Source organism: Kitasatospora sp. NBC_01300 (genome assembly GCF_041435235.1).
Lineage (GTDB): Bacteria > Actinomycetota > Actinomycetes > Streptomycetales > Streptomycetaceae > Kitasatospora.
The window spans coordinates 7,613,291-7,724,068 of record NZ_CP108408.1 but is presented as its reverse complement, the minus strand read 5'-3'; the positions used below and the strand labels follow the sequence as shown (position 1 = coordinate 7,724,068).

The window sequence follows — 110,778 nt, the reverse complement described above, 5'->3', positions numbered from 1 at the left end:
GGCGGCGGGCGAGGAGGGGCACGGTCTGACGGGCATGCGCGAACGTGCGGCACTGTACGGGGGCACCGTCACCGCCGGGCCCGGGCCCGGGGCAGGATGGACCGTGGAGGCCGTCCTCGACCTCACCCCCGACGGGCCCGACGGCCCCGACGGCCCCGGTCGCCCCGGCGGCCCCGGTGCCTTCACCCCCGATCCCGACCCCGACCCGACAGGCGGCCTGACGTGACCACGGTCCTCATCGTCGACGACCAGCCGCTCCAGCGGTACGGCTTCCGGATGCTGCTGGAGAGCCAGCCCGGCACGGAGGTCGTCGGCGAGGCCGCGCACGGCGCCGAGGCCGTACGCCTGACGGCCGACCTGCGGCCCGACGTCGTCCTGATGGACATCCGGATGCCCGGCATGGACGGCATCGAGGCCACCCGGCGCATCGTCGCCACCGGCGGGCGCTCGCGCATCCTCGTCCTGACCACCTTCGACCTCGACGAGTACGCCCACGCCGCGCTGCGCGCCGGCGCCAGCGGCTTCCTCCTCAAGGACGCCCGCCCGGAGGACCTCCTGGCCGGGATCCGCGCCGTCTCCGGGGGCGACGCCGTCGTCGCCCCCGCCATCACCCGGCGCCTCCTGGACGCCTACGCCCACCACCTGCCCGTGCGCCCGCCCGGCGCGGCCGCCGAGGACGACCCGCGGCTGAACGCCCTGACCGAGCGCGAGCGCGAGATCCTGGTCGCGGTCGGCCGGGGCTGGACCAACGGCGAGATCGCGCAGCGCCTGGTGCTCGCGGAGTCGACCGTCAAGACGCACGTCAGCCGGGTGCTGTCGAAGATCGGCGCCCGGGACCGGGTGCAGGCCGTGATCTTCGCCTACGACCGCGGCCTGAACCGGCCGAACCCGCCGACCTGAACCGTCCCGCTCCTGCCGCGCTCCAGCCGCGCCCCTGACGCCGCGGTGTCAGGGGCGCTTCTTCGGGGCGGCTTCGAGGTCGGTGGCGGCGGCGGCCAGGATGGCGCCGAAGACGTGGGCGATGAGGGGCTTGCCGACCCGGCGGGCGAAGGCCGCGCCGACGAGGGGGACGGGGAGCGCGAAGCCGGTCGTCCAGACGACCAGGGTGCCCTCGGGGACCTCCTCGAAGGTCATCCGGCCGAACTCGTGCCGGGCCGGCGGGAAGCTGCGGTCGACGGTGTAGTCGAAGCCGTGCGGGGCGTTGTAGGCGGTGATCCGCTCGTTGAACCAGCCGATCAGCCAGGTGTGCAGCCGCACCGCGCCCACCCCGTAGGGCGCGCCCTCGCCGGGCCGGGCCAGGCGCGCCCTGAGCACGAACGGGGAGCGGGTGTAGTTGGTGCTCGTGGCGCACCAGTCGAACACCTCGGCGATCGGCGCCGCGATGACCCGTCGCACGGTCACGGTTTCCATGGCTCGGCCCTCTCCTGCAGCGGGGGGCGCGGGTGTCGACCGCGCCCTGTTCACCGATGAGGACCGGGCGCCGCCCGAAACCGTGACATCGGGCGGGGGCGTCCTCGGGTGCGAGAATGCCGCCCGCCTACCGTTCGGCTCTGGGCGTGCGGGCCATGAGCAGGTCGACGGCGCGGTCGGTGGTGACGGTGCCGTCGAGGAGGGCGACGACGAGTGCGGTGATGGGCATCTCGACCTGGTGCCGTCGGGCGAGGTCGAGGACCGCGTAGGCGGACTTGGCTCCTTCGGCGGTCTGGCCGGTGGCGGTGGCGGCCTGGTCGATGGTCAGGCCGCGGGCGAGGTGTTCGCCGAAGGTGCGGTTGCGGGAGAGCGGGGAGAGGCAGGTCGCGGTGAGGTCGCCGAGGCCGGCCAAGCCGGCGAAGGTCGCGGGGTCGGCGCCGAGCGCCGTTCCCAGGCGGGCGGTTTCGGCGAGTCCGCGGGTCAGGAGGGTGGCCTTGGCGTTGTCGCCGAGGCCGAGTCCTGCGGCCAGGCCGACGGCCAGCGCGATGACGTTCTTGACCGCGCCGCCGAGTTCGCAGCCGATGACGTCGGTGTGGGTGTAGGGGCGGAAGTACGGCGTGCGGAAGGCCCCTTGGAGTCGGCGGGCCGCGTCGTGGTCGGTGCAGGCGATGACGCTGGCGGCGGGCTGGCGGGCGGCGATCTCGCGGGCCAGGTTCGGGCCGGACAGGACGGCGACGCGGGCGGGGTCGAGAGCGGCGCCCTGGGCGATGACCTCGCTCATGCGCCGGCCGGTACCGAGCTCGATGCCCTTCATGAGGCTGACGACCAGGGTGTCCGGCTCGATCAGGGGCGCCCACGCGGCCAGGTTGGCCCGCAGGGTCTGGGAGGGGATGGACAGGACGGCGACGTCGGCTCCGGCCAGGGCGATGTCGGCTCCGGTGGTGGCCTTCACCGTGCCGGGCAGCGTGACGCCGGGCAGGTAGCCGGGGTTGACTCCCCGGGTGTTGATGCCGTCGGCGACCTCGGGGCGGCGCGCGTGCAGGACGACGTCGCATCCGGCGTCGGCGAGAACCAGCGCGAAGGCGGTCCCCCACGATCCTGCCGACAGTACGGCGACCCGGGTCATCCTCTACCTCCGCGTGCTGGTGGGGAGCTGAGGGGCAGCCTACTGGCGCCTTGGGGGCGGAGACGCCGGTCAGCGGCGGCACAGGGTGAGCGCGACGGCGCGGCGCCCGCCCAGAGTGGGCAGCATGCGGGCGCGGGCCGAAACCGTGGCGTCGGGTGGGGGGCGGCCTCGGGTGTGGCGATGCCGCCCGCCTACCGTTCGGTTCTGGGCGTGCGGGTCATGAGCGAGACAGGTTTCCCAGCGGTTTCCAGGGTGGCGGGGCCTCAGTGCGGCACCCGTATGTCAGACGTCGCCGAACTCTCCGGAGCGGACGGCGACGACGAAGCTCGACCAGGCGTCGGCCGAGAAGACCAGCGCGGGACCGTGGGGATCCTTGGAGTCGCGGACCGGGACAGTGTGGACGACGTTCGCACCGACCTCGACGCAGTTCCCTCCCTGGGTGCTGTAGGAGCTCCTGTGCCAGGTGGCATTGCGATCATCCATGCTCAAAGCCTTTCCGCACGTTTCGAATGAACTCGACGCTCGCTGCCCGGCGCAGCGCCTCGGCTTGGAGATGATCGTACTCACTGACCCACTCGGCCAACGTCTCCGGATCGCGTTCGAGATAGCCGCGCCGCTGCGTCTCGCCGTACCCCACGATGGCCCTGTTCGGCATGGTCAGCAACGTAATGGGATGCCCGAACGGGCGGTTCTCGCCTGCTGCGGTAGGGCACACCTGCACCAGGAATCGGGGACGTGCGGCGAGTGCTTCCAGGTACCTGAGTTGCGCCACCATGACGTCCCGACCACCGATCGGCCGCCGTAGCGCCCCCTCGTCCATCACCACCTGGACGTGCGGCGCCGGATCTCGGGCGAGGGCCTGCTGTCGGAGCAGCACCTTCTCGATTCGCTCGTCGGCCTGCTGCTGAGTTGCGATCCCCCGCAGGACAGCCGCCTCCTGGAAAACTCGGCTGTACTCGGGCGTTTGGAGCAAACTCGGAACCAGGTTGATCTCGAACAGCCTCAGGGCGATGGCCTTCGCTTCGTTGCGCAGGTACTCGTCGAAGCCTTCGAACAAGACCCGTCGACCGGACGTACTCCACTCCCTGAGGAACCGCTCTCCAGACTCGAACACTCGATCAAGTGCCGTTGAGATCTGTTGACTTGGTTTCCTTCGGCCGTGCTCGAGCGCGGAGATGTACGACGACGTACAGCCGATCAGCTCGGCAAGGTGTTCCTGGGTCCATCCTCGCTGCTCGCGCGACGTGCGGAGCAGTACGCCGAACTCGGCGGCTGGGGATGTCGGAGGGCCAAGTTCCCGCTTGTTCAAGGCTGTTCGTCCTACCAATCTGACACCGTGGGACAAGTTGAACAGCTCCGCAGCCTAGAGGACAGTTGACGTCCCCAGTAGTCGTCGGACTACGGAACGGAGTCGCCGTCGTGGCGCGCAAACGCAACCCCGTGTCCCCGAGGCCGCGATGCCGCCCGCAGGTCGGCGAACCGGTTGCGGACTTGAGGTCCGCTCCGACCGAGGGGGATCAACAACTCGGCCAACCGGCCGAGTTGTTGATCCTGTCGGCACCACCACGAAATGGAGGCGCAGCACAGATGACAACCGCACCGTGGGGTACCACCCGGATGGGGCCGTTCACGGCTACCGTCCCGGTCCCGCAGTCCACGCCCGTCATCGACCCCGAGACGCAGGTTGCGGTGATCGTGGACGAGCACGGACGCACGGTCGAGTTGGGCGGGCACGGCACCAGCACGAGCGGCCTGACGCCCACCACGACCACGCCCGACGGAAACCCGGGCGGGCCGACCGACGCCGACAGCACCGAGTCCTACGACCAGGACCAGAGCAACGGCTGATGAACGACCGAAGCGGGTCGGTGCTGGTGCTGACCAATCCCCTTGACGTGACCGCGGATGCGGTACTGCGGGTGCTCGCCGAGCGCCGGGTTCCGGTGGTCCGGCTCGATCCCGGCACCGACCTGCACACGGGTGCCTCGCTGATCGCCACGTACCGCACGGGCCGGCAGCGGGGCACCCTGCGCACCGCCAGCCGGGAGCTCGACCTCTCCGATGTCCGGTCCGTCTGGGTGCGCCGGGCCTCACCCTACGAGGGGCCCTCCGAACTGGACGGCCAGGACCGCCGGTTCGCCGCCGCGCAATCCCTGTGGGGTGCGGGCGGCATCCTCGCCTCGCTCCCCGCCGCGCACTACGTGAACCATCCCTGGGCCAACCGTGCGGCCGAGCACAAGCCGGCACAACTGGCGGCCGCGCAGCGCTGCGGGTTCCCGGTCCCCGACACGGTGATCACGAACAGCGCGGACGAGGCGCGGGAGTTCGTGGCGGCCCAGGCCGCCGGGGCGGTGTACAAGCCGTTGTGGAACATCCCCTACTCGGTCGGCGGGCGGCCTCACGCCGTGTGGGTGCGCGAGGTCGATCCGGCCGACATCACCGACGCCGTGTCCGCCTGCCCGCACCTCTTCCAGGCGAAGGTGCCGAAGCTGTTCGACGCAAGGGTGACGGCCGTCGGCAACCGCCTGTTCGGCGTCCGGATCGACAGCCCCGACCTCGACTGGCGGCGCCGCCAGGACCGGATGACGTGCACTCCGATCGACGTACCCGAGCCGGTCGCACGTTCGGTCGCCGCCTACCTCGGAGAACTTCGTCTGGTCTACGGCGCGTTCGACTTCGCCGTGACCGCCTCGGGCGACTGGTACTTCCTCGAATGCAACCCGAACGGCCAGTGGGCATGGCAACCGGCCGAGACCACCGAGGCGATTGCCCACGCCCTCGCCAACCAGCTACAGAAAGGCCGTGACGCATGAGCACACCGGCTGAACTCCGCACCGCTCTGGCCGACAGGCTCACCGAGGACGGCACGCTGACCGAACGCGAGTGGGACAGCGCGGTGAGGGCCGTTCCGCGAGAGCTCTTCGTCGGAACCTACTTCGCTCCGGTCGCCGGCAGCGTTCCGACTCTCTACCGACCCGTCCGTCAGGGCGATCCCGGGTGGCTGGTGGGGATCTACGACGACCAGACGCTGGTGACCCAACTCGACGGCCGCATCGGGCCCGAGGACACCGCTGGGGGGACCGTGCCAGGTATCCCGTCATCGTCGTCCACCCTCCCGTCCGTCGTACTGCGCATGTGGCAGCAGTTGGGCGCCGAGGCCGGGCACCGGGTACTGGAGATCGGTACGGGCACCGGGTACTCGACCGCCCTCGGCGCGCACCGCCTCGGGGACGCCGACCTCACCAGCATCGAGTACGACCCCGCAGTCGGCGCGGCAGCGGCGGCGGCGATCAGGACTGCGGGGTTCTCCCCCCGGTTGATCATCGGTGACGGGCTGCGCGGCGACCCGGACGGCGGGCAGTACGACCGGATCATCGCCACCTGTTCCGTCCGGTACATCCCCCTCGCCTGGCTCCACCAGGTCAAGCCCGGCGGCCGAATCCTGGTCACCCTCTCCGGGTGGAGCTACGCGAACGCCCTCGTGCTGCTCGACGTGACCGGACCCGGCGAGGCCACCGGCCGGTTCCTGACCGGCCAGACCGGTTTCATGATCGCCCGCCCGCACGACCGACCGCCCCGCCCGACGCTGGACCTCCTGCCCGGCAAGGAGCGTCCGACCCGCATCGACCCGGCGACGCTGGACAGTTGGACGGGCGCTTGGGTAGCCCAGCTTGCCGCACCCGGGGCAATCCGCATGGGTGTGGGGGCTCAACAGATCCTCTGGGACCTGGCCACCGGATCGCAGGCCCGGACGGCGCCCGACCCCACCGACGGGTGGGCCGTGACTCAGCGCGGGCCCGTCGCCCTGTGGGACCGGGTCGAGCAAGCGGTTGAGACCTGGCAGGCGGCCGGTGAGCCGCACCAGGATCGCTTCGGGATCACCGTGTCGGCGGCCGGACAGCGGGTCTGGCTCGGCACCGAGGACGGGCCCGGATGGGATCTGCCCGTATGAGCCTGGCTCAGCCCTGCGCCGAGCCGTGTCGTTCCATGATCGATCCGTCACGGAATCCTCCCGTCCTGCGAGAGGAACGGCCCATCGTCGACGCCGCCGCCCGCGTGCCGCTCGGCTGACAAGGGGTGGACCGGGCGCGGGCCGAAACCGTGGCGTCGGGTGGGGGCGTCCTCGGGGGTGGCGGGGTCGGGCGGGCGGCGGGGAGAGGGGGCGGGGTGGGGCGCGGGGCTGCTGTGGAGTGGGGGGCGCTGCACCGGCGGTGTGCGGTGGGTGTGGTGGCGGGGGTGGCGGTGCTGGGGGGTGCGGCCGGGCCGGTGGTGTGGGCGGGGTCGCAGGACCTGCCGGGCGATCGGCGGTGGTGGCTGGTGGTGTGCGGGGTCGCGCTGGTGGCGGCCGTCGGTGCCTCGCTGCCGCTGCTGCGTCGGGTCTCCACCACCGACTACGTCGTCTCCTGCGTGGCGCTGGTACTACTGCTGGTGCTCGCCCTGGGCACGGTGTTCGCGGCGGCGCAGGCCGCCTACGCCGTCCGGACCAGGCTGCACGAACCGCCCCACGTCACGGCCACCGTGACGGGCTGCCGGACGACGGGCCGGGAGCTGGACGACCAGAACCAGGGCCACGACGTCTACGGCTGCACGTACCACTGGAGCGCCGGCGACCGGGAGTTCAGCGAGGAGCGGCCCACCGGGAAGCTGTATCCGGACGGCCACGAGACCAGGGTGTGGCTCGCCGGCGAGCGGATGATCACGAGCCGGCCGAGCCTGCTCGGGATCCCGCTGTGGATCGCGCTCGCCCTGGCCGGGCTGGCGGGCACGGTCCGGTTCTCGGCGTTCCTGGCGTGGAAGGCCCGCGATGTGGGCCTGCGGCGGTACGCGGGTCCGGCGGTTCCTGGGGGTGGCCGGAATCCGGGGTGGTGGGTGCGGTGCTCTGGCAGCATCGGGCGGATGGGGCAGTGGGAGGGGATCGGGCGGCGCTTCGTCGTGGGAGCGGGGTACGCGCTGTACCGGGGGCCGCTGGCGGACAGTACGTCACATCGGCACGCCGCGTTCCAGGTTGCCGTCGCGTCGGCGGGCGGCGAGGTGACGATCGTGGACGGGGACGGGGTCCGGCACCGGGGCGCGGCGGTGGTGGTGGCGCCGATGGTGTGGCACCGGATGGCGCCGGTGCGGGAGGTGTCGGCGTTCTTCGTCGATCCGCACTGCGCGTTCGCGGACCGGCTGCGGGCGGGGTGCGGTGACGGTGTCACCGTCGCACCCCAGTGGCGGGGCCTGGCGGAGGAGGACCTGCGTCCGTCCGGGGTGCTGCCGTCGGCCGAGGTGGACGTGCGGCTGTGGGCGGCGATGGAGGCGCTGACGGACCACCGGGTCGCGCTGCCGGGGCTGGCGGCGCGGGTGGGGCTGTCGCCGCAGCGCCTGCGGGCGCTGGCGCGGCGGCAGTTGGGGGTGCCGCTGGCGCGCTGGCGGATCTGGCGGCGGCTGGCCCGCGCCGCCGACGCGCTGGGCGAGGGGCGCACGCTCGCCGAGGCGGCGCTGGCGGGCGGCTTCGCGGACCAGGCGCACTTCAGCCGCCAGATGCGGGAGATGACGGGGCTGACGCCGTCGGCGGTGCTCCCGGTGCTGCGCGCCTCGGGCCGGGCGGGCGGCCTGGCGGACAGCGCGATTGACGGACAGGACCCGGCGGGCAGCCAGGACCCGGCGGGCGACGCGGGCGCGGCCTACGCGCGGCGGGCGACGTAGAACGACAGCGAGCCGGTGAGCGTGGCGACGGTCTCGGTCTCGCGCACGCCGTGGAAGCCGGCCTCGCTGATCAGCCGGGGCAGGATGCCGTCGGCGTTGGGCTGGGTGTCCTCCTTGCCGTCCGCCAGTTGCACGATGCGGAACGCCAGGCGCATGGCGGCCGTGCGCTGGCGCCCGAAGTCGGCGATGACGAGCTTGCCGCCGGGGCGCAGCGCCGCGTGCATGGAGGCGAGGACGGCCTCTTTCATGGGGATGGGGCACTGGTGGAGGACGAGGCTGGAGACGACGGTGTCGGCTGTTTCGGCGCCCACGAGGTCGGCGACGGCGTCGCCCATGCCGAGGTGCCATTCGGGGGTCACGCCGGCGGCGGCGGCCTTGCGGCGGGCCACTTCGAGGGTGGTGGGGTCGGGGTCGACGCCGATGACGCGGGCGCGGGGTTCGACGCGGCCGAGGAGGACGGCCAGGGAGCCGGTGCCGCAGCCGACGTCGAGGATCACGTCGTCGGGGCGGGGGGCCACGTGCATGGCGAGCAGGCTGCGCCACAGGCGTTCGCGGGTGAGGGAGACGATGGGGTCGTAGAAGCGTACGGGGCCGAGGCGGCCGGCGGCGGGGGTGAAGGCGCGATCGGTCATGGGGGTCAGTGTCGGCCGGGGGGTGTGGTGGCGTCTTGAACGAATCGCTCGCCGGGCGGGGCGGGTTGGGGGTTTCCGGGCCGCTCGCGGGGCCTGTCGCGAGGTCGGTCGCGAGGCCGGTTGCGAGGCCGGTCGCGGGGTCGGTCGCGGGGTCGGGTTCCGGCCCTCCCCGGACACATAGAAAGTCTATCGACATATGACGTTGGATGACTTATCGTGATCGTCGCGGTGGTCCGGCGCGGCCGGCCCGCCGCGACCACCGTCCGGCCCTGCGAGAGGACCTCCGTGCCCCGTCGTTCCCGCACGTCCACAGCACTCGGCATCAGCGCCACCGCCGTGGTGGCGCTGGCCCTGGCCGCGCCGCCCGCCCTGGCCGGGCCCGCGGCCGCCCCCGACCCGGTGCCCTCCCTGGTGGCCGGTCAGGACACCGCCGCCCCGCAGCTGGTCACCGGCCTGGCCGAGCCGGCCGTCGGCAGCCCCGCCGACGCCGCCCGCGCCCACCTCGCGGCCCACGGCGACCGCTACCACGTCGACCCGAGCGAGCTGGCCGAGGTCGGCTCCGAGAGCACCCCCGACGGCCGGCGCACCGTCAGGTTCGAGCAGCGCCACGACGGCGTGCCCGTGTTCGGCGCGCAGTACCTGGTGCACCTGACGGGCGAGGGCGCCGGGCAGCGCGTCGAGTCGGTCGGCGGCAAGTACTTCACCGGCCTGACCGTGCCGACCACCGCCACCGTCCCGGCCGCCGCCCTGCGCGACCTGGCGCTCGGCTCCGTCCAGGACCCGAAGGCCCGGGCCGCGGCCACCGCCGAGGACCACGGCCTGGTCGTCCTGCCGGACGGCGCCGGCCGGCTCGCCCAGCGCTTCACCGTGCACGCCGCCGACCCGGCGACCGGGGCGCCCGCGGCCCGCGAGGTCTTCGTGGACGCCACCGTCGGCGTGGTCGCCCTCGCCTACGACACCCGCGCCCCGCTCCCGGCGGCGGCGCCGCCCGCCGGGAGCGCCGCGGCCGGCCTCGAACCCGCCACCGGGACCGCGCCGGACGCCCGCGGCAACTCCACCAAGGTGAACATCGCCCGCCTGCCGGACGGCAGTTACCAGCTCACCGACCTCACCCGGCCCGCCGCCATCACCACCTACGACGCCGGCGGCCGGGACGAGATGGACTTCGGCGGCGGCATCCCCGCCGACCTCCCCCCGGCCCACTCCCCCGGCCCGGACTTCCCGGCCTCCGCCGGCACCAGCGGCGCCACCGACGCCAGCGTCAACGCCGGTATCGTGTACGACTTCTACCACGACCGGTTCGGCCGCAACGGCCTGGACGGCAAGGGCGGCGCGATCACCTCCGTCGTCAACGTCACCCAGGACGGCGCCCCCTACGCCAACGCGTACTGGGACGGGAAGAAGATGGTCTACGGCAGCGGGGGCCCCGACTACTACCCGTTCTCCGCCGCCCTCGACATCGCCGGGCACGAGATGACCCACGGCGTCATATCGAACACCGCCGACCTGGCCGGCATGGGCCAGGCCGGCGCGATGAACGAGGGGCTCGCCGACTACTTCGGCAACGCCATCGAGGTCACCGCCCGCGGCATGTCCATGGACGACCCGGCGGCCGCGCTGCTCGGCGAGAGCAAGTGCCGCACCGGCACCCCGCAGGCCTGCGCGGACCGCCGGATGGACGACCACCGCACCACCGTGAACGACTACCTCGGCGGCACGGTCGACAACGGCGGACAGCACCTCAACGCCACCATCTTCAGCGGCGCCCTGTGGGACATCCGGCGCACCCTCGACCCGCTCACCGCCGACCGGGTGGTCTACCGGGCGCTCACCGCCTACCTCACCCCGCTCGACGACTTCGTGGCCGGGCGCAACGCGACCCTGGCCGCCGGCCGCGACCTCGGCCTCAGCCACGCCCAACTGCGCACCGTGGCAGCCGCGTTCGACGCGCACGGGATCAAGCCCGGCTGGGAGAGCCGGATCGGCATGGACAGCCGCACGCTGGCCCGCAACCTCTCCTACTCGATGGCGCCCCCGGCCGCCGGCGGCGGGCACTGGGTGGCGATGGCCCCCGCCCCCGACCCGGTCAAGGGCACGGGCGGCACCCGCTCCGACACCACCGCGCTGTACACCGGCTCCACCACCGGACGCGGCGCCCCCGTCCGGCTCAGCCCCGACGACGGCCGCTACCACAGCTGGCCCGCCACCGACGGCACCACCGCCGTGTGGAAGGCCATCGGCACCACCGCCCAGAACCACAGCCGCGAACTGCTGGCCGCACCGCTGTCCGGCGCCGGCCCGGTCCGCAGCCTGTTCCTCGCCGACGGGACGGAGCCCGGCAGCCCCCAGGTCTCCGGCGGCGACATCGCCTTCACCGTGAACGACTTCACCACCCACCGCACCAGCATCCGGCTGTCCCACGACGGCGCCCCCGCGGTCGAACTGCCGCTGGCCGACGGGCACCACCCGGACGACCTCACCCTCAAGGACGGCTACCTCGCCTGGACCGAGTCCTGGCAGGACGGACAGCAGTACGTCACCGCGCCGACCGTCTACTCGATCGCCGCCGGCAAGGTCACCGCCCAGTACACCGCGCACGCCGCCCCCGGCGCCGCCGCGACCAGCGCCTCCTCCGCCCGGCTCGCCGGCGGACGGCTGCTGTGGCTGGACACCCCCGCCGGCGCGAACGCCCGCGCCTCCGTCCGCTCCGGCGCCCTGGACGGCTCCGGCGTGACCGAGGTGCTGGCCGCCGACTCGCCGAACGCCCCGACGCGCGGCGGCAGCCTCACCGCCTCCGACCAGGCCCTCACCTACAAGGTCGAGAGCACCAAGCCCGCCGGCGGCTGGACCAACGCCGCACTGCCCAAGCTCTGGCAGCTCCCGGTCGGCGGCGGCACCCCGCAGCGCCTCTCCTGCGACCGGGGCGGCCAGGACCAGCCCGCCGCCGACCAGGGCACCCGGGTGGTCTGGCTGGACTCCACCCCCGGCCGCACCGACCTGGTCGTGCGCGACCGCGCGGCGGGCACCTGCTGACCACCTCTCCCTGACCCCCGCCCCCCAGGGGTCCGGCCCGGCGCGGACGGCTCACAGCCATCCGCGCCGGGCCGCCTGCACGCCCGCCTGGAAACGCGTGGTGGCCCCCAGCTGGGCCAGCAGCGCCGAGACCCGGCGCACCACCGTGCGCCGCCCCAGCCCCAGCCGCCGGGCGATGGCGTCGTCCGTGGCACCACTGGCCATCAGGGTCAGGATGCGGCGGTCCCGCTCACCGATCTGCAGGTCGACGGCGGACACCGACGCCGGGACGGCCAGCCGCCAGAGCGTCTCGAACACCGCGGCCAGCGCCCGCAACAGGCCCGAGGGCCGGATCAGCAGCGAGACGACGCCCGGGCGCCCGTCGGCCGCCAGCGTGACGATCGCCAGGTCGTCGTCGCCCAGGGCCAGCTTGAGCGGCGGCTCGTCCAGCGTGCGGGCCTGCTCCCCCGCCTCCACCATGCGCGCCATGTTGGGGCCCGCGACCGGGTCGTCGAAGGCGCAGCCGTGGTAGATCGAGCGGTAGACGACCCCGGCGGCCATCCGCTGGCGCTGCAGCACCTCCTGGTCGAGGTAGTAGGCCGAACTGCCGGAGTAGGGCGGCACGTCGATGACCCGCACCTGGTGGCGGGCGGCGAGCTGGAGGCGCCGGCTGGCCGCCAGTACCTGGGCGGCGTCCTCGACCACCTCCAGGGCGCCGTAGGTGCCGGCGTCGCGCCGGGCGAAGCGGTAGAGGCGTTCCAGTTCCGCCCCGGCCCGGCGCGCCGCGGCCTGCCGGACGGCGTCGCTCTGCAGCACCGCCTCGACCACCCGGCCGGGCGGCAGCGCCTCCCAGGCGCGGTCGCGGTGGCCGTCGTCGCGGTGACGGTCGTCGCGCGGGCCATCGCCGCGGCGGCCATCGCCGCGGCGGCCATCGCCGCGGCGGCCGTCATCGCGGTGGCCGTCGCCGCGCGGGCCCTCGCCGTTGCAGGCCACGACGACTCCCTCGTCGGCGAGTTCCCTGAGCACGGCCAGGACGGCGCCCTCGCCGAGGCCGACCCCGGCCGCCAGCTCCGCCGCCCGCGCCTGCGGACGGCCGACCAGGCAGCGGTAGATCCGGCCGCGTTCGGAGTCTGGATCCAGCACGTCGTGCACGACGTCCCCCGTCATCGTGTCGGTGTATCGGTGTGTCGGCGTATCGGTGTGTCAGCTCGGCGCTGTGCCGTTGTGTCGCTGTGCCGTTGTGCCGTTGTGTCGACCCGTCCGCTCGTCGGTTTGTCGGCTTGTCGTGTGCCGGTGTCGCCCGGACGGGCCGTCGGAGGCTACCCACGCCGGTGGCGCACATGCGCCAGTGGCCCAGGTGCGCCGCAGGTCGCTCTGGCGGACCGCGCGGTGATCTCGCAAGAGTTGTCGGTGCTCAGACAGCTCCAGCGGTTCCCCCCGGGACCCGCTGCACCCTCACGGCCAAGGACGACCCTTGACACCAGCCCAGCCCGCCCGGCGCCCGCCCGCGCGGCCCCTGCGCGCCCGGCTCCGGCACGCCAGGACGGCCGTCGCCGCCCTGACCGCCTGCCTCCTGCTGCTGGGCGTGCCCGCCGCGCACGCCGAGGCCCCCGCCCCGCCGCCGATGAAGGACGGCTTCGGGCTCACCCAGGTCGGCGCCGCCACCGGCAGCGCCACCAACTTCGTGCTCACCGTCACCACACCCCAGGTCGCCGGGGAGCACACCATCCGGATCCTGCTGCCCGCCGACTACGCGGCCAGCCCGGCCAAGCGCTACCCGGTCCTGTACTTCCTGCACGGCGCCTCGGACAACCCGAGCGACCCGGCCCTGGCCTACCCCGCCCTCACCGCCGCGCAGTCGATGATCACCGTCATCCCGGACGGCGGCCTGCGCGGCTGGTACACCGACTGGCTCGACCAGAACACCGCCGCCGGGGCGCAGAACTGGGAGACCTTCCACCTCGACCAGGTCGTCCCGTTCATCGACGCCAACCTGCGCACCCTGACGGGCCGCAGGAGCCGGGCCGTCGGCGGCCTGTCGATGGGCGGCTTCGGCGCGCTGCACTACGCGCAGGACCGGCCCCAGCTGTTCGGCCAGGTCCTCACCATGTCCGGCGCGAACGACCTCTCCGTGAACGAGATGATCATCCGCGGCGCCGTGGTCGCCACCCTGACCAACGTCGGCACCGTGCTGTGCGGGCCCAGCGACGGCAAGCCCTGCGGCCTCGACTTCGGCCCCACCGTCTCCAGCGACGCGATCTTCGGCTCGCCGTACCCGGTGTTCAACGCCGACTGGCGCTGGAACGCCGCGGACCCGGTCTCCCGGGCGGGCGCGCTCGCCGACACCGGCATCGCGGTCTACACCGGCAACGGCAACGGCAGCGCCTCCGACATGGAGTTCTGGGCCGAGGGCACAGCCAAGCGCCTCAAGGACCGCCTGGACGCCCTCGGTTACCGCTACCACTACGTCGACTACGGCAACGGCGCCGGCTGGGGCACCGCCTGCAACGGCGGCCACAGCGCGGGCTGCTGGGCGCAGGACCTCGTGGACTACGTCCCGCGCCTGGAAGCGGCCTTCGCCGCCGCCTGACCGGCCCGCCCTCCCCTTCTTTCCGACTCCTCTCCCCTCTCCCTCTCCCCGTTCCCGACGAAAGGACCCGACCCCGTGCTCTCCGCCACGACCCCGAGCCGACCGGCTCCCTGGCTGCGCCTGATCGCGGCCGTCCTGGTGGCCTGTTGCGCCGCCCTGGGCTTCACCGCCGCCCCGTTCGCGACCTCTCGGGCCCACGCCGCCACGGCGCCGGCCGCCGCCTGCGCCTCCCCGCAGCAGTGCCTGACCATCAAGTCCCTCAGCAACGGGCGCCAACTCGACGTCCAGAACGGCACCATGGGCGACGGCGCCTACATCGTCACCAACTCGGCGCCCGGCTACCACCAGTCCTGGCGGCTGAGCGTCGACCCCTCCGACTTCTCCTTCACCATCGTCAACAACGACACCGGCAAGTGCATCGACCTGGCCTTCTTCACTCCGGCCCTGCGCCAGCAGACCTGCGCCGGGCAGGCCAGCCAGCGGTGGTTCCTGCAGCCGGTCGCCGGGGCCGCCGACGCGTTCATGATCCGCCACCTGGGCGACAACACCTGCCTGGACCTGCTGCTCGGCGCCCAGTACGACGACGCCTGGACCGACCAGTACACCTGCAACGGCACCGCCAACCAACAGTGGTCCACCGGCTTCCCGCAGGCCGCCCGCAGCCTGGCCATCGACCACGCCGCCAAGCAGTGCCAGAAGGACGTCTCCTCCTGCTCCTGGGCCGTCAAGAGCGAGGCCCCCGCGGCGCCGCTGCCCAAGATCTGCGTCTCCTCGATCTGGTTCAACAACACCAGCAGCGCCGCCCAGCAGAACTTCGCGGTCACCACGATGAGCGGCTGGTCCAGCACCATCGGCGGCCAGATCGGGTCGGAGATCGGCGGCACGGCCGGGGAGGTCTTCAAGGCGGCGGTCACCACCAGCGTCAACTACAGCAACATCTGGCAGGGCTCGACCACCGTCAACAACAGCGTCACCGTCAACGTCCCGCCCCAGCAGTACGGCTGGGTGACGCTGGCCGAGCTCGCCCGCAAGGTCACCGGCAACTGGACGTTCGACGCCCGCGGCTTCCCGTGGACCGCCGAGGACACCATCACCATCCCGCTCACCTCCGACCCCAGCGGCGGCGCCACCCTCTACATCGCCAACACCAGCCCCACCTTCACCAGCTGCACCTGAGCCCCACCGCACGACCGACAGCCAGCCGCCGCCCGGCCCCGCCGGGCGGCGGCCCCGCTTTCCCCCGGGGCCCTTCCCCGCCCTGACGTGCCTTTCCCCGCCCTGACCTGCTGACAATTGTCACGGCCGGCCGGTGTGGCAGCACACTGCCGGGCGGGGGCGCGGCGCGGACAGCATGGGGGCATGACCTCCACCGATGTGAACCACCCCGACACCGTTCGGGCCTTCCGCACCATCAGGCGACTGGTGTCCGCCTACCTGGGCCTGAGCGTCGTCACCCTGGCGGCCGCCTACGCCCTGCGCGACCACCCCGACCTGGTGAACCCGGCCGTGTGGATCCGCGGCGCCCTCGTCGTGGCCAGCGCCGTGGTCACGTACCTGTTCACCACCCGGGCCGCCCGCGGCTCGCACGCGGCCTACCGGCGGCTGCGGATCATCTCGGCCGTCATGATCGCCGCGATCGTCGTGATCATCTGCGTGCCGGGGACCTTCCCGTTCTGGATGAAGGCCGAGCAGGCCCTGTGCGGGCTGGTGCTGGCGGGGGTGGCCGCCGTGATCAACGGACGCCACCTGCGTACCCTGTTCGCGCGATCCGACGCGACGTGAGGCAGGCGAGGGTGGACGAGGACACGCAGGCGGCCCTCCCCGGGCCCGCCGCCGCGGAGCGCGCCACAGGGGAGCGCGCCCCGCAGCGGTGGGTGCAGGGCTGGCGGCGGACCATGCTGGGCGCCGGGATGCTGGTCTACCCGTGCCTGACCGCCGTCGCCGTGGGCGGCAACGTGTCCGGGGCGGCCCTGGTCGCCGGGTACGCGGTCGTCGGCGCGTTCTGCCTCTGCTTCGTCCTCACCGCCACCGCGATGATCCACGGCCGGCGGCGGCAGGTGCTCCTGCTGCTGGCGGTGATGAGCGCGCTGTTCCTGGCCGCGCTGCCGTTCGCGCACGAGAACGCGTTCTACCTCGCCACCGTCGTCGTCTCCTTCGTCGCCGTGCTGCGGCGCCGCCACGCCACCCTGGTGACCGTCACCGCCACCCTGGCCGCGCTGCTGGTGCCGTGGGCGGTGCCCGCCTGGCACGCCGGGCCCGGCGCCTTCCAGGCGCTGGCACTGCTGTTCACCGTGCTCACCACGGGGGCGTTCGCGGAGATCGCCACCACCAACCAGGCCCTGGTGGCCGCCCGGGCCGAGGTGGCACGGCTGGCCTCGGAGGCCGAACGCAACCGGATCGCACGCGACCTGCACGACCTGCTCGGGCACTCGCTCACCGCGATCACCGTCAAGTCCCGCCTGGCCCAGCGCCTCGCCGCCAAGGACCTCGACCAGTCGCTGGCGGAGATGGCCGCGGTGGAGTCGCTGTCCCGGCAGGCGCTGGCCGACGTCCGGGCCGCGGTCACCGGCTACCGCGACGTCACGCTGGCCGGCGAACTCGCGCGCGGACGCGAACTGCTGCGCGCCGCCGGGGTGGTCGCCGACCTGCCGACGTCCACCGACCCCGTCGCCACGCAGGACGGGGAACTGTTCGGCTGGGTGGTGCGCGAGGGCCTGACCAACGTGGTCCGGCACGCCCGGGCCGACCGCTGCACCGTCACCGTCACCGGCTCCTCCGTGGAGATCCGCGACGACGGGACGGGCGCGGACGGCAGAACCGGTGGGACCGGCGGGGTCGGCGGGACCGGCGAGGGCAACGGGGTCGGAAAGGGCCTGAGGGGACTGCGGGAACGGGTCGCGGCGGCCGGCGGTACCGTCGAAGCCGGCCCGCTGAGCCCGCGCGGCTGGCGGCTGCTGGTCACCGTCCCGCCGGGCGCCCGCCACGGGCGCGCCCCCGCCCGGAAAGGGACGACATGACGATCCGCCTGCTGCTCGCCGAGGACCAGGAACTGGTCCGCACCGCGCTGTGCGCCCTGCTCGACCTGGAGGACGACTTCGAGGTGGTCGCCGCCGTCGGACGCGGCGACCAGGTCGTCGACGCGGCCCGCGAACACCGGCCCCACGTGGCCCTCCTGGACATCGAGATGCCCGGACTCGACGGCCTGGCCGCCGCCGCCGTCCTCGCCCAGCAGGTGCCCGACTGCCGGGTCGTCATCCTCACCACCTTCGGACGCGCCGGCTACCTGCGCCGGGCGATGGAGGCGGGCGCGGTCGGCTTCGTCGTCAAGGACGCCCCGGCCGAAGTGCTCGCCGACGCCATCCGCCGGGTCGCGGCGGGCGAACGCGTGGTGGACCCGGAACTGGCCGCGGCCACCCTCGCGGCCGGCGCCTCCCCGCTCACCGCCCGGGAACGCGACGTGCTGAACGCCTCCCGCTCCGGGGCCGGCGTCGCCGAGATCGCCGGCAAGCTCTACCTCTCGGAGGGCACGGTGCGCAACTACTTCTCCTCCGCCATCGCCAAGACCTCCAGCCGCAACCGCACCGAGGCCCTGCGCACCGCCGACGACCGCGGCTGGCTGTGACACCGCCGCACGACGGGCGCAGGGCTTCCCGGGATACCGGGAGGCGGGCGTCAGAGCCGCTCGACGGTGACCTCGGTGATCACGACGTCCTCCACGGGGCGTTCGCCGTCCGTGGGGACGGCCGCGAGGGCGTCGACGACGGCCCGGGAGTCGGCGTCGGCGACCTGGCCGAAGATGGTGTGCCGGCGGTTCAGGTGGGCGGGCGTGCCGACGGTGATGAAGAACTGCGAGCCGTTGGTCCCCGGGCCGGAATTGGCCATGGCGAGCAGGTAGGGCCTGGTGAAGTGCAGTTCGGGGTGGAACTCGTCGGCGAAGGCGTAGCCCGGACCGCCGGTGCCGGTGCCGGTCGGGTCGCCGCCCTGGACCATGAAGCCGGCCACCACGCGGTGGAAGAGCGTGCCGTCGTAGTACGGGCCGCTGCCCGGCTCGCCGGTGCGCGGGTCGGTGTACTCCCGGGCGCCCTCGGCGAGTTCGACGAAGTTGCGGACCGTCTTCGGCGCGTGGAACTGGAACAGCTCCAGCCGGATCGGGCCCAGGGTGGTGTGCAGGGTCGCGAACAGGCCCTTGGCCATGGCGGAATCCTTTGCTCGGGTGGTCAGTTGGGGGCGGGGACCGGCTCGACGGGGCCGAAGTCGCGGAAGGTGCCGTAGGTGCGCGTCGCGGTGCCCCTGATGTCGACGTGCTGGTCGAAGCGCACGGTACGGCCCTGGGCGTCGATCCACTGGTCGAGCTGGAAGGACGCCACGCCCACGCCCATGCGCTTCAGGTTGAGGTAGCGCTCGGCGTCCACGGCGCGCAGCTGCTCCACGCCGAGCGTGCCGGAGAGGTGGAAGGCGGGCGCGCCGTTCTGCTCCTCCATGCCCTTGCGGGCGGCGGGGCCGAGCGCCAGCAGGGCCTTCGCGTAGCCGTGGTAGTCGGCTATCCGGTTGGCGAGGGGGGACTTGCGCCAGCCGCTGCCGGACTTGATGTACGCCGCGTCCTCGGTGACGACGACCGGGTCGCCCGCCGAACCGCCGCCGGTGCCCAGGGACTCGGTGAGGCGGCCGGTGCGCACCTTGCCGTTGAGGTTGACCCGGCCGGTGGTGGTCGCGACCAGCGGGCCGCCTTCGGTGCGGAAGTCCTGGGTGGCCGCGTAGGGCGTGCGGGCGGCCTGGGCGAGGGCCTGCTCGGGGTCGATCACCCCGCCGGCGGGCGCCTCGGCCGGGGCCGACGTGGGTGCGGACGCCGGGGCCGATGCCGAGGCCGGGGCGGACGTCGGGGCCGCGTCGGGGGTCGTCGGCGTCGCGGCCGGGGTGGTGGCCTGCGGGGCCGCAGGGGCCTGGGCCGCCGAGGGGGCGGCGTCGTCGTTGCAGCCCGTCAGCGCGGTGAGGGAGAGCACGGTCGCGGCGGCGGCCAGGGCGGTGGTGCGGCGAATCGTCAAGAAAGGTCTCCGGTCGAGGGGATCGGTGTCGGCATCCTGGCACACGGCGGGTACTCGGCCGCACTGGGGCGCAGGTCAGGGGGGTGGGACGGGGGGTGGGACGGGGCGCGGGTCGGGCGGAGCCCGCGTGGCGCCAACTTCCCTGCGGGACGGGCCTGGTGTCCACTTGTGTGGCGGATCGGCCCGGTTTAGGGGGGTCGGGGGCGCGGGCGGGGGGCTCGGCTTGAGAGGATCGGCCCGGAAACGGGATGGACGGGAGATGGGGTGAGACGTGGTCGGTGCCGTGCTGGTCGGTGTCCTGGTGATCGTGGTCGGCGGGTGCGTGTGCGTGGTGTGGGCCGAACGCGGCGGCCCCCGCTGGGTGCGCGCCGTGGCGTCCGTGACGCTCGCCTCGGGGTCCCTGCTGCGCCGCTCCGCGCGCAGCCGGCGCCGGAACCGGAGCCTGAGCGGCGGTGACAGCGGCGACGGTGGCGGCGGGGATGGCGGCAGCGGTGGCGGCGGCAGCAGCGATGGCGGCTGAGCGCCCCGCCCGCGGGCGCGACGACGACGAACGGCTGCGGCGGGTCTTCGAGGCGGTGCTGGCCGAGACCCTGTCCGGGACCGGGCCGCTCACTTGCACGGGCCTGGACGAGGACACCGAGAACGCGCTCTGGGCGGTCTGGGAGGCGTACCCGCACGCTTCGGCAGAGTTGGTGCAGGCCGCGCGGCGCGCCTTCGCCGGCCAGCTGGACGGCGGCAACGCGGCCCGCTGGCGCGCGGAACTCGCCGCCCGGGCGATCGCCGGGCGCCGCCCCGGCGGCTGAGCGTGCGGCCCCGGACGTCCGGGCGTCCCCGGCCGCGTGGGCGGCCGGGGACGGGGACGGTCGGGGGCGTCAGCTCTCGGTGGAGCGGCGGCGGGAGGCGACGACGAGCGCCGCACCCGCGGCCAGGGCCGCGGCGGCGCCGCCGGCCTCCCAGCCGAGGCCCTCGGTGCCGGTGGCGGCGAGCTGGCCGGGGCGGGTGGTGACCGTGGTGGCGCCCGTGGTGGCCGTGGCCGTCCCGGCGGTGGTGCCCGTCGTGGTCGTGCCCGTGGTCGTGCCCGCGGTGGTGCCCGTCGTGGTGGTCAGGGCGGCGGGCTGGACGGCCGACTGGGCGCCGGTGGCGGTCTGCGGCTGCTCGGCGGGCCGGGCCGGCTGCGGGGCCGGCTTGTTCGCGGCCTCGTCCTCGGCGCGGGCCGTGAACTGGCCCTCCTTCAGGAACTTCACGACGTCCTCGTCGGTGCCGTCCAGCGCCCGGCCGGCGGCCTCGCGCACGGCCCGCCCGCCGGCCGACATGATCTGGGCGAGCTTCACCCGGTTGTCGTCGGCCCGCTGCTTGGGGAGCTCGACGTCCAGGAAGTGCCGCACGTCGGCGACGGTGCCCGCGAGGGCCTTCTCCCCCGCCTCGCGCACGCCCGGACCGGTCTCCTTGTCGTCGAGGATGCCCTGCACCTTGGCGCGGGCCTCGTCCTCGGCGCGGGCGATGAACTGGCCCTCCTTCAGAAAGGCCAGGACTTCCTGGTTGCTGCCGGATATCGCCTTCCGGGCGGCCGCCTTCACCGCCGGCCCGGCGCCGTCGAAGATCCGGGCGACCATCACCCGGTTGTCGGTCTGACGCCGCTCGTCGAGTTCGACGTCCAGGAAGTGCCGCACGTCGGCGGCCGTGCCCGCGAGGGCCTTCTGGGCGGCCTCGTGCACAGCCGGGCCGGTCTCCTTGTCGGCCAGGATGCTCTGCACCTTGGCGCGGGCCTCGTCCTCGGCACGGGCGATGAACTGGCCCTCGTTCAGGAAGTCCAGGACTTCCTGGCTGCTGCCGTACATCGCCTTCTCGGCGGCCTTCTTCAGCACCGGCCCGGCATCGTTGGAGATCCAGACGACCTTCAGCCGGTTGTCGCGCTGGCGCCACTCGCCGAGTTCGACGTCCAGGAAGTGCCGCACGTCGGCGGCCGTGCCCGCGAGGGCCTTCTCCCCGGCCTCGCGCACGCCCGGGCCGGTCTCCTTGTCGGCCAGGATGCTCTGGACCTTGGCACGGTCCTCGTCCTCGGCGCGGGCGATGAACTGGCCCTCCTTGAGGAACTTCGCGACGTCCTCGGCGGTGCCGCCCCGCAGGGCGGCCGTGGCGGCCTTCTTGACGGCCGGCCCGCCGACGGCGAGGACCTGGTAGGCCCTCACCCGGTTGTCGATCACGCGCTGGTCGTGGAGCTCGACGTCCAGGAAGTGCCGCAGGTCGGCGGCGGTGCCGTTCAGCGCCTTCTGGGCGGCCTCGCGCACGCCCGGGCCGCTCTCCTTGTCGGCGAGGACGCGCCGCACCTCGGCGCGGTCGTGCTCCTCCTGGCCCGTTGCCTGGTCCTCGGCACCCTTGGACGCGGTGTCAGGGCCGGAGACGCCGGCCGGCTGGGGGTTGTCGGCGGCGGAGGCCATCGACGGGAAGAGGACGGTGGGGGCCAGGACGGCGGCCGCGACGACGGCGGACACCCGGGGCAGCTTCATTCAGCACCTTGCGTTGTGCGGAGAGATTGTGAACGTCCGCCAGCATAGATCGTCTTTTACGGTTGCCATACCAAGTATTTGCTAACGCCCGCACCGCACCCCCGCAGCACTCGCAGCACCCCGCAGCGCCCGCGCGGCCCCAGACCCTAGGGTGGGGCGGATGAGCTTCCACGTGGTTGTCGGATACGGGCCCGCCGGGGCCGCCACCGCCCGCCTGCTGGCCGGGCAGGGGCACACCGTACGGGTCGTCACCAGGTCGGGGAGCCCCGCGCGGGGCGGGGCCCCGGTGCCCGGCATCGAGCACGTGGCGCTGGACGCGGGCGATCGCGCGCGGCTTGCGGAGGCCGCACGCGGCGCGGCGGCGATCTACGGCTGCGCGGCGCCGCCGCTGCCGCAGTGGGCGGCGCGGTGGCCGGCGCTGGCCTCCTCGCTGTGCGCGGCGGCCGAGGCCACCGGGGCGGTGCTGGTCATGCTCGGCAACCTCTACGGATACGGCCCGGTGCGGGCTCCGATGACCGAGGACCTGCCGCTGGCCGCGGCCGGCCCCAAGGGACGGGTGCGGGCGGCGGCGTGGGAGCAGGCCCGGGCGCTGCACGGGGCCGGGCGGATCCGGGCGGTCGAGGTGCGGGCCTCGGACTTCTTCGGCCCCGGGGTGACGGACGGCGGGCACCTGGCCTCGCGGGTGATGCCGGGCCTGCTGAAGGGCCGGAACATCGCGGTGCTCGGCGACCCGGACGCGCCGCACAGCTGGACGTACCTGCCGGACGTGGCACGGGCGTTGGCCGAGGTCGCGGGCGAGGAGCGGGCCTGGGGGCGGGCCTGGCACGTGCCGACGGCCCCCGCGCTGCCGGTGCGCGCGATGGTGGAGCGGCTGGCGGCGCAGGCGGGCGTCGGACCGGTCGCGGTGCGCCGGCTCCCGCAGGCGCTGCTGGGCGCGGCGGGGCTGTTCTCCCCACTGCTGCGTGAACTGCGGGAGGTCCGTTACCAGTTCGACCGCCCGTTCGTGGTGGACTCCTCCGCCTACGAGGCCGCGTTCGCGGTGCGCGCGACCGCGCTGGAGGAGCAGGTGGAGGCGACGGTGCGGTGGTGGCGGGAGCGGGCGCAGGGGCGTTGAGCCCCCGGGCCGGTCAGTGCTTGAGGGCGTCGGCGCCGCGGTAGCCGGCGGGCACGCCCCGGGCGAAGACCACGTCGGCGTTCATATGGCGGGTGCGCAGCGGGAGGATCTCCTGGTAGGCGGGTGAGTCGTACCAGGCGCGCAGGCGTTGGTGGTCGGGGAACTCGATGAGGATGAGGTCCTGTCCCCAGGTGCCTTCGACGGTCTCGATCCGGTCGCCGTGGATGAGGAAGCGTCCGTCGAAGGGGTCCAGGGTGGCGTCGATGCGCTGGAGGTACTCGACGATGTCGGGGCCGAACTCGACCGAGTGGACCTGGGCTATCGCGTAGGCGGTCATCGCTGTGCTCCTGGGGGGGGGTTGGTCCGGTGTGCGTGGTCTCCGACGGTACGGGTGGGGGCGGTGGGGGCGAATCCGTCGCGGATCGGTAGGGGGTACGTAGCGCGGCCGCCCCCGGCGGGTTGCCGGGGGCGGGTCTGGCGGGTGGTCGGGTCGTGGGTGGTCGGGTCGTGGCGGGTGGTCAGGTCATGCCGGGTCGGGCGGTCAGGTCGTGGCGGTGTCCGTGGCGGCGGGTGCCGGGCGGGCGGTGGCGGGTGCGGCCCCGGTGGGCGGGGCGGGGATGGTGGCGGCGACCGCGGCGGCGGCCAGGGCCACGCCGCAGCCGATCAGCAGGCCGACCCTGAAGCCGCTCTCCGAGGGCAGGGTGTGGCCGCCGAGGGTGGTGGTCAGCTGGGCGAGGACCACGCCGACCACGGCGGCGGAGACGGAGGTGCCGAGCGAGCGCATCAGGGTGTTGAAGCTGTTCGCGGACGCCGTCTCGGACAGCGGCACGGCGCTCATGATCAGTGCGGGCATCGCGCCGTAGGCCAGGCCGACGCCGCTGTTGCACACCAGTGTGACGACCAGGACGCCCCAGGTGGAGCCGATGAGCACCATCGAGAGTCCGTATCCGGCGGCGATCGCGAGGGAGCCGGCGACCAGGGTGAACTTGGGGCCGCGCGCGGCCGACAGGCGTGCGCCCAGTGGTGAGACGGCCATCATCATCAGGCCGGAGGGCGCCATCCACAGGCCCATCGCCAGCATCGAGCGGCCCAGGCCGTAGCCGGTGGCCTCGGGGAGCTGGAGCAGCTGCGGGATGATCAGCGCCTGCGCGTACATGCCGAAGCCGACCAGGACGGATGCGGCGTTGGTCAGCAGGACCCGGGGGCGGGCCGTGACCCGCAGGTCCACCAGCGGTTCGGGGCAGCGCAGTTCCCACCGGCCCCAGGCGAGGAGCAGGACGACGGCGGCGGCGAACAGGCCGAGGGTGAGGGGGTCGGTCCAGCCCCAGTCGGCGCCCTTGGAGACGGGCAGCAGGAGGCAGACCAGTCCGGCGCCCAGGCCCGCCGCGCCGACGGGGTCGAAGCGGCCGCCGGCGGGGCGCCGGGCGGGGGCGGGGACGAGGAAGCGGATCATCGCGGCGACGACGAGGGTGAGGGCGGCGGCGCCCCAGAACAGGGCCCGCCAGCTGGCGTACTGGGCGACGGCGGCGGCGATCGGCAGGCCGAGGCCGCCGCCGATCCCCATCGAGGCGCTGACCAGGGCGATGGCGGAGCCGAGCCGTTCGGGCGGCAGGACTTCGCGCAGCAGGCTGATGCCGAGCGGGACGACGCCCATGCCCATGCCCTGGAGGCCGCGGCCGATGATCATCGGTACGGCCGCGGAGGCGAGGGCGCACAGGACCGATCCGATGAACAGCGGCACGCAGCAGGCCAGGAGCATGCGGCGTTTGCCCAGCAGGTCGCCCAGGCGTCCGCTGATCGGGACGAAGACGGCGCCGGCGAGCAGGGTCGCGGTGATCGCCCAGGAGGCGTTGGACGGCGTGGTGTGCAGCAGTCGGGGCAGTTCGCCGATCAGCGGGGTGACCAGGGTCTGCATGATCGCGGCCACGGTGCCGGTGAAGGCGAGGGTGGCGACGATGCCGGTGGTGGGGGTGGTACCGGCGACCGGGGCGGTGGGGGCGGTCGTGCCGCCGGGCTGGGGGCCGTCCATGGCGGGCTCCTCGGGAACGAAATGTGTATCGTGCATATTATGTGCATCGAGCACACTACATCGCCGGGTACCGCCGTCACACCCCTTTGCCATACTGGACAAGGCCCGCGAAACCCGCAGGTCAGCGGTGCGGCGATGAGGGTGAAGGGCGAAGGACGACGGCATGGGAGAACGTACGGACCTGGTCGAGTTCGAGTACATGGTGCTCGGCCGCCACCACTACCTGAGCCAGTCCGCCGCCCGCCCGCGCGGCAGCACCCTGGAGCGCAGCGCGTACATCCTGCTCAGCCGCATCCGCATCCAGGGCCCGATGTCCATCGGCGAGCTGAGCGAGGCCTTCAACCTCGACGCCTCCACCCTCAACCGGCAGACCGCCGCCATGACCCGGGCCGGCCTGGTCGAGCGGATCGCCGACCCCGACGGCGGGATGGCCCGCAAGTTCCGCCTCACCGACGAGGGCGACCGCCGCCTCGACGAGGAGCGCGAGGCCCACGTGGAGGCCCTGGACCGGGTGATGGCCGGCTGGTCCGCCCAGGACGTCACCACCTTCGCCGCCTACCTGCGCCGCTTCAACACCGACATCGAGCACCTCGACGGGCGCCCCTGGCCGCGCCCCTGACCAGTCGGGTGTCGAACGACCCCCCAGGAAACTGGGATACCGGCGATTGATCGCGCGCTGACAAGCTGACCGCGGCGGACGGGACCGGGTGGCCCGGGGGGCCCTCCGGACCGGCCGCCGCCCCTCGTCGTCTCCCCTCCTTGGAGAGCACTGTGCGTTCGCTAGTCCGGCGTATCGTCCTCGGCATCGCGCTGGCCCTGACCGGCCTGGTGCTGGTCCCGGGCGGCTCGGCCTCGGCCGACACCCCCTCGACGGTCCTGTTCAACCAGAAGTCCGAGCGCTGTCCCAACGGCGCGATATGGGGCGGGCAGGGTCTGCACCCCTGCGCGCCGTCCGACAACCCGGGCCAGTGGGTGTTCAAGCCCGTCCCGGGCCTGCCGAGCGTCTACACCGTCAACAACGCCGCCGACCAGCGCTCCTGCCTGACGGTCGACAGCACCCCCTCCGGCGTCCAGTGCTACGCCAACAACACCTCGCAGATGTGGCGGGTCACGCCGTGGACCGCGGCCGACAGCACGCCGCGCTACGGCCTGCTCGGGATCCGGCTGCAGAACATCTCCACCTCCCAGTGCCTGGACAACACCGAGCACAGGATCGGCGGCGGCTGGCGGCTCTACATGTTCGACTGCAACCAGGGCGGGTACCAGGAGTGGGACATCGCCCGCAACACCTACGAGGCCCTGTTCGGCGGCGTCGCCACCCACAACGGCATGACCTGGGCCGCCCTTGAGCAGCGCGCCGACAACGTCGTGCACGTCGGCAACGACAACAGCAGCAACGCGTACAGCGGCGACACCCCCGCCACCGCGCAGCTGCCCGTGCTGTGCCTCAAGCAGGACGGCCGCCCCGCCCCCTCCGGCGTGCCCACCAGTGGCTTCCACAGCTGGGCCGGCGGCGAGGTGAAGGCCACCATCCCCACCTCCGGCAGCCAGCTCACCAGCCGGGCAGCCGCTGACCAGCTCTGCGCCGGCTACTTCGGCGCCGGCTTCCGGATGGCCGAGTTCCACGACGCCTCGGGCTGGGGCCTGTGGGCCAACGGCACCCTGCCCGTCGGCGGCCGCTTCTGGACCGCCATCACCGACCAGCCGGCCAACCCCTGGAGCTGACCGCACCCGGACGAGGGAGGGCGGGCGCCGACCCCGGCGCCCGCCCCTTCTCATTGCCGAAGTGCGCACCGACCCCGAGTCGGCCACCTGGTTCCCGGCGGTACCGGTCAGGTCGCGCGCTGGCCGTGGAGGAGGACGGGCAGGGCGCGGCCCGCCAACGCCTCGCTGACGCGGGCGGATTGGGAGGGGGCCATGACGTCGGGGAGCCGGCGGACGGGGACGAAGCGGGCGCCGAACAGGCCGCTGCGGTGCTGCGGCGGGACGGTGAGGTGGGCGGCGGCGTGCTCGGTGAGGGTGCCGCCGTCGAAGACGAGGTTGAGGCGTTCCAGGTAGCGGTCGGCGGGGGTGAAGTCGACCGCCAGGACGTCGGCGAGGCGCAGGTTGAGGCCGGTCTCCGCGTGCAGGTGGCGGGCGGCGGCGAGGTGCGGGGGCTCGTTCGGTTTCGCGGCGCCGCCGGGGAGGATCAGGCCGTCCATGTAGTCCGGGTCCACGAGGAGCACGTCGCCGCGCGGGTTGCGGACGAGGACGAGGCAGCCGAGCCGGCACACCGGCGGCTTGGCGAGGAGACGGGGGTCGCGCATCGGGTGGTTCACCTTCTGAGGGCTGCGAGGAGTACGAGGGAGAAGCCCGCCAACCAAAGGAGGCGGACGAGGAGTTCAGCCGTCATGCGTGAGGCGCTCGTAGCGCAGCCCCTTGCGGAGCAGGTCGACGACCCGCAGGAGTTCGGACGGGTGGGCGCAGCCGAGGCCGATGAGGTAGCAGCCGGTCCTGCGGCCGTGCTCCCAGTCGACTTCGACGGAGGGCAACTTCACCCCGCCCAGGGCGAGGACGGTCGTCAGGTCGTCCAGGACGTCGGCTGCCTGCCGCCGCTGGTCGGCCGTGGCGCGGTCGAGGGCGGATCCCATCACGCCCCCACCTGCCGCCGAACCTCGAACCCCCGCCAGGCGCTGAAGGCGGCGGAGAACGAGGAGAAGGACGCCAGCTCACCCGAGGTACCGCTGCGCAGCCACTCCCCCGTCGTCTCGTTCCGCACCCGGTAACACCGGCCCTCCGGGTCCCACCGCACCCCGTAGCCGTGGAGCTTGACACCAACAGTCACCTTACGGCTCCTCTCTGTGTTCGTACGGAGAGGTTCTCGTGGTGGCCACGCAATCAACAGGGACGGAACGTCCTAGTTTTGGGATCTAGTCAGTCAGCCCCAGGGAGCGGGCAAGCCTCTTCAGGCCGGGCGGGCGCGCCGGACCCGCCCAGAGGTCGGAGACGATGGCCACGGCAAGGGTGTGATGCCGCATCCAGCCCGGCGCTACTCGCTGGAGCTTCTCCAAGGTCGACACCGCTCCCGCCGCGTCCCCCATGTCCGTGTACGCGCGCGCTACGTCCAGGAGCAGCCAGGTCCGCCAGGACACCGGGGTGTCGTTGCTGAGCCTGATTCCCTTCGCGAGCCCCAAGGCTTCCTCCGGCCGGGCGAATTGGACCGCGAGCCGAACCCGCTCGATGCGCACCGAGGAGCTGTTGAACACGCTGACCATCCGGCCGTCGGCCGAGGCAGGAAGCTTCGAAAGGCGTCTGGTCGCCTGCTCTGCGGTCAGCATCATCTCGGATGCCCCGTCATAGTCGCCGCTTCGGGCCGTGCTGGTCGCTGCGGACATGATCAGTCCGCCCCACACCTTGAGCCCCTCCGCCTTCGACGAGTGCTCGTTCTCCACTCCGTCCGCTGCGTGGATGGCCAGCGTCTGCGCGTCGCCGAGCCGGTTCTGGCGCTGATACGCCCAGGCCACCGAGTTGCAGATCATCGCTCCCAGCAGCGGGTCTTCCGCCGAGTCCGCTGCCGCTATTGCCCGTTCGAGACTGGACAGGCCGAGATCCGTCTTCCCGAGGCGGATCGCGAGATGCCCGCCCAGTTGGAGAGCCTTGCCGAGCGCATGGTTACCGGCCAGGCGGTCCTCGCCGCGGCCCACGGCCGCGGCGAGGCGGGCATCCGCGATTATCGCCGGCAACGTCTCCATGACCCTGCCGAAGTCGGCTGCGTGATACAGGGTCCAGGCCTCTGCGATCTCGCCACGCAGCAGCGGAATCGACAACTTCTCCACGCCGTCCGCCACCGGCAGCGGCGTGAACAAGGGCGGCATGATCGCCCGCCGCACCGCGACCAGGCCAGGCGGGTCCGCATCACCTGTCGACGGCACTGCCGGCGGATCGCCCAGAAGCGCAGTCAGCTCAACACCAAGCCCCTTGGCCAGCGCGTGAAGTGTCGGAAGCCGTGCCGAATGCTTCCGCTGCTGCTCAAGCTTCCGAACCACATCCACCGACACGCCCGACTTCTCAGCCAGGCCCTCCTGCGTCAGATCGGCCAAGCGCCGCAGCCGCTTGACCCGATCCCCAAGATGATCGCTCGCCATGCTTCCGACACTACGCGCACGCACGCCCCGACCAGCGCGAGTTGCCAACCCCGCACCCCAACTCACCACCCACGCGCCGCCGCCCCCATCTGGGGGCGGCGGCCGGGAAGCCTAACCCGACGCCGGAGTGGAAAGTCATCCCCACCGACTTCCCACTCCACCCGCACAAGGCAACGAGATGGCAACCACCTGGCGCAAGAGTTCGCACAGTGGCCAGGGCGGCGAATGCATCGAGGTGGCCGAGGGTTTCGCCAACGTGACACCCGTCCGCGACTCCCAGGACCCTCACGGCCCGGATCTCCTCTTCCCCGCCGAGGACTCGAGCGAGAAATCGCAGGCGCCGCCAAGGGGCGTCTCATATCCTCGTCCTCACCGGTTCGCCGACTAGCCACTGAGGATTGTGTGAAGCACTCCGATCTCCACGCCAGGATTCCATTGCTCGTGAAGACCATGGCCGCTGCCGACCACAGCCCGGATGCTCAGCTGATGCAGACACGCCACCGCGCTTCACTCGTGGAGAGCTGGGACATCGAGCCCGGCTCCACCGTCCTCGAACTGGGTTGCGGGCAGGGCGATATGACCGCCGTCCTCGCGGAGGCTGTCGGACCCCAGGGACGCGTGGTGGCCGTCGATGTCGCCGATCCGACCTACGGGGCGCCGGTCACGCTCGGGGAATCGGCGGCCCGGCTCGCGACGAGCCCGGTCGGGCCGCGCATCGACTTCCGTTTCAGCACGGATGTCCGCGACCTGTCGGTCGACTTCCCCTCCGACGCCTTCGACCACGTCGTGCTCGCCCACTGCTCCTGGTACTTCGCCTCGCTCGGGCAGCTGCGCGACACGCTGGCCCGGGTGCGGCCCTGGGCGCGGCGGCTGTGGTTCGCCGAGTGGGACCTGACGCCCTCCTGCGGCGACCAGCTGGCGCACCTGCTCGCAGTACTGATCCAGGGCCAGATCGAGGCTGCGGGCTCACACGGCGAGGGCAACATCCGCACGGCCTTCTCCCGCGAGGCGCTGCTGCGGCTCCTGCCCGAGGCGGGCTGGACGGCGGACGGCGACGGGCCGGTCGACGCCGACGGACTCCAGGACGCGGACTGGGAGATCAGCGCCTGTCTCGACCTGATCACCGGAGGAGAACGGTTGGCCGCGCTGCCCGAACCGGTACGGCAACTCGTCCTCAGCCAGAGCGACGTCCTGCGGGCCGTCGCCGCACCGCACGGCAACCGCCCGCTCGCAGCGTACTGGGTCACCGCACGCTGAAGTGCCACCCCGGCCAAACCTTCCCGATGGGCCCCCTCAACTTCCCACCAGCCGCTTGGCAGGCATTCATCACCGCCATCCGAGCCGGCGAATTCGGCGCCAACCGATACTGCTCGATGGTGCCGCCGGCCCGGGCCGGGGCGGCGGCGCCTGACACTCTCGCTCTGGACGACGAGCCGACGCTGAACCACATCTGCCCGGACGGTGGGCGGGCCTGGCGAGGCACGGCCTGCGGTGGCTCGACGCCCCCGACGGCCCCGAAATCGGCGGTGGGAACGGGTGCCGGGGCCGGCGCTTCAGGCGAGGGGGGCTCTCACAGTACCCGTATCACCAGGGTCTCCCGGACGTCCAAAACGCCTGCCACCATGGACACACGCCGCAGCTTTAACCCCATCGGTTCAATTCAGCTGCCCCGAATGCGCGACCGTGTCGGCGAATTCTTCCACGACAGAACAGGCGGAGACCAATGGCGGACGATCAATTCACCACTCACGCGGAACTTTTCGACCTGAGTGGGAAGTACGCCCTTGTCACCGGCGGCACCAGGGGAATCGGGCTGATGATGGCGCGCGGCCTTCTCCAGGCGGGCGCCCGCGTCGTCATCAGCTCGCGCAAGGCAGACGCGTGCGCGGAGGCACAGCATCTGCTGTCCGAATTCGGCGACGTTCGAGCGATCCCCGCCGACCTGTCCAGGCACGACGAGTGTCAGCGCCTCGCCGGTCTTGTCCAGGCCGACTCGGAACGCCTGGACATCCTTGTCAACAACGCGGGGGCGATGTGGCGCGAGCCGCTGGCGACGTTCCCGGACGAGGCCTGGGACACGGTGATCGACCTCAACCTCAAGTCGCCGTTCTGGCTGGTGCAGGCGCTGCTCCCCGCACTTCGCAGGGCGGGCACCGCCGATGATCCCGCGCGGATCATCAACATCGGCAGTATCGCCGCCATCCACGTGGCCCAGTCGCCCAACTACTCGTACGCCAGCAGCAAAGCGGCACTCCATCAACTCACCAGGGTGCTCGCCAGGGAGCTGGGCCCGCAGCACGTCACGGTGAACGCGGTGGCACCGGGAATGTTCCCGTCGCGGATGACGGCGTCCACGCTCGACGCCGTCGGCGACACGATCGCGGCGGCGACCCCTCTGCGCCGGATCGGCCGCGACGACGACATGGCGGGTGTCGCCGTGTTTCTCGCCAGCCGGGCCGGGTCCTACCTCACGGGCACCGTCATCCCGGTGGACGGCGGCATCGCGACGACCGCATCGGGCACCCCTTAGACTGCGGGACCGGCTCACGGTGAGGGGATGGCCACGATGGATCTGCGCACCGAGATCCGGGAGTTCCTCAGCTCGCGTCGCGCCCGCATCGCACCCGCGCAGGCGGGCCTGCCCGCTTACGGCGGCAACCGTCGGGTCAAGGGTCTGCGCCGCGAGGAGGTGGCGCTACTGGCGGGGGTATCGGTCGACTACTACGTGCGCATGGAGCGCGGCCGCCTCGCCGGTGTCTCCGACGGCGTGCTCGACGCGCTGGCCTCGGCCCTGCAACTCGACGAGGCCGAGCGCGACCACCTGTTCCACCTCGCGCGCCGGTCCACGGCGCCCGGCGGACCGCGCCGGCGCAGGCCTGCCGTGGCGGTGCGCTCGACGCTGCAGCAGGTGCTCGACGCGATCTCCGGTGCGCCGGCCTGGATCGGTAACGGCCGCTACGACGTGCTCGCCACGAACCGACTCGCTCGCGCGCTGTATTCACCGGTGCCGGCCGACGCGCGACGGCCCGCGAACACCGCGCGGTTCGTCTATCTGAACCCCGAGGCGGCCAGGGATTTCTTTGTCGACTACGACCAGATCGCCGGTGCCGTGGCCGCGAAGCTGCGCATGGAAGCCGGCCGCGATCCGCACGACGAGGAGCTGATCGCCCTGGTCGGCGAACTGTCGACGTCCAGTGAGCTGTTCCGGCAGCGGTGGGCATCCCAGGACGTGCGGCTGCACCGGTCCGGCCGCAAGCGCGTGCGCCACCCGATCGTGGGCCGGCTCGACTTGGACGTCGAGTCCCTGGAACTGCCCGCCGAACCCGGACTGCACCTCAACGTCTACACCGCACCCGCGGGCACACCGGCCGCCGACAATCTGGCGCTCCTGGCGTCGTGGGCGGCCACCCAGCAGGCACCGGCGACCGGGCTCGAAGCACACAACGGATAGTCCGGCCCTTCCAGCCGTACTGGTCCGGTGGATCCGGGCCCGGTGGCGGGAACGGGCGCCGGGGTCAGTCCCACCAGAACGACCACTGGTAAGAGGCGACGAGGCCTTCGGCGTAGGCGGTCAGGGTGCCGGTGCCCTGGAAGACGAGGTCGGGGCAGAAGGCGGTGTGCTCGGCGGCCAGCGGAAGGGCCTCGGCGAGCGTGGCAGGCGGGACGGCGACGCTCAACTCCAGCGTGTCGAAACCGACTTGGACGACCTGGGCACCGAATCGGCGTTCCCAGTCGGCGAGCACGGCGGCGATCTTGGCGGTGTCGTCCTCGTGGTTGAGCGGGCCGCTCCACCCGCAGGCGGCCAGCGCCTCGGCGCCGCTGCCCGCCCGGACCAGGCCCAGGCGCGCGTCCCGTACGGACAGCAGCACGTCGGCCAGGCCGCGGGCCTCGACGCCGGGGGCGCCGTCGGGGACGGCCGCGGCGGGGGCGGTGCCGGGCCAGGCGGGGCCGAAGGGGGCCAGGGCGGCGCGGAGTTCGGCGGCGTCCTCGGCGTCGAGCGGGCCCTCGGGCCCGTCCTCGCCGGGCGCGTCCTCGCCGGTGCTGTCCTCGCCGGTGCTGTCCTCGCCGGTGCCGCCGAGCTGCTGCCACCAGCGGCGCAGCAGGGCGTCGGGGTCGTAGAGGGTGGGGTCGGAGGCGGAGGCCGGGAAGAGTTCGCCGGACAGCCAGGGGCGGTAGTCGGCGCCGTCGCCGAGGGGGACGAACAGCAGCGGCCACAGGCCGGACTGCGGGTGGGCGCGGTGGAGTTGCTGCCACAGGCCGGCGGGGGCGGGGGCGTCGCTGATCCACAGCAGCGGCTCCGGCCCGTCCTCGCCGCCGACCAGGCGGCCGGGCGGGAGGGTGGCGGGCAGGAGACGGGACAGGTCCGAGGTCATGCGGACACCGTAGGGGCGGCCACTGACACGGGAGTTCAGGCCCAGGGCAGGGCGGCGCGGGTGCGCCAGTACGCCGGGGCGGGTTCGGCCAGGGTGGCGAGGGCGGCCAGGTCGTCGGGGGTGGGGTGCAGGGTGGCGGCGGTGAGGTTGGAGGCGAGCTGGTCGAGGGTGGCCGCGCCGGACAGGACGAGGTCGGCCCAGGGCTGGGCGGCGGCCGCGGCCAGGGCGAGGGCGTCGAGGGGCGCGCCGGTGCGGGTGGCGAGGGCGCGCAGTGCGGCGGTGTCGTCCCCGGTGGCGTTGCGCCCGGCGAGGCGGCCGTTGGCCATGCCCTCCTTGACGACGACCAGCCAGCCGGCGGCGTGGGCTTCGGCCAGGGCGGGGGCGGCGGAGGGTTCGAGCAGGTTCCAGGTGGCCTGGACGGCGGTGAACAGCGGGCGGCCGTCCGCGGTGACGGCCAGGGCGGCGCGGATGGTGTCCGCCTGGGCCGGGCCGCTGGTGGACAGGCCGACCCGTACGCCCTGCCCGGCCAGGTCGGCCAGGCGTGCGTGCAGGGCGGTGTCGGTCAGGGCGGGGCTGTCGGGGGTGACGGAGTGGACCAGGTAGACGTCCAGGTGCGGGCCCAGCAGGGCGCGGGTCTCGTGGATCTGGCGGTCGAACACCGCCGTGGAGTGTTCCTTGACCTCGTGCGCGGCCACGCCGGTGGTCTGCCAGCCGGCCGTGTAGGTGTAGCCCCACTTGCTGCCGACCGTCACCTCGGCGGCGGCCTCGGGGTGTTCGGCGAGCCACTGGGCGACGAACTCCTCGGCGCGGCCGTAGGAGCGGGCGGTGTCGAGGTAGCGGACGCCGGCGGCGTAGGCGGCGTCGAGCAGGGCGTGGGTGCGGTCGCGCAGGGCCTCGACGGTGCGTTCGGCGGGCAGGTCGCCGTCACGCCCGAGGGTGATGTAGCCGGGTCGGCCGACGGCTGCGGTGCCCAGGCCGTACCGCGCGATCGGCGGGCGGTCGGCGGCGGCTCCGGTGGCGGGGTCGGTCGGCATGGCGGGGTCTCCTCGGGCGCGACGGTGCTCACCTGGGACTTTACCGTCGGGTCGGCCGGATCGGCCGGTCAGTCAGTCAGTCCGAGGCAGGCCAAGGCGGGTCAGCCGGGTCAGCCGGGTCAGCCGGGTCAGCCGGCGGCGAGGGTGGCCCGGATCCAGTCGGCGTAGGCGCGCACGTCGGTGTACAGGCCCGGGCCTTCGGAGCAGGGGACGCCCGGGGCGCCGGGGCCGGAGGTGGTGCCGATGAGCTCCCAGCGGCCGCCGCGGCCGCGCTGGATCTGCGGGCCGCCGGAGTCGCCGAAGCAGGCCATGGCCTGCGGGGTGGGGCTGGTCGTGCACAGGCGGGTGGGGCCGGCGTAGCCGGGGGCGCAGTCGGTCGCGGCGGCGCGGCGGGTGTCGAGTTCCTGGAGGCGGTCGGGGAAGACCATGTCCTCGAACTTGGGGGTGTCGACGACGGTGCCGACGCCGAGCAGCCGGGTCGGGGTGCCGGGCGGGCCGGGGCGCTGGGCGACGGCGATGGGCCGCTGGGCGACGGGGCGGTCCAGGCGCACCAGGGCGAGGTCGTCGTAGTTGGGGCGGGTCTGGCCGTCGCCGAAGCTGAAGCCGGGGTGGACGACGGTGCGGGTGATGGCCCGGACGGTGCCGCCGCTCTTGCGGTGCGCGCTGCCGATGCGCACGGTGCCGTCGAGCTTCAGCTCGCTGCCCGGGTAGCCCTGGACGCAGTGGGCGGCGGTCAGGACCCACTGGGGGTCGATCAGGGTGGCGCCGCAGGTGCCGTCGGATATCTGCTTGGCGCTCATCGGGATCGTGGCCATGAACGAGTAGCGCTCGGTGGAGTCGTGGCCGTTGACGATCGCCTGGGCGCTTCCGGTCATGGCGGTGGCGCCCAGGGCGGCGGCGAGGGCGGCGACGGCTGTGGCACGGGCGGCGCGGCGGCGGACGGTCTTGCGCTGGAGCACGGGTGACGGCCTTTCGGATCTGCTGGTTCGGATGCGTCCAGCCAACCCTGAGGCGCCGGTCCGGGACATCCGGGCAGCGGGCCGCCGTGCCCGGGGGCTAGCCCCCGGGCACGGCGGCTGGCTACCAGGGGGTCGCGGCGGGCCGGGCGTTGGTGCCCGGCGCCTGCGCCGGCCTGGGCGCGGGGGTGGCCGCGGGCCGGGTGGCGGGCGCGGGCCGGGAGGCGGGGGCGCCGAAGTCGCCGACGTCGCCGGAGGAGGTGCGGATGGCCCGGGGCGCGGGGGGCGGCAGGGAGTCGGCGGGGCGCACGGCCCGGACGGGGGCGAGGACGGGGGCCGGGGCGAGGCTCTGGTCGAGGCGGACGACGAAGTTGACGTAGTCCAGGGGCTTGTCGGGCCAGTGGCAGTCGTTGCTGGTCAGCAGGCGGCTGCGGACGCCGTCGCGTTCGGTGACGGGCCCGGGGGTGACGCGCAGGTTCGGCTGCCAGCTGCGGCCCCACAGGTGGTGTTCCAGGGTCAGCGTCCAGCTGTCCTCCTCGACTTCCAGGCTGGCGCCGACCCGGCCGGGCAGCATCCGGGTGCCGTAGGGGCCGCGCACCACCGCGCGCTGGTCGAAGCTGGCGTTCTTGCCGACCACGGTGATCCGCCACGCGCCGTGGAACCTGAGCATCGCCGCACTCCTGACGTCCTGGCGCGCCGTCCGGGCGGGCGCGCTTCCGTCGGGGTCAACGGCTGCGGGGCGGTGGGCGGCTCAGCGGTGGGTGACCCGAAGGGCCGGGGCGGACCGCGAGGGACCGGCCGGGGCCCGGTTCAGGCCGCGTCGGGGCAGGCGGCGGGGCGGGCGGAGAGGGACGCGCCGGGGGCGGTGTGGGCGAGCGCCGGGTAGCCGTGCGCGGTGAGGACGAGGTCGGCGTAGCGGCGGTCGTCGAGGGGGACGCCGTGGCGCCGGAGCAGGTCGAACAGTTCGGCGAGGCGGCGGGGTTCGGTGCCGCGCGGCAGCCCGTCGCGGGTGGTGCCCAGGATGCCGAGGACCGGCCCGTACAGGTGTGCGTCGCGGGCGGTGCGGGCGGCGCGGGCGGTCCGGCGGCGTGCCGGGGTCAGGCGCAGCAGCAGGACGAGCCGGTGGGCGCCGGAGTCGGCGTCCTGCCCGGCGTCCATCGTGAGCCCCTGGATGTCGCGCCACCGGTAGCGGCGCGGGACGAACGCCCGCACGAGGGTGAGGCCGTGGTCGTCGGCGCGCAGCCAGAAGCCGTACGGGACGGGCAGGGCCACGCCCAGGACGGCCGCGCTCGACAGCAGCAGCGCGGGGACGGCGCCCATCCGGCCGGCGTCCCCGCTGTCGGCGAGCACGATGCCCATCGCCAGGGCGAGCACGCAGCCGATGGGGGCGCCGGCGGCTCGCCACAGGAAGCCGAGCCGCACCGTCTGGTGTCGCGGCGCCGTGTTCACGGGCGCCCCCTTCCCACGTCGTGCCGTCGGCGGGGCCGGTCGGTTCGGCCGGTCCCGTGTCGGGCGTCGTTGCCTGGCGGTCCCAGGGGAGTCGGTCACACTACCGGCCTGCCGAGATCGTTCGGCCGATCCGGGGGAAACGTCAAATGTCTTTAACACGAATGGACTTGATGGCCAGTCAGGTCGACTGGCCTGCCTGCGGTCCAGGATGTCAGCCGCCGGTGGAGGGGTCAACTGACGTTGATTGGCGGTATCTTGTGATCCACGCCAGCTGATGCCGTTGGGTTATCGTGACCTGGCCGGCCCTGCCCGCCCGCCAGGAGGAGACGTGCGGGGCCCCGGTGAGGAGGGCGGGCCATGGCGGGATCGAACCGGGAGGACGGGCCGGTGGAACTGTCCGGGCTCGCGGCCAGGATCGAGGCGCTGTTCCACACCGTCCGCAGACCCGACCGCGAGCAGTACACCAACGAAGAGGTGGCCCGGGCCTGCCGCGAGGCGACCGGGGAGTCGTTCTCCACCACCTACCTGTGGCAGCTGCGCACCGGGCGCCGGGACAACCCGACCAAGCGCCACCTGGAGGCGCTCGCCCAGTTCTTCCAGGTCCCGCCCGCGTACTTCTTCGACGAGCGGCAGGGCGCGGAGATCGCCAAGGAGCTCGCGCTGCTCGGCGCGCTGCGCGACGCGGGCGTGCGCAGCCTGGCGCTGCGCGCGGTCGGCCTCTCCTCCGAGGGCCTGGACACGGTCAGCGAGCTGATCGACGTCATCGCCCGCCGGGACGCGGCCCGCCGGAACCCGGCGCCCTGACGCCGGCGGCGCGGGCGCGGGGCCGCGGGTCGCGAGTCGTCGGCGGGGCGGACGGGGTCCGGGGCTGACGGGGCGCGGGGCGGACGGGGCACGGGGGCTACGAAGACGGGGGCCAGGCACGGAGGCGGAGCCACGGCGGTCGGGAGATCGGGGGGAACGGGGCCGCTGATCGAGAAGGGGAACACAGCGTGCGGGACGACAGGTGCTACCGATCGGCGCTGCGCCGCTGCCGGCGGATGGCCGAACAGCTGGCACTGCCGAGCCCGTTCGACACCACCGTGCTACTGGAGCAAGTCGCCCGCCGGCGGGGGCGGCCGATCGACCTGCTGCCGGTGGCCGCCCGGCCCAACGCGCCCTGCGGGCTGCTGGTGTCCACCCGGGAGGCGGACTACATCCTGTACACCGCCGACACCAGCGCGCTGCACCGCCGGCACATCCTGGTCCACGAGATCGCCCACCTGCTCCTGGACCACGCCGGCTCCGCGCCGCTCGGCCCGGCCGCGGACCTCCTGCCGCACCTGTCCCCCGACCTGGTCCGGCGGGTGCTCGGGCGCACCGGCTACGACGAGCCCCAGGAGCGCGAGGCCGAGCTGCTGGCCTCCCTCATCCTCAGCCGGGCCGCCAAGGCCGACGCCGCGCACCCGCCCGGCCCCGCCCCGCACCCGGACTCGCTCGACGTCCTGGACGTCCTGCTCGCCGGCGAGCCCGGGTCCGGGTCCGGGCCCGGGCCCGCCGGCGACCGGGCGGCCGGCAGCCGGGCGGCGGGGCGTCCGTGAGCGGCCTCGTCCTCTACGGCGTCGCGCTGTTCTTCGGCCTGAGCGCCTGGCACTTCGCCCGCGGCCGCCGGACCAACCCGCGCGCCATCGCCCGCTACAGCTGCTACGCCACCGCGCTGCTCGCCGCCGCGCTGCTGCTGCTCGCCCCGCCCACCGTCCAGGCCGCCGACCAGCTGCACCGGCTCGGGATCGCGCCCGCCCTGCCCGTCCTGCTCGGCGACGTGCTGCGCATCGGCGCGGCCTGCGCGATCCGGCTGCTGGCCGGCGTCCTGCGCGATCCCGAGCTTCCCCGCCGTGCGGTGCGCCGCCAGCTGGCCCTGCTGGCCGGTGTCCTGGGGGTGCGGGCGGTCCTGTTCGTCGCCGCCGCGCCGGGCCTGGACGCCTCCGACCTCACCGCCGCGCCCTCCACCGACGCCCGTCTGGCGCTGGCCGGGTACACCGCCGCCGGCGTGCTCTACCTCGCCCACTGCCTCACCGCCCTGCTGCGCCAGCTCGCCCGGCTCGCCCGCGCCGCCGCGCCCGGGCGCCAGCGCAGCGGGCTGCGGCTGCTCACCCTGAGCCTGGTCGCGGGCCTGCTGTGGAACGCCTGGGGCGTCGACGACGTCGTCCAGGCGGCGGCCACCGGCACCCAGGCCGGCGCCGAGGACGCCCTGTGCGGGGTCCTGGGCCTGCTGTGCGTGGCGCTGCTCGCGGCGGGCCTGGGCACCACGGTGTGGCCGGCCGCGCACGCCGCCGTCCGCGGCTGGCTGCGCGCCCACCGCCGCTACCGGGCGCTGGCCCCGCTCTGGCGGGACCTGCACACCGTGCTGCCGGAGATCGCGCTCGCCCCGGCCAGCCGCCTGCCGCTGCTGCCGCCGCGCGACCCGCAGTTCGCCCTGTACCGGCGGATCATCGAGATCCACGACGCCCGGCTGATCCTGCGCCAGCACCTCGACCCGCGCACCCCGCGGTGGCTCGCCGCCGCCTCCTCGCGCTTTCCCCCGTCCGCCGCCCGGGCCGGCGCCACCGCCGAGGCCGCCGCGCTGGCGGCCGCGTTGGAACGCGCGGCCGCCGGGGCCCGGCCCAACCCCGACGCCCCGCGCACCGCCCCGGCGGCCGAACCGCCGCACGCCCTGGGGCAGGACCTGGAGTCCGAGGCCGACCAGCTGGCCCACCTCACCCGCGTCTACGCCACCTGCCCGGCCGTCGCCGAGGTCCGCGCCCGTGCCCGCGCCGCCGCCCCCTCCCCCGCCGCTCCCGACCCCGACCCGGTCGCGAGCCCCGTGCGATGAGCCGCCGGGCCGGCCGGGGGCGGCCCGGGGCGGCGGCTACCGGCGGACGGACGCCAGCGAGCGCAGCTGCACGTGGACGGCGCCCGGTTCGGTGCCGGTCAGGGCGGCGACCTCGACGGCGGGCAGGTCGAGGACCAGGTGCAGCAGCAGGACGTCCTGCTGGGGGGCGGTGAGGTGGGCGACCGGGCCGAGCGGGCGCGGGCCGGCCAGGGCGCAGACGCGTCGGCGCACCGCCTGCCAGGCGCAGGCGGCCGGGCTGGCGGTGGCCAGGGCGTCGAGCCAGTGGCCGCTGAGGTCGTCGAAGGCGCCCTGGACGGCCAGCGGGGCGTCGGCCGCGGGGAGCAGCAGGGCTGCGTAGTCGAGGTAGTGGCGCAGGTGGAGGTCGTACAGCGCCCACAGGCCCAGCGCCGGTCCGGTGGCGATGGTCGTGGCGGTGGTGGTCGTGGCGGTGGTCGGCTGTCGTGGTGGTGTCGGCATGGTTGATTCCCGAGGTGGCGCGGGTGGGTGCTGGTCCGCGGACGGGGCGCTGGTGGCGCGTCCCCGTCCGCGGACCGGGTCACACGAGTACCGGCGGGTTGTCGCCGGTGCCGTCGCGGCCCGTCCCGGCGGAGTGGCCGGGGTGGCCGGCGTCCTCGGCGCGGTCGGCGCGGTCGGCGGCCAGGCTGTTGCGCAGGGTCACCCACAGTTTGAACAGGATGTCCGTCGAGGTGCCGCTGCTGGAGGACTGCATGGCCCGGGTGAACTCCCGCTGGTACGTGCGGGAGTTCACCGGTGCCGGGGTGCGGGCATTGTTCGTCCGCTCCCAGGCCGCCGCCCACAGTGCGCGGCGGGCCTCCTTGACCCCGCAGACCTCCATGTAGGTGAGGAACACCGCCTTGCGCAGCGGGGCCTCACCCCTGAGGACCAGCGCCAGGGTGCTGGAGGGCAGGCGCCCTCCCCCGGCCCGGGCCCGGCGGTCCAGCTCCTCCAGGGAGGGCCAGTCGGCCTTGCGCCGCATCTCGTGCATCGCCCGTCGCAGGTCGGCGAGGGAGTCGACCTGTTCGGGGTTGAACCGTCGCGGCGCCCGGCGCTGGGCCCCGGAGGGGCGCGGGACGTGGGCCCAGTAGTTGGCCTGGGTCCACTTGCGGCGGGCCTTCTTGAGGTCGCCGTCGCAGGCCCGGGTGAGGGCCTCGACGACCTCCCAGTTCGGCATGGTCCGGCCGCTGGTGGCCCGTTGCAGGGTGGTCGGGTGGTAGTTGGTCCGGTCGGCGAGCTGACGGTAGGTCAGCCCCGCCTCTTCACGCTGCTCGCGCAGCAACGCGGCGAGCCGGCCCAGGGCCGGCTCGGTCGCCGCGATCGGTTTCTCCTGGCGTCCCATCGCGGTCCGGCGTTCCTTCTAGGCCCGCCCCTGCTGGAGCCTGGCATTCAACAGCAGCCCGCCGGCGGCCAGTTCGAGCGCCGCTCCCGCCGACATGCCCGTCCTCACCAGGGCGGCGGCCACGACGACCACCACGACGACCACGGCCGTCTGCGCGGGGCCGGACGGCCAGGGCAGGCCCGGTCGCGGCGGCGCCGGGTGGCCGGCGGCGCAGTGGGCGGGGGTGCGCTTCTTCTTCCGCTTCCTCGTCATCGAGGACCTCCTATATCACCGTCTACTCCAACGGACGGGCACTTCGGTGGTTGGCGTCACGCGAGGAACCCGTTTCGCGCAACACTCTGTCAGGCGTACGGGTGATTCCCAATCGGTTCGGTGAACATCGCGAAGATTGATGCGCCAGAATCCCGGTCCCGGCCCGCAATCTCGTCACAACCCTGTGATATCAGTGCAGTTCAGGAACTCGAAACCGGAATTTGATGCATTTTTGTGCAACTCGCCCTTGTAGCCGTCCTGGCTGAATGTGACGATGTGCAGCAGCGTCATCCAGACCTGCGGGTCAGGAGCCCGGGGGCGCTGTCTACTCCAACATTTTCGGGAACACCGGCAGCGGGCCGTGTTGGCGCATGGGCCCGTCCGAACAGCAGAGACCGCCCGGCCCCAGCGGCCCGAGCGGTCTCTCTGCATTTCCCCATTCCCCCGGCCCGAGAGGACCCCGACCGGTGAACGGCTTCGAGTACCTGCTCGGCCTGCTGCTGGCCCAGCCCGCACGGGCCCGGGACGCGCTGCGCGCCCGCCTGCCCACCACCCGCCGGCTGCGCGCCCTGGCCTCCTCGCCGCGGGCCGAGGCGCTGCGGGCCGCCGAGCGCGAGCGGATCCGCCGGCTGGTCGAGGGCCTGGCCGCGGTGGAGGGTGTGACGCACCTGCTGACCCGCGTCGCCGACCACTGCGACCGCCCCTCCTCGCTCGGCCTGCTCACCACCACCGCCGAGGGCCGCGGCGTGCTGGTCTGCCGGATGAGCGCCGCCGCCTACTTCGCCACCGGCGAGGACGTCACCGCCGTGCTGCCCAGGATCGAGGCGGCGGGCCTGGCCGACTGGGGCTTCCCGAACACCTGGGGCGACGAACCGCCGTACTCACCGGGCACGGTCGCCTACGCGCTGCGCTACCACCGCGACCGCGGCCTCTTCCCCGACGGCCGGCGGATGCCCGGCCCGAGCCTGTCCACCGCCGACGCCACCCTGGTCTGGGACCTGCCCGGCATCCCCCGCCCGGACCCGCACTGGCCGCGCACGGGCAGCGACGTGTGCTTCCGGCACGAGCAGATCCCGCCGGACGGCGACCCGGGCGCGCTGCTGCGGGCCGCCCGCGCCGAGGGGCGGGGCCCGGTACTGGTGCTCACCTTCGGCCACGGCTGGACGGACACCTGCACGTACCACGCCGTGCCGCGCGGGCGCGGGCGCGAACCGGCCTGAGCGGCCGGTGCGGCCGGTGCGGCCGGGGGCGGCGCCCCGGCCGCGCGCACGGTTCAGGCGCTCAGCACTGGGGCCGGCGGCCGTGGTTGGCCCCGCGCCGGGCCCGGGCCTTCTTCTTGCGGCGACGCTTCGACGACATGGCCACTCCTCTCGCAACCAGGACACCCCCGGCCTCCACCGTTCCACACCCGGCCCGCACCGGCCCGCCGGGAGCGGCCGTCACGGGCCCCGGGCGGGGGCAGGCGGGGGCGGGGGCTTCAGGCGGGGGCGGCGCTCCGGTCGAGGGCGGCGCGCCAGGCGGGGCTGTCGACGTAGTGGTTGTCGAAGCGCCCGGCGGAGGCGGCGATCGCGCCCGGGTCGGTCTCGCCGCGCATCACGCGGCCCAGCAGGCGCAGGTAGTCGAAGCGGTCCATGCCCGGGGTGAACACGAACAGGACGTCGGCCTCGGCGCCCGGGGCGGCGGCGAAGGCGTGCGGGGTGTGCGGCGGCACGGCGAGGAAGTCGCCCTCGCCCAGGATCGTGACCTCCTCGCCGACCAGCACCTGCAGCGAGCCGCCGATCACGAAGAACAGCTCCCAGGCCCGGGTGTGGAAGTGCGCGGGGGCGCCGACGGCGCCCTGGGCGAAGGTGGAGCGGTAGCTGGTGAACCCGCCCTCGGTGTGCGCCGAGTCGGCGAGCAGGGTCATGGTGCTGCTCGGGTCGGCGCAGGTCTCGGCCTCGGCGTGGCGGGTCAGCACGGGGGCGGCGGGGGCGGTGTTGCTCGTCGTCATGGGACCAGGCTAGAACCGGAAAGACCGGCCATCAGGTGGCAATCGAATGCCGCTTTCATGGGTCAATTCCCGGGCCGCGTCCGCCTGGCCCGCCCGCCCGCGCCACTGCCCCGGGCCCCTGTCCCGTCAACGCGGACAGCGCGGTGGCACCCGTTCGGGGGGCGGATGTGCGGCGCGGGCCGCCGTGCCCGTAGCGTCGTCGCTGCACACGGCGTAGGGCGCGGGGAGGGTGTCGGCGATGGCGGGAGTGCCGGTCATGAGGGGTGGGCGGCGGCCCGGGCGGGCCGCCGCGGCCCTGGCGGTGGCGGCGGCACTGCTGACGGCGTCCGCCTGCGGCACCTCCCCCGTACCGGACGGCCCGGGGGACGGCGCGGGCGACGACGCGGTCGCCGCCGCCGACGGGCGGCCGCTCGCACTGGTCTACCGGGGCCCGGCGGCCTGCGAGGGCTGCCCGGAGGCGGCGCGGGAGCTGCTGGAGCGCGACGGCTTCGCGGTGCGCTACGTCGGCCCCGAGGAGCGGCTGCGCTTCGGCGCGGGCGTGCTGGCCGGCGCCGCGCTGTACGTGCAGCCGGGCGGCACCAACGGGCAGGAGGTGAGCACCGCGTGGGGCCTGATGCAGCGCGACCCGGGCTTCTCGCCGGAGCTGGTGCGCGACTACGTCCGGGGCGGCGGGCGCTACCTGGGCCTGTGCATGGGCGGCTACCTGGCCGGCGACCCGGGCTACGACCTCCTGCCGGGCGACTCCGGGCAGTACATCCGCTCCCGGGGCGCGACCGTCACCGACGAGCAGGACCGCCTCGTCGACGTCGCCTGGCGCGGCCGCCCGCAGCGGATGTACTTCCAGGACGGCCCGTACTTCGACGTCGACGGCCCGGGCGTGGACGTCCTGGCCCGCTACACCAACGACCGCGCCGCCGCCGTCATCGCCCCCTACGGCGCCGGCCGGGTGGCGGTCAGCGGCCCGCACCCGGAGGCCCCCGCGGACTGGTACCGCGACTACCACCTGCCCGACGAGTCGAAGACCGGCCTGGGCCTGGGCGACGACCTGCTGCACGACCTGATGGCGGCAGCCCCCTCGTCCTGACGTTCCGTCAACTCGCCTGCGGGTGAGCTGCGGTGTCACGCCCGCTCGGCGGGTCCGGCGGGGAACTCGGCGCGCAGCCGGGTGCGGGTGCGCATCAGGATGCGGCCGAGCATGTTCCTGCCGGTGCCGGTGCGTCCGCGCCCCCAGTAGTGGTCGGTGCCGGTGTCCTCGACGAGTTCCTCGTCGCCGGTGGCGAGCAGGACGGCGCGGATGTCCGGGTGCTCCCGGAACTTGGCCGCCACCGCCCGGCGCATCACGTCGCCCTTGACGCGCTCCCAGTCGCGGCGCAGCGGTCCGGCCGGGTCGCGGCCCAGTTCGGCGGCGCGCAGCGGGGTGCGGGCGCGGCGGACGAGGTCGGCGTGGCGGGTGCCGGCGAACTTCTGGGCCTGGAAGTAGTGCTCGGAGGTGGGCCAGAGGTGTCCGTCGAGGTGGAGGGGGTGGGGGGAGAAGTTGGAGAAGCAGCCGTGCGGGGCTTCGTCGGCGCCGTAGAAGTAGATGGTCATCGGGGCCTCGCGGAGGGGGCGTTGGCGGGATCCGTACGGTCGCAGGCGTGCGGCCGCGCCCGCAACCGGTTTTCGTCCGGTCGCGGGCGCGGGTTCGACGGGCCTCGGCGGGGGCGGCGCGGTTCACGTGGTGCTCCGTCAGCGGGACGGTGCGCAGCGGGAGCCCCCGGGCCCGGCCGGTGGCGCTACCGCCCGGCGGGGTGCAGGACGCGGTCGGCCACCAGGTCCGGCCGGTCGGTCGGCAGGGCGTGGCCGGCGCCGGGCACGATCTCCGTCCGGGCCGAGGGCACGAGGCGGCCGAGGCGCTCGGCGACCGCGTGCGCGTCGTGCATGGCGCTGCGCTCCCCGAGCAGGAACAGTGCGGGGACGTCCAGGCGGCGCAGTTCCTCGTCGGACAGGACCGGGGGCACCGGGAGCGCGCGGCGGAAGCCCATCGACGCGCGCATCAGGGCCATCAGCTCGGTCTCCAGGATGGCGCTGTTGCCGACCAGGCGGGCCAGTCGGGGGCGCAGCGCTCGCGGCGCGGTGGCGGCGAGGCCGCCGGCGATCACCCAGGCGTAGAAGCGGGCGCCGATGTCGGCGAAGCCGGCCGGGTCCACCAGGGTGAGGGAGGCGGCCCGCCCGGGGTGGTGGATCTGGTGGTGGAGCGCCAGCCAGCCGCCGTAGGAGCAGCCGACGACCTGGGCGTCCGTCACCTCCAGTGCGGTCAGGAGTTCGTCCAGCCAGGCGGCCGCGTCCCGGCCGTCGGCGATCGGGGCGCTCTGCACGCTCGCGCCCGGTTCGCCGATCGTGTCGACGGCGATGACCGGGCGGTGGCGGGCCAGCGTGTCGATGTAGCGGTGCCACATCAGTGCGTTTCCGCCCGAGCCGGGCAGCAGCACGATCGGCTCGCCGTGTTGCGGGCCGGTGCGGTAGACGCGGGTGGTCCCGAACGCGGTCGGGAGGTCCAGCGCCGTCCGTGGCCCGGGCCACAGTTCCGTCAGGGCCCGCTCGTAGGCGGCGCGAAACCGGTCCCCGGCCTGGTCGTTCTTGAACTGGCTGATTCGCATGATACATGTGTATCACGGCATGATACGGGTGTACCAGGGAGGTCGTTCATGAACGCGCGGGTCGATCACGAGGAACGCCGGCGGCAGATCGCCGAAGCACTGCTGCGCATCGCCGACACCCAGGGGCTGCAGGCGGCCAGCATGCGGGCGGTCGCCACCGAGGCGGGCGTCTCCCTGCGGCTGGTGCAGTACTACTTCACGACCAAGGAGGGGCTGCTGCTGGACGCGCTGGAGCGGCTCGGCGCCCAGCTCCAGGCCCGCATGGCGGCGTGGATCACCGCGGCCGCCACCCCGCCCACGCCGCGCGGCCTGGTGACCGCGGTCCTGTCCAGCATCCTGCCCACCGACCCGGAGAGCCGCCGGATCACCCGCACCTACGCCGCGTACTACACGCTGGTGCTCAGCGATCCCGCGCTGGTGGAGAAGCACGGGACGCCCCAGCCCGACCTGTTGGAGGGCTTCCTCGCCAAGCAGGTCCGCGCGGCCCAGCAGGACGGGCAGATCGACCCCGCCAGGGACCCGGAGATGACCGCCGCCGGGCTGCTGGCCATGGTCAACGGCCTCGGCTCCAGCGTGCTCGGCGGCCAGCGCACCGGCGACGCCGCGCTGGCGATCCTCACCCACCACCTGGACGAGCTGTTCCGCGGCCGCCCCCGCGGTGACGCTGCCCCGGACCTGCCGACCGCCTGACCTGTCACCCCCCCCCGGACCGGCCGGCCTTCCCCCGCCGCCGGGGCGGGCCACCGTTCGGCCGGATCCCGTCCGGCCGCCCCGCAGGCGCCCTGTCCGCCCCGGCGCCGGTGCACGAGAATGTGCCGGTCCCGCGCGAGGGGCCGGCGAAAGCGGCCGACTCCCCTGCCGGGCACTCCTTTTCCGTTACCGAATGGGGAGGTTCACCGACCGTGTACAGGAGACTTCCGCAAGCCGTGCTGTCGGGTGTGCTGGTCGTGGCCTTCGCGGGAACGACCGCGTGGGCCACGACGACGGCGGGCACCGCCCCCGCGCCGGGCGTCGCCGCCGGGTGCGGGGCCGACGCGACCGCCCAGGGCCTGGCCAGTACCGCCCTCCCGAACACCCTGCTGGAGACGCCGCGCTCCGACGGGCGGACCGAACAGTTCCAGCAGTTCTACGACAGTTCGGCGGCCTCCCTCCTGCCCTTCGTCTGGCACCGCTCCCAGGACGCGCCCGGGGGCGCCTACGGCGGCTGGGAGCGCGTCAGCGCCACCCCCGTGGGCCCGAAGCTGTACCAGGTGAGCGCCGTCGAGAACAGCGCCGGCGCCCTGGAGGTGTTCTTCGCCTCCTACGGCGGCTTCTGCCACACCGTCCTGCCCGCGCCCGGCGGCTCCTGGACCCCGACCGAGAACTTCGAGCTGTCACCGCCGCCCTACCACGGCGGGCTCACGCTCTTCAGGGAACGCGACGGCCGACTGCACGTCTTCGCCTCCGGCGCCGACACGAACGCGGCCATGGAGGTGCGCAGCCAGGACGGCGACGCCCGGGACTCCTGGGGCCCGGTGCGCCGGCTGCCCCGGCTGCCGGACCCCAACGCGGGCCTGGGCGCGCCGTCCTCGATCGTCCAACTGCCGGACGGGCGGCTGCGGGTGACCGTCCGCGAGTGGAACCGCGACCGCTCCTGGCGGACCACCGAGGCGGACCGGTTCGTCTCCTGGGAGCCGTGGCAGCTCTGCGCGGACAGCACCTGCGCCTGACGGCCGGGCCGCGGGCAGCCTGACCGCCGGGGCACGGGCGGGCGCTCCCGGGCGGGCGCTCGCCCGTCCGGGCGGGCTGCGCTGGCGGCCGGGTGGGGCCGCCGGTATGCCTGGGGGGACGGCGAGGCGGCGGAGAGGACGGCGGGGTGGGCGGCGCGGACGGGGACGGGAGCGGGGAGCGGGACGGCGGGGAGATGCGGGCGCCGGGCAACCGGGCGGTGGTGCTGGGGGTGCTGGCCTCCACCGCGGTGGTGCTGCTCGCCCAGGTGGCGAGCGGCACCAGCGCCCGGCTGGTGCTGCTGCTGGTGTTCCTGCCGGCCCTGCTGGCGGGGCTGGGCACCGTCGCGCAGACGGTCGCGGCCTCGGTGTGGGTGGCCGGGGTGGTGGCGGTCAGCACGGTGCTGTTCCCGCCGTCCTCGCTGGCCGCCCGGGTGGGCACCCTGGTGGGGGTGGTCGGCGCCGAGGCGGCCGTGGTCGGGCTGTGCGCGCGCCGGGTGCGGCGCGAGCGGGAGCTGTTCCGGATGCGGCAGACCGCCGTCGCCCTGCAACGCCAGCTGCTGCGCCCGCTGCCGGTGCTCACCCCCGACGTCCAGCTGTACGGGCTGTACCGGCCGGTGGAGGAGGACGCCCTGGTCGGCGGCGACCTGTACGACGTCGCCGACACCCCGTACGGCACCCGGGTGCTGGTGGGCGACGTGCAGGGCAAGGGCCTGCCGGCGATCGGCGCGGGCTTCGCGGTGCTGAGCGCCTTCCGGGAGGCGGCCTTCCGGGAGCCGGCGCTGACCGGCGTCGCGGACGCCCTGGAGGCGGCGGTGGAACGGCACAACGCGTACGCGGTGCAGGGCGGCGAGAGCGAGCGCTTCGTCACCGCGACCGTGCTGGGCGTGGAGCGCGGCGCGGACGTGCAGGCCGTCAACTGCGGCCACCTCGCCCCCTACCTGCTGCACGACGGCCGGGTCGAGGCCGTGCCGCTGCCGGCCGGGGTGCCGCTCGGGCTGGCGGAACTGGCCGACGAGGTGCGCACCGTCCGGTGGTTCGCGCTGCCCGAGGACGGCGTGCTGGTGCTGCTCACCGACGGGATCACCGAGGCCCAGGACGCCACCGGCGCGTTCTACCCCGTCGAGCGGGGCCTGGCCGCCCTCGCCGCCGCCCCCGCCTCCCTGCTGCCCGAGGCCCTGGACCGCGAGGCCCGCCGCTGGAGCGGGGGCCGCAGCCGCGACGACGTCACGGCGCTGTCCCTGCGCCGCGCGCCCTGAGACTGCCGGGGCTCCCCTGGGGTGTCCTCACTGCTTGAGGAACTCCAGCAGGTCGGCGTTGAAGCGCTCCTTGTCGCCGGGGACCATCGCGATGCCGTGCGAGCCGTTCTCGTACACCTTCAGGACGGCGCCGGGGATGATCCGGGCGGCCCGGCGGGCGGTCGCCTCGACGGGGACGATCCGGTCGTCGTCGCCGTGCACGATCAGGGTGGGGATGTCGAACCTGGCCAGGTCCTCGTGGAAGTCGGTGTAGCCGAAGGCGTCCACGCAGTCGACGCCGCCCTCGATGGTCTGGTGCATCGCCATGAACCAGAACGCGTCCCGGTTGCCCTGGGTGGCGCGGGAGCCGGGGCGGTCGGCGGAGAAGAAGTTGACGGAGGTGTCCTGCCAGAACTGGGAGCGCTCGGTGAGGATGCCGGCCTTGATGTCGTCGAAGACGGTGCCGGGCACGCCGTGCGGGTTGTCGGGGCCCTGGAGCATGGACGGGGTGATCGCCGACAGCAGGACGGCGGAGCGGATCCGCCCGGTGCCGTGGCGGCCGATGTAGCGGGCGAGCTCGCCGCCGCCCATGGAGTGGGCCACCAGGGTGACGTCGCGCAGGTCGAGCCCGGTGAGCAGGCTGTCGAGGTCGTCGGCGAAGGTGTCGAAGTCGTAGCCGCCGTAGACCGGGGCGGAACGGCCGTGGCCGCGCCGGTCGTGGGCGATGGCCCGCAGGCCGGCGTCCGCGACGGCCTTCAGCTGGTCCTGCCAGGCGTCGCCGTTGAGCGGCCAGCCGTGGATGAACACGACGGGGCGCCCGCTGCCCCAGTCCTGGTAGAAGATCTCGACGCCGTCGCGGGTCCTGGAGATGGGCATGCTCCTGCTCCTTCGGGTGGTGCGCCGGGGGTGGGGCGGCCTGCCGGGGTGACCTGCCGGGGGCGGCCTGCCGGGCCGCGGGTTTCATCCAACGGGAGGCGGGTGGGGCCCGCATCCCGCGGCGGCCGGGGCCCGGGCGGGAGCGGACGCGGCGCTACGCCGTTCGGGTGAGGGCGGGCGAGTTCCGGGTGAGGGCGGGTGAGTTCCGGGTGAGGGCGGTTCAGCCGCTCTCGCGCATGCGGGTGCCGAGGGCGTCGGGGGGCAGCAGCGGCGCCGGGTAGCCGGCCGGGGGCTCGGCGAGCTCCCAGGGGCGGTGGACGTCCCGGGCCGGCAGGTGGGCGAGCTCGGGGACCCAGCGGCGCACGTAGGCGCCGTCGGGGTCGTAGCGGTCGGCCTGGCGCAGCGGGTTGAGGACGCGGTTGGGGCGGGTGTCGGTGCCGGTGCCGGCGGCCCACTGCCAGTTGAGCTGGTTGTTGGCGAGGTCGCCGTCGACGAGCAGGGCGAGGAAGTGGGCGGCGCCGGGGCGCCAGTGGTGGCGCAGGCTCTTGGTGAGGAAGGAGGCGGTGAGCAGGCGGGCCCGGTTGTGCATCCAGCCCTCGTGGGCGAGTTGGCGCAGGCCGGCGTCGACGATCGGGTAGCCGGTGCGGCCCTCGCGCCAGGCCTGGAGCTCGCGTTCGTCGTCGTACCAGCGGACGGGGCGGGGGCGGTAGTCGGCGTGGGCGGCGTCGGGGCGGGCCGCGAGGACCTGGTGGTGGAAGTCGCGCCAGGCGAGCTGGCGCACCAGCGCGGCCGCGCCGGGGGTGTCGGACTTCCCGGCGCGGTGGGCGAGTTCGGTGGCGGACAGGCAGCCGAAGTGCAGGTACGGCGAGAGGCGGGAGGTGGCGTCGGCGGCGAGGTCGTCGTGCAACTGCTCGTAGTCGTCCGGGTTCCAGGCGCGCAGGCGGCGGCGGGCGGCGCTCTCGCCGCCGGGGGCGCGGCCCGGGGAGGTGCCGGCGGGGGCGGCGGGCAACGGGGCGCTCGCGGGGCCGTCGGGGGTGGCGAGGGTGCGCGGGGCGGGCAGGACGGTGCGCCGGGGGGCCTGCTGCCAGGCGCGGTGGTAGGGGGTGAAGACGGCGTAGTGGTCGCGCCCGGCCGGGGTGACGAGGCCGGCGGGGACGATGGTGAGCGCGGCGTCGTGCAGGTGCAGGCGCTCGCCGAGGGCGCGGCGCAGGGCGTGTTCGCGGCGGGTGGCGAAGGCGGAGACGCCGGCGTTGGTGTGGACGGTGTCGGCTGCGCACTCGGCGGCCAGGCGGGCGGCCTGTTCGGCGGGGTCGCCGTGGCGCAGGACCAGGCGGGAGCCGGCGGCGCGCAGCGCCCGGTCGAGGTCGGCGAGGCTCTCGGCGAGGAAGGCCTGCCGGTTGGGGGCGGCGAAGCCGGCCCGGGCGATGGCCGGGTCGAGGACGAACAGGGGGACGACCTGGTCGGCGCGGGTGCGGGCGGCGTGCAGGGCGGGGTTGTCGTGCAGGCGCAGGTCCTGGGTGAACAGGACGACGGCGGTGCTCATCGGGGGCCTCGTGCGGTGGAGTGCGGGTGCGGGTGTCGGGTGTCGGGAGGCGGGTGTGGGTGGGGGGTGCGGGTGGGGGGTGCGGGTGGGGGGTGCGGGGTGGGGGGTGCGGGGTGGGGGTGTCAGGCGGCGGGTCGGGCGGGTCGGGCGCGTTCGGTGATGTTGCGGGCCATGGCGCCGAACACCAGGGCGTGGAAGGGCGCCACCGACCACCAGTAGAGGTGGCCGGCCAGTCCGTGCGGGTGGAACAGCGCCCGCTGCTGGTAGAGCGCGCCGCCGTCGCCGTCGGGGGTCACGCGCAGTTCGAGCCAGGCCAGGCCCGGCAGGCGCATCTCGGCGCGCAGCCGCAGCAGGCGTCCGGGTTCGATCTCCTCGACCCGCCAGAAGTCGAGCGCGTCGCCGACCCGCAGCCGGTGGCGGTCGCGGCGGCCGCGGCGCAGGCCGACGCCGCCGGCCAGGCGGTCCAGGCGTCCGCGCAGGGCCCAGGCCAGCGGCAGGGAGTACCAGCCGTTCTCGCCGCCGACGCCCTCCACCACCCGCCACAGCGCGGCCGGGTCGGCGGCCACCCGGCGCCGGCGCAGGTCCTGGTAGAGGCTGCCGCCGGCCCAGTCGGGGTCGGTGGGCAGCGGGTCGCTGGGCGCGCCGGGCAGGGAGGCGGAGGACCAGCGGGTGGAGACCTGGGCGTCGCGGATGCGCCGCAGGGCCAGTTCCACGGCCCGGTCGAAGCCGGTCAGGCCCTCGGGCGGGTCGGGGATCCAGCAGGCGATGTCGTGTTCGCGGCACACCACCTCGTGGCGCAGCGACTCCACCAGCGGGCGGGCGAGCGAGCCCGGTACGGGGGTGACCAGGCCCACCCAGTGGCTGGACAGGCGCGGGGAGAGCACGGGCACCGGCACGATCAGGCGCCGGGGCAGGTCGGCGACCTCGGCGTAGTGGCGCATCATCAGCCGGTAGGTGAGCACGTCGGGCCCGCCGATGTCGAAGGTGCGGTCGACCTCGGGGGGCAGGGCGGCGGCGCCGACCAGGTAGCGCAGCACGTCGCGTACGGCGATCGGCTGGATGCGGGTGTCGACCCAGCGGGGGGTGACCATCGCCGGGAGCCGTTCGGTCAGGTGGCGCAGCATCTCGAAGGAGGCCGAGCCGGAGCCGATGATCACCGCGGCCCGCAGTTCGGCGGTGGGGACGCCGCCCGTGCGCAGGGCGCGGCCCACTTCGGCGCGCGAGCGCAGGTGGGCCGACAGGTGCGGTTCGGGGACCCCGGCGGGCAGCAGTCCGCCGAGGTAGACGATGCGCCGGGTGCCGGCGGCGGCGGCCGCCTCGGCGAAGGCCTCGGCGGCCTGCCGGTCCCGGGTCTCGAAGCCGGGCCCGGTGCCCAGGGAGTGGACCAGGTAGTAGGCGGCGTCGATCCCGTCGAAGGCCGCGGGCAGGGTCTCGGGGCGGGTGACGTCCCCGGTGACGGCCTCCACGTCGGCCCGCCAGGGCTGGTCCCGCAGCCGGAGCGGGTCGCGGACCAGGCAGCGCACCCGGTACCCGGCGGCGAGCAGTTCGGGCACCAGGCGCCCGCCGATGTAGCCGGTGGCGCCGGTGACCAGGCAGTGCGGGCGCGTCCGGGTCGGCTCGTCCACCTGCGGCTCCTCTCGTGCGGGCGGGTGCGCCCCCCGTGCCCCGCCAGGCGCGGGGGGCGCTGCCGGGGTGTTCGGAGCGGACGCGGCCGGGGATTGGACACGGCCGGGGATTCGAGTCTCCCAGGGGTCTCCTGCGGGCGCCCGGGCGTGCGCGCGGGGGCGGGGAGGCCGGGGCGGGCGCGGGGGCCGGGAGCCGTGCGGGCGCGGGGGCCGGGAGCCGTGCGGGCGCGGGGGCCGGGAGCCGTGCGGGCGCGGGGGCCGGGAATCCGGTGTCCTTGGCGGGCAATCCGCGCCGGGTGCGGCTTCGAACGCCTGACGTCGCCGTGTTCCGTCGGCCCGGCCGGGTGTCCGCCCGGCCGGGATTCCCTGGAGGTCGTGCCCATGCCCACCGTTCACTGGCCGGGGCCGTCGCCCGTGTGTTGCGAGCACGAGGTGGCCGGATGAGCACGGTCGTCCACCTGTCCGGGCCGGGGCGTCCGGGCACCGACCTCAAGGAGCTGCTGAGCAGGACCGCGCTCGGCGACCGGGAGGCGTTCGGTCGGCTGTACGACGCGGTGGCGGGCCCGGTGCTGGGGCTGGTCCGCCGGGTGCTGCGGGATCCGGCGCAGTCCGAGGAGGTCGCGCAGGAGGTGATGCTGGAGGTGTGGCGCACCTGCGCCCGCTACCGGCCCGAGCGCGGGGAGGTGCTGGCGTGGGTGCTGACCATCGCCCACCGCCGCGCCGTGGACCGGGTGCGGGCGGCGCAGGCGGCCGCCGACCGCGACCGGCGGGCCGCCGCCGCCTCGCACACGCCGGCGTTCGACGAGGTCGCCGAGCAGGTCGAGGGGCGGCTGGAGCGCGAGCAGGTGCGGCGCTGCCTGAAGGGGCTGACCGAGCTGCAGCGGGAGTCGATCACGCTGGCCTACTACCGCGGGTACACCTACCCGCAGGTCGCCGAACTGCTCGGCACGCCGCTGGGCACCGTCAAGACCCGGATGCGCGACGCGCTGATCCGGCTGCGCGACTGCCTGGGAGTGGGAGCATGAGCGGCGCCGACCTGCACACGCTGACCGGCGCCTACGCCGCGCACGCCCTCGACGCGGACGAGCGCGCGCAGTTCGAACGCCACCTGGCGCAGTGCCCGGCCTGTGCCCGGGAGGTCGCCGAGTTCACGGCGACGCTGGCCAGGCTGGGCGCCGCGCAGGCCGTCGCGGTGCCCGGGGAACTGAAGTCGCGGGTGATGGGCGCGCTGGACACCGTCCGGCAGGAGGCGCCGCGCGCCGCGGCCGGGCCCGACGGCGCCCGGCGCCCCGGGCGGCTCGCCCGCGGCTGGCCCCGGCTGGCGCTGGCGGCCTGTCTGGCGGCGGCCGCGGCCCTCGGCGGCGTGGCCGTCCAGCAGCACCGGGAGGCGGACCGGGCCAGGGCTCTCGCCGCCACGCTGCAGCGGCACCAGGACCAGGTCACCGGGCTGCTGACGGCACCCGACGCCCGGCGGGCGAGCGGCCCGGCGGCCGGCGGCACCGGCAGCGGGGCGGTGGTCTGGTCGCACGACAAGGGCCGGGCCGTCCTCCTGGCCTCCGGCCTGCCCGCCCCGGCGGACGGCACGGCGTACGAGCTGTGGTTCGACGACGGCGCCGCGATGCGCCCGGCGGGGCTGATGCCCCGGGGCGACGGCGCGTTCCTGCTGGACGGCCCCCTGGACGGCGCGCGCGGCATCGGGGTCACGGTGGAGCCCTCGGCCGGCTCCGCGCACCCCACGGGGGCGCCGGTCCTGCTGATCCCGTTCACCTGAGCGGGAGGGCCGGGCCGGGCGGACGGCCGGGCCGGGGTCAGGCCGGGCCGGGCGGGGGTCAGGAGACGGTGAGGGGGCCGCTCAAGGGGTGCTCGGGCGCCCCTTGAGCGGCCCTCACCCCTGACCGGGCGGTGTCACCCGGCCAGAGCGATGTCACCCGATCGGGGGGTATCCGGACTCGCACCCATCCGGTGGAGCCGGACCGCCGAATGAGGACCGTGACCGATGAGACGAGCAGCAGCCCGCCGGGCGCCCTCCCCCGAGCACGCACCCGTGCCGCCGGGCCGGCCGTGGCGGCGCTGTGCGGGCTGGCGGCCGCCGCCGCGGCCGTGGGAGCCGGTGAGGCGGCGGCGGCGTTCACCCGCCCCCAGGCCTCACCGGTGGTGGCGATCGGCTCGGCGGCGATCGACCTCGCGCCCACCGCCGTCAAGACGTGGGCGGTCCAGCGGTTCGGCACCGGCGACAAGGCGGTCCTGCTGGGCGGGATCTACACCGTCATGGGCCTCGCGGCCGCGGCCCTCGGCGTGCTGGCCGTACGCCGTCGCGGTGCGGCGGCCGCCCTGTTCGCGGCCTTCGGCGGCCTCGGCGCCTGGGCCGCGCTGGCCCGCCCGCAGGCCGTCCCCACCGACCTGCTGCCCTCCGCCGCCGCGGCCGGCGGCGCGGTCGCCGTGCTGTGGTGGCTGACCCGACCCGCCTTCTCCCCCGGCCTCTCCCCCGACCCTTCCCCTGGCCCTTCCTCTGGCCCTTCCTCTGACCCTTCCTCTGGCCCTTCCCCCGGCTCGGGCCCGGTCCGGCCGACCGGGCCCGGGCGGCGGCGCGTCCTGGCGGCCGGCGCCACGATCGGCGCGGCCGCCGCCCTCGGCACGGCCGGACGCGTCCTGTCCGACCGGCGCGGCGACGTCAGCGCGGCCCGCGCCGCCGTCCGCCTGCCGCCGCCGCTGCGCCCGGCGCCGCCACTGCCGCGCGCGGTCGGCGCCACGGTCCCCGGCCTGCCCCCGTTCATCACCCCCACCGCCGACTTCTACCGCGTCGACACCGCCCTGACCCTGCCGCGCATCGACCCGCGCGCCTGGTCGCTGCGGCTGCACGGCCTGGTCGACCGCCCGCTGCTGATCGGCTTCGACGACCTGCTCGCCCTCGGGCTGGAGGAGCTGGACCACACCCTGTCCTGCGTCTCCAACGAGGTCGGCGGCCCCTACGCGGGCACCACCCGCTGGCTCGGCGCCTCGCTGCCCGCCCTGCTGCGCCGCGCCGGCGTCCGCTCCGGCGCCGAGCAGCTCGTCGGCCGCTCGCAGGACGGCATGACGATCGGCACCCCGGTCGAGACGCTCCTCGACGGGCGCCAGGCGCTGCTCGCGGTGGCGATGAACGGCGAGGCGCTGCCCGTCGAGCACGGCTTCCCCTGCCGCACGGTGGTGCCCGGCCTCTACGGCTACACCTCGGCCACCAAGTGGCTCGTCGACCTGGAGGTGACCACCTTCGCCGCCCGCGACCCGTACTGGGTGCAGCGCGGCTGGGACCGCACCGGCGAGGTCCGCACCGCCTCGCGGATCGACGTGCCCGCGCCGTTCGCCCGCGTACCGCCCGGCGACGTGACGGTGGCCGGCACCGCCTGGGCCACCCACCGAGGCATCGCCGCCGTCGAGGTGCGCGTCGACGGCGGGCCCTGGCGGCAGGCCGAACTGGCCGCCGACGCCGGGCCCGACCTGTGGCGCCAGTGGACCCACACCTGGACCGGCGCCGCCCCCGGGACCCACCGCCTCGAGGCCCGTGCCACCGACGGCACCGGGGCCGTCCAGCCCGCCACCCGCACACCCCCCTACCCCTCGGGGGCGACGGGCTGGCACAGCGTCGTCGTCACCGTCACCTGACCCCACTCCCACGACTTCCCCACCCCTTCGGCACCCGGGATCCGCCCGATGCCCCCTGACAGGAGAATCCGTCCATGAACACGACCGTCCTGGTCCGCAAGCCCTTCGCCGCCGTCCTCGCCGCCGGCCTGCTGGCCGCCGCCCTGAGCGCGTGCAGCAGCAGCGGTGGCGGCGGCGGCGAGGCGAAGTCCTCGGACACGGCCAAGAGCACCACCGCGGCCGCCGCGCCCCAGCCGTCCGGTGCCCAGGCTTCCGGTGCCCCGGCTTCCGGTGCCCAGGCCGCCGAGCAGGTGACGGCCGGGCAGCCGTTCGGCACCGCGTGCGCGGCCGTCCCCAAGGACGGGGCGGGCAGCTTCACCGGCATGGCCAAGGACCCGGTCGCCACCGCCGCCTCCAACAACCCGCTGCTGTCCACCCTCGTCACCGCCGTCAAGCAGGCCGGCCTGGTGGACACCCTCAACTCCGCGAAGAACATCACCGTCTTCGCCCCCACCAACGACGCCTTCGCCAAGCTCCCGAAGAAGGACCTCGACGCCGTCCTCGCCGACAAGGACAAGCTCACCAAGATCCTCACCTACCACGTCGTCCCCCAGCGCCTGGCTCCGGCGACACTCGCCGGCGGGCACAAGACCCTGGCCTCCGACGACCTCACCGTGACCGGCGCCGCCCCGGACTTCACCGTCAACTCCGCCGCCAAGGTGCTGTGCGGCGACGTCCAGACCGCCAACGCCACCGTCTACATCGTCGACACCGTCCTGATGCCCGCCTCCTGACCCGGCATCAGCCCATGAACCGCGGCCCCCGGCGAACAACCCCCCGGTAACCGGGGGCCGCACCCCCACCTCCCCACGCCCCGCAGGCCCCGCAGACCCCGCAGGCCCGCCCGTGCACAGGAAGTCGGACCCGCCGACTTCCTGTGCACTGCGGCGTTGCGGCCCCCGCCAGGGAAATATGTAGACCGACCGGCATATTTCTCGTGCTCCACGATTCCGGCCGCGTGAGAAGTCGACAGGTCCGACTTCTCGCGCGCGCCGAACCGCTCCCACCGCCCGGCCCCCGCCCGCCCACCCACCGTCCGCGCAGCCGAATATGTAGACCGACCGATATATTTTTGCCCCTTTGCGGCGCCCCGCACAGGAAGTCGGGCAGGCCGACTTCCTGTGCGCACTGTGGGCACTGTGGGCGCGATCAAATCTGTAGACCGGTCGGTATATTCATGCCCGAAGCCAGCGGCGCGAGCCGGCCTGTGGAACCGCGCCACATGACCACACCGGCAGGCGGGGGTCAGCGCAGCAGGTGCTCCAGCTGGTCGAGGGCGGTGGGCAGGTCACGGGGGCGCAGGGCACCCGGGGGGCGGCGGGAGCCGGTCCAGCCGGGGCCGGCGGTCAGGACGACGGGACGGGTGCGGGCACCGTGGGGGCCCCACGCGGTCTCGGCGACACGGCGGGCCAGGGCCCGGTCGGCGGTGCGGGCGACCTGGGACCAGAGCAGGACGGCGGGCGGGCCGGTGCGGCGGACCGCTTCCAGCAGCGCTTCGGTCGGCAGGGCCGGGCCGAACATCCGAAACGGCAGGCCCCGTTCGGCCAGCCCCGCGGCCAGCGCCTCCAGCGGCAGGGCATGCAGTTCGGCGGGCATGCCCGCGAGCAGGACGGCCGGCCCCTGCGGCGGCTCGACCCGGTCGGCGGCGCGGCGCAGAGCGGCCGCGACGTGCCAGGACAGCAGGTGCTCGACCTCGACGTAGCGCTCGCCCTCGGCGGCCCACTTGCGGCCGGCGGCGCGCAGCGCGGGCATCATGACCTCGGTCCAGGCGGCGACCGGGCCGAGGGTGTCGACGCTGTGTCGCAGGATCCGGGCGAGCTCGGGGGCGTCGAGGCGAACGGCCGCGCGGGCCAGCCCCCGGCATTCGGGGCGGACGGTGCCGACGGGCAGGGTGTTCCCGCCGCCGCCTGCCGGTGCGCCGGCAGGCGGCGGCGGTTCGTGAGCCTCGGGGGTTCTGGGGCCTCGGCGGCGAGGGCGAGGCGGGCCGCCTCGGCCGGGGTGACGCCGCGGGCGGTCAGACGGCACATCTCCGCCAGGACGGCGACGTCCCGCGGGCTCCACTGGCGGTGTCGCCCGGGATCGCGCCGGGCGGGACCGATGCCGTAGCGGCGTTCCCAGGAGCGGACGGTGGTCGGGGAGACGCCGAGCATGCGGGCGAGGGCACCGGTGGTCAGGCTGGCCTGGGCCGGAGGCCGGCCGGCGGAGGCAGTCACGGGAACGGGGACCGGGACGGGGACGGGCACATACGTGAGCCTATGCGGGGCGGGCCGGGGCGGCGGGCGTCGCGAATGCGGGGCGGCACAGCAGGACTCGTCCCGCGGAAGCGGTCGGTGCGCGCAGGAAGTCGGACCCGCCGACTTCCTACGCACACCCCGGTTGCGGACCTGGAGGGAATATGTAGGTCGGTCTACAGATTCACTCCCCGGCGCGCCGAGGCCCCCGGCAGGTGCGAGCCCGGGCACAGAACCTTGCCGCCGACGCGCACAGGAAGTCGGACCCGTCGACTTCCTACGCGCACCACGACCGCGGGCCCGAGAGGAATATGCAGGTCGGTCTACAGATTCGGCAGGCAGGTGCAGGTGCGGGGCTGTGCCGGGTGGGGTGGGGGGTCGGCGAGTTGGGTGCGCAGGCGTAGCAGGGCGTCGCGGATGCGGGTCTTGACGGTGCCGAGGGGGGCGCCGAGGGCTTCGGCGGCCTGGGCTTGGGTGCGGCCGCCGTAGTAGACCAGCAGCAGGCATTCGCGCTGGACGTCGGTGAGGGTGGCCAGGGCGCGGCGGAGCCGTTCGCGTTCCCGGCCGCGGTCCAGGTCGTGTTCGACCTGGTCGGCGACCTCGTCGAAGACCGGGGTGTAGGCGCGCAGGGCGGCGGTGCGGTCGCGGTCGGCGGCGGCCTGGGCGGAGCGGACCCGGTCGACGGCGCGCCGGTGGGCGAGGGTGAGCATCCAGGGCAGGACCTCGCCGCGCTCGGGACGGTAGCGCGCCGCCTCCCGCCACACCTGGAGGAACACCTCCTGGGTGACCTCCTCGGCCTGGGCGTGGTCGCGCAGCACCCGCAGCACCAGGCCCAGGACGGTTCCGGCGGTGGCGGCGTACAGCTCCTCGAAGGCCCGTTCGTCGCCGCCGGCCACGCGTGCCGCCAGGGCGCGCAGCCCGGCCTGCCCGCCGTCGCCCGGGGGTTCGATGCCGGGGGGTTCGGTGCGGGGCGTCTCGCCTGCCGGGGGCCGGGGCGCCGGGGGCCGGGGTGCCGGCCGGTCGATCAGTGCGTGCACATGGCGACCGTCTCGGAGCGGCCATCGCCTGGGCTACTCGCATCGTTTGCGCATCGTTGTGCCCGTGCGTGTGCCCGCGCGTGCGCTCCCCGGGCTGCCGCGGTGGTCCGGCCCGTCCGGCTTCGAAGCGTTGTGAGCCGCGTCACTTTCGCGGTGGCGGTGCAGCAGGGCGGTGCCGGGGGCCGTCATGGGGGCGAAGGTGACGGCGGAAGAGTGAGAAGAGTGAAGAGAGCGAGGGCGGCGGGTGAGGCTGCGCAGGGCCAGTCCCGGGATCGACTTCGTCGAGTTCGTACAGCAGCGTTCGGGCGCGCTGTTCCGGACGGCGTACGTGCTCACCGGGGACGCGCACACCGCGGAGGACCTCGTCCAGGAGGCGCTGGAACGGTCCTGCCGCAACTGGCGGCGGGTGGCGGCCGCGGAGGCGCCCGAGGCGTACGTGCGCCGGATCCTGGTGAACCTGGTCAACGACCGGTGGCGGCGGCTGAGCCGCTCCGGTGAGCGGCCCGGCGCGGCGCCCGGCGCCGAGCACGCGGACCCGCGCGACGCCTACCGGTCGGTGGAGTTGCGCGCGGAGCTCGTCACGGCGCTGCACACGCTGCCGATGGGGATGCGCACCGTGGTCGTCCTGTACTACCTCCACGACCTGGGGGACCAGGAGATCGCGCAGACGCTGGACATCTCCCCCGGCGCCGTGCGCTCCCAACTCGCCCGCGGCCTCGCGAAACTGCGGGCCGCACTGCCCCGGCAGGACGTCCCGTCCGCGCCGCCGACCTCGCGCGGAGGTGCGTGATGACCCGCTTCCCGTCCCACGATCCCGACCACCCCTCCCCCGACCCCGGCTTCGACCCCGGCCCCGGCTTCGACCACGACTTCGACAAGGAACTCCTCGCCGCCATGACCGCATTCGCCGACAACACCCCGGCCCCCGCCATCGATGCCCTCGCCATCCGGCGCACGGTGCGCCGTCGCACCGTGCTCAGCGGCGCGGTGGCGGCGGCCGCGGTGGTCGCCATCGGCACGGGTGCGGCACTGCTCGCGCCGGGTTCGGGCCCGTCGCCCTCCGGCGGCCTGCCCGCGGGCCCCGCGAACGCCTCGGCGCCGATGTCCTCCGGCGCGCCATCCCCCGCCGGGTCCGCTCCCGCGCCCGGGCCGTCGATGGCCTTCGGCACCCCCTCCCCGGTGATGCAGCCGACCGACGGGGTGCAGGTGAGTGTGCCGCCGGTCGTCAACCTGGCCAAGGACGCGGCCGTCAGGGCGCTGGAGGCGGCGGGACTGCGCTACGAGGTCCACGAGTTCACCGACTGGAACGTGCCCGCCGGGTCGGTCATCAACTCCGCGCCGCAGGCCGGCCACACCGCGCCCGAGCACTCGACGGTCCAGGTGTTCGTCTCCAAGGGCAGGCCGGGCCGCTGACCGGCACCGTCACGCCCAACACCGCCACTCAGGCGGCGAGTTGACGACATCCCCCGGCCTCCCGCCACACGGGCGGCGAAGCGGCCGGGCGAGGCCGGCCGCAGCAGGGCGGGCGGGCCGTGGACTGGGCCGACTGGGCTGTGGACCGGGCCGGCCGGGTGAGGAGCGACGCGGTGGCGGTCCCCTGCCCCGGCCCCCCTGCTGCGGGCCCCACCTGCGGCGATCTAGGGTGCAGGCATGATCTCCTCACCGATATCCGGCCCCGACCAGGCGATGCGGGTGCTGATGGAGGGCAATGCCCGTTTCGTCGCGGGCAGCCCGGAGCACCCCAACCAGGACGCCGGGCGCAGGGCCGCCCTCGCGCCGGCTCAGCGGCCCTTCGCGGTGCTGTTCGGCTGTTCGGACTCCCGGCTGGCGGCCGAGATCATCTTCGACCGGGGGCTGGGCGACCTGTTCGTGGTGCGGACGGCCGGGCACGTCACCGGGGCGGAGGCGCTGGGCAGCATCGAGTACGGGGTGAGCGTGCTGGAGTGCCCGCTGGTGGTGGTGCTGGGGCACGACTCGTGCGGCGCGGTGGGCGCGGCGATGGATGCGCTGGACCAAGGGCGGCTGCCGGGCGGGTTCGTGCGGGACGTGGTGGAGCGGGTCACCCCGAGCGTGGTGTCGGCCCGGGCCGCGGGCATCGAGGACCCGGACGGGATCGTCGACGAGCACATCCGCCAGACCGTGGACCTGCTGCTGGAGCGTTCCCAGCTGCTGGCCGCCAAGGTGGCCGAGGGCTCGGCGGCCGTCGTGGGTCTGTCCTACCGGCTGCGCGACGGCCAGGCCCGTACGGTGGCCGCCCGCGGTCCGGTCAGCGCCGCGTTCTGACCGCCGGCCCGTACGGGCGCTGAACCCGCCCGTACGGCCGTGCCGGCGTGCCGGGCCTTGCCGGCGTGCCGGGCCTTGCCGGCGTGTCGGGCCTTGCCGGCGTGTCGGGCCGAGCCGATGCGTGCGGGGCCGTCCAACGTAGGGCCGTCCGGCGTAGGGCCGCGCGCCCCCGCCGGGGCCGGGAACGCGGTGTCCGATCGCCGCCAGCGCCCCCTCCCGGGCGGGGGCAGAGTCGGAGGCCGGCAACGGTTCCCCACCCAAGGACGGCTCCCGTGCACAAGGCCACCGACCTCAAGGTCCTCTACTTAGGCACCCCGGTGGTGCTGATCAGCTCGCGCAACGAGGACGGCGGCGCCAACCTGGCGCCGATGTCCTCGGCGTGGTGGCTGGGGCAGTCCTGCGTGCTGGGCCTGGGCAACACCGCCCAGACGGCCGTCAACCTGCGGCGCGAGGGCGAGTGCGTGCTCAACCTGCCCTCCTCCGGGCAGGTGGACGCCGTCGACGCCCTCGCGCTGCTGACCGCCAACCCGGATGTGACCGAGCACCGGCGGCAGCAGGGCTACCGCTTCGAGCGGGGCAAGTTCGCCGTCGCCGGGCTCACCGAGCAGCCGTCGGAGCTGGTGCGCGCGCCGCGCGTCGCCGAGTGCCCGGTCCAGCTGGAGTGCAGGTTGGAGGCGGCCGCGCCGCTGGCGGGCAACCCGCACTGCACCGCCTTCGAGGTCACCGTGGTGCGCGCGCACGTCGAGGAGCGCCTGATCGTGCCCGGTACGGACCACTACGTGGACCCGCTCGGCTGGGATCCGCTGATCATGAAGTTCTGCGAGTTCTTCGGCGACGGGCGCCGGCTCGCCCCCTCCCGGCTCGCCGAGGGCTGGCAGATGCCGGGCCGCCTGCCCGCCGGTGTCCGGGCCTGACGCCCCGCCGCGGGTCCGCGGGCCCCGCCGCCCGCCCGGCCGTCCGACGAGCCGTCCGCCTACCCGACCACCCAGCCGAGCGCCCGCCCGACCGCCCGGCTTCCCGCCCGTCCGTCTAGTCGGCCGCCGCGGCGGGCACCAGGTCGTGGAGCAGGAAGTGGAGCTCGGTGTCGTCCGCCGACTCCATCCACAGCCCGTCGGCGTCGAGCACCGAGGCCGCGACCGTCCGCGCCTCGGCGACGAGTTCGGGGTGGGAGTCGAAGCCCGGCCACGGCAGGACGGGGAAGTCGTTGTCCTCGCCGAAGCGCCGCACCCGTTCGATGTCGCCCAGGACGGCGGGCGGCAGCGACTCGTTCGCCCAGGACCACAGCCAGGTCTGCCGGGCGAGGCTGACGCTGCCGATCATCGTGAGCCGGCCGGTGAGGAACACCTCGCTCCTGCGCGACCACTTCCTCCTGCGCGACCAGGTGATCCGCGCGTCGTCCATCGACCAGTGGTACTGCACGTCACCTGACAGTCCGAAGCGCTCGACCATGAGGGCCTGCCGCGAGCGGGCACGTTCGCGGGCCGCGATCACGACGCCCTCCCACCGGGAGTGGTCGTGCTTCGAGTGATCGTCCACCGTGCCTCCTCGTACGGAACTGCCGGCAAGATCATCCCATTCGGCCTGCTGCTCCGTCCGGGCCCGGCGTGATCCGCAGGAAGGCCCCTACGCGCTGGCGCCGCAGGAGTCGCAGATGCGGGTGGCGGGCAGTTGGAGGAAGCAGGAGGGGCAGATCGCCGGGGGGCGGGGCGGGGTGGCGGCGGCCGCCTTGCGGTTGACGGCCGCTTGCAGGCGCGGGGCCAGGGCGGGGGTGCCGCCGTCGGCGGGGAGCTGGGCGCCGAAGTGCCGGTAGCAGGCGAGGCGGGCGGCGGCGGCGTGGTGTTCGCGGTCCATGTCCGCTGCCAGCGGCGGCTGTCCGGCCACGGCCAGCACTTCCTGGTAGCCGACGCCGACCATGCCGTCGGTGGAGTGGACCACCAGTGCGGTCAGCGGCGGGTCCCCGCGGCGGTGCGCCTCGCGCACCACCAGGGCCAGGACCTTGCCGATCCAGGTGCGCTGGTGCACCCGGGTGCGCACCCCGGCCGCCTCCTGCACGGTCTCGGCCAGTTCGGAGTAGGTGATCACCGCGTGGTAGCGGCGGGCCACGTCCACCAGGGCCGGGTAGGCGGCCCTGGTCCAGGCGACCTGGGCCTGGGTGGAGCTGACCGCCGAACCGTCCGCGACCCGCCAGTAGCCGCGCTGTTGCTGTTCCATTCGACCGCCCCTGAAACCTCGTCCGCCGGCCCCCGCCGGGAGCGAGGCTACCCCGCCCTCCGGCGCCCCGGGCCGCCGGGGGCTTGACTTCAAGTGCTGTTGAAGTCGTCGAATGGGTCCCGACCGCAGCCGTACGGGCATCGCGGTCGATGCCCCGCCCGTACGGAACGACCCGGGTCCGGGGCCGCCTGCTTCCCGATCGTGCCGCAGGCGGCCCCGGCCCCGTCGTCGTCGTCCGCCGGCCCACCATCCGCCATCCGCCACGGGGCGCAGGCCGGGCGTCACCAGCAGAGCCGGGCGACGGGCATCACCAGCAGAGCCGGAGCCGGGCGGCAGGCTCAGGCCGCGGCTTCGGCGAGGGTGTGGGCGACGAGGGCGTTGGCGTGGCCGTGGCCGAGGCCGTGCTCGGTCTTGAGCCAGGCGACGAGCTCCATGTGCTTGCCGAGCGGGGAGGCCCGGATGAGGTCCTTCCACTCGGCGACGGGTCGGCCGTACTTCTTCTCGATGGACGGGAAGTAGCCGGCGGGGCCCTTGGCGGGGGTGGCGGTCATGGTCGGTACGCCCTTTCGGGAACGGATGCGGTCGCGGTCTACCCAGGTAGGACCGCGACCGCATCGTCAACTCATCGCCCAGCAGCAGTGATCTGCATCACACTCCGACCTTGCGCTTGGCCCGCCGCCCGGCGACGGGGACGAGGGCGGGGTCGGCGTTCCAGGCGGCGACGGGGTTGCCGAGCCAGCGGGTGGTGCCGGGGACGTTCTCGCCGCGCATGACCAGGGAGGCGGGGCCGACGGTGGTGCCGGCGCCGAGGGAGGAGTTGAGCAGCACGATGGAGTGCGGGCCGGTGGTGGAGCCGGGGCCGAGGTGGACGGGGCCCAGGCGCATGACCCGGTCGTGGAAGAGGTGGGTCTGCAGGACGGTGCCGCGGTTGACGCTGGCGCCGGCCTCGACGGTGACGAGGTCGCTCTCGGGCAGCCAGTGCGTCTCGCACCACACGCCGCGCCCGATGTGGGCGCCGAGGCTGCGCAGCCAGGCGTTGAGGTAGGGCGTGCCGGTGATGCTGGAGCCGCCGAAGGGCATGGCGAGTTCCTCGACGAAGCTGTCGTAGAGCTCGTTGCGCCACACGAAGGTGGACCACAGGGGGTGCTCGGCGACGCGGAAGCGCCCGACGAGCAACCACTTGGCGGCGGTGGTGACCAGGCAGGCGATGACGGCGGCGCCGATGAGGACGAGGCCGGCGGCGGCCAGGGCGCGCGGGAGGCCGTAGTCGTCGCGCAGTTCCTGGAGGGTGGCGAGGACGAGGTCGCCGAGGAGGGCGGCGAGGACGATGGGCAGCAGGCGGCACAGTTCGACGCCGGCGCGGGCCCACATCAGGCGCCGGGGCGGGTTGTAGGTGCGGGCGTCGCCGCCGGCGGCCGCGACGCGCGGCAGGGCGAAGGCGGGGCGGCCGAGCCAGGAGGAGCCTTCGGGGGCGTTGACGGGGGTGTCGGACAGGACGCCGACGAGGGAGTTGTCGGGCAGTCGGCGGCCGGGGCCGACGATGCCGGAGTTGCCGACGAAGGAGCGGCGCCCGACGTGCGCGGGGCCGATGTGCAGCCAGCCGGCGCGCAGCTCGTAGGGGGCGACGAGGGTGTCGTCGGCGAGGAAGGCGCCGTCGTCGACGCGCATCAGGCCGGGCAGGGCCAGGACGGTGGAGGCTTCGACGCGGCGGCCGACCTTGGCGCCGAGCAGGCGCAGCCACACCGGGGTGAAGAGGCTGGCGTAGAAGGGGAAGAGGGTGCGCCGGGCGGTGTCGCTGAGCCGGGTGACGGCCCAGGCGCAGTAGGCGACGCGGCCGTGGGCGGGGTGGAAGCCGGGACGCAGCGGGATGGACAGGAGGCGGACCGTGGTCGCTATCAGCGTGGCGTGGCACACCAGGGTGAGGGCGGCCAGCGGGATGGTGGCGGGCAGGAGTTGGAGGAGGGCCGCGGTGAGGGTGCGGTCGGTGTCGACCATCGTGAAGACGATGGCGAGCGCGGGGAGGGCGGCGATGATCGGCAGGAGGCCGAAGACGGTCAGGCCGACGCCGTAGGCGAGGTTCCAGAAGCGGGAGCGGGGGGTGGCGGTGGCCGCGGGCCAGGTGGTGCGGGCCTCGGTGGAGGGCCGGGCCGGGGAGCCGTGCCAGTGTTCGCCGGCGGGTACGGCGCCGGTGACGCAGGAGCCGGGGGCGATGTCGGCGCCGGCGCCGATGCGGGCGCCGGGCATGAGGGTGGAGCGGCCGCCGATGCGGGCGCCGTCGCCGATGTCGATGTGGCCCAGGTGGAGGGTGTCGCCGTCGAGCCACCAGCCGGCGATGTCGGCTTCGGGTTCGACGGTGGCGCCGGCGCCGATGCGGGCCAGGCCGGTGACGGGGGGCAGGGTGTGCAGGAGGACGCCGGTGCCGATGCGGCAGCCGAGCGCGCGGGCGTAGCGCAGGGCCCAGGGGGTGCCGGCGAGGGCGCCGACGCCGAAGAGGGTGACGGCGCGTTCGGCGGCCCACAGTCGCAGGTGGGCCTGGCCGCCGCGGGGGTGGGTGCCGGGGCGCAGGCCGGCGGTGAGCAGGCGGGCGGCGCCGGCGGCGAGGAGGGTGCGGCCGGGGGCGCTGTAGAAGAGGAGGAGGCCGGCGGCGACGGGCCACCAGGAGGTGTGCGGGGCCCAGCTGAGGTGGTTGCCGATGAGGTTGTCGAAGGCGGTGAGGGCGAGGATCCAGCGCAGTCCGGAGATGCCGAAGACGCCGAGCAGGATGAGGGTCTGCCACAGGCCGGCGCTGGCGGGGGTGCGGCGCACGGTGCGGGTGGGGGCGGGGGCGGGGGTGTGCGCGGCGCCGCCGGGATGAGGGGGGCCGGCGAGGTTGTCGAGGTAGTCGGCGAGGTCGCCGAGGACGGGGTGGGCGTAGAGGTCGGCGACGGAGACGCCGGGGTGGCGGGTGCGCAGTTCGGAGACGAGGCGGGCGGCGGTGAGGCTGGAGCCGCCGAGGGCGAAGAAGTCGTCGCCGTGGCCGGGGGCCATGCCGAGCATGCTCTCCCAGCGGCCGGCGAGCCAGCCGGCGGTGCCGTCCAGGGGGGCGGCGGTGCCGGGGGTGGCGGTGCCGGTGGTGGCGAGCGGCCAGGGCAGGGCGTTGCGGTCGACCTTGCCGGAGGTGCGGGTGGGCAGGGAGTCGACGAGGGCGAGGACGGGCACGAGCGGGGCGGGCAGGCGTCCGAGCAGGTGCTGGCGGGCGGCGGTGAGGTCGGGGGTGGTGCCGGGCTGGGCGACGAGGTAGCCGACCAGGAGGTCGGCGCCGGCGGGGCTCTTGCGGACGGCGGCGGCCGCGGCGCGGATGCCGGGCAGGGCCTGGAGGGCGGCGTCGATCTCGCCGAGTTCGATGCGCCGGCCGCCGAGTTTGATCTGGTCGTCGGCGCGGCCGACGAAGACGAGGCCTTCGGGGTCGTTGCGCACGAGGTCGCCGCTGCGGTAGACGCGGGGGGAGGCGAGGGCGGGGTGGGCGCTGAACTTCTCGGCGTCCTTGGCGGGGTCGAGGTAGCGGGCGGTGCCGATGCCGGTGATGAGGAGTTCGCCGGTCTCGTACCAGGGGACGGGGTGGCCGGCGGCGTCGACGACGGCGATCTCCCAGCCGTCCAGGGGGGTGCCGATGCGTACGGGCTGGCCGGGGAGCATGCGGGCGGCGGTGGCGACGACGGTGGTCTCGGTGGGGCCGTAGGTGTTCCAGAACTCGCGGCCGGGGGTGGCGAGGCGCTCGACGAGTTCGGCGGGGCAGGCCTCGCCGCCGACGATGATCAGGCGCACGGCGTCCAGGCACTCCTGCGGCCACAGGGCGAGCAGGGTGGGGACGGTGGAGATGGCGGTGATGCGGCGCTCGACGAGCCAGGGGCCGAGGTCGGTGCCGGCCTTGACGAGGGAGCGGGGGGCGGGCACCAGGCAGGCGCCGTGGCGCCAGGCCAGCCACATCTCCTCGCAGGAGGCGTCGAAGGCCACCGACAGGCCGGCCAGGACGCGGTCGCCGGGGCCGAGCGGCTGCTGCTGGAGGAAGAGGCGGGCCTCGGCGTCGACGAAGGCGGCCGCGGAGCGGTGGGTGACGGCGACGCCCTTGGGGCGGCCGGTGGTGCCGGAGGTGAAGATGATCCACGCGTCGTCGTCGGGGGTGGGCCAGGCGGGGTTGCCGCCGGGCCCGGCCGCGGAGCCGGGGGCGAGTCGGCGTTCGGCGCCGAGGACGGCGCACACCTGGGCGTCCTGCCAGATCATGTCGGCGCGCTCGTCGGGGTCGTCGGCGTCGACGGGCACGTAGGCGGCGCCGCAGCGCAGCACGGCCAGGATGGCGACGTACAGGTCGGCGGTGCCGGAGGGGATGCGCACGCCGACCCGGTCTCCGGCACCGATGCCGTGCCCGGCGAGGACGCCGGCGAGGGTGTCGACCTCGTGCATGAGGGCGCGGTAGTCGAGTACGGCGGTGCCGGTGTCCAGCGCGGGTGCGTGCGGGTGGGCGTCGGCGGTGGCGGTGACGATGTCGAGCAGGCTGCGGGGGTGCGCGGGCCGGACGGCCGGCCAACCGGCGGCGTGAGCGGGCCCGGGACGGTTCAGCGTTCCCGGGCCTGCCATGTCCTGGCGTGCGTCCATAAGGAGTGTCCTCGGCTGGGAGTAGTCATAAGGATGAATGCGGGGAGTCACCTTGCGTGGTGCCTCACTCACCATGACTCGACTGGGAGCCCGCTGGATGCCGTGAAGGTGGAGTCAAAGGAACTTTTCATTTTCGGCGACATATGGGGGCATCAGGGAACGATTCGAAAGTCATTTCGGGGTTTTTCGATCGCTTTCGGTGGCGAAGGGTAATCGCCAGAGGCAGGAGGCATATGACGGGAAGGCGAAGAGTGGTCTACGCCATAGCGGCGGGGACGCTACCGGTAGTGAAAGCGGACCCACCAAATCTGGAGGTTTAGCGATGGTGGTGGCCGGATCCCGCCGGTGGCCGGCCGAGGGCGGGGGCGGTGCGTCCGGCAGCACGGCCGGCGGCCCCGAGGGCGGCGCGGAGGGCGGCGCGCGGCTCGTCTGGTACGCGGCGTACGGGTCGAACCTGCACGCCGCCCGGCTCGCCTGCTACCTGCGCGGCGGCCGCCCCGACGGCGGCGCGCGCACCTACCCCGGCTGCCGCGACCACCGACCGCCGCGCCGGGACGTGGCCGCGGTGCTGCCCGGCACGCTGTACTTCGCGCGGGAGTCGGCGGTGTGGGGCGGCGGCAGCGGCTTCTACGATCCGGACGCCTCGGATGAACTTCCTTGTCGCATCTATTTGATGACGATCAGTCAGTTCAGTGACATCGCCGCCCAGGAGATGCGCCGCAGCCCCGGCACCGACCTCGACCTCACCCGCACCCTCGCCCGAGGACGCGACCGGCTCGGGCCCGGCCGGTACGAGACGCTGGTGCACGCGGGCGAGCTGGACGGCCACCCGCTGCTGACCTTCACCGCCCCCGAAGGCCTGGCCGGCGCCGAACTCAATCCGCCCTCGGCGCCCTATCTGCGCACCCTGGCCGCGGGCCTGGCCGAGTCCCACGGCTGGAACGCGCGCCGCTGCGCCGACTACCTGGCCTCCCGCCCGGGCGCCGCCGGGCACTGGAACGCGGCGGACGTCCTGGCCGTACTGGGCGGTGGTCTGGACCTTTAGGTGTTGTTCACCCCGTGGTGACCGTACGGTGACAACTACACGGGTTCCGGCCACATCAGGCAAAGGAAGCGCCAGGCCACCGCACGGGCGGAGCGGCACTTCCCGCCGGCGGGTGGCGGCGGCCGGCGGCGGCCACCCGGCGGCTTCGTCAAAGGCGGTTTTAAGATCGCGCCCTTCAGCTCGAGCGCTGGCCGTGCAGGAGCAGGGGGAGGTCCACGGCGGCGTGGACCCGGCCGTTCTCCAGCCGGATCCACGCGGCCTTCTCGATCGGCTCGGGCATCGTGTGCGCCCTCGTCAGGCCGCGACGGGCGCGCCGGCGACGCGGCGTTCGCCGCCGTTGCGCTCGCGCCACGCCCGGTAGACGTCGATGGCCGCGTCGCTGGGCAGGTAGCGCATCGGCAGCCGGCGCTCGTCCCAGTTCTTGGCGAACTCGGCATAGAAGGTGGCGAGTTCGAAGTACTTGCGGTCGTCGACGTAGTGCGGTTCGTAGTCGTCGCGGGTGGTGAGGAAGACGACCTCGTCGGGGCTGCAGTAGTACAGCGAGCCCAGGCACATCGGGCAGGGGTGGGCGAGGACGTAGATGGTGGTGCCGGTCAGGTGCTCGGTGCCGAGCCTCGTGCAGGCGTCGCGGATGGCGAGGATCTCGGCGTGCGCGGTGGGGTCGCCGGTCTGGGCGACCCTGTTCGGGCTCTCGGCGAGGATCTCGCCGTCCTTGACGATGACGGTGGCGAACGGGCGCCCGCCTTCGGCGACGTTGCGGCGGGCGAGGTCGATGGTGTGCTGGGCGAAGTCCACGGTGGCGGTTCCCTGCTGGTCGGGGGTGGGGCGGCGGGCCGGGGGCCTGTCGGCCGCCCCGGCCCGCACGGGGATCAGAACGGCTTGGTGGGCAGGTACTTGCCGTCCAGGGTGATGACGGCGCGGTGGCCGCCCTCGGGGTCCTCGACGGTCTTGACGTCGAGCTTGAAGTTGATGGCGCTGATGATGCCGTCGCCGAGCTGCTCGTGGACCAGGGCCTTGAGGGTGGTGCCGTAGACCTGGAGCATCTCGTAGAAGCGGTAGATGGTCGGGTCGGTGGGGATGCCGCCGGGGATGCTGCCGCGCAGCGGGATGGTCTGGAGCAGCCGGGCCGCGTCCTCGTCCAGGCCCAGGAGCTCGGTGACGGCCTTGGCCGCGTCGGCGGGCAGGGCGTGCTGGCCGAGCAGGGCGGCGGTGACGAAGGCGACGGACAGGCCGGTCGTGTCGGCGAGCTCCTGCCAGGTGAGGTCCTTGCGGGTCTTGGCGTCGACGACCTCCAGGGCGAGCTGCTGACGGGCGGTCTGGTCGAACTGCGCGTGCACCATGGGGTGGGCCTTTCGGGGTTGGGTCCGGGGCGGGTGCCCGGACCTGGTCTGGGGGTGGTGGGAGGGAACGGTCGGAGGGGACGGCGGTGGTCAGCCCGCCAGGGCGACGAACCGTCCGCTGTCGGTGTCGAGCGTCTCGGCGGAGCCGGATCCGATGTCGTAGACCCAGCCGTGCAGGGTCACCCTGCCCTGCACCAGGGCCTTGGCCACCGACGGGTGGGTCCTCAGGTTCGCCAGCTGGGCGAGGACGTTGTCCTTCACCAGGGCGGCGACCCGCTCCGCGCCGGCCGGATGCTCGGCCGCGTCGGTGCGGGCCTTGGCGACGTCCGCGTGGTGCAGCCAGGTGGCGACGGCGGGCAGGCCCGCGAGGTCGCCGCCGGAGGCGAGGGCGGTCATCGCGCCGCACGCGGAGTGCCCGCAGACGATCACGTCCGTGACCCCGAGCACGCCGAGCGCGTACTCGATGCTCGCCGCGACACCGTCCGCGCCCCGGGTGTACGGGGGCACGAGGTTGCCGGCGGTGCGGATGACGAACAGCTCGCCCGGATCGGTCTGGGTGATCAGCTCCGGCACGACCCGGGCGTCCGAGCAGCCGATGAACAGCGCGGTCGGCTGATGGGTGGTGGCGAGCTTCTTGAACAGTGCCGCCCGGGTCGGGAACACCTCCCGACTGAACCGCTGGAAACCCTGCGCCATCTCGTTCATGAGGTCACTCCTTCTTCGACGACCGTTGGTGCCTGCCGATGACCTCCACGATGCATGACCTGCGCCTATAGCGTCCAAGACGCAGTAGCCATCATTGCCATCAGCGCTGCCTATAGTTGGCTCATGGAACTGCGCCACCTCCGGTACCTGCTCGCCGTGGCCGAGCACGCCAACTTCACCCGCGCCGCCGAGGCCCTGCACGTCTCGCAGCCGACCCTCTCGCAGCAGATCAAGCAGTTGGAGGGCTCGCTGCACGTGCAGCTCCTCGACCGCTCCGGGCGCACCGTGCGCCTCACCGACGCCGGCCAGGCCTACGCCCACTACGCGCGCCGGGCCCTGCGCGACCTCGCGGCGGCCGAGCGCGCGGTGCGGGACGTCAAGGACCTCTCACGCGGCACCCTGCGCCTGGCCGTGACCCCGACCTTCACCGCCTACCTGACCGGGCCGCTCATCGGGGACTTCCACGCGCGCCACCCCGGGATCAGCCTGGACGTCCGCGAGCTGGCACAGGAGCGCATCGAGTCCGAGCTCGCCGCCGACCAGCTCGACCTCGGCATCGCCTTCGGCGGAACGCACCTGCCGGCCATCACCGCCACCACCCTGTTCACCGAGCACCTCGGCCTCGTCGTCGCCTCCGACCACCCGTACGCGGCCCACTCGGGCCCGCTCCCGGTCCGCGCACTGGGCGACCAGCAACTCGCCCTGCTCAGCGGCGACTTCGCGACCCGGCAGCACATCGACCGGTTCCTCTCCGACCACCGGGTCCGGCCGCGGACCGCCATCGAGGCCAATTCCGTCAGCGCGCTCGTCGCGATCGTCCAACGCACCGGCCTCGCCACCGTGCTGCCCGACGCCACCACCCGCGAACACCCGCACCTGCGCTCCGTCCCGGTCGACCCGCCGCTCCCCTCGCGCGCCGTCGCCCTGCTCCGCCGGGACACCGCCTACCAGAGCGCCGCCGCCCGCTCCTTCGGCGACCTCGCCCGACACCGCGCCCACACCTTCGACCACACCCCCGACGGCCCGGCCTGAAGCGGGCCGCGCCCGGCGGCCCCCGCCCGGGAGGAGAGAGAGCACCCCGACGACCGCGGAGCGGGAAGTCGGCCCGGCCGACTTCCCGCTCCGCCCGCCCGTCCGCGCCCTGCGCACCGGCGGGCCCGGTCACGCACTCAGGACGAGCCGCCCCCACCACGGATCAGGCGCAGCGCCGGCCCCGCGCGCCCGGCCGCCCGCCCGGCCCTCCGCCGCTCGGCCTGCTGTTCGGTTTCCCGCTCGGCCTGCTGTTCGGCCACCAGGTCCGCCGACACGCGGGCACCCAACGCCCGCAGCTCGGCCTTGCGCTCCTCGTCGGCCTCCTCGTCGCCCGGGTAGGCGGCCACGTACTTGACGCCGTGCTCGTCCTCCCAGGCGTAGCTGCGGTACTGCGTCGTCGCCTCGTCCTCCGCCACAGGGAACCTCCGCTCCTCAGTCTTCGGGGTGGCCCACCGTAGGCGACCGACCCGCACCGGGAAAGGGGCCGTGACGCCCGCACCGCACACCCCGTCACGCGGCTGACGGGCCGCTTGCCGCCCTCACGCCTCGGGCCACGCCCCCCTCACGGGCCGTCCGTCGCCGACGACCGTTCCCCCGATCGAGGGAAGCGGCGCCCGTCCGTGCGCTCGTCGGGGGACGAACCGGGACACTGAGGCCATGAGGATCTGGAACCGGCCCGTCCTGGGCGTGGTGGCTCTGGCCGCCGCCGCCATGCCGAGCCTGCTCGCCACGGTGCCGGCGCAGGCCGCCGGTCCGGCGGTGGCCGCCCACTCCGCCGAGCGCGCGTCCCGGCGCGACGTCTACGTGCCGCGCATTCTCTCCCCTCGGGCGGGGGCGCTCTGGCGGGTCGGCGAGCGGGTCGAAGTCACCTGGGACGTCTCGGATCCGCCGGCGCAGATCACCAACCGCACGGGGTCCATCGCCTTGCGCGCGGGCGGCGTCACCCTCCTCGACCGGGTCCTCGCCCGTGACTTCGACATCCTGCTGGGACGGATGGAGGTGACCGTGCCGGACGTCCCCCCTGGAGACGACTACCGGGTCGTCCTGTCCGGTGATTCCGGCAACTGGTCCGAGCCCTTCACGATCGCGTCGGACGGCCGGACCGCCCCGCCGCCGGGTGCGCCGGCTACTCGTCGTCGGTGAAACTGACCGAGCGGATGCCGCTCTGGGCGCTCGAACCACCCGGCCTGATGGTCTTGACCTCGTCCCGGCAGCCGGCGCCGAGGAAGACGGTCGCCTCCGCGTCGGTGTCGTTGTACAGCTCGGTGACGCGGCGGCCGAGGTCGTAGCACCGGTCGCCCTCGGGGTTCTCCAGCGTGTGCTCCTGGTTGTTGCTGATGTAGGTGAAAGTCCCCTCCGCGGCTTGGGCGTTGGACGGGACTGCGATGCACAGAACCGCAGCGGCACCGACGGTGACCAGCGTCCTTCCGAGGCTCTTCACGGACTCGTCTCCTTTGAACGGCGGGCTTGGCTTCCTCAGCGGTGCCAGTGTGGCCGTTCGGACACGCGAGGACGCGGGACGTCACTCGAATGGACCTTCGACGGCGTTTCCCCGCCCCTCCGGAGAGCGGTGTTGGGCGATAGGGGGGTTCGCCCCCGATGCGCCGGCCAACTTCTTTGTGCCATCTGCCAGTACGGCGGCCCGGCGGGGCGGAGGAGACTTTCCGCCACGGCCGCGACCCGGCGGGCGACGCACAGGAGGGGCGGCACGTGGGCGTGCAGCAGTACGACGGGATCGGCGAGGCGTTCGAGGGGTTCAAGTCCCTGCCCATGATCCGTTACGGGGAGGTGCCGAGCTTCCTGGGCCTGGTCGGGGACGTGGCCGGCCGGTCGGTCCTCGACCTGGCGTGCGGTACCGGCTTCTACAGCAGGGAGTTCAAGCGGCGCGGCGCCACCGAGGTCCTCGGCGTCGACATCTCCGCCGAGATGGTCGCCGCCGCGCGCGCGATCGAGCGGCGCGAGCCGCTGGGCGTGCGCTACGAGGTCGGCGACGTTTCCGAACTGCGGCCCCTCGACCGGAAGTTCGACATCGCGCTGGGAGTGCAGTGCCTCAACTACGCCGAGGACGTCGCGGCGATGGAGCGGATGTGCCGCACCATCCACCGGAGCCTGGTGCCGGGCGGGGAGTTCTTCGTGCTCGCCCAGAAGCCCGACTACCGCTTCGACTGCCCCTCCCTGGACAAGTACGGGTTCCGCTGCGAGCCGACCGGCGAGGAGATCGAGACGGGCCCGCGGGTGCGGATCACGGCCCTCCTCGACCCGCAGCCGATCAGCATCGTGGGCGCGGCCCCGCGCCGCGAGGTCTACGAGCAGTGCCTGCGGGCGGCCGGGTTCCGCGACGCCGAGTGGGTCCCGCTGCAGGTGTCCGAAGCCGGCCTGCGCGAGTTCGGCGAGGACTTCTGGGCGGACCTCCTCGCCAGCCCGCCGCTGGAACTGCTGCGCTGCCGCGTCTGACCGGCCCGGCGCCGTCCGTGCCTCAGCTCCAGTCGAAGGTCAACAGGGCCAGCCGGTCGACGGGTTCGAAGAACAGCATGATCCAGTCGGCGCCGCTGCCGCGGTAGTGCCAGCCGGGCACCGCCGCCACGAACTCGAAGCGGCGGCCGGACGGGCCGACCGGCCAGGTGCGGTCGCCGTCGTAGTCGAGCGGGAACACGTCGGTCTCGATCCAGTTGCCGGCGGAGTCGGCGTAGCCGCCGAGCTGGTCCAGGAGGGCCATCTCGCCGGTGCGGCCGGGGTGCGGCAGGCCGTCGTCACCCAGGTGGACGAGCCGGCCCTCGCGGCGGAAGCTGTCGCGGTGCGCCCGGTAGCTGCGCTCCTGGCGTTCGCAGTGCTCGGCGAGGTCGGCGTGGAACCCGGGCCAGGGGTCGGGGACTTCGCCCGGGCCCGCCGCCCGGGCGAAGTAGCGCACGTCGCCGGCCAGGCGCAGGCGGTCGCCCTCCAGCGTGAAGCCGAGCCAGTTGGGCGCCTGGAGCCCCGTGTGGAAGGCCGAGGTGTGGTCGCCGATGCAGCCCTCCGACGGTTCCAGCGGGCTCAGCAGGTGGATCCACCCGTGCCAGGCCGGGTTGACCTGGGCCAGGTCGATCGAGACCAGCGGGTGCAGGTGCCGGGCCAACTCGGCCTGGTCGGCGACGAAGACGTCCGCCGGATCGGGGTAGATCCGCAGGGCCGCCCCGGCCGTCATGACGTCCTCCCGCACGGGAGTGTCTTCCACGGACATCCGGATCTCCTTCGGTGACCACGCATCGGCGGCCGGTCGGCTGACGATCAGCCCCTTCCTACCAGGTGGCTCTGACAGGAGCCCTGGCACCGCCCGGCGACTGACGACTGTCGGTGGCCGGTGCTACGTTCCGGTCCTCGGCACGACGACTCGGCACGACGAAGGGGGCTTCCCGATGCAGCAGTTGTGGGCGCGGATCGAGGCCGCGCTGGAGCGGATCGCCCCGGAGGTGGCGGCCGCGATGCCGCCCGGCGCCACCGACGGGCAGATCCGGGCGGCGGAGACCGCGATGGGGGTGGAACTCCCGCCGGACGTCCGGGAGTCCTACCGCTGCCACGACGGCCTGCCGGGGGTCCTGATCGGTTTACACGCCGCGCTCCACCCGCTCGACGCGATGGTGGACGACTGGCGCGAGCGGTCCGTCGACGCCGGGGACCCGCCCTGGGACGAGCGGGCGGAGGACGGCGTGATCCGCCGGGACGTCGCCTGGTCCGCCGGATGGGTCCCCTTCATCTCCATCGGCAACGGCGACGTGATCTGCATCGACCTGGACCCGCCCGCCCCGCAGCGCCGCGGCCAGATCATCGACTGGTCGCACGAGGGCTGGCGGGCCGGCTACGAGGCCGCCGGCCTGCGGGAGTTCCTGGAGGCCTTCGCCGCCGACCTGGAAGCCGACCGCTACCGGGCCGACGAGACGCGCCTCGCCTGGGACGGCAGCGGACTGCCGCTGGTGATGCTGAAGGACTGAGCGTCAGCGCGCCCCGCTCGCCCCACTCGCCCCGGTTGCCGGATCGGGGCTGCACAGCCAGCCGTTGACGGCGAAGCGGCTGTCCTCGGGCCGCCGGCTGGGGCAGCTCACCGGGCGCACCTCGTGCCAGGCGGTGGGGCGGAAGAACACGATGCTGTCGTGCTCGGGCTCCCAGTCCCGCCAGGTGCGCTTCTCCCACTCCCCCGTCGTCCCGCCGTACAGCGGCAGCGCGGCGTCGAACACGCGCAGTGCGCCGCCGCCGAACGGCCGGGGCGTGCCGTGCAGGTAGTAGACGAAGGTGAGCAGGCGCCGGGGGGAGAACTCGGCGCTGGTGTCCTGGTGCGGCCGGTAGAAGTCGCCGTCGTTGTGCACGTTGAGGGTGTAGTCGGGCTCGGTGTTGCGGCAGGAGACGCCCAGGGTGTGCTCGACCGCCTCCAGCACCTCGTCGACGGCCGCCAGCAGTTCGGGCGCGGCGAACTCCCGGCACGAGCGGGAGCGGCGGAAGTCGGGGGCCAGTTCCCGGTCCCCGATCAGGGAGGGCTGCAACGCCTCGCCGGCGGAGGCGACGGCGGCGGCGCGTTCCAGCAGGGCGCCGGCCGTCCGCTCGCCCAGGAGCCCGGTGATGCGGCAGACCGTCACCGGGAGCCGCCAGATCGCGTCCGTGCTCACCGGCGACGGCTGCTCCGTCGCGGTGCCCGGCTCCGTCGCGATGCCCGGCTCCGTCACGGTGTCCGGCCCTGCCATGGTGTCCCGCCCTCTCGTCGTCACGCGGCCTCGAACGCGCTCACGCCCGGGGCCGCATCGCCCGGCGCCGCACCCGCGCCCCTACCGGCTCCAGTCCACCGGGACCACGTCCTGCTTGAGCCCGCGGTCGCTGCACACGGCACACGGGCTGCCCGGGACGCCGGGGCCCTGGTCGGTACCGATGGTGATGGCCCCGTGGGCGCCGGCCGGGGCGTGGACGCCGTCGCCGACCATCGCGGCCTCGTAGCCGCCCAGCAGTTCCTGCAGGGTGCCGGGGCCCAGGTTCTCGGGGGCGGTGATCGCGGCGATGCCGTCGTAGTCGGTGTAGGCCGCGCCCAGCGTCCGGCCGCCCACGGTGGCGAACACGATCCGGGCGCCGCGGATGGGCTCCCCCGTCACCGCGTCGGAGGCCATCGCGTGGATGTTCTCCAGCTGCATCTGGGTGACGTTCAGGCTCGCCTGGCTGGTCGTGAGCCTGGTCGGCTTGAGGCTGGGGCACTCCGCCCCGCTGCACGACGGGGCCGTCGAGGCGGCCGCGGACGCGGTGACCGCGCTCCCCGCACCCAGCGAGGCCAACGCCGCGGCCATCACCGCGACGGTCTTGCGACCAACAGAGCTCATGATCCACTCCCGTGGGAACCGCCCGCGCGTGCTCCGCTGCGACGCCCGAGGGCCGCGAGGGCCGGGCGCGTGCGGCACGCGACGGGTGCCGCCCCCCGTCGGACGACACGGCCGAGCGTAGCCACCGCCCGTCCGGCCCGACCAGCCGACGACCACGAGTTCGCAAGATCTGATGAACAGTCAACACCGTGGTGACAAAGGCAACCGGAGCGCGGCGGTCGTTCGGTGCAGGCCCCTCAGCGGGCCGGTCGCGGCGGGTGGGCGGGCGCCGTCCAGGAGGCGTGGGCGTTGAACGTCAGGCCCGCCCGGTCCGAGGGGGGCGTGTGGTCCGGGTCGTTGCGGACGACCTCGATGCGGTGGCTCTCGACGTACAGCGCGGTGAGGTGCAGGCCCGGCGCGGGGGCGCGGACCTCCTGCCGTTCCCGGGTCATGGCGGTGACGAAACGCGTGCTGTCGTAGCCGAGTTCGCGGCTGAGGGAGGCGGCCGCCCTGGCGCCGAGGCCCTCGATCTCGACGCCCGACTCGAACCCCGCGGACAGGCCGACGGCTTCGCGGCAGGCCTGCGACTGCGCCTCGTCCACCCCCCACGGGACGGTGGCGCGAACCGCGCCCGGGCCCGGGTCCTGGCGCAGGTCGGTGACCGCGACCCGGGTGTGGAACCGCTGGCGCCGCACCGTGTACGTCGGCGAGTTGCGCAGGATCCACTCCGTGGACGCGCCCCGGTCGAGGACGGCGGTGCACGGGAGGACCACCTCCCGGTCGACGACCGGCTCGGTCCGCTCGGGCGCGTCGCCTGCGTCCGTGACGGCCGGGCCCTTCGCCGTCCCCCGGCGGACCTGCCGCAGCGGCACGTCCAGCACGTGGACGTCGCCGGGGTCCTCCCCCTCGTAGTCGCCGTCGAAGTAGGAGATCCAGGTCGCGATGCCGGGGGTCAGCAGGCAGCCCGTGCCGCCGGGGATCGTCTCGGGGCGCACGGTCTCGGGGATCTCCAGTCCGCCGCGCCCGCGCCAGGCGCCGAGGGCCACGTAGGGGCGTCCGCCGATCTCCTCCTTCACGCAGCGCAGGTCGCCCTGGGCGACGAAGGCCGCGCCGCCGAGGTCGCGCAGGACGTCGCGGGGACCGTGGACGGTGTCCGAGGACCACAGCGCGCTCAGCGCCCGGTACCCGGGAGGGGCCACCGGCACCAGGCCGCGCAGCACCCCGTCGGAGTCGGTGACCTTGCGCCACTGCCTGGGTTCGGCCAGCGCGGCCGAGCCGGCGGTGCTGCCCCGCACCCAGGTCATCGGGGCGTTGTCGGGGATGACGCTGCACAGGGCGTGGTAGCCCTCGGGCGGTCTGGTCTCGCCGGTGCTGAAGACGAAGGTGAGTTCGCCGAACTGCTGTGGTGCCGAGTAGCTCATATCCGCTCCTCCTGTCGGACGGCTCGCGACTGCCGGAACGGACGTGCCGGTCCGCGGCCGGCCCGGGCTCAGCGGCCCGCGGTCACCGGGTAGTGGTCGCTGTAGTCGGTGAAGACCCGGCCGCCCGCCTCCCAGCTCGGCGAGGAGGTCTTCAGGACCTCGCTCGTCCAGGCGTCGCACGGCGGGGCGTGGCCCTTGCGGAGCAGGACGTGGTCCGTGTCCTCGGCGGGGTCGGCCGGGTGGCGGTGCAGGGCGGCGTCGTTGGCGATGGTGTCGAAGGAGTACTTCCAGCCGGTCCGGGGGCCCGCCTCCTGGAGGTTCCCGAAGCCCAGGACGTCCTGGAAGTCGGGTGAGTGGCGGTCGGTGTTGAAGTCCCCGGCGACGATCACCGGCTCGTGCGCGGGGATGCGGCGGTCCGTCAGGAAGACGTCGATGTCGCGCAGCTGGGAGCGGCGCATGATCCTCGCCTGGCCGGTCAGGCACGCGCCGTCGTCGGACTGCAGGTGGGTGCCCACCACGTGCACGCGCCGGCCGTCGACCTCCAGCACGGCGTAGGCGAAGCCCTTGGCGGCCTCGGCGTCCCAGCCGCAGGCCACGTCGTAGACGTACTGCTCCATCCGCAGGATGGGCCACCTGCTGAGGATCGCGACCCCGCCGCGGGCGTGCAGCGGGGAGATCTGGCGGCCGTGCGTGGCGGCCCAGCCCGACTCGTCCACCCCGACCACCGGCGTGCGGTGGCGGTACCCCCGGCCCTCCAGGCCCTGCATCAGCTCCTCGGAGGGGCCGGGGTCGAAGAGTTCCTGGAAGACCAGCACGTCGTGGTCCGCGACGTACGCGGACTCGGCGATCAGCCGCGAGCGCGCCGCGTTGTTCCAGTCGCCCTCGCTCTTCTGCGTCAGCCAGGACAGGAACATCACGTTGTGCGTCAGAACCTTCAAGGCCGTCCTCTCCGAACCGGCGGGCGCGGGGCGCACACACGGCGGAACCGGTCCGGGGCGCCCCGCCCCCCAAGTGAAGGGGGTCGGCCCGCGCCCGTCGGCGTCGACGCGCCGGTGCCCTCGCGGACGCCACGGGGCGCGGGAGGCACTGCGGGCTCGCGGCAGAGCCGGTCGGGGCGTGCACGGACGATTCCGCGCCGGTGCGCAGCCGCCCATCCGGCCGCAGGGGGGGGGCGAGCACGGCGCGGCGCGGCACGGCACGGCACGGCGCGCGGCAGGACGGCGGCACGCGTCCGAGCCGCCCGGCGGGTGCGGCCGGGCGGCTCGGGGTGGTCGGGGCCGGGGTTACGCGGTGGCGGTCGGGAGCTTGGCGGTCAGCGCGGTCGGGACGCTGACCACGTCGGCGAGGCTGTACTTGCCGGGGCCGAAGTCGGCCGCGGTGAGGGCCTTCTTGCCGCCGCCCGCGACCAGCCAGACGGTGGGGCTGTCGGGCGAGAGCAGCAGGGTGCCGTCGGCGGGGGCGCTCTTGGCGGCGGCTGCGCCCAGCCAGGTGCCGGGGACGCCGATGAGCGGCTGCTTGTCGTAGCCCATGGCGGTGAAGTCGGCGTAGGTCAGGGAGACCGCCAGGCCGCCGGCCATCACGTAGACGGTGGAGTCGGTGCCGGCGGCGTCGGTGAGGACCGTGCCGTTCTTCAGGGGCTTGGCGACGGCGCCCTGCAGCCAGGCCTCGGGCACGCCCATCAGGGTCCTGGTGTTGTAGCCGTCGGCGGTCCACTCGCTGCCGGAGATGTGCAGGGCGCTGCCGTTGACCATGACGTACATCGACGGGTCGGTGCCGGCCTGGCCGTTGACGACGGTGCCGTTCGGGACGGTGGCCTGGGTGGCGGAGGCGAGCCAGGCGCCGGGGACGCCCATGTCGGCGCGGGTGTTGTAGCCGTCGGCGGTCCATTCGGCGCCGGAGATGGGCAGGGCGGCGCCGGCGACGACGACGTAGCGGGCGTTGCCGCCGGCCTGGTCGTGGACGACGAGGCCGGTCGGGAGGGTGTTGGTGAGCGCGTTCTGCAGCCAGGCGGTGGGGACGCCCATGTCGGGGCGGGTGTTGTAGCCGGCCGCCGTCCAGTCCGCGCCGGAGATGGTCAGCGCCGCGCCGGCGACGACGACGTAGCGGGCGTTGCCGCCGGCCTGGTCGTGGACGACGGTGCCCTCGGGCGGGGTGGTGGGCAGGGCGTTGAAGCGGGCGTCGTCCACCAGGACGATCTTGCTCAGGTCGTAGCCGTCGGGGGCGACGTCGGAGCCGGTGACGGGCAGGCCCGCGCCGCTGATCAGGACCTTGACCGAGGCGCCGTTGGGCGACTTGACGAGCGTGCCGGTGGGCAGCGACGCCGGGTCGGGGTAGGAGGTGCCGGCCGGGTAGGGGTTGGCGTGGTCGGCGCCCAGGTTGGCCCCCGGGCCGCAGATCGGCCAGGCGCCCTGGCCCTGCTTGGCGAGGACCTTCTCGGCGATCAGGATCTGCTGCTGCTTGGTCGCCCGGTTGGCGTAGGGGGCGTACTGGCTGCCGCCGTAGGCGAGCCAGGTGCTCTGGGAGAACTGGAGGCCGCCGTAGTAGCCGTTGTTGGTGTTGATGCTCCAGTTGCCGCCGCTCTCGCACTGGGCGACCTTGTCCCAGGTGGACACCGAGGCCGCGGAGGCCTGGCCGCCGAGGGCGAGCGGGGCGGCGAGGGCGAGCAGGGCGGTGGCGGCGACGAGGGCCGGTGTCTTGCGGGCGGCGGCGGTCATGACGGAAGTCCCCCTGGGCAGGTACGGGTTGGCGGGTCGGACGAGCGGGTGCGTGCAGGTGCGGTGCGGGGCGTGCGGGCGCGGGGCGGCCCGGCCGGTGGTGGCCGGGCCGCCCTGGCGGGGTGGGTGCGTCAGGCGACGGTGGGGAGCTTGGCGGTCAGCGCGGTCGGGACCTTCACCACGTCGGCGGCGTTGTAGGAGCCGGGCGCGGCCGCCTTCTTGCTGCCGCCGTTGACGACCTGCCAGACGGTGGGGCCGTCGGAGGACTGGAGCAGGGTGCCGTCGGCGGGGGCGCTCTTGGCGGCGGCCGACTGCTCCCAGCTGCCGGGGACGCCGCGCAGCGGCAGCTTGTCGTAGCCGAAGCCGGTGAAGTCGGCGTAGGTGAGCGGGACGGCCAGGCCGCCGGCCATCACGTAGACGGTGGAGTCGGTGCCGGCGGCGTTGGTGATCAGGGTGCCGTTGGCGAGCGGACGGGCGACCTCGGCGGCCTCCCACTCCTCCGGGACGCCCAGGACCGGCTGGTTGGCGTAGACGGTGCTGAACTCGGCGCTGGTCATCGGCAGTGCGGAGTTGTTGGCCATCACGTAGATCGACGGGTCGTTGCCGGCCTGGCCCTTGATCAGGGTGCCGTCCGGGACGGTCTTCTTGGCCGTGGCGTTGAGCCACTCGCCGGGCACGCCCATCAGGGACTGGAGGTTGTAGCCGTCGGCGGTCCACTCGGAGGCGGAGATGTGCACGGCGGCGCCGTTGACGACGACGTAGCGGCTGGGGTCGGTGCCGGACTGGTCCATCAGGACGGTGCCGTTGGGCATGGGCTTGGCGATGGCGGCCTTCAGCCAGTCGGTGGGCACGCCCATCAGGGACTGGGTGTTGTAGCCGTCGGCGGTCCACTCGGAGGCGGAGATGTGCATGGCGGTGCCGTTGACGACGACGTAGCGGCCGGCGTCGGTGCCGGACTGGTCCATCACGACGAGGCCGGTGGCCGGGCCGGTGTTGATCGCGCCCTTCAGCCAGCTGGACGGGACGCCCATGTCGGGGCGGGTGTTGTAGCCGTCGGCGGTCCAGTCCGAGCCGGAGATGAACAGTGCCGCGCCGCCGACCACGACGTAGCGGGAGGAGCCGCCGCCCTGGTCGTGGACCACGGTGCCGGGCGGCAGCGCGGTGGGCAGGGCGTTGAAGGCGCCGTCGTCGACCTGGACGATCTTGCTCAGGTCGTAGCCGTCGGCGGCGACGTCGGAGCCGGCGACCGGCAGGCCCGCGCCGTTGATGATGACCTTGACCGAGGCGCCGTTCGGGGACTTGACCAGCGTGCCGGAGGGCAGCGAGGACGGGGAGGTGTTGACGTCCTCGACGACGTTCTTGTAGCGCCGCGCCTTGTAGTCGCCGTTGGGATGGCTGTCGAACTTCGCGGCGTTGATGGAGGCGCCGGCGATGTGCTTCACCGGGGTGGAGCCGAAGGAGTAGTAGGAGAAGGTCGTGTGGTTGGCGTCGTCCCACTTCTCGAAGAGCAGGACGTGGTCGTAGAAGCTGTTGAGGACGTCCCCGGGGCGCAGGTCGCTGCGCGGGATCTCGTAGCTCTCGTCGGTGGCGATGGACTGGGTGGTGGCGCTGTAGCCCAGGTGCCAGGCCATGGAGACGTAGCCGGAGCAGTCCTTGCGGTAGTAGCGGCCGCTGGAGTCCGGGAAGGTCGCGCCCTGGTTGTAGGTGAGGCCCGGGTTCTGGTTGAACCAGTACTGGGCGCGGGAGAGGATCTCCGACCGGGTGATCTGGCCGCCGACGGTGGACGAGGCGGCGGCGTGGGCCGCGGTGGTGGTGAAGGCCGTGGCGGCTATCGCCCCGGAGGCCGCGATGGAGGCGGCGAGGGTGATGCGGGCGAGCTTGGAGAGCGCGGAGGGCATGACGGAACGTCCTGACGGTGTGAGAGCGGCGGTGGGCGCCCGGCGCGGGCGCGGGAAGTCGGGGGGCGTGGCCCGGAGGGAGGCGGACAGCTGCCCTGCAGGAGCAGCGGTCGGGTGGCCTCGGGCGACGGCGGGGCGGGTCAGTCCCAGATGGTGTTCACGGCGGTGGCCGGCGCTGGACTGGTCAGTCCCAGATGGTGTTGGCGGGGGTCACGGTGACCGGCGCGGGGCCGTCCCAGATGGTGTTGGCCGGGGTCACGGTGACCGGCGCGGGGGCCGGGGCGTCCCAGATGGTGTTGGCCGTCGTGGCGGCCGGGGCCGGGGCGGGGGCGGGGCTGTCCCAGATGGTGTTGGCCGTCGTGGCGGCCGGGGCGGGAGTGGGGCTGTCCCAGATGGTGTTGGCCGAGGCCTGGCCGGCGATCGGCAGGGCGGCGGCGAGGGCTAGGGCGGCGACCGCGGCGGCCTTGGCGAGCGGGGTGCGAAGCATGGAGTGGACCTCTTTCGAGAACTGGACGGGTGGCGGTGAGTCCGGTGTCGCGTCCCGCGGTTGACGCTCGGCCGGTTTGCCTCCGGGCGGTGGGCCCTGCTGGCGAGTACTAGCTTCGTCGCAGTTCAGAGCGGGTGGAAGGGCTCTCCGGTGGACGGAAACGGCAGCGTCCGGATCCGTCCAGCCGGGCCGGATCAGTCCAGCAGGCGCTCGTAGAACGGCGTGACGAGTGGGGCGCCGACGCGGGTGAGCGTCCAGCCGCGCAGCGCGGGGACGGTCTCGACCGCGCGCCGGCAGAACGCGTCGACGACGGTCTCGGCGGCGCTCAGCCGGCCGGCGACCAGGTAGACGCCGAGGACGGCGCCGGGGCCGGCCCCCTCGTGCACGGCGACGTGTTCGATCCGCTCCTGGGGCCGCGCGCTCGCCAGCAGCACCCCGGCGGTGTCGGGCCCGAGCGCTGCTGCCGGGGCCGGGACCGGGGCCTGGATCTCGGCGTGAATCAGGTACATGGAACGGACTCTGCCGAACCGTCGACATCCCGGCATAGAGGATCAACCTGGACGGTTCCGGCGGTGGCCGGAACCGTCCACGGGCCCTTGCTGGCCCCCTCTCGCACTCGCGTGCGATGATCGCGTACGCAGCGATTGGCGATTCAGGCCTTACACACCGGGGGGTAACGAGGCATGCTGACCGCACTCGGGCTGGATGCCGTGTCGGAGAGCGTCTACCGCAGCATGCTCGCGCATCCCGGCGACGGGGTGCGGGCGCTGGCGGAGCGGCTCGGGCGCAGCGAGGAGGAGGTCCGGCGCTGTCTGGACCTGCTGAGCGAGCTGGCGCTGATCCGGCCCTCCTACGAGCGGGAGGGCGAGCTGCGGGCGGTGTCGCCGCAGGTCGGCATGGAGTTGCTGATGGCGCGCCAGCAGGCCGATCTGGCGGCGCAGCAGCTGCGGATCGAGGCGTCCCGGGCGGCGGCTGCGCAGTTGATCGCGGAGTACGCGGATCTGCGGCCGGCCGCCTCGCACGCCGGGGTGGAGCAGTTGGTGGGCCTGGACCAGATCCGGGACCGGATCGCGTCGCTGGCCCGTGGCCTGGCGACGGAGATCATGACCTTCGCGCCGGGTGGCGGGCATTCTCCGGAGAGCATCGAGGCGTCCCGTCCGCATGACCGGGATCTGCTGGACCGGGGGGTGCGGATGCGGACGGTGTACCTGGACAGTGTGCGCAACAGCCAGCCGACGGTGGCGTACGTGGGCTGGCTGGCGGAGCTGGGCGGGGAGGTGCGGACGGTGCCGGAGCTGCCGACCCGGATGATCATCTTCGATCGGGCGACGGCGCTGATCCCGGTCAGCGGGGACGACACCCGTGCGGGGGCGGTCGTGCTGACCGGTCACGGGACGCTGGTGGCGCTGTGCGCGCTGTTCGAGCACGTGTGGGGTCAGGCGCGGGAGCTCGGGCCGTCGGTGGTGCGGGACGAGGGCGGGCTCAGTGCGCAGGAGGCGACGGTGGTGCGGCTGCTGGCGCAGGGGCTGACGGACGAGGCGATCGCCAAGCGGCTGGGGGTGTCGTCGCGGACGGCGCAGCGGGTGGCGACGGATCTGATGGAGCGGCTGGGTGCGCGCAGTCGTTTCGAGTTCGGGATGCGGGCGGTGCAGAACGGCTGGCTGCCGCAGCAGTTGTAGGGCCGGCGTTCGCGCGGGCGGCTGGTGCGGGTGTGGGTCCGCCCGCCGCCCCCGGGTCGCGGGGGCGGCGGGCGGCGCCGGAGGTGTTGGAGCGGGGCTGCTAGAACGGCGGGAGCGTGCCGAGCTTGACGTCGCCCGTGTAGTGCTTGCCGAGCGCGTCGAAGTCGTAGTACAGGTGCACGTCGTCGCCGACCAGGTAGAACCTCTGCGTGCCGTTGACGAACGGCGACAGGCCCAGGTGGAAGGTGATGCCCTCGGTCAGGCTGCCGGAGGCGCTGCCGACCTTGACCTTGCCGAGGAACGGCACGTTCGCGTACACCACGATGGACGCGGAGCGGGCGGTCGTGTCGAGGGTGAGCGTGGTCTCCAGCGGGCCGGTGACGTAGGTCCAGGACTGCACGTCCGTGATGGCGGGCGTGACGTTCTGGACCACTGCGACCGGGGCCAGGGCAGGGGCCGGGGCGGCCGCCATGGCCGCCGTGCTGCCGAAGCCGACTGTCAGGACGGCGAGGCCGGCCACCACAACACCCGCACGACGTACAAAGCGGTTCTTCATGGTTCCCTCCCAGAGGTGTGAGCTGATGGTCGGGTCCCCCGGGGTGATTCCTATCAGTCAACTCGCTTGGGGTGCCAGCGTGTTGTACATCACGAGCGCCCTCCGGCGTAAAAGTGGACCCCCCCGTTCGGGTGGTTTTTCTTGACTTTGCCAGCACCTCTGTGCAGTGGGGGCGGCTCTCGTCGCGCGGCCCGTTCCGGGTACGGAGCAGCCGTCCCCTCGTGCGGGTTCGGGGCTTTGCCGGGCGGCCGCCGTCCGGGGCCCGCGGGCGGGCCGGAGCCGGTGGCGGGCCCGGGAGGGGGCGCGACGGCCTGCGGCCGCCGGCCAAGTGGACCGGTCGCGCGGGTGACGCTACGCGCGTCCGTTTCCGTCCACCCGGGGGGATTTGTCGGACCTTCACGGGTCCCCCATCAGATGATCACTCGGCTGCCGGAATTCCGACCCCTGGCGTACGGCGCGGTCCACTCGAATTCCTTCGCACACCGCCGAGCAGCGAAAGGCCTTCACCCCATGACCCGCCCTGCCGACCGCCCCTCCCCCGACCAGCAGCTGCGCGAGGCCGCCGCGCGGCTGGACCGGCGCCGCTTCCTCACCGTCACCTCGGCCGCCGCCGCGCTGGCGTTCACCGTCAACCTGCCGTCCGCGCACGCCGAGGACGCCGAGTTCGGCCCGCGCGCCATCACCGGCGACCCGTTCACCCTCGGCGTGGCCTCCGGCGACCCGCTGCCCGGGGCCGTCGTGCTGTGGACCCGCCTGGCGCCGCGCCCGCTGGAGCCCGGCGCCGGGCTGCCGCCCGCCGGTTCGGTGCGGGTGGGCTGGGAGCTGGCCCGCGACGAGCGGTTCCGCAAGGTGGTGCGGCGCGGCAGCGCCCGCGCGCACGCCGAGTTCAACTACGCGGTGCACGTGGACGTCGACGGCCTCGACGCGGACCGGGTGTACTGGTACCGCTTCACCGTCGGCGCCTGGAGCAGCCCCGTGGGGCGCACCCGCACCGCGCCGGAGCGCGGGCGCAGGCTGGACGCCGTGCGCTTCGGGCTGGTGTCCTGCCAGGCCTACGAGGACGGCTACTTCACCGCCTACCGCCACCTGGCCGACGAGGACCTGGCGGCGGTGTTCCACGTCGGCGACTACATCTACGAGTACGGCATCGACGCGGCGGGCGGCGACCGCAAGTACACCGACCGCACCCTGCCGGCGCTGTTCGACCACGAGACGGCCACGCTGGAGGACTACCGGCTGCGCTACTCCCTCTACAAGAACGACCCCGACCTCCAGGCCGCGCACGCCGCCCACCCCTGGTACGTCACCTGGGACGACCACGAGGTGGAGAACAACTACGCGGCCGGCATCCCCGAGAAGGGCCAGGACCCGGCGCCGTTCATCGCCCGCCGCGCCGCCGCCTACCGCGCGTACTGGGAGAACATGCCGCTGCGGATGCCGCAGCCGCGCGGCACCGAGCTCACCCTCTACCGGCGCGTCCACTTCGGGCAGCTCGCGCAGTTCGACATCCTCGACACCCGCCAGTACCGCGACGACCAGGCCAACGGCGACGGCTGGCAGTACCCCACCCCGGAGTCCGAGGACCCGCGGCGCACCCTGATGGGCGCCGCCCAGGAGCGCTGGTTCGCCGAGGGCCTGCGCCGCTCCCGGGCGACCTGGAACGTCGTGCCGCAGCAGGTCGTCTTCTCCCGCCGCAAGAACACCACCGCCGAGCGCTCCAAGCTCTCCATGGACGCCTGGGACGGCTACCCGGCCGCCCGCGAGCGCTTCCTTTCCGCCGTCGACCGGGCCGGGGTGGAGAACCTGGTGCTGCTGACCGGTGACGTCCACGTCGCCTACGCCCTGGACGTCAAGCGCGACTTCGACAAGCCGGACTCGCGCACCGTGGGCGTGGAGTTCGTCGGCACCTCGATCAGCAGCGACGGCGACGGCGAGGAGAAGCCGTCCAACTGGCAGAACCTGATGTCGGCCAACCCGCACATGAAGTTCTACGACGGGCGGCGCGGCTACACCACGCTCACCCTGGACCGCCACCAGGTCCGCGCCGACTACCGGGCCGTCTCCCACATCACCCGCCCCGGCGGCACCGTCACCACCGCCGCCTCCTTCGTCACCGAGGCCGGCAACCCGGGCATCCGCCCCGCCTGACCCGCCACCCCCCAGGTCCCGCCGCTCACGGGGGCGGCGGGGCCCCGGGGCCCCGCTGGTTCGCCATCGGCAACCTCATCCCCGCCGCTGCGCAGGAAGTCGGCCCCGCCGACTTCCTGCGCAGCGCGGTCGTCCCCGGCTACGGGGCGAGCCGCAGGTGGATCGCGAGGACGCCGAGCCGTTCCTTCTCCAGCGGGTAGATCTCGCGGCAGGCGGCGAGGAGTTCGGCCCGGCTCATCCCCTCGGATCCGATCGCCTCCAGGTCCTCGGCGTCGAGCATCTCATCGAAGCTCGGGTACTCCACCACCTCGGTGACCCGGGTGCGGTAGCGGGCATCCCCGGATTCGAAGACGAGCAGCTGCCCCGGATGGATCTTTCGCATGCCGGGGTAGCCGACGCGCACCTCGATGGTCTTGGTGCCGGCGGCGATCAGGTCGAGATAGGGGCGGCGGATCCGGATGACGCGTTCCTGGTCTGGCATAGGGTGGTGTTCCACTTCTATGGGGAGCGTGTACCCGGCGCCAGACCGCGGCCCGCACGGCCTGGCGCCGGTGGAACCTCCGTCACCCCTTGCCCGCAGGAGAAGCGCCGTGCCCCCGGCTGCCCGCCTATCGGCGATGCACTCCTTGGAAGCAACCCCAGCCGGAGGCCTCACATCCGGCTTCGATTCAGACTTCGCCGAACTCGCCGCTTCGGACAGTGGCAACGAACGAGTCCCAGCCCTCGGCCGAGAAGGCCAGCGTTGGACCCTGGGGGTCCTTGGAGTCTCGGACCCTGCCCGGGTGCGCATCGTCCACCTCTATGCAGCCGCCCCCGCCGTTGCTGTAGGTGCTCTTGCGCCACTTGGCGCCCGTTGGGTCATGCATGGTCCAGTTCCTTCCCTGTCTCCCGGATCACGGCCGAACTGTCCGGCCGGCTGAGCGCGTTGACCTGGAGTCGATCATGTCTATCGACCCATCGGGCCGCCGTCTCGGCATCTTGTTCCAGGTATCCCCGTTGAAGCGTCTCCGTGTACCCGACCAAAGCACGATTGGGGAAGGTCAAGGATGGGACAGCGGCAGGAAGTCGGGCCCGCCGACTTCCTGCGCAGCGAGCGCGGTCGGCTCGGGTGGGGTGACTGGCCGGTGACCCCGCCACCTGCGGGTCGATGCGTCGACTCCCCGCGATTGCCCAAAGGTTGACCGACCGCCGCCCGCAGGAAATACGCCCGAGCCCGATCCTTTGCCGCTTGTCGGCAAAGGAACGGGCTCGGGCGTGCTGTGGAGGTCTGGGACCTTCCACAGGGCCCCGGGGCGTTCGGGGTTGGCTAGGTGCGGGCGGCGGTGCGGGTGCGGCGGGAGAGGGAGTCCAGGACGACGGCGGCGAGCAGGACGGCGCCGGTGATCATGTACTGGATGGCCTGGGCGGCGTGGACCATGTCCAGGCCGGTGGTGATGGACTGGATCACCAGGATGCCCAGCAGCGCGGACCAGGTCTTGCCGCGGCCGCCGAAGAGGCTGGTGCCGCCGATGACGGCGGCGGCGATCGCGCTCATCAGGACGTTGCCGCCGCCCAGTTGCTTGTCGGCGGCGCCCTGCTGTGAGGCGTAGAACAGCCCGCCCAGGCCGGCCAGGAACGCGGAGAGCATGAAGACGGAGATCCGCACCCGGGCCACGTTGACGCCGGCGCGCCGGGCGGCCTCCACGCCGCCGCCGACCGCGAAGATCCGGCGCCCGTAGGAGGTGCGGCGCAGGACGAAGTCGGTGAGGACGACGACGCCCACCAGCACGACCAGGGGCAGCGGCAGGCCGCGGTCCTGGTTGAGGGCGTAGGCGGTGGCGAGGGTGAGCACGGCCAGGGCGCCGGTGCGGATGGCGGTGTCGGCGGTGGGGCGGGCGGTGAGGCCGGCGGCGGTGCGCCGACGGGCGGTGCGCAGGTGGGCGAGCAGGTAGAGGGCGGGGGCGAGGACCGCCAGGGCCCAGGCGTAGGCGATGTCGCCGTCGCCGAGGAAGGTGGTGTCGAGGGTGGCGATGAGGCCGCCGTGGCGGTTGTTGACGGTGCCGAGGTCGCCCAGGACGTACTCCTGCAGGCCGCTCCAGGTGAGCATGCCGGCGAGGGTGACGACGAAGGCGGGGACGCCGACGCGGGCGAAGAAGAGGCCGTGCAGCAGGCCCATGACGGTGGCCGCGGCGAGGGCGGCGAGCACGGCGAGCCATTCGGCGACGCCCTGGCGCACGGCGAGGACGGCGGCGACGGCGGCGCTGGCGCCGGCGACGGAGCCCAGGGAGAGGTCGATCTCGCCGAGGAGGAGGACGAAGACGACGCCGACGGCGATGAGGCCGGGGCCGGCGATGAAGCGGGTGATGTTGGTGAGGTTGTCGGCCTGGAGGAAGTGGCCGGTGACGGACTGGAAGATGACGGCGATCAGGATGAGGCCGACGACGACGGGCAGGGAGCCGAGTTCGCCGGCGGCCAGGCGCCGGCGGGCGGCGTTCAGGTAGCCGGCGGGGCCGGCGGCCCGGGTGTGCAGGCGGGGGTCGGCACCGGGGGCCACGGGGTCGGCGCCGGGGGCCGCGGGGGTGTCGGCGGGGGTGCTGGGCGTGGTCATGCGGCGTCCTCCTCCCCGGCGTGGCGGGCCTGGCGCCGGGCGTGGGCGTTGTCGGTGGCTCCGGTGATGGCGGAGACGATCTGCTCCTGGGTGGTGCCGGCGACGGGGAAGACGCCGTTGTTGCGGCCCAGCCGCAGGACGGCGACGGTGTCGGCGACGGCCCGCACGTCGGCCATGTTGTGGCTGACGAGGACGACGGCCAGGCCGCGTTCGCGCAGCCGCTCGACGAGGTCGAGGACCTGGGCGGTCTGTTCGACGCCGAGGGCGGCGGTGGGCTCGTCCAGGATGACGAGGGCGGGCTCGCCGACCAGGGCGCGGGCGATGGCGACGACCTGGCGCTGGCCGCCGGAGAGCGCGGCGACGGGGGTGCGCACGTCGGGGATGCGGATGGCGAGGGTGTCGAGGAGTTCGCGGGCGTGCTGCTCCATGGCGACCTCGTCCAGGAGCCCCCGGCGGCGTTTCTCACGGCCGAGGAACAGGTTCGCGATGACGTCGAGGTTGTCGCACAGGGCGAGGTCCTGGTAGACGGTGGCGATGCCGAGGGCCTGGGCGTCCTGGGGGCGGGTCAGGCGCACGGGCTCGCCGTGCCAGGTGATGGTGCCCTCGTCGACGGGGTGGACGCCGGCGATGGTCTTGACGAGGGTGGACTTGCCGGCGCCGTTGTCTCCGACGAGGGCGAGGACTTCGCCGGTGTGCACGTCGAGGCCGACATCGGTGAGGGCCTGGACGGCACCGAAGCGCTTGGAGACCGAGCGCAGCTGGAGGACGGGTGCGCCTGTCACCGGATTTCTCCTAGGATGTACCCGGCTTCGACCGGGGAAGATGAGGGTCCTGCCGCTTGGAGGGCTGCGGGGCCTTGACTCTGAACCGCGAAGCGGCGAAACGGTCTCCGGGTGTACTGACGAGAACCGTTGTCAGTGGCCTTCGGTAGGTTGATTTTGTGCATCTCCGGTACTCCTATCGCCTCTATCCAACGGCAGGTCAGCGCTCTGCGCTGGCCCGGACTTTCGGGTGTGCGCGGGTGGTGTACAACGATGCCCTTACGGCGCGGAAGGAAGCCCGGAAAAGCGGACAGCCGTACCCCGGGAGCACCGATCTCCAGAAGCTGGTCATCACGGCGGCGAAGAAGACCGCTGAGCGCGCATGGCTGGCGTCGGTGGGCGTCGATCCGCTGATCCAGTCCCTTCGGGACCTGGACACCGCGTACCGGAACTTCTTCGACTCGGTGTCCGGCAAGCGCGCCGGGCGTCCGGCCGGACTGCCATGTTTCAAGTCGAAGCGCGATCCCCGGCAGAGCTTGCGGTTCACCCGCAACGGTTTCCGCATCCGGGGCAACGGGAAGCTGAACCTGGCGAAGATCGGCGACGTGCGGGTGAAGTGGTCCAGGGCGCTCCCGGCCAACCCGTCGTCCGTGACGGTTCTGCTGGACCCGTCCGGGCGTTATCACGCCTCCTTCGTGGTGGACGTCGGACCCACTCACCTGCCGGAACTCGCGGCAGAGGTGGGGATCGACCTCGGCTTGACCAGGTATGCCGTCCTGTCCAACGGGGACGTGATCGACAACCCGCGCTTCCTGCGCAAGGCGGAGAAGAAGCTCAAGGCCGCGCAGCGGGAGCTGTCCCGCAAGGCCGAGAGGTCGAAGAACCGGGCCAAGGCCCGAGCCAAGGTCGCCAAGGCTCACGCCAAGGTGGCCGACACCCGCAGGGACTGGCTGCACAAGCAGACCACCAGACTGATCGGCGAGAACCAAGCCGTCTACCTGGAGGATCTGAACGTGCGCGGCCTGGGCCGTGGCCGTCTGGCCAAGTCCGTCCACGACGCCGGATGGGCCACCTTCCGGCGACTCCTCGAAGAGAAAGCCATTCGGTACGGTCGGCACATCGGCATCGTGCGCCGCGCGTTCCCGTCCTCCCAGCTCTGCTCGAAGTGCGGGCACCGCGACGGACCTAAACCCCTCGCGGTACGCGAATGGGCCTGTGGTGTGTGCGGTGTCCTGCATGACCGTGACCTCAATGCTGCTCGCAACATCCTGGCCGCCGGGCAGGCGGACAGGCTAAACGCCCCCGGAGGGCCGGTCAGCCCTGGCGTGGCAATCCCACGCCAGGCACGGCCCGTTGAACGGGGAACCCACCGGAACGCCGGCCGTACGAGGGCGAAGCCCCGTACCGTAGGCAGGACCGGAATCCCCGTGGTTCGACACGAGGAGGATGTCAAATGAACCTTCTTCTGCGGTGGTGGACTTGGACCCGGTTCGAGCCGGGCGGCTGGGCGGGCCGGGCTACTTGAGGCCGGCGGCGGCGCAGGCGGCGGCGTAGTCGGCGGTGCAGATGTCGGAGACCTTGTAGAGGCCGTCGGCGACGACGGTGGTGGCGATGTTGGCCTTGGTGACGACCTTGGCGTCCAGGAACTTGGCGGGGATGGCCTTGTCGGTGGCGCTGTCGATGGTGGCGGTGGCGACGGCCTTGACGTCCTTGCCCTTGAGGAGGGCGACGGCCAGTTCGGCGGCGGAGTCGGCGAGCGGGCGGTAGGCCTTGTAGATGGTGAAGGCCTGGTCGCCGTTGACGATGCGCTGGATCGCGTCGAGGCCGGCGTCCTGGCCGCCGACGGGGACCTTGATCCCGGCGCCCTGGAGCTGGGTGATGATGGCGCCGGCCATGCCGTCGTTGGCGGAGTAGACGGCCTGGAAGCCGTTCTTGCCGAGCTGGGTGACGGCGGCGCCGATCTTCTGGCCGGCGACGGTGGGGTCCCACTGGCCGGACTGCTCGTAGACGATCTTCTTGACCTTGGCGTCGAGGATCTTGTGGGCGCCGGTCTTGAAGTCGGCGGCGTTGGGGTCGGCCTCGTCGCCGTTGATCATGGCGACGTTGGCGTCGACGGCCTGCGCGCCGAGGGCGTCGACCAGGGCCTGGCCCTGGAGTTCGCCGACCTTCTCGTTGTCGAAGGAGGCGTAGGCGGCGACCGGTCCGGTGGCCAGGCGGTCGTAGGCGACGACCTTGACGCCCTTGGCGGCGGCCTCCTGGACCCAGCCCTGGGTCGACTTGGCGTTATAGGGGTCCAGGATGATCACCTTCACGCCCTGGGCGAGGAGGGTGTCGAACTGCTGCTTCTGCTTGGCGGCGCTGCCCTCGGCGTTGTTGTACAGGACCTTGCAGTCCGCGCACAGGGCGGCGACCTTGGCCTCGACGAAGGGGCGGTCGAAGGATTCGTAGCGGGTGGAGGAGGCGTTCTCGGGTAGGAGCAGCCCGATGGACTTGCCGTCTCCGGAGGCGGCCGCGTCCTTCTTGTCGCCGCCCGCCTTGCCGCAGGCGGCCATGGACAGGGCCAGTGAGATGCCGGTGGTGGCGATGAGGACGCGACGCAGTGCTGCGTTCATGGGGGTGCCTCTCCCTGACGTCGCCGCGGCTCTGCGGCGGGGTGGGGGGAGTTAAACCTGAACGCGTACATGACGTCAATAAGTAAATTCAGACTGCGGGCGATGCGCCTCTACTCGTTATCTTCATGAACACTGACGGGGAGTTGAAACCTGGAGGAAGCTCCAAATGACGGAACGGCGGCGCCCGTTGTGGGGCCCGCCGTTCAAGAGTCGATCAACCTGTCGGAGCGTCAGGAAGGTGGGGCGCCCGCCGTCCCCCGTGCGGCGGGCGCCCCCGTTCGGAGGTGGTTCCGGTGTGTCAGGGACGGTGTGTCAGGGACGGCGCGTCAGCGGCGGCGCGTCAGGGGCGGTCGAGGGTGATCGAGTTGATCGGGCCCAGGTCGTACCAGACGCCCTTCTGCGCCGGGATGTCGTAGACGCAGTTGCCGCCGCCCGAGCTCTTGCACAGGTGGGCGTGGGCGCCGCCGGACTGGTTGTTGAGGACCCAGTGGTTGCCGTACTGGTTGCTCAGGTTGTGCGCGCCGTAGCTCCAGTACACGTCACTCGGGGCCGAGGCCGGGTCCTGGTTCTGCGGGTAGACGCAGACCGCCCCGTACGGACAGCCCGCCCAGGAGCCGTCGGCGGCGCCGGCGCTGCCGGTGCCCAGGGCGGTCAGGCTGGTCAGGGCCGCGGTCGCGAGGGCGAGGGCGGCGACGGCGTGGGTGATCCTGCGCATGGATGGTTCTCCCTTGGCTGGTGCGCGGCCTGACGTGGGGTCCGGCCGGTGCTCAGCAGCCTAGGAACGCGGGCGCGGCGGCGGTCCCTGACATCTGACAGGGGCGCGCCGCCGCACTCCGGGAGCCGACGTGCGCGGCTAGGACTTGCCGAAGGTGTCGCACTGGGCGAGGTCGCCGGTGCGGTAGCCGGTGGTGAACCAGGTCTTGCGCTGGTCGGAGGAGCCGTGGGTCCAGCTCTCCGGGTTGACCCGGCCGGTGGCCTGCTGCTGGATCCGGTCGTCGCCGACGGCCGCGGCCGCGTCCAGGCCCTGGGCGATGTCCTGGTCGGTGAGGGAGGCGATCAGCGGCCGCCCGGTGGAGGGCTGCGGGGTGGTGGTGGCGTGGTGCGCCCACACCCCGGCGTAGCAGTCGGCCTGGAGTTCCAGCTTCACGGAGGCGCTGTTGGCGCCCTGGCGGTCGTTGCCCACCTTCTGCATGGTGCCGAGGAGGTTCTGGATGTGGTGGCCGTACTCGTGGGCGACGACGTAGGACTCGGCGAAGGGCCCGCCCTTGGCGCCGAAGCGGGCCGAGAGCTCGTTGAAGAAGCCGAGGTCGAAGTAGGCCTTCCGGTCGCCGGGGCAGTAGAACGGGCCGACGGCGGAGGTCGCCGGGCCGCAGGCGGTGGAGACCTGACCGGTGAACAGCACCGTCTCGGCGTTGCGGTACGCGGTGCCCGTGCGCTTGGGCAGTTCGGTGCGCCAGAACTCCTGCACGCTGTTGGTGACCGCCACGATCCGGCAGTCCTGGCGCCGGTTGGCGTCCGCGCCGGTCTTGCAGGCCTGCTGCACCTCGCCGGCGGTGTGCGCGCCGTTGGAGGTGGTGGAGCCGCCGCCGGAGGACAGGCCCAGCAGTTGGGGGTCCACGCCCAGGACGACGGCGAACAGCACGACGATCAGGCCCACCGCCCCGCCGCCGATGGCGACCTTCCCGCCCGGGATCCCGCGCCGGTCGTCCACCTGTGAGGTGTCGAGGTCGCCCTGGTCGTCGAACTGCATGCCCCTGCCCGCTTCTGTCGTGTTTGTCAGTACTGGTGACGGTCTGTGCCGGTGACGGCCCGCCCAGCCTACGGGCAGCGGGCGCCGGCACGGCGCAGCGGGGGCGCGGGCGGCGGGGTCCGGACGGGGGTGGGGCCGGGCGGCGACTGCGGCCGTGGACGTGGACGTGGCGATCGGGCACCGCTCCCCCGAGGCCGCGCGCGCCGTCCTGGACCACCACCTGGCCCGACTGCTGAACTGACGGTCCGTCAATTCCCGACGCGGATACCGGACTCGGGCGCGACGGAGGCCTCGGCAGGGCGAGCGGGCCCGCGGGGGCGGCCGAGCAGGACGCCGGCCAGGACCAGCGCCAGCCCGCACACCTGGCGCGCGCCGAGCCCCTCCCCCGCGAGGCCGGCGCCCAGCAGGACGCCCGCGAGCGGGTTGAGCAGGCCGAGCAGGCCGACCGTGCCGGCCGGCAGGTGGCGCAGGCCCGCGAACCAGAGGGCGAAGGCGAGGGCGGTGGCCACCAGGGCGACGTAGCCGAAGGCCGGGAGCGTGCGGGCGTCCATCGCCGGGGGCGCGCCCTCCGCGGCGGCGGCCAGGGGCAGCAGCATCAGGCCGCCGGCGGTCAGCTGCCAGGAGGTGGCGGCCAGCGGGTCCGCGCCCTCGCGCCAGCGGGCGGCCAGCACGTAGCCGACGCAGGAGACCAGCATCGCCGCCACCGACGCCGCCAGCCCCGCCCCGCTGACCGCTCCGCCCGCGCCGAGCAGCGTCAGCGCCACCCCGCCCAGGCCCACCACCGCGCCGACCAGGTGGGCGCGGTGCGGGCGCTGCCCGGCCAGCGCCCAGGCGGTGAGCAGCATCGCCAGCGGGGAGGCGGCCATGACGGTGGCGGCGGTGCTGGTGGGCAGCAGTTGGGAGGCGAGGTAGAGCAGGACGAAGAACACCGCGGTGTTGAGCAGTCCGAGCAGGGCGCTGCGCCACCACCAGGGCCCGTGCGGGCGGCGGCGGGAGAGGGTGAGCAGGACCAGTCCGGCGGGCAGGGCGCGCAGGGCCGCGCCCCACAGGGGCCGGTCGGCGGGCAGGTAGGCGTGGGTGACGTAGTAGTTGGCGCCCCAGGCGAGCGGCGCGACCGCGGTCAGCAGGACCCACCGCAGATTGGCTTCCATGGAAGGCAATATACCTTCCTGGGAAGGTACTGGCGGTAGGGTGGGCCCATGGAGCACCAGCAGCACCCCCGGACGCCCTCCCCGCCGGGCGCGGACACCGACCACGTGGCGCTGATCCAGGCCCAGTGGCGGCGCGAACGCCCCGACCTCGACGTCTCCCCGCTGGCCGTCATCGGCCGCCTGCACCGCCTCGCCGCCCGGCTGACCGGCGAACTCGCCCTGGTCTACTCCCGCTACGGCCTCGGCGAGGGCGAGTTCGACGTCATGGCCGCGCTGCGCCGGGCCGGCGCCCCCTACGAGCGGGCCCCCGGGGAGCTCGCCGCCCACACCATGGTCACCACCGGCGCGATGACCAAGCGGATCGACCGCCTCGAACGCGCCGGGCTGGTCACCCGCCGCCTCGCCGAGGGCGACCGGCGCGGGCGCGTCGTCGCCCTCACCGACGCCGGCCTGCGGCTGATCGACGAGGCGTTCACCACCCACATCCGCAACGAGCACCGACTGCTCGCCCTGCTGTCCCCCGAGGAGGCCGCCGCCCTGCAGACCCTCCTCACCGCCTGGCAGCACCGCCTGGACGGCACCGCAGCGGGCGGCGGACCAGCAGAATATGACGCATGACCAGCACCCCTCCACCGTCCCAGCCCGAACCCGGGCCGCCCGTCGCCCCGTCCCCGTCCGGCGTGGAGAGCCCGGAGGCCCGGGCCGACCGGCGGCTGGTGGAACTGCTGCAGGAGCTGCGGGTGCTGCAGACCGGCGTGCAGATCGTGTTCGCGTTCCTGCTCGGGGTCGCCTTCACCCCGCGCTTCGCCACCCTCACCGACGGCCAGCAGGACGTCTACGTCACCACCCTGCTGCTGGCCGTCATCTCCTCGGCCGTGTTCGCCACCCCGGTGGCGCTGCACCGCGGGCTGTTCCGCCACCCCGGCAAGGCGCGGATCGTCAAGGTCTCCGTCCACATCGCCCAGTTGGGCCTGATGCTGCTCGCCTGCGCGCTCACCGGCGCCGTGCTGCTCGTCCTGGACGTCGTGCTCGGGACCGCCACGGCCCTGGCCATCACCTCCGTCGTCGCGCTGATCTTCGCCGGGCTGTGGTTCGTCCTGCCCTGGGTGGTGCGCCGCCCGCTGCACGACGACTGAACCGGGCGCGGCGGGCCGGTCCCGGACGGCGGCGCGCGGGCGCGCCGTGTGGTGAACTCCGGTCCCCCACAAGGCGGTCGGCGACGGTCAGCCCGCCGCCACGGGCGGGGCGAGCCAGTCGTCGAGGGGGACGCCGCAGCTGTTGACGATGCCCGCGACCAGCGCGTAGGCGCCGACGAGGGCGAGCAGTTCCAGCAGCTGCGGGGTGGAGTGGCGGTCCGTCAGCTCACGCCAGGTGGCCGGGGAGAGCGCGTGGTCCCCGCACAGCTCGTCCACGGCCCGCAGCAGCGCCCGGTCGCCCTCGTTCCAGCCGGGGGCGTCCGGTCCGCCGAGGACGCGGGCGATCTCGGGCCCGGTCAGGCCGGCGGCGGCGCCGAGGCGGGCGTGGTGGTGCCACTCGTAGGCGCAGCCGGTGCGGTGGGCGGTGCGCAGGATCGCCAGTTCCCGTTCGCGGGGCGGGAGCAGGCCCTGGGCGAGCCGGGTGAGCAGGGGCACCAGGGCGACCAGCAGGTCGGGGTGGTGGCCGACGGTCGCCAGGACGTTGAGCACCGGACGGCCCGCCAGCGGCCCGGCGCCGCCGGCGAGGACCTGCGCCGCGGGGCCCTCCAGGCGTCCGGCCAGGGCGGCGACCTCGGCGGCGGGCCGCGGCGCGAGCCTCGGGGCCGCGTCGGCGGGGCGCGGGGTAGCGCGCGGGGCGGCGTGCGACTCGGCGTGCGGCTCTGCGTGCGGCGCCGCGTAGTGGTCGAGACGGCCCATCAGCTCCAGCTCGTCGGGGGTGCCGTCGCCGTTGAGCTCGCGGTAGACGGCGCCGACGTTGAGCACCAGCCGCTCGGGGTCGGCCCAGTGGGCGAAGCCGTCCAGGTCCATCTCCCGGGCCGCCTGGAGGACGGGCAGGCCGGCCCGGTGCGCGCGCACGGCGTGGCCGTGGAGCCGTTCCAGGTAGTCGCGGAGGGCACGGACCTCCGCTGTGCCGACGACCGGCCCGTGCCCGGGCACGATCGTCTCCGCGTCCAGGCCGAGGATCAGGTCGCAGGCGGCGATCCAGCCCGACACCGGACCGCTGTGGACCACCGGGTGGCCGCCGACGAACAGGATGTCCCCGGTGAACAGCACGCCCGCGTCCGGGACGTGGACCAGCACGTCACCGGCGGTGTGGGCCGGGCCGACCTCGATCAGCCGGACGCTGCGCCCGCCCACCGCGACCTCCAGTTCGCCGCTGAAGGTGCGGGTCGGCGGGGTCGGGGTGATGCCGGTGAAGTCGAAGGCCTCACGCATCCGTTCGACGACCCGCGGGAGCGGGATGTCGCCCGGGGAGGCGAGCAGCTCGTGCAGGCGCTCGCCGCGCATGTGGGCCGCGGCGGCCTCGGAGGCGAGGATCTCGGCGTCCGGGAGCAGCTGGTTGCCCCACCAGTGGTCGCCGTCGCTGTGGCTGTTGACCAGGGTGCGGATGGCGAGCCGGGGCAGGGCCCGCGTCATCGTCTCCAGCATGGCGCGGGTCCGCGGGACGGTGAACAGGGTGTCGACGAGCAGCCCTTCGCCGCCGGAGACGACCAGCCCGGCGTTGCTGAAGCCCCAGGTGCCGCTGGGTTGCAGGTAGGCGTAGGTGTCCTCGGCGATCGCGTGCAGGCCCAGGGTGAAGGGGACGGCCATCGCTTGACCTCCTCAGTAGGTGTACCGGAGTACCAATGTGTACTCCAGTACCAAAGTGGATTCAAGTACACTCGTCGCGTGAGACCGACAGCACCTCAGGAACCCGCGGCACCGCAGGAACCGGCCGGACCCCGGGACGGGCAGGGCCGGCCGGACGGGCCCGCCGGCCAGGACCGGCGCGGGCAGCGCCGCAGCGCCACCCGCGAACGGCTGCTGGCCGCCGCCCTCGACCTGTTCGCCGCCCACGGCTACGCGGCCACCACCTACGACCACATCGCCGAACGCGCCGACACCGGCCGCCAGACGGCCTTCAACCACTTCCGCCGCAAGGAGGACTTCGTCACCGCCTGGGTCCGGCAGCGCCACGAGCTGCTGGACCGGCAGGAGGCGGCGGACGCGGCCGACGGCGGACCGGTCGTCGAAGCGCTCGCGGACGAGCTCCGCGCCCTCGCGCGGTTCAACGAGCAGGACTACGCGCTGGCCAAGGAACTCCACGACAGCGGGGTCCTGCACGCCGCCTTCGGCCTGGGCGCCGCCACCCCGCACGCGATCCTCGCCACCGTCACCCGCGGCCGGCAGCGCGGCGAGATCCGCCCCGACCTCGACCCGGCCGCCGTCGCCGACCTCGTCTTCGACTGCTACGTGACCGCCCTGAGCCGCTGGCTGGCCAGCGACGCCGCCTTCCCGCTCGCCGACGCCCTGCTGGCCAGGCTCGCCGTGCTCGCCGACGGCTTCGGCCCGCCGCGCGACGCCTGACAACCGACCAGCCCCGCGCGGCGCCTGACAACCGACATCTGAGGCCCGACACCTGACGCCCGATGCCCGGCGCCGCCGGGACCGCCCGTACGCCCGCCTCCCGCTGCCGCCTCCCGCCACCCGCTTCCCGTCACCCGCGCCGCACCGGGGGCGGGCGCGGCGCGGGTGACGGACGGGACCGGGCCGGGGCCGGCTGTCGGGCGCCGGGGGCCAGGCGAGGAAGACCCACATCTCCCTCACCCCACAGAGCCCGCCCGCCCCCGAAACCGCTTACCGCCCCACCCCGCGCGGCGGGTACCGTGCCCGGATGCACAGCAACGACAGCAACGGCAGCAGGGACGGCAACGGGGACGGCAACGGCAGCGCCCCCACCTGGGACGTCCTGCTGCTCGGCGGCGCCTCCGGCCTCGGCAAGAGCCGCGCCGCCGCCGAACTCGCCCGGCACAGCGGCGCGTTCGTGGTCGAGTTCGACGACGTCGTCGCCGCCCTGCACGCCGCCACCACCGCCGAGGGCCACCCCGGCCTGCACCACTTCGACGGCCTCGACGACCCCGACGCGCTGCCCGCCGACCGCGTCCTGGAACTGCAGATCGCCACCGCCCGCGCCCTGGACGACGCCCTGCTCGGCGTGGTGCGCAACCGCCTCACCGTCGACGTGCCCGCGATCGTCGAAGGCGACTACCTCACCCCGGCCGCCGCCGCCCGCGCCGCCGCCGAGGCCGCCGGACAGGGCCGCGTCGTGCGCGCCGCGTTCCTGCACGAGGGCGACGCGGCCGGCATCAGCGCCAACTACGCCCGGCGGGAGCCCGAATCCGGCCCGCAGGAGCGCCGCGCGGCCGTCAGCGCCCGCTACTCCCACTGGCTCGCCGACCAGGCCCGCACCCACCACCTGCCCGTCCTGGACTGCCGCCCCTATCCCACCCTCGCCGACCGCCTGCGCCGCGCCCTGGCCTGACCTGACCTGACGGCTCAACCGGCCCTGACCTGCCCCGGCCCGGCCTGACCTGACCTGACGAAAGGGTCCACAGATGCTGATCGTGGTGAGCGGCGGGCCGGGCAGCGGGAAGACGACGCTGGCCCACGCGCTGGCACGGTCCCTCGGTTGCCCGGCGGTGTGCCGGGACGAGCTGAAGGAGGGCCTGGTGCACGCCGGCACCCGGGCCGGGAACCCCGACGAGGCGGTGCGCGCGGCGTTCTTCGACGTCCTGGAGGTCCTGGTGCGCGCGGGGGTGAGCGTGGTGGCGGAGGCCGCGTTCCAGGACCGGCTGTGGCGGCCCGGCCTGACCCCGCTGGCCGAGCACGCCGAACTGCGCATCGTGCACTGCCGGGTGGACCCGGCAGTGGCCCGCGCCCGGATCCGGGCCCGCCTGACGACGCACCCGCACCGCGCCGCACACGCCGACCGCGCGCTCCTCGCCGCCCCACCCGGCCCGGGCAACCTGCTGGACGACTTCACCCCGCCGTCCCTGCCGGTGCCGCACCTGCACGTGGACACCACCCACGGCTACCGACCGCCGCTGACGGACATCGCCGCCTTCGCCACCAGGCCCGGGAACTGACCGTCAGTTCGCCGGCGAGCCCGGCGGCCTGCCGGATCAACTCAGCTCAGTGACAGGCGAGTTCCGACTCCCACGGGCGCTCGACGGACTCCGCGCGGACGGCGGCTCAGCAGGCCTGCCGGGCCCGGCCGTCCGTTTGCGGGCCCCGCTTGCGGGCGAGGCGCCGCGACCTCCGTGACCTCCGCGGCATCGACCGTCACTCCGGCAGCCGCACCCGGCGGCCCGTCCGACAGGTTGTCAGCTCTCCCCTGTGGGCCGCCGGGATGACTTCTCCCGCGCGCCCGGATCAGCCCGGATAACACGGACGACATAGTCACTTCGTCACCTTATGGCGCATTCATGCCGTCAGCCATGAGTCCCGCGAGCACCCTGGGGAGTCCCCGATGCCCGAAGTCAGACGACCCTGGGGCCTGGCCCGAGCCTTCGAAGCACCAGGCAGAGCCCTGGCCCGTCCGTCGAGGAGGGCGGGCTCGACGCGGCGCGGCTGGACGGGAATGCTGGCGGCCGTGCTGATGCTGGCGCCGACGCCGCTCGTCCCGCTGCTGGCCGCCCCCGCCGCGCACGCGGCTCAGACGTGCCCGACGGACGCCGGCTACACCGACTGCCTGTCCTTCGCCTACACCGGAAGCGACCAGGACTTCACCGTCCCCACCGGGGTCTCCTCGATCAGGGCGAAGGCCTGGGGTGCGGGTGCGGCCGCCGACGGCGACACCGCCGCGGCCGGCCGCGACCACGCGAACCGGCCGGGCGCCGCCGGCGCCTACGCGACCGCGCTGCTGGAGGTGACGGCCGGACAGCGGCTGACAGTGGTCCCGGGCCAGGGCGGGCGGTCGCGTCCCGACGGCTCCGGCTCCCCGGAGGCCCGCAACGGTGGCGCCTCCGTCATCCGGTCGGGCCAGTCGCACACCCCCGCGGACACCCTGCTGGCAGCCGACGGCGGCACGGCCGCGAGCGCGAGCGCGACTGAGACCGCGAGCGCGAGCGGCGCCGGTGCTGCCGGGGCCACCGGGGCCGGTGCTGGAGACGGGGCGCAAGGCCTTGCGCCTCACGTGACCGAGCGCCAGTACGTCACCGGGGCGGCCTTCGGCGGCCTCGCCCCGTCCCTCACGGGCGTCAACGGCGCCGACGCGGCCAAGAGCGGCGCCGGCCACAGCGGCGACGGCGGCGACGGCCTCGTCGTACTGGAGTGGAAGGACCCCGGCGCCGACGCCACGGCGGCGAAGGCCGACCCGTCAGCGGCCTCCGTGCCCGCCGGCCAGAGCAGCGCTCCGGCAGCCCCGTCCCCGGCGGCCACGCCGTCCGCGACCGCCGGTCCGGCCGGCCCGAGCAACGCGGCCGCCCCGCCGAGCACCGCCCCGGCCGGCCGCCTGCCCCGGGCACCCGGCGACCCCCTGGACTGCACGGGCAACACGATCTACGCCATCCAGCGCGGCTCCTCCACCGCCGCGAACGGCACCCTGCTCGCCCTGGCCGCCGGCACCGTCGGCGGATCCAGCGTGACCGCGACGACGGTCAGCACGCTCCCCGCCGGATCCGGCTTCACCAACGCCCTCGGGATCACCGACGGCGGCACCGCCGCCTACGTGGTCGACCAGACGCCGACCGTCGCCGGGTCCGTCAACGTGTACGGCTACAACGCGGCCACCCAGGCCTGGACCACCTACACCGGATCCGCCGGCGCCACCAACGACTCCTTCGTCGCCGGCGCGGTGGACCCGGCCAACGGCGTCTACTACTACGCCAGCTTCGAGCCCGGCACGGCGACCACGCCCGGCGTGGCCACCCTCTACGGCTTCAACACCACCACCAACACCGCGATCCCCGGCGTGATCGCCACGTTCGACCTGCCGGTCACCGGCGCCTCCGGCCCCAACGGTGACATCACCTTCGACGCGGGCGGCAACCTCTACGTCCTCTCCTCCGTCGGCACCGACGCCGCCATCGGCCGGGTCAACGGTCCGATCCCCACCACCGGGTCGGCCACCGGCGTGCCGCTGACCGACACGGTGCTGAGCACCCTGCCCAACCCGGACAGCAACTCGTTCAACGGGGCGGCCTTCGACAACGCCGGAACGCTCTACATCGAGTTCGCCACGGGGACCACCACCTTCCTGGAGCAGCTCAACCCGAACACCGGCGCGATCCTGGCCGGTCCCACGCCGTACTCCAACAACGCGTTCCTGTCCGTGGACCTCGGCGCCTGCTCCACCAACCCGACCCTGGCCCTGCAGAAGAACATCGTCGGCCGGTTCGCCTCCTCGACCACGTCGAACGACCAGTTCAACCTGGCGATCACCGGCGGCGGCATCACCCAGGGCAACACCGCCACCACGACCGGCACCAGCACCGGCATCCAGGCTCCCCCCGCCGGCCCGGTCATCGCCGTGTCGGGAACCACCTACACGCTGACCGAGACCGCCGCCTCCGGCAGCCTCGCCAACTACACCACCGCCTACGACTGCGTCGACACGGCCAACGGCAACGCCCCGGTCGCCTCGGGCACCGGCGCGACCACCTTCAACCTGCCGTTCCCGCCGACGGTGGAGGACAAGAACAGCCCGATGGTGCTCTGCACCTTCACCAACACCCCGGTCCCCGCGACGCCCTCGCTCACGATCATGAAGACCGCGTCCCCGACCACGGTCACGGCCGTCGGGCAGGTCGTGGACTACAGCTTCCTGGTGACGAACACCGGGAACGTGACGCTGACCGACGTGACGGTCAACGAGACGGCGTTCTCGGGCACCGGCACGCCGCCCGCGATCACCTGCCCGGCAGGCGCGGCCTCGCTGGCGCCGGGTACGTCGGTGACCTGCACCGCCCCCTACACCGTCACGCAGGCCGACATCAACGCAGGCTCGATCACCAACACCGCGACGGCGACCGGTACTCCGCCCACCGGCCCGCCCGTCACGTCCCCGCCGTCGAACGCAACCGTCACCGCGACGTCCAACCCGGCGCTCACGATCATGAAGACCGCCTCGCCGACCACGGTTTCGACCGTTGGACAGGTCGTGGACTACAGCTTCCTGGTGGCCAACACCGGCAACGTGACCCTCACCAACGTGACGGTGAACGAGACCGCGTTCTCCGGCACCGGCACCCCGCCGGTGATCACCTGCCCGGCAGGCGCGGCCTCGCTGGCACCCGGCACATCCGTGACCTGCACCGCCCCCTACACCGTCACGCAGGCCGACATCAACGCAGGCTCGATCACCAACACCGCGACGGCCACCGGCACACCGCCCACCGGCCCGCCCGTCACCTCCCCGCCGTCCAACGCAACCGTCACCGCGACCTCCAACCCGGCGCTCACCATCGCCAAGACCGCCTCCCCCACCACGGTTTCGACCGTCGGACAGGTCGTCGACTACAGCTTCCTGGTCACCAACACCGGCGACGTCACCCTCACCAACGTGACGGTGAACGAGAGCGCGTTCTCCGGCACCGGCACGCCGCCCATGATCACCTGCCCGGCAGGCGCAGCCTCCCTCGCGCCGGGTACGTCCGTGACCTGCACCGCCCCCTACACGGTCACGCAGGCCGATCTCAACGCGGGCAGCATCACCAACACCGCGACGGCCACCGGCACACCGCCCACCGGCCCGCCCGTCACCTCCCCGCCGTCCAACGCAACCGTCACCGCGACCTCCAACCCCGCGCTCACCATCATGAAGTCGGTGGATGCGACGGAACTGACCGGTGTCGGCCAGGTGTTGCACTACTCCTTCCTGGTGACCAACACCGGGAACGTGCCCCTGACCAACGTCACCGTGAACGAGACCGCGTTCTCCGGCACCGGCACTCCGCCCGTGATCACCTGCCCGGCCGGCGCGGCCTCGCTCGCGCCCGGCGCGGCCGTGACCTGCACCGCCGGCTACACCGTCACGCAGGCCGACCTGGACGGTGGCAAGGTCGCCAACACCGCGACGGCCACGGGCACCCCGCCCACCGGCCCGCCCGCGATGTCCCCGCCGTCCTCGACCAGCGTCCCGAACGCCCCGGCCCCCGCGCTCACCGTGGTGAAGTCGGCCTCGCCGAGCACGGTCACGGCCGCAGGCCAGACCGTCGACTACTCCTTCCTGGTGACCAACACCGGGGGCGTCACGCTGACCGATGTGACGGTGAACGAGACGGCGTTCTCCGGTAGCGGCACGGCACCCGTGGTGACCTGCCCGGCCGGCGCCGCCTCCCTCGCGCCCGGCGCGGCCGTGACCTGCACCGCCGACTACACCGTCACGCAGGCCGACCTGAACAGCGGGAAGATCACCAACACGGCGACGGCGACGGGCACCCCGCCGTCCGGTCCGCCGGTGACCTCCCCGCCGTCCAGCGCGACGGTGACCGCGAACCCGCCGCACGGCCACCTGCCGAGCACCGGCGCGAACACCCGCCTGGCCGGGCTGGCGGGGAGCCTCCTGCTCCTCGGCGGTGGGCTCGCGCTGGTGACACGCCGCAACCGTCGTCGCTGCTAGCAACGACGGCTGACGGCGGCGGTCCCCGGGGCGTGGGCTCCGGGGACCGCCGCCGTTCTGTGCCCGTCCGTCGTCCGCCTGTCGTCCCTCCGTCGTCCGTCCGGCTCGTGGGTGAGGGGCGGACGACGGGACGGTCCTCAGCCGAACGGATGAACCTCCGCCACCGCCAGGCCCGCCGAGCCCGCGCCGCCCGCGTCGGCACGGTAAGACGGGCCGGGCCCCTCTGCGGTGACACCGGTGTGATCGTTCCTGGCGCCGCCCACAGCCGAAGGAAGTCAAGAGATGCGCGAAACGAAGCACAAGGCCCGAGCGGGTGCCGCCGTCGGCATCGCCCTGCTCGCCCTCGCCGCCCTGTCCGGCTGCCGCCAGCCCCACAGCGGCGGCAGCCAGGACGTGCAGGCCGCCACGGCTGCGCCCTCCGGGGAGGCTGCGAGCAGCGGTGAGATCGCCGTGCTGGAGCAGCCGACGCTGCCGCCGCCGTCGTCCGTCGCCAACGACCAGGAGAAGCGCAAGCAGGTCGCCATCGGCACCTGCGAGGCGACCAAGGACGGCTGGCGCGCGGCCGGCACCGCGGTGAACCCCGGCGGCCGGGACGCGGACTACCGGATCGTCGTCTACTTCACCTCGCCGAAGGCCACGGTGCTCGCCCTCGGCGACACGGCGGTGAGCGTCAAGGCGGGGCAGAGCGGGGCGTGGGAGGTGCGGCAGACGTTCCACGCGCCGCAGGGGACCCTGTGTGTCCTGCGGGGCGTCAGCTGAGCGCCCGCCGCCGGGCGTCCTAGGGTCTGTCCGGGTTGCACTTCCAGCTGAGGAACGGTCCTGGCCCGGCGCCCGCCGAGGGCAGCCGGGTGAGCGGCGGCCGACGCCCGAAGGCCGTCGAGTACGGCCTTCCCCTTCGTGCCGGTGCCGAGCGGCGGCGCCGATGCCGACCGCGCCCGCGGCGGCGGGAGAAGCCTCCCAAGTCGCGTGGGCAGGGCATGGGTTCACGGCCGGCGGCCGGGACGTCCGTCGCGACCGGAAGCAATCCCGGGGGTGGAACTCCCTGCAGCCGGAAGCACGTTGGTCGGGACGTGACTGAACTTCGATCCCTCGGCTCGTCCGACCTCCTCGTCTCGCCGCTCTGCCTCGGAGGCAACGTCTTCGGCTGGACCGCCGACAAGGCCCAGTCGTTCGCGGTGCTCGACGCGTACCTCGCCGGCGGCGGCAACTTCATCGACACCTCCGACTCGTACATGAACTACTTCGCCGGCAACGAGCCGGGGCAGTCCGAGAGCATCATCGGCGACTGGCTCGCCGCCCGCCGCAATCGCGACGACGTGGTCGTCGCCACCAAGGTCGGCGACCACCCCGAGTACCCGGGCCTCGCGCCCGCCAACATCAAGGCCGCCGTCGAGGAGTCCCTGCGGCGGCTGCGTACCGACCACATCGACGTCTACTACACCCACTTCGACCGGGACGAGTCCATCCCCGTCGGCGAGATCATCCTCGCTCTCGACGGTCTCGTGAAGGCCGGCAAGGTGCGTGCCATCGCGGCCTCCAACATCAGCCCCGAACGGCTCTCCGCATCGCTGGCCTTCTCCGACCGCGAAGGACTGGCCCGCTACGTGGCCCTGCAGCCGCAGTACAACCTCGTCTCGCGCGACACCTACGAGGGCGCCCGGCGGGACGTCGTACAGCGCGAGGGGCTGGCCTGCGTTCCGTACTTCGCACTGGCCTCCGGCTTCCTCACCGGCAAGTACCGCCCCGGGAAGAGCACCGACAACGTGCGCGACGTCCCCGGACTCGCCGGTGGCTACGCGGACACGGAACGCGGCGTGAAGGTGCTCGACGCGTTGGAGCGGATCGCGACGGCGCGGGGGGTGGAGATGGCCACCGTGGCGCTGGCCTGGCTCGGACGGCAGCCCACCGTGACCTCGCCGATCGCCTCCGCGCGCACCGTCGAGCAACTGCCGGCGCTCTTCGCGGCGCAGGACCTGCACCTGTCGGACACCGAGCTGCGGACTCTGACGACCGCCTCCTCCTGACCGGGTGCGGGTCCTGGTGATCAGGGGGAGGCGACGCTCCCTGACTGCCGGGGATGCACCCCCGGCCAAGTCGACCTGGCCCGCTGCATCCTGACCCGGCGTCCTCCACGCGCCGCGGCCGGTTCGCCAGGTGAGGCGAACCGGCCACGGCGATCGTGACCTTCGTCCCGTGCGCCCCGGCCTGCGACGAACGCGACGCCAGGCCCTGCCACCGGACCTGCGATGGCAGCCCGCTCGGAGCCGGATGAACGCCCGGAGGATCAACGCGGCGCTGCGCCAAGGGTCGTCTTCTCGCGGCTGCTGCGGGCGATCCAGGCGGAGAAGGACGCGGCCGGGGACATCGCCTGGCTGGTGTCGGTCGACTCCACGATCGTGCGGGCCCACCAGCACGCGACCGGCGGTAAAAAGGGGCACGCGATCGGGACGAAGCGGGTGATCACGCCCTCGGCCGATCCCGTGGCGGACTGAGCACCAAGGTCCACCTGGCCTGCGACGGGCGTGGCCGCCCGCTCAGCTTCGTGCTGAGCGGCGGCAACGCCAACGACTGCACCCGCTTCGAACACGTCATCCAGGCGATCAGCGTGCCCCGCGTCGGGCCCGGCCGTCCGCGCACCAGACCCGACCACGTGGTTGCGGACAAGGGGTACAGCTCCCGCAAGATCCGCACCTACCTGCGCAAGCGCAAGATCAAGCACACGATCCCCGAGCGGATCGACCAGGCCGGCGGCCGCCTGGGAAGAGGAAGCCG

Annotated in this window: 112 protein-coding genes and 2 pseudogenes (2 of these 114 only partly in view); 54 read left to right on the top strand and 60 right to left on the bottom strand. The window is 74.0% G+C overall.

Features of this window, described 5'->3' with window-relative positions; genetic code table 11:
* Together OG556_RS33600 and OG556_RS33595 are read left to right on the top strand one after the other, a co-directional pair.
* On the top strand, positions 1-226 hold the 3' end of the coding sequence (locus OG556_RS33600; RefSeq protein WP_371515207.1) for a sensor histidine kinase. 1,151 nt of this gene lie to the left of the window's left edge; 226 of the gene's 1,377 nt are visible here — the last part of the coding sequence; its start codon lies beyond the left edge, outside the window; the stop codon is at positions 224-226.
* Complete coding sequence (locus OG556_RS33595) at positions 223-900, top strand: response regulator (RefSeq protein ID WP_371515208.1); 678 nt, start codon at positions 223-225, stop codon at positions 898-900. Before OG556_RS33600 ends, OG556_RS33595 begins: the two co-directional genes overlap by 4 nt.
* Before the next feature lie 48 nt (positions 901-948).
* Here the strand turns inward: OG556_RS33595 and OG556_RS33590 are convergent, their stop codons facing one another.
* The 4 genes from OG556_RS33590 to OG556_RS33575 all read right to left on the bottom strand — a co-directional run bounded on the left by OG556_RS33590 (position 949) and on the right by OG556_RS33575 (position 3,845).
* The gene (locus OG556_RS33590; RefSeq protein WP_371515209.1) at positions 949-1,410 is read right to left on the bottom strand and encodes an SRPBCC family protein; all 462 of its coding nucleotides are present in this window, start codon (positions 1,408-1,410) and stop codon (positions 949-951) included.
* Between the two features lie 127 nt (positions 1,411-1,537).
* Positions 1,538-2,536: an NAD(P)H-dependent glycerol-3-phosphate dehydrogenase gene (locus OG556_RS33585; protein WP_371515210.1), complete on the bottom strand. Its 999-nt coding sequence runs from the start codon at positions 2,534-2,536 to the stop codon at positions 1,538-1,540.
* Between the two features lie 282 nt (positions 2,537-2,818).
* On the bottom strand, positions 2,819-3,019 hold the full coding sequence (locus OG556_RS33580; RefSeq protein WP_371515211.1) for a DUF397 domain-containing protein: 201 nt from the start codon (positions 3,017-3,019) through the stop codon (positions 2,819-2,821).
* Positions 3,012-3,845 (bottom strand): Scr1 family TA system antitoxin-like transcriptional regulator, encoded by an 834-nt coding sequence (locus tag OG556_RS33575; RefSeq protein ID WP_371515212.1) that lies wholly within the window; start codon positions 3,843-3,845, stop codon positions 3,012-3,014. The genes OG556_RS33580 and OG556_RS33575 overlap by 8 nt, the downstream gene beginning before the upstream one ends.
* Positions 3,846-4,123: 278 nt before the next feature.
* Here OG556_RS33575 and tgmA point away from each other — a divergent pair, with 278 nt between their 5' ends.
* From tgmA to OG556_RS33555, 4 genes are all read left to right on the top strand, one after another.
* Positions 4,124-4,384, top strand: a complete 261-nt coding sequence (gene tgmA, locus OG556_RS33570; protein WP_371515213.1) for a putative ATP-grasp-modified RiPP — start codon at positions 4,124-4,126, stop codon at positions 4,382-4,384.
* On the top strand, positions 4,384-5,349 hold the full coding sequence (gene tgmB, locus OG556_RS33565) for an ATP-grasp ribosomal peptide maturase (RefSeq protein WP_371515214.1): 966 nt from the start codon (positions 4,384-4,386) through the stop codon (positions 5,347-5,349). Before tgmA ends, tgmB begins: the two co-directional genes overlap by 1 nt.
* The gene (gene tgmC, locus OG556_RS33560) at positions 5,346-6,488 is read left to right on the top strand and encodes an ATP-grasp peptide maturase system methyltransferase (protein ID WP_371515215.1); all 1,143 of its coding nucleotides are present in this window, start codon (positions 5,346-5,348) and stop codon (positions 6,486-6,488) included. Before tgmB ends, tgmC begins: the two co-directional genes overlap by 4 nt.
* A 284-nt stretch (positions 6,489-6,772) precedes the next feature.
* Positions 6,773-8,224 (top strand): helix-turn-helix domain-containing protein, encoded by a 1,452-nt coding sequence (locus tag OG556_RS33555; protein ID WP_371515216.1) that lies wholly within the window; start codon positions 6,773-6,775, stop codon positions 8,222-8,224.
* On the opposite strand, the gene OG556_RS33550 is transcribed toward OG556_RS33555, so the two are convergent.
* Entirely contained in the window at positions 8,203-8,856 is a 654-nt protein-coding gene (locus OG556_RS33550; RefSeq protein WP_371515217.1) for a class I SAM-dependent methyltransferase, read from the bottom strand. The two genes, OG556_RS33555 and OG556_RS33550, sit on opposite strands and share 22 nt — an antisense overlap.
* Before the next feature lie 285 nt (positions 8,857-9,141).
* On the opposite strand from OG556_RS33550, the gene OG556_RS33545 reads away from it, so the two are divergent.
* Positions 9,142-11,889: a M4 family metallopeptidase gene (locus tag OG556_RS33545; RefSeq protein WP_371515218.1), complete on the top strand. Its 2,748-nt coding sequence runs from the start codon at positions 9,142-9,144 to the stop codon at positions 11,887-11,889.
* A gap of 51 nt (positions 11,890-11,940) precedes the next feature.
* Here the strand turns inward: OG556_RS33545 and OG556_RS33540 are convergent, their stop codons facing one another.
* Entirely contained in the window at positions 11,941-13,035 is a 1,095-nt protein-coding gene (locus tag OG556_RS33540; RefSeq protein ID WP_371515219.1) for a LuxR C-terminal-related transcriptional regulator, read from the bottom strand.
* Between the two features lie 307 nt (positions 13,036-13,342).
* On the opposite strand from OG556_RS33540, the gene OG556_RS33535 reads away from it, so the two are divergent.
* The 5 genes from OG556_RS33535 to OG556_RS33515 all read left to right on the top strand — a co-directional run bounded on the left by OG556_RS33535 (position 13,343) and on the right by OG556_RS33515 (position 18,080).
* Positions 13,343-14,458, top strand: coding sequence for an alpha/beta hydrolase (locus tag OG556_RS33535; protein WP_371515220.1), 1,116 nt, complete (start codon positions 13,343-13,345; stop codon positions 14,456-14,458).
* Positions 14,459-14,533: 75 nt separating this feature from the next.
* Positions 14,534-15,634 (top strand): RICIN domain-containing protein, encoded by a 1,101-nt coding sequence (locus OG556_RS33530; RefSeq protein ID WP_371515221.1) that lies wholly within the window; start codon positions 14,534-14,536, stop codon positions 15,632-15,634.
* Between the two features lie 183 nt (positions 15,635-15,817).
* On the top strand, positions 15,818-16,240 hold the full coding sequence (locus OG556_RS33525; protein WP_371515222.1) for a hypothetical protein: 423 nt from the start codon (positions 15,818-15,820) through the stop codon (positions 16,238-16,240).
* A gap of 11 nt (positions 16,241-16,251) precedes the next feature.
* Positions 16,252-17,475: a sensor histidine kinase gene (locus OG556_RS33520; protein WP_371515223.1), complete on the top strand. Its 1,224-nt coding sequence runs from the start codon at positions 16,252-16,254 to the stop codon at positions 17,473-17,475.
* The gene (locus OG556_RS33515) at positions 17,472-18,080 is read left to right on the top strand and encodes a response regulator (protein WP_371515224.1); all 609 of its coding nucleotides are present in this window, start codon (positions 17,472-17,474) and stop codon (positions 18,078-18,080) included. The genes OG556_RS33520 and OG556_RS33515 overlap by 4 nt, the downstream gene beginning before the upstream one ends.
* Before the next feature lie 50 nt (positions 18,081-18,130).
* Here the strand turns inward: OG556_RS33515 and OG556_RS33510 are convergent, their stop codons facing one another.
* Entirely contained in the window at positions 18,131-18,652 is a 522-nt protein-coding gene (locus OG556_RS33510) for a peptidylprolyl isomerase (RefSeq protein WP_371515225.1), read from the bottom strand.
* Between the two features lie 23 nt (positions 18,653-18,675).
* Positions 18,676-19,500, bottom strand: coding sequence for a hypothetical protein (locus OG556_RS33505; protein WP_371515226.1), 825 nt, complete (start codon positions 19,498-19,500; stop codon positions 18,676-18,678).
* A 271-nt stretch (positions 19,501-19,771) separates the two neighbouring features.
* Here OG556_RS33505 and OG556_RS33500 point away from each other — a divergent pair, with 271 nt between their 5' ends.
* Both OG556_RS33500 and OG556_RS33495 read left to right on the top strand, forming a co-directional pair.
* Positions 19,772-20,020, top strand: coding sequence for a hypothetical protein (locus OG556_RS33500; protein WP_371515227.1), 249 nt, complete (start codon positions 19,772-19,774; stop codon positions 20,018-20,020).
* The gene (locus tag OG556_RS33495; RefSeq protein ID WP_371515228.1) at positions 20,010-20,303 is read left to right on the top strand and encodes a hypothetical protein; all 294 of its coding nucleotides are present in this window, start codon (positions 20,010-20,012) and stop codon (positions 20,301-20,303) included. Before OG556_RS33500 ends, OG556_RS33495 begins: the two co-directional genes overlap by 11 nt.
* Positions 20,304-20,372: 69 nt before the next feature.
* Here OG556_RS33495 and OG556_RS33490 read toward each other — a convergent pair whose 3' ends face one another.
* The gene (locus tag OG556_RS33490) at positions 20,373-22,007 is read right to left on the bottom strand and encodes an ALF repeat-containing protein (protein WP_371515229.1); all 1,635 of its coding nucleotides are present in this window, start codon (positions 22,005-22,007) and stop codon (positions 20,373-20,375) included.
* A 160-nt stretch (positions 22,008-22,167) separates the two neighbouring features.
* Here OG556_RS33490 and OG556_RS33485 point away from each other — a divergent pair, with 160 nt between their 5' ends.
* The gene (locus OG556_RS33485) at positions 22,168-23,121 is read left to right on the top strand and encodes an NAD-dependent epimerase/dehydratase family protein (RefSeq protein ID WP_371515230.1); all 954 of its coding nucleotides are present in this window, start codon (positions 22,168-22,170) and stop codon (positions 23,119-23,121) included.
* Positions 23,122-23,134: 13 nt separating this feature from the next.
* Here OG556_RS33485 and OG556_RS33480 read toward each other — a convergent pair whose 3' ends face one another.
* Both OG556_RS33480 and OG556_RS33475 read right to left on the bottom strand, forming a co-directional pair.
* A complete protein-coding gene (locus tag OG556_RS33480; RefSeq protein ID WP_371515231.1) occupies positions 23,135-23,458 on the bottom strand; it encodes a DUF1330 domain-containing protein in 324 nt (107 codons plus the stop codon).
* Positions 23,459-23,662: 204 nt separating this feature from the next.
* Positions 23,663-25,150 carry an MFS transporter gene (locus OG556_RS33475; RefSeq protein WP_371515232.1) on the bottom strand — a complete coding sequence of 496 codons (1,488 nt, stop codon included), beginning with the start codon at positions 25,148-25,150 and terminating at the stop codon, positions 23,663-23,665.
* A gap of 163 nt (positions 25,151-25,313) precedes the next feature.
* On the opposite strand from OG556_RS33475, the gene OG556_RS33470 reads away from it, so the two are divergent.
* Complete coding sequence (locus OG556_RS33470; protein ID WP_363586814.1) at positions 25,314-25,769, top strand: MarR family transcriptional regulator; 456 nt, start codon at positions 25,314-25,316, stop codon at positions 25,767-25,769.
* 152 nt (positions 25,770-25,921) lie between these two features.
* The gene (locus OG556_RS33465; RefSeq protein ID WP_371515233.1) at positions 25,922-26,875 is read left to right on the top strand and encodes a hypothetical protein; all 954 of its coding nucleotides are present in this window, start codon (positions 25,922-25,924) and stop codon (positions 26,873-26,875) included.
* Positions 26,876-26,982: 107 nt separating this feature from the next.
* Here the strand turns inward: OG556_RS33465 and OG556_RS33460 are convergent, their stop codons facing one another.
* The 4 genes from OG556_RS33460 to OG556_RS33445 form a co-directional block, all read right to left on the bottom strand.
* The gene (locus OG556_RS33460) at positions 26,983-27,456 is read right to left on the bottom strand and encodes an NUDIX domain-containing protein (RefSeq protein ID WP_371515234.1); all 474 of its coding nucleotides are present in this window, start codon (positions 27,454-27,456) and stop codon (positions 26,983-26,985) included.
* A 75-nt stretch (positions 27,457-27,531) separates the two neighbouring features.
* Entirely contained in the window at positions 27,532-27,780 is a 249-nt protein-coding gene (locus OG556_RS33455) for a hypothetical protein (protein WP_371515235.1), read from the bottom strand.
* Positions 27,780-27,974 carry a hypothetical protein gene (locus OG556_RS33450; protein ID WP_371515236.1) on the bottom strand — a complete coding sequence of 65 codons (195 nt, stop codon included), beginning with the start codon at positions 27,972-27,974 and terminating at the stop codon, positions 27,780-27,782. Before OG556_RS33450 ends, OG556_RS33455 begins: the two co-directional genes overlap by 1 nt.
* Before the next feature lie 85 nt (positions 27,975-28,059).
* Positions 28,060-29,274 carry a helix-turn-helix domain-containing protein gene (locus OG556_RS33445; RefSeq protein WP_371515237.1) on the bottom strand — a complete coding sequence of 405 codons (1,215 nt, stop codon included), beginning with the start codon at positions 29,272-29,274 and terminating at the stop codon, positions 28,060-28,062.
* Positions 29,275-29,452: 178 nt separating this feature from the next.
* Here OG556_RS33445 and OG556_RS33440 point away from each other — a divergent pair, with 178 nt between their 5' ends.
* From OG556_RS33440 to OG556_RS33425, 4 genes are all read left to right on the top strand, one after another.
* On the top strand, positions 29,453-29,662 hold the full coding sequence (locus tag OG556_RS33440) for a DUF397 domain-containing protein (RefSeq protein WP_371515239.1): 210 nt from the start codon (positions 29,453-29,455) through the stop codon (positions 29,660-29,662).
* Between the two features lie 62 nt (positions 29,663-29,724).
* A complete protein-coding gene (locus OG556_RS33435) occupies positions 29,725-30,531 on the top strand; it encodes a class I SAM-dependent methyltransferase (protein WP_371522506.1) in 807 nt (268 codons plus the stop codon).
* A gap of 466 nt (positions 30,532-30,997) precedes the next feature.
* Positions 30,998-31,804 (top strand): SDR family oxidoreductase, encoded by an 807-nt coding sequence (locus tag OG556_RS33430; RefSeq protein WP_371515240.1) that lies wholly within the window; start codon positions 30,998-31,000, stop codon positions 31,802-31,804.
* A 27-nt stretch (positions 31,805-31,831) separates the two neighbouring features.
* The gene (locus OG556_RS33425) at positions 31,832-32,725 is read left to right on the top strand and encodes a helix-turn-helix transcriptional regulator (protein ID WP_371515241.1); all 894 of its coding nucleotides are present in this window, start codon (positions 31,832-31,834) and stop codon (positions 32,723-32,725) included.
* 64 nt (positions 32,726-32,789) lie between these two features.
* On the opposite strand, the gene OG556_RS33420 is transcribed toward OG556_RS33425, so the two are convergent.
* The 5 genes from OG556_RS33420 to OG556_RS33400 all read right to left on the bottom strand — a co-directional run bounded on the left by OG556_RS33420 (position 32,790) and on the right by OG556_RS33400 (position 37,086).
* Positions 32,790-33,647: a DUF4253 domain-containing protein gene (locus tag OG556_RS33420; RefSeq protein ID WP_371515242.1), complete on the bottom strand. Its 858-nt coding sequence runs from the start codon at positions 33,645-33,647 to the stop codon at positions 32,790-32,792.
* Positions 33,648-33,682: 35 nt separating this feature from the next.
* The gene (locus OG556_RS33415; RefSeq protein ID WP_371515243.1) at positions 33,683-34,681 is read right to left on the bottom strand and encodes an aldo/keto reductase; all 999 of its coding nucleotides are present in this window, start codon (positions 34,679-34,681) and stop codon (positions 33,683-33,685) included.
* A 128-nt stretch (positions 34,682-34,809) separates the two neighbouring features.
* Positions 34,810-35,640 carry a trypsin-like serine protease gene (locus OG556_RS33410; RefSeq protein ID WP_371515244.1) on the bottom strand — a complete coding sequence of 277 codons (831 nt, stop codon included), beginning with the start codon at positions 35,638-35,640 and terminating at the stop codon, positions 34,810-34,812.
* Between the two features lie 121 nt (positions 35,641-35,761).
* Positions 35,762-36,307, bottom strand: a complete 546-nt coding sequence (locus tag OG556_RS33405; RefSeq protein WP_371515245.1) for a hypothetical protein — start codon at positions 36,305-36,307, stop codon at positions 35,762-35,764.
* 140 nt (positions 36,308-36,447) lie between these two features.
* A complete protein-coding gene (locus OG556_RS33400) occupies positions 36,448-37,086 on the bottom strand; it encodes a PH domain-containing protein (RefSeq protein WP_371515246.1) in 639 nt (212 codons plus the stop codon).
* 357 nt (positions 37,087-37,443) lie between these two features.
* Between OG556_RS33400 and OG556_RS33395 the strand changes: the two genes are divergently transcribed.
* The 3 genes from OG556_RS33395 to OG556_RS33385 all read left to right on the top strand — a co-directional run bounded on the left by OG556_RS33395 (position 37,444) and on the right by OG556_RS33385 (position 39,937).
* Positions 37,444-37,890, top strand: coding sequence for an XRE family transcriptional regulator (locus tag OG556_RS33395; protein ID WP_371515247.1), 447 nt, complete (start codon positions 37,444-37,446; stop codon positions 37,888-37,890).
* Between the two features lie 188 nt (positions 37,891-38,078).
* On the top strand, positions 38,079-38,666 hold the full coding sequence (locus OG556_RS33390) for a ParH-like protein (RefSeq protein ID WP_371515248.1): 588 nt from the start codon (positions 38,079-38,081) through the stop codon (positions 38,664-38,666).
* On the top strand, positions 38,663-39,937 hold the full coding sequence (locus OG556_RS33385; protein WP_371515249.1) for an MAB_1171c family putative transporter: 1,275 nt from the start codon (positions 38,663-38,665) through the stop codon (positions 39,935-39,937). Before OG556_RS33390 ends, OG556_RS33385 begins: the two co-directional genes overlap by 4 nt.
* Positions 39,938-39,973: 36 nt before the next feature.
* Here the strand turns inward: OG556_RS33385 and OG556_RS33380 are convergent, their stop codons facing one another.
* The 3 genes from OG556_RS33380 to OG556_RS33370 form a co-directional block, all read right to left on the bottom strand.
* The gene (locus OG556_RS33380) at positions 39,974-40,414 is read right to left on the bottom strand and encodes a hypothetical protein (RefSeq protein ID WP_371515250.1); all 441 of its coding nucleotides are present in this window, start codon (positions 40,412-40,414) and stop codon (positions 39,974-39,976) included.
* A 79-nt stretch (positions 40,415-40,493) separates the two neighbouring features.
* Positions 40,494-41,294, bottom strand: a complete 801-nt coding sequence (locus tag OG556_RS33375) for a helix-turn-helix domain-containing protein (RefSeq protein WP_371515251.1) — start codon at positions 41,292-41,294, stop codon at positions 40,494-40,496.
* A gap of 18 nt (positions 41,295-41,312) precedes the next feature.
* Positions 41,313-41,546 (bottom strand): hypothetical protein, encoded by a 234-nt coding sequence (locus tag OG556_RS33370; RefSeq protein ID WP_371515252.1) that lies wholly within the window; start codon positions 41,544-41,546, stop codon positions 41,313-41,315.
* A gap of 467 nt (positions 41,547-42,013) precedes the next feature.
* On the opposite strand from OG556_RS33370, the gene OG556_RS33365 reads away from it, so the two are divergent.
* Positions 42,014-42,766: a hypothetical protein gene (locus OG556_RS33365; protein ID WP_371515253.1), complete on the top strand. Its 753-nt coding sequence runs from the start codon at positions 42,014-42,016 to the stop codon at positions 42,764-42,766.
* A 257-nt stretch (positions 42,767-43,023) separates the two neighbouring features.
* Here the strand turns inward: OG556_RS33365 and OG556_RS33360 are convergent, their stop codons facing one another.
* Positions 43,024-43,536, bottom strand: coding sequence for a cupin domain-containing protein (locus OG556_RS33360; protein ID WP_371515254.1), 513 nt, complete (start codon positions 43,534-43,536; stop codon positions 43,024-43,026).
* 256 nt (positions 43,537-43,792) lie between these two features.
* Here OG556_RS33360 and OG556_RS33355 point away from each other — a divergent pair, with 256 nt between their 5' ends.
* A complete protein-coding gene (locus OG556_RS33355) occupies positions 43,793-44,620 on the top strand; it encodes a BPL-N domain-containing protein (RefSeq protein WP_371515255.1) in 828 nt (275 codons plus the stop codon).
* Between the two features lie 35 nt (positions 44,621-44,655).
* Here the strand turns inward: OG556_RS33355 and OG556_RS33350 are convergent, their stop codons facing one another.
* Together OG556_RS33350 and OG556_RS33345 are read right to left on the bottom strand one after the other, a co-directional pair.
* Positions 44,656-45,123 (bottom strand): NADAR family protein, encoded by a 468-nt coding sequence (locus OG556_RS33350; protein WP_371515256.1) that lies wholly within the window; start codon positions 45,121-45,123, stop codon positions 44,656-44,658.
* 185 nt (positions 45,124-45,308) lie between these two features.
* A complete protein-coding gene (locus tag OG556_RS33345) occupies positions 45,309-46,172 on the bottom strand; it encodes an alpha/beta fold hydrolase (protein WP_371515257.1) in 864 nt (287 codons plus the stop codon).
* A 48-nt stretch (positions 46,173-46,220) separates the two neighbouring features.
* Between OG556_RS33345 and OG556_RS33340 the strand changes: the two genes are divergently transcribed.
* The 3 genes from OG556_RS33340 to OG556_RS33330 all read left to right on the top strand — a co-directional run bounded on the left by OG556_RS33340 (position 46,221) and on the right by OG556_RS33330 (position 49,137).
* On the top strand, positions 46,221-46,862 hold the full coding sequence (locus OG556_RS33340) for a TetR/AcrR family transcriptional regulator (protein WP_371515258.1): 642 nt from the start codon (positions 46,221-46,223) through the stop codon (positions 46,860-46,862).
* A 212-nt stretch (positions 46,863-47,074) separates the two neighbouring features.
* Positions 47,075-47,881 carry a hypothetical protein gene (locus OG556_RS33335; RefSeq protein ID WP_371515259.1) on the top strand — a complete coding sequence of 269 codons (807 nt, stop codon included), beginning with the start codon at positions 47,075-47,077 and terminating at the stop codon, positions 47,879-47,881.
* 146 nt (positions 47,882-48,027) lie between these two features.
* Positions 48,028-49,137 carry a PP2C family protein-serine/threonine phosphatase gene (locus OG556_RS33330; protein ID WP_371515260.1) on the top strand — a complete coding sequence of 370 codons (1,110 nt, stop codon included), beginning with the start codon at positions 48,028-48,030 and terminating at the stop codon, positions 49,135-49,137.
* Between the two features lie 27 nt (positions 49,138-49,164).
* Here OG556_RS33330 and OG556_RS33325 read toward each other — a convergent pair whose 3' ends face one another.
* The 3 genes from OG556_RS33325 to OG556_RS33315 form a co-directional block, all read right to left on the bottom strand.
* Positions 49,165-49,992: an alpha/beta fold hydrolase gene (locus OG556_RS33325; RefSeq protein ID WP_371515261.1), complete on the bottom strand. Its 828-nt coding sequence runs from the start codon at positions 49,990-49,992 to the stop codon at positions 49,165-49,167.
* Positions 49,993-50,212: 220 nt separating this feature from the next.
* Positions 50,213-51,535, bottom strand: a complete 1,323-nt coding sequence (locus tag OG556_RS33320; protein WP_371515262.1) for a deoxyribodipyrimidine photo-lyase — start codon at positions 51,533-51,535, stop codon at positions 50,213-50,215.
* Positions 51,536-51,657: 122 nt separating this feature from the next.
* Positions 51,658-53,160, bottom strand: a complete 1,503-nt coding sequence (locus OG556_RS33315; protein WP_371515263.1) for an SDR family oxidoreductase — start codon at positions 53,158-53,160, stop codon at positions 51,658-51,660.
* A gap of 440 nt (positions 53,161-53,600) precedes the next feature.
* Here OG556_RS33315 and sigK (OG556_RS33310) point away from each other — a divergent pair, with 440 nt between their 5' ends.
* The 4 genes from sigK (OG556_RS33310) (at position 53,601) to OG556_RS33295 (ending at position 57,575) form a co-directional block, all read left to right on the top strand.
* The gene (gene sigK, locus OG556_RS33310; protein WP_371515264.1) at positions 53,601-54,185 is read left to right on the top strand and encodes an ECF RNA polymerase sigma factor SigK; all 585 of its coding nucleotides are present in this window, start codon (positions 53,601-53,603) and stop codon (positions 54,183-54,185) included.
* A complete protein-coding gene (locus OG556_RS33305; protein ID WP_371515265.1) occupies positions 54,182-54,931 on the top strand; it encodes an anti-sigma factor domain-containing protein in 750 nt (249 codons plus the stop codon). Before sigK (OG556_RS33310) ends, OG556_RS33305 begins: the two co-directional genes overlap by 4 nt.
* Positions 54,932-55,140: 209 nt before the next feature.
* A complete protein-coding gene (locus OG556_RS33300) occupies positions 55,141-56,802 on the top strand; it encodes a molybdopterin-dependent oxidoreductase (protein ID WP_371515266.1) in 1,662 nt (553 codons plus the stop codon).
* 74 nt (positions 56,803-56,876) lie between these two features.
* Positions 56,877-57,575 carry a fasciclin domain-containing protein gene (locus OG556_RS33295; RefSeq protein WP_371515267.1) on the top strand — a complete coding sequence of 233 codons (699 nt, stop codon included), beginning with the start codon at positions 56,877-56,879 and terminating at the stop codon, positions 57,573-57,575.
* A 511-nt stretch (positions 57,576-58,086) separates the two neighbouring features.
* On the opposite strand, the pseudogene OG556_RS33290 reads toward OG556_RS33295, so the two are convergent.
* Together OG556_RS33290 and sigK (OG556_RS33285) are read right to left on the bottom strand one after the other, a co-directional pair.
* Positions 58,087-58,991, bottom strand: a pseudogene (locus OG556_RS33290) (MerR family transcriptional regulator).
* Positions 58,992-59,395: 404 nt separating this feature from the next.
* Positions 59,396-60,022: an ECF RNA polymerase sigma factor SigK gene (gene sigK, locus OG556_RS33285; protein ID WP_371522508.1), complete on the bottom strand. Its 627-nt coding sequence runs from the start codon at positions 60,020-60,022 to the stop codon at positions 59,396-59,398.
* 337 nt (positions 60,023-60,359) lie between these two features.
* On the opposite strand from sigK (OG556_RS33285), the gene OG556_RS33280 reads away from it, so the two are divergent.
* The 4 genes from OG556_RS33280 to OG556_RS33265 all read left to right on the top strand — a co-directional run bounded on the left by OG556_RS33280 (position 60,360) and on the right by OG556_RS33265 (position 63,306).
* A complete protein-coding gene (locus OG556_RS33280; RefSeq protein WP_363378197.1) occupies positions 60,360-60,899 on the top strand; it encodes a SigE family RNA polymerase sigma factor in 540 nt (179 codons plus the stop codon).
* Positions 60,899-61,522 (top strand): PASTA domain-containing protein, encoded by a 624-nt coding sequence (locus OG556_RS33275; protein ID WP_371515269.1) that lies wholly within the window; start codon positions 60,899-60,901, stop codon positions 61,520-61,522. The genes OG556_RS33280 and OG556_RS33275 overlap by 1 nt, the downstream gene beginning before the upstream one ends.
* 237 nt (positions 61,523-61,759) lie before the next feature.
* On the top strand, positions 61,760-62,392 hold the full coding sequence (locus tag OG556_RS33270) for a carbonic anhydrase (protein WP_371515270.1): 633 nt from the start codon (positions 61,760-61,762) through the stop codon (positions 62,390-62,392).
* A gap of 272 nt (positions 62,393-62,664) precedes the next feature.
* Entirely contained in the window at positions 62,665-63,306 is a 642-nt protein-coding gene (locus tag OG556_RS33265; RefSeq protein WP_371515271.1) for a flavin reductase family protein, read from the top strand.
* Between the two features lie 115 nt (positions 63,307-63,421).
* Here OG556_RS33265 and OG556_RS33260 read toward each other — a convergent pair whose 3' ends face one another.
* The 4 genes from OG556_RS33260 to OG556_RS33245 form a co-directional block, all read right to left on the bottom strand.
* Positions 63,422-63,928, bottom strand: coding sequence for a DUF6882 domain-containing protein (locus OG556_RS33260; protein ID WP_371515272.1), 507 nt, complete (start codon positions 63,926-63,928; stop codon positions 63,422-63,424).
* Between the two features lie 87 nt (positions 63,929-64,015).
* A complete protein-coding gene (locus OG556_RS33255) occupies positions 64,016-64,603 on the bottom strand; it encodes a hypothetical protein (protein ID WP_063352909.1) in 588 nt (195 codons plus the stop codon).
* Between the two features lie 338 nt (positions 64,604-64,941).
* Positions 64,942-65,154 carry a DUF4287 domain-containing protein gene (locus OG556_RS33250; RefSeq protein ID WP_371515273.1) on the bottom strand — a complete coding sequence of 71 codons (213 nt, stop codon included), beginning with the start codon at positions 65,152-65,154 and terminating at the stop codon, positions 64,942-64,944.
* A 97-nt stretch (positions 65,155-65,251) separates the two neighbouring features.
* Positions 65,252-69,235: a Pls/PosA family non-ribosomal peptide synthetase gene (locus tag OG556_RS33245; RefSeq protein ID WP_371522499.1), complete on the bottom strand. Its 3,984-nt coding sequence runs from the start codon at positions 69,233-69,235 to the stop codon at positions 65,252-65,254.
* Positions 69,236-69,557: 322 nt separating this feature from the next.
* Between OG556_RS33245 and OG556_RS33240 the strand changes: the two genes are divergently transcribed.
* The gene (locus OG556_RS33240; RefSeq protein WP_371515274.1) at positions 69,558-70,280 is read left to right on the top strand and encodes a histone deacetylase; all 723 of its coding nucleotides are present in this window, start codon (positions 69,558-69,560) and stop codon (positions 70,278-70,280) included.
* 294 nt (positions 70,281-70,574) lie between these two features.
* Here OG556_RS33240 and OG556_RS33235 read toward each other — a convergent pair whose 3' ends face one another.
* The 3 genes from OG556_RS33235 to OG556_RS33225 form a co-directional block, all read right to left on the bottom strand.
* On the bottom strand, positions 70,575-71,075 hold the full coding sequence (locus OG556_RS33235; RefSeq protein WP_371515275.1) for a nucleoside deaminase: 501 nt from the start codon (positions 71,073-71,075) through the stop codon (positions 70,575-70,577).
* A gap of 74 nt (positions 71,076-71,149) precedes the next feature.
* Entirely contained in the window at positions 71,150-71,620 is a 471-nt protein-coding gene (gene cynS, locus OG556_RS33230) for a cyanase (protein ID WP_350881326.1), read from the bottom strand.
* Between the two features lie 90 nt (positions 71,621-71,710).
* Complete coding sequence (locus OG556_RS33225; protein ID WP_371515276.1) at positions 71,711-72,325, bottom strand: carbonic anhydrase; 615 nt, start codon at positions 72,323-72,325, stop codon at positions 71,711-71,713.
* Positions 72,326-72,448: 123 nt separating this feature from the next.
* On the opposite strand from OG556_RS33225, the gene cynR reads away from it, so the two are divergent.
* A complete protein-coding gene (gene cynR / locus OG556_RS33220; protein ID WP_371515277.1) occupies positions 72,449-73,357 on the top strand; it encodes a transcriptional regulator CynR in 909 nt (302 codons plus the stop codon).
* Between the two features lie 137 nt (positions 73,358-73,494).
* On the opposite strand, the gene OG556_RS33215 is transcribed toward cynR, so the two are convergent.
* A complete protein-coding gene (locus OG556_RS33215; protein WP_371515278.1) occupies positions 73,495-73,773 on the bottom strand; it encodes a hypothetical protein in 279 nt (92 codons plus the stop codon).
* A gap of 241 nt (positions 73,774-74,014) precedes the next feature.
* Between OG556_RS33215 and OG556_RS33210 the strand changes: the two genes are divergently transcribed.
* Positions 74,015-74,500: a Ser-Thr-rich GPI-anchored membrane family protein gene (locus OG556_RS33210; protein WP_371515279.1), complete on the top strand. Its 486-nt coding sequence runs from the start codon at positions 74,015-74,017 to the stop codon at positions 74,498-74,500.
* Here the strand turns inward: OG556_RS33210 and OG556_RS33205 are convergent.
* Positions 74,484-74,798 (bottom strand): hypothetical protein, encoded by a 315-nt coding sequence (locus OG556_RS33205; protein ID WP_371515280.1) that lies wholly within the window; start codon positions 74,796-74,798, stop codon positions 74,484-74,486. The genes OG556_RS33210 and OG556_RS33205 overlap by 17 nt on opposite strands.
* Before the next feature lie 269 nt (positions 74,799-75,067).
* Here OG556_RS33205 and OG556_RS33200 point away from each other — a divergent pair, with 269 nt between their 5' ends.
* On the top strand, positions 75,068-75,811 hold the full coding sequence (locus tag OG556_RS33200; protein WP_371515281.1) for a class I SAM-dependent methyltransferase: 744 nt from the start codon (positions 75,068-75,070) through the stop codon (positions 75,809-75,811).
* Positions 75,812-75,833: 22 nt separating this feature from the next.
* Here the strand turns inward: OG556_RS33200 and OG556_RS33195 are convergent, their stop codons facing one another.
* Positions 75,834-76,574, bottom strand: coding sequence for a hypothetical protein (locus OG556_RS33195; RefSeq protein WP_371515282.1), 741 nt, complete (start codon positions 76,572-76,574; stop codon positions 75,834-75,836).
* 175 nt (positions 76,575-76,749) lie between these two features.
* Here OG556_RS33195 and OG556_RS33190 point away from each other — a divergent pair, with 175 nt between their 5' ends.
* Positions 76,750-77,322: an SMI1/KNR4 family protein gene (locus tag OG556_RS33190; protein WP_371515283.1), complete on the top strand. Its 573-nt coding sequence runs from the start codon at positions 76,750-76,752 to the stop codon at positions 77,320-77,322.
* Between the two features lie 3 nt (positions 77,323-77,325).
* Here OG556_RS33190 and OG556_RS33185 read toward each other — a convergent pair whose 3' ends face one another.
* The 8 genes from OG556_RS33185 to OG556_RS33150 form a co-directional block, all read right to left on the bottom strand.
* Complete coding sequence (locus OG556_RS33185; RefSeq protein ID WP_371515284.1) at positions 77,326-78,066, bottom strand: 2OG-Fe(II) oxygenase; 741 nt, start codon at positions 78,064-78,066, stop codon at positions 77,326-77,328.
* Positions 78,067-78,147: 81 nt separating this feature from the next.
* Positions 78,148-78,687, bottom strand: coding sequence for a hypothetical protein (locus tag OG556_RS33180; RefSeq protein ID WP_371515285.1), 540 nt, complete (start codon positions 78,685-78,687; stop codon positions 78,148-78,150).
* A gap of 236 nt (positions 78,688-78,923) precedes the next feature.
* Positions 78,924-80,087 (bottom strand): hypothetical protein, encoded by a 1,164-nt coding sequence (locus OG556_RS33175; protein WP_371515286.1) that lies wholly within the window; start codon positions 80,085-80,087, stop codon positions 78,924-78,926.
* 68 nt (positions 80,088-80,155) lie between these two features.
* Positions 80,156-81,025 carry a sphingomyelin phosphodiesterase gene (locus OG556_RS33170; RefSeq protein ID WP_371515287.1) on the bottom strand — a complete coding sequence of 290 codons (870 nt, stop codon included), beginning with the start codon at positions 81,023-81,025 and terminating at the stop codon, positions 80,156-80,158.
* A 345-nt stretch (positions 81,026-81,370) separates the two neighbouring features.
* Positions 81,371-82,801 carry a transglycosylase family protein gene (locus OG556_RS33165; RefSeq protein ID WP_371515288.1) on the bottom strand — a complete coding sequence of 477 codons (1,431 nt, stop codon included), beginning with the start codon at positions 82,799-82,801 and terminating at the stop codon, positions 81,371-81,373.
* A 131-nt stretch (positions 82,802-82,932) separates the two neighbouring features.
* The gene (locus OG556_RS33160) at positions 82,933-84,699 is read right to left on the bottom strand and encodes a hypothetical protein (RefSeq protein WP_371515289.1); all 1,767 of its coding nucleotides are present in this window, start codon (positions 84,697-84,699) and stop codon (positions 82,933-82,935) included.
* 184 nt (positions 84,700-84,883) lie between these two features.
* Positions 84,884-85,186, bottom strand: a complete 303-nt coding sequence (locus tag OG556_RS33155; RefSeq protein WP_371515290.1) for a hypothetical protein — start codon at positions 85,184-85,186, stop codon at positions 84,884-84,886.
* A 194-nt stretch (positions 85,187-85,380) separates the two neighbouring features.
* Complete coding sequence (locus OG556_RS33150) at positions 85,381-85,695, bottom strand: hypothetical protein (RefSeq protein WP_371515291.1); 315 nt, start codon at positions 85,693-85,695, stop codon at positions 85,381-85,383.
* A gap of 174 nt (positions 85,696-85,869) precedes the next feature.
* Between OG556_RS33150 and OG556_RS33145 the strand changes: the two genes are divergently transcribed.
* Positions 85,870-86,865, top strand: a complete 996-nt coding sequence (locus tag OG556_RS33145; protein WP_371515292.1) for a LuxR C-terminal-related transcriptional regulator — start codon at positions 85,870-85,872, stop codon at positions 86,863-86,865.
* A gap of 100 nt (positions 86,866-86,965) precedes the next feature.
* Here OG556_RS33145 and OG556_RS33140 read toward each other — a convergent pair whose 3' ends face one another.
* Positions 86,966-87,421: a hypothetical protein gene (locus OG556_RS33140; RefSeq protein ID WP_371515293.1), complete on the bottom strand. Its 456-nt coding sequence runs from the start codon at positions 87,419-87,421 to the stop codon at positions 86,966-86,968.
* 510 nt (positions 87,422-87,931) lie between these two features.
* Here OG556_RS33140 and OG556_RS33135 point away from each other — a divergent pair.
* A complete protein-coding gene (locus OG556_RS33135) occupies positions 87,932-89,569 on the top strand; it encodes an alkaline phosphatase (protein WP_371515294.1) in 1,638 nt (545 codons plus the stop codon).
* A gap of 139 nt (positions 89,570-89,708) precedes the next feature.
* Here the strand turns inward: OG556_RS33135 and OG556_RS33130 are convergent, their stop codons facing one another.
* The 5 genes from OG556_RS33130 to OG556_RS33110 all read right to left on the bottom strand — a co-directional run bounded on the left by OG556_RS33130 (position 89,709) and on the right by OG556_RS33110 (position 92,938).
* Positions 89,709-90,050, bottom strand: a complete 342-nt coding sequence (locus OG556_RS33130; protein WP_371515295.1) for an ASCH domain-containing protein — start codon at positions 90,048-90,050, stop codon at positions 89,709-89,711.
* A gap of 187 nt (positions 90,051-90,237) precedes the next feature.
* Positions 90,238-90,435, bottom strand: coding sequence for a DUF397 domain-containing protein (locus OG556_RS33125; RefSeq protein WP_371515296.1), 198 nt, complete (start codon positions 90,433-90,435; stop codon positions 90,238-90,240).
* Entirely contained in the window at positions 90,428-90,706 is a 279-nt protein-coding gene (locus OG556_RS33120; RefSeq protein ID WP_371522496.1) for a Scr1 family TA system antitoxin-like transcriptional regulator, read from the bottom strand. Before OG556_RS33120 ends, OG556_RS33125 begins: the two co-directional genes overlap by 8 nt.
* A gap of 169 nt (positions 90,707-90,875) precedes the next feature.
* Positions 90,876-92,156, bottom strand: a complete 1,281-nt coding sequence (locus tag OG556_RS33115; RefSeq protein ID WP_371515298.1) for a sugar ABC transporter permease — start codon at positions 92,154-92,156, stop codon at positions 90,876-90,878.
* Positions 92,153-92,938 carry an ATP-binding cassette domain-containing protein gene (locus OG556_RS33110; protein ID WP_371515299.1) on the bottom strand — a complete coding sequence of 262 codons (786 nt, stop codon included), beginning with the start codon at positions 92,936-92,938 and terminating at the stop codon, positions 92,153-92,155. The genes OG556_RS33115 and OG556_RS33110 overlap by 4 nt, the downstream gene beginning before the upstream one ends.
* A 158-nt stretch (positions 92,939-93,096) precedes the next feature.
* Between OG556_RS33110 and OG556_RS33105 the strand changes: the two genes are divergently transcribed.
* Positions 93,097-94,374, top strand: coding sequence for an RNA-guided endonuclease InsQ/TnpB family protein (locus tag OG556_RS33105; protein WP_371515300.1), 1,278 nt, complete (start codon positions 93,097-93,099; stop codon positions 94,372-94,374).
* Positions 94,375-94,434: 60 nt separating this feature from the next.
* Here the strand turns inward: OG556_RS33105 and OG556_RS33100 are convergent, their stop codons facing one another.
* From OG556_RS33100 to OG556_RS33085, 4 genes are all read right to left on the bottom strand, one after another.
* On the bottom strand, positions 94,435-95,529 hold the full coding sequence (locus OG556_RS33100; protein ID WP_371515301.1) for a sugar ABC transporter substrate-binding protein: 1,095 nt from the start codon (positions 95,527-95,529) through the stop codon (positions 94,435-94,437).
* Between the two features lie 340 nt (positions 95,530-95,869).
* Complete coding sequence (locus OG556_RS33095; RefSeq protein ID WP_371515302.1) at positions 95,870-96,244, bottom strand: hypothetical protein; 375 nt, start codon at positions 96,242-96,244, stop codon at positions 95,870-95,872.
* A gap of 138 nt (positions 96,245-96,382) precedes the next feature.
* On the bottom strand, positions 96,383-97,279 hold the full coding sequence (locus OG556_RS33090) for a neutral zinc metallopeptidase (RefSeq protein ID WP_371515303.1): 897 nt from the start codon (positions 97,277-97,279) through the stop codon (positions 96,383-96,385).
* Positions 97,280-97,527: 248 nt separating this feature from the next.
* The gene (locus OG556_RS33085; RefSeq protein ID WP_371515304.1) at positions 97,528-98,430 is read right to left on the bottom strand and encodes an EamA family transporter; all 903 of its coding nucleotides are present in this window, start codon (positions 98,428-98,430) and stop codon (positions 97,528-97,530) included.
* Between the two features lie 48 nt (positions 98,431-98,478).
* Here OG556_RS33085 and OG556_RS33080 point away from each other — a divergent pair, with 48 nt between their 5' ends.
* A complete protein-coding gene (locus OG556_RS33080) occupies positions 98,479-99,048 on the top strand; it encodes a MarR family winged helix-turn-helix transcriptional regulator (RefSeq protein ID WP_371515305.1) in 570 nt (189 codons plus the stop codon).
* Positions 99,045-99,566, top strand: a complete 522-nt coding sequence (locus OG556_RS33075) for a DUF6328 family protein (protein ID WP_371515306.1) — start codon at positions 99,045-99,047, stop codon at positions 99,564-99,566. The genes OG556_RS33080 and OG556_RS33075 overlap by 4 nt, the downstream gene beginning before the upstream one ends.
* Before the next feature lie 87 nt (positions 99,567-99,653).
* On the opposite strand, the gene OG556_RS33070 is transcribed toward OG556_RS33075, so the two are convergent.
* Complete coding sequence (locus OG556_RS33070) at positions 99,654-101,216, bottom strand: MBL fold metallo-hydrolase (RefSeq protein ID WP_371515307.1); 1,563 nt, start codon at positions 101,214-101,216, stop codon at positions 99,654-99,656.
* A 78-nt stretch (positions 101,217-101,294) separates the two neighbouring features.
* Between OG556_RS33070 and OG556_RS33065 the strand changes: the two genes are divergently transcribed.
* From OG556_RS33065 to OG556_RS33035, 7 genes and pseudogenes are all read left to right on the top strand, one after another.
* Positions 101,295-101,972 (top strand): TetR/AcrR family transcriptional regulator, encoded by a 678-nt coding sequence (locus tag OG556_RS33065; RefSeq protein ID WP_371515308.1) that lies wholly within the window; start codon positions 101,295-101,297, stop codon positions 101,970-101,972.
* A gap of 307 nt (positions 101,973-102,279) precedes the next feature.
* Positions 102,280-102,927, top strand: coding sequence for an AAA family ATPase (locus OG556_RS33060; RefSeq protein WP_371515309.1), 648 nt, complete (start codon positions 102,280-102,282; stop codon positions 102,925-102,927).
* 73 nt (positions 102,928-103,000) lie between these two features.
* Positions 103,001-103,531, top strand: coding sequence for an AAA family ATPase (locus OG556_RS33055; protein ID WP_371515310.1), 531 nt, complete (start codon positions 103,001-103,003; stop codon positions 103,529-103,531).
* A 494-nt stretch (positions 103,532-104,025) separates the two neighbouring features.
* Complete coding sequence (locus OG556_RS33050) at positions 104,026-108,006, top strand: beta strand repeat-containing protein (RefSeq protein ID WP_371515311.1); 3,981 nt, start codon at positions 104,026-104,028, stop codon at positions 108,004-108,006.
* A 282-nt stretch (positions 108,007-108,288) separates the two neighbouring features.
* A complete protein-coding gene (locus tag OG556_RS33045; RefSeq protein WP_371515312.1) occupies positions 108,289-108,765 on the top strand; it encodes a hypothetical protein in 477 nt (158 codons plus the stop codon).
* A 311-nt stretch (positions 108,766-109,076) separates the two neighbouring features.
* Positions 109,077-110,030: an aldo/keto reductase gene (locus tag OG556_RS33040; RefSeq protein ID WP_371515313.1), complete on the top strand. Its 954-nt coding sequence runs from the start codon at positions 109,077-109,079 to the stop codon at positions 110,028-110,030.
* A gap of 288 nt (positions 110,031-110,318) precedes the next feature.
* Positions 110,319-110,778 (top strand): annotated as a pseudogene (locus OG556_RS33035) (IS5 family transposase) (its annotated part continues 169 nt past the right edge of the window); the annotation flags it as partial.

Bases quoted from the DNA above. Each gene is read 5' to 3' on its own strand.
- OG556_RS33590 (WP_371515209.1), bottom strand. From the start codon at position 1,410: ATGGAAACCGTGACCGTGCGACGGGTCATCGCGGCGCCGATCGCCGAG.
- OG556_RS33585 (WP_371515210.1), bottom strand. From the start codon at position 2,536: ATGACCCGGGTCGCCGTACTGTCGGCAGGATCGTGGGGGACCGCCTTC.
- OG556_RS33580 (WP_371515211.1), bottom strand. From the start codon at position 3,019: ATGGATGATCGCAATGCCACCTGGCACAGGAGCTCCTACAGCACCCAG.
- tgmA (WP_371515213.1), top strand. From the start codon at position 4,124: ATGACAACCGCACCGTGGGGTACCACCCGGATGGGGCCGTTCACGGCT.
- tgmB (WP_371515214.1), top strand. From the start codon at position 4,384: ATGAACGACCGAAGCGGGTCGGTGCTGGTGCTGACCAATCCCCTTGAC.
- tgmC (WP_371515215.1), top strand. From the start codon at position 5,346: ATGAGCACACCGGCTGAACTCCGCACCGCTCTGGCCGACAGGCTCACC.
- OG556_RS33550 (WP_371515217.1), bottom strand. From the start codon at position 8,856: ATGACCGATCGCGCCTTCACCCCCGCCGCCGGCCGCCTCGGCCCCGTA.
- OG556_RS33540 (WP_371515219.1), bottom strand. From the start codon at position 13,035: ATGACGGGGGACGTCGTGCACGACGTGCTGGATCCAGACTCCGAACGC.
- OG556_RS33525 (WP_371515222.1), top strand. From the start codon at position 15,818: ATGACCTCCACCGATGTGAACCACCCCGACACCGTTCGGGCCTTCCGC.
- OG556_RS33515 (WP_371515224.1), top strand. From the start codon at position 17,472: ATGACGATCCGCCTGCTGCTCGCCGAGGACCAGGAACTGGTCCGCACC.
- OG556_RS33510 (WP_371515225.1), bottom strand. From the start codon at position 18,652: ATGGCCAAGGGCCTGTTCGCGACCCTGCACACCACCCTGGGCCCGATC.
- OG556_RS33495 (WP_371515228.1), top strand. From the start codon at position 20,010: ATGGCGGCTGAGCGCCCCGCCCGCGGGCGCGACGACGACGAACGGCTG.
- OG556_RS33490 (WP_371515229.1), bottom strand. From the start codon at position 22,007: ATGAAGCTGCCCCGGGTGTCCGCCGTCGTCGCGGCCGCCGTCCTGGCC.
- OG556_RS33485 (WP_371515230.1), top strand. From the start codon at position 22,168: ATGAGCTTCCACGTGGTTGTCGGATACGGGCCCGCCGGGGCCGCCACC.
- OG556_RS33480 (WP_371515231.1), bottom strand. From the start codon at position 23,458: ATGACCGCCTACGCGATAGCCCAGGTCCACTCGGTCGAGTTCGGCCCC.
- OG556_RS33475 (WP_371515232.1), bottom strand. From the start codon at position 25,150: ATGGACGGCCCCCAGCCCGGCGGCACGACCGCCCCCACCGCCCCGGTC.
- OG556_RS33470 (WP_363586814.1), top strand. From the start codon at position 25,314: ATGGGAGAACGTACGGACCTGGTCGAGTTCGAGTACATGGTGCTCGGC.
- OG556_RS33460 (WP_371515234.1), bottom strand. From the start codon at position 27,456: ATGCGCGACCCCCGTCTCCTCGCCAAGCCGCCGGTGTGCCGGCTCGGC.
- OG556_RS33455 (WP_371515235.1), bottom strand. From the start codon at position 27,780: ATGGGATCCGCCCTCGACCGCGCCACGGCCGACCAGCGGCGGCAGGCA.
- OG556_RS33445 (WP_371515237.1), bottom strand. From the start codon at position 29,274: ATGGCGAGCGATCATCTTGGGGATCGGGTCAAGCGGCTGCGGCGCTTG.
- OG556_RS33440 (WP_371515239.1), top strand. From the start codon at position 29,453: ATGGCAACCACCTGGCGCAAGAGTTCGCACAGTGGCCAGGGCGGCGAA.
- OG556_RS33435 (WP_371522506.1), top strand. From the start codon at position 29,725: ATGGCCGCTGCCGACCACAGCCCGGATGCTCAGCTGATGCAGACACGC.
- OG556_RS33430 (WP_371515240.1), top strand. From the start codon at position 30,998: ATGGCGGACGATCAATTCACCACTCACGCGGAACTTTTCGACCTGAGT.
- OG556_RS33425 (WP_371515241.1), top strand. From the start codon at position 31,832: ATGGCCACGATGGATCTGCGCACCGAGATCCGGGAGTTCCTCAGCTCG.
- OG556_RS33420 (WP_371515242.1), bottom strand. From the start codon at position 33,647: ATGACCTCGGACCTGTCCCGTCTCCTGCCCGCCACCCTCCCGCCCGGC.
- OG556_RS33415 (WP_371515243.1), bottom strand. From the start codon at position 34,681: ATGCCGACCGACCCCGCCACCGGAGCCGCCGCCGACCGCCCGCCGATC.
- OG556_RS33405 (WP_371515245.1), bottom strand. From the start codon at position 36,307: ATGCTCAGGTTCCACGGCGCGTGGCGGATCACCGTGGTCGGCAAGAAC.
- OG556_RS33395 (WP_371515247.1), top strand. From the start codon at position 37,444: ATGGCGGGATCGAACCGGGAGGACGGGCCGGTGGAACTGTCCGGGCTC.
- OG556_RS33380 (WP_371515250.1), bottom strand. From the start codon at position 40,414: ATGCCGACACCACCACGACAGCCGACCACCGCCACGACCACCACCGCC.
- OG556_RS33375 (WP_371515251.1), bottom strand. From the start codon at position 41,294: ATGGGACGCCAGGAGAAACCGATCGCGGCGACCGAGCCGGCCCTGGGC.
- OG556_RS33370 (WP_371515252.1), bottom strand. From the start codon at position 41,546: ATGACGAGGAAGCGGAAGAAGAAGCGCACCCCCGCCCACTGCGCCGCC.
- OG556_RS33360 (WP_371515254.1), bottom strand. From the start codon at position 43,536: ATGACGACGAGCAACACCGCCCCCGCCGCCCCCGTGCTGACCCGCCAC.
- OG556_RS33355 (WP_371515255.1), top strand. From the start codon at position 43,793: ATGAGGGGTGGGCGGCGGCCCGGGCGGGCCGCCGCGGCCCTGGCGGTG.
- OG556_RS33350 (WP_371515256.1), bottom strand. From the start codon at position 45,123: ATGACCATCTACTTCTACGGCGCCGACGAAGCCCCGCACGGCTGCTTC.
- OG556_RS33345 (WP_371515257.1), bottom strand. From the start codon at position 46,172: ATGCGAATCAGCCAGTTCAAGAACGACCAGGCCGGGGACCGGTTTCGC.
- OG556_RS33340 (WP_371515258.1), top strand. From the start codon at position 46,221: ATGAACGCGCGGGTCGATCACGAGGAACGCCGGCGGCAGATCGCCGAA.
- OG556_RS33325 (WP_371515261.1), bottom strand. From the start codon at position 49,992: ATGCCCATCTCCAGGACCCGCGACGGCGTCGAGATCTTCTACCAGGAC.
- OG556_RS33320 (WP_371515262.1), bottom strand. From the start codon at position 51,535: ATGAGCACCGCCGTCGTCCTGTTCACCCAGGACCTGCGCCTGCACGAC.
- sigK (WP_371515264.1), top strand. From the start codon at position 53,601: ATGAGCACGGTCGTCCACCTGTCCGGGCCGGGGCGTCCGGGCACCGAC.
- OG556_RS33305 (WP_371515265.1), top strand. From the start codon at position 54,182: ATGAGCGGCGCCGACCTGCACACGCTGACCGGCGCCTACGCCGCGCAC.
- OG556_RS33300 (WP_371515266.1), top strand. From the start codon at position 55,141: ATGAGGACCGTGACCGATGAGACGAGCAGCAGCCCGCCGGGCGCCCTC.
- OG556_RS33295 (WP_371515267.1), top strand. From the start codon at position 56,877: ATGAACACGACCGTCCTGGTCCGCAAGCCCTTCGCCGCCGTCCTCGCC.
- OG556_RS33275 (WP_371515269.1), top strand. From the start codon at position 60,899: ATGACCCGCTTCCCGTCCCACGATCCCGACCACCCCTCCCCCGACCCC.
- OG556_RS33270 (WP_371515270.1), top strand. From the start codon at position 61,760: ATGATCTCCTCACCGATATCCGGCCCCGACCAGGCGATGCGGGTGCTG.
- OG556_RS33255 (WP_063352909.1), bottom strand. From the start codon at position 64,603: ATGGAACAGCAACAGCGCGGCTACTGGCGGGTCGCGGACGGTTCGGCG.
- OG556_RS33250 (WP_371515273.1), bottom strand. From the start codon at position 65,154: ATGACCGCCACCCCCGCCAAGGGCCCCGCCGGCTACTTCCCGTCCATC.
- OG556_RS33245 (WP_371522499.1), bottom strand. From the start codon at position 69,235: ATGGACGCACGCCAGGACATGGCAGGCCCGGGAACGCTGAACCGTCCC.
- OG556_RS33240 (WP_371515274.1), top strand. From the start codon at position 69,558: ATGGTGGTGGCCGGATCCCGCCGGTGGCCGGCCGAGGGCGGGGGCGGT.
- cynS (WP_350881326.1), bottom strand. From the start codon at position 71,620: ATGGTGCACGCGCAGTTCGACCAGACCGCCCGTCAGCAGCTCGCCCTG.
- OG556_RS33225 (WP_371515276.1), bottom strand. From the start codon at position 72,325: ATGAACGAGATGGCGCAGGGTTTCCAGCGGTTCAGTCGGGAGGTGTTC.
- cynR (WP_371515277.1), top strand. From the start codon at position 72,449: ATGGAACTGCGCCACCTCCGGTACCTGCTCGCCGTGGCCGAGCACGCC.
- OG556_RS33210 (WP_371515279.1), top strand. From the start codon at position 74,015: ATGAGGATCTGGAACCGGCCCGTCCTGGGCGTGGTGGCTCTGGCCGCC.
- OG556_RS33195 (WP_371515282.1), bottom strand. From the start codon at position 76,574: ATGTCCGTGGAAGACACTCCCGTGCGGGAGGACGTCATGACGGCCGGG.
- OG556_RS33190 (WP_371515283.1), top strand. From the start codon at position 76,750: ATGCAGCAGTTGTGGGCGCGGATCGAGGCCGCGCTGGAGCGGATCGCC.
- OG556_RS33185 (WP_371515284.1), bottom strand. From the start codon at position 78,066: ATGGCAGGGCCGGACACCGTGACGGAGCCGGGCATCGCGACGGAGCCG.
- OG556_RS33180 (WP_371515285.1), bottom strand. From the start codon at position 78,687: ATGAGCTCTGTTGGTCGCAAGACCGTCGCGGTGATGGCCGCGGCGTTG.
- OG556_RS33175 (WP_371515286.1), bottom strand. From the start codon at position 80,087: ATGAGCTACTCGGCACCACAGCAGTTCGGCGAACTCACCTTCGTCTTC.
- OG556_RS33165 (WP_371515288.1), bottom strand. From the start codon at position 82,801: ATGACCGCCGCCGCCCGCAAGACACCGGCCCTCGTCGCCGCCACCGCC.
- OG556_RS33160 (WP_371515289.1), bottom strand. From the start codon at position 84,699: ATGCCCTCCGCGCTCTCCAAGCTCGCCCGCATCACCCTCGCCGCCTCC.
- OG556_RS33155 (WP_371515290.1), bottom strand. From the start codon at position 85,186: ATGCTTCGCACCCCGCTCGCCAAGGCCGCCGCGGTCGCCGCCCTAGCC.
- OG556_RS33150 (WP_371515291.1), bottom strand. From the start codon at position 85,695: ATGTACCTGATTCACGCCGAGATCCAGGCCCCGGTCCCGGCCCCGGCA.
- OG556_RS33145 (WP_371515292.1), top strand. From the start codon at position 85,870: ATGCTGACCGCACTCGGGCTGGATGCCGTGTCGGAGAGCGTCTACCGC.
- OG556_RS33140 (WP_371515293.1), bottom strand. From the start codon at position 87,421: ATGAAGAACCGCTTTGTACGTCGTGCGGGTGTTGTGGTGGCCGGCCTC.
- OG556_RS33135 (WP_371515294.1), top strand. From the start codon at position 87,932: ATGACCCGCCCTGCCGACCGCCCCTCCCCCGACCAGCAGCTGCGCGAG.
- OG556_RS33130 (WP_371515295.1), bottom strand. From the start codon at position 90,050: ATGCCAGACCAGGAACGCGTCATCCGGATCCGCCGCCCCTATCTCGAC.
- OG556_RS33125 (WP_371515296.1), bottom strand. From the start codon at position 90,435: ATGCATGACCCAACGGGCGCCAAGTGGCGCAAGAGCACCTACAGCAAC.
- OG556_RS33115 (WP_371515298.1), bottom strand. From the start codon at position 92,156: ATGACCACGCCCAGCACCCCCGCCGACACCCCCGCGGCCCCCGGCGCC.
- OG556_RS33100 (WP_371515301.1), bottom strand. From the start codon at position 95,529: ATGAACGCAGCACTGCGTCGCGTCCTCATCGCCACCACCGGCATCTCA.
- OG556_RS33095 (WP_371515302.1), bottom strand. From the start codon at position 96,244: ATGCGCAGGATCACCCACGCCGTCGCCGCCCTCGCCCTCGCGACCGCG.
- OG556_RS33090 (WP_371515303.1), bottom strand. From the start codon at position 97,279: ATGCAGTTCGACGACCAGGGCGACCTCGACACCTCACAGGTGGACGAC.
- OG556_RS33085 (WP_371515304.1), bottom strand. From the start codon at position 98,430: ATGGAAGCCAATCTGCGGTGGGTCCTGCTGACCGCGGTCGCGCCGCTC.
- OG556_RS33080 (WP_371515305.1), top strand. From the start codon at position 98,479: ATGGAGCACCAGCAGCACCCCCGGACGCCCTCCCCGCCGGGCGCGGAC.
- OG556_RS33075 (WP_371515306.1), top strand. From the start codon at position 99,045: ATGACCAGCACCCCTCCACCGTCCCAGCCCGAACCCGGGCCGCCCGTC.
- OG556_RS33070 (WP_371515307.1), bottom strand. From the start codon at position 101,216: ATGGCCGTCCCCTTCACCCTGGGCCTGCACGCGATCGCCGAGGACACC.
- OG556_RS33060 (WP_371515309.1), top strand. From the start codon at position 102,280: ATGCACAGCAACGACAGCAACGGCAGCAGGGACGGCAACGGGGACGGC.
- OG556_RS33055 (WP_371515310.1), top strand. From the start codon at position 103,001: ATGCTGATCGTGGTGAGCGGCGGGCCGGGCAGCGGGAAGACGACGCTG.
- OG556_RS33050 (WP_371515311.1), top strand. From the start codon at position 104,026: ATGCTGGCGGCCGTGCTGATGCTGGCGCCGACGCCGCTCGTCCCGCTG.
- OG556_RS33045 (WP_371515312.1), top strand. From the start codon at position 108,289: ATGCGCGAAACGAAGCACAAGGCCCGAGCGGGTGCCGCCGTCGGCATC.